Origin of the sequence: Exiguobacterium sp. SH3S3 (assembly GCF_004337115.1) — a bacterium.
Taxonomy (GTDB): Bacteria; Bacillota; Bacilli; order Exiguobacteriales; family Exiguobacteriaceae; genus Exiguobacterium; species Exiguobacterium aurantiacum_A.
Map to the genome: position 1 here is coordinate 115,343 of NZ_SJUU01000002.1, position 112,810 is coordinate 228,152.

The 112,810-nt window shown below is 52.2% G+C and carries 114 protein-coding genes, 2 pseudogenes, 3 riboswitches and 1 other annotated feature (2 of these 120 cut by a window edge); of the genes and pseudogenes, 28 read left to right on the top strand and 88 right to left on the bottom strand.

Annotated features, from left to right (window positions below; translation table 11 throughout):
• Window positions 1-663 carry the 3' portion of an acetoin utilization protein AcuC gene (locus tag EVJ28_RS02320; RefSeq protein ID WP_070329480.1) on the top strand. 507 nt of this gene lie to the left of the window's left edge, so 663 of the gene's 1,170 nt are visible here — the last part of the coding sequence; its start codon lies beyond the left edge, outside the window; it ends in the stop codon at window positions 661-663.
• 49 nt (window positions 664-712) lie between these two features.
• On the opposite strand, the gene ccpA is transcribed toward EVJ28_RS02320, so the two are convergent.
• The 4 genes from ccpA to EVJ28_RS02340 form a co-directional block, all read right to left on the bottom strand.
• Window positions 713-1,726 (bottom strand): catabolite control protein A, encoded by a 1,014-nt coding sequence (ccpA, locus tag EVJ28_RS02325; RefSeq protein WP_131456040.1) that lies wholly within the window; start codon window positions 1,724-1,726, stop codon window positions 713-715.
• 126 nt (window positions 1,727-1,852) lie between these two features.
• On the bottom strand, window positions 1,853-2,944 hold the full coding sequence (locus EVJ28_RS02330; protein ID WP_131456038.1) for a bifunctional 3-deoxy-7-phosphoheptulonate synthase/chorismate mutase: 1,092 nt from the start codon (window positions 2,942-2,944) through the stop codon (window positions 1,853-1,855).
• 135 nt (window positions 2,945-3,079) lie between these two features.
• On the bottom strand, window positions 3,080-3,763 hold the full coding sequence (locus EVJ28_RS02335; RefSeq protein WP_131456036.1) for a YtxH domain-containing protein: 684 nt from the start codon (window positions 3,761-3,763) through the stop codon (window positions 3,080-3,082).
• Between the two features lie 21 nt (window positions 3,764-3,784).
• The gene (locus tag EVJ28_RS02340) at window positions 3,785-4,303 is read right to left on the bottom strand and encodes a DUF948 domain-containing protein (protein WP_070329435.1); all 519 of its coding nucleotides are present in this window, start codon (window positions 4,301-4,303) and stop codon (window positions 3,785-3,787) included.
• 172 nt (window positions 4,304-4,475) lie between these two features.
• Here EVJ28_RS02340 and EVJ28_RS02345 point away from each other — a divergent pair, with 172 nt between their 5' ends.
• On the top strand, window positions 4,476-5,588 hold the full coding sequence (locus tag EVJ28_RS02345; protein WP_071397843.1) for an aminopeptidase: 1,113 nt from the start codon (window positions 4,476-4,478) through the stop codon (window positions 5,586-5,588).
• A 40-nt stretch (window positions 5,589-5,628) separates the two neighbouring features.
• Here EVJ28_RS02345 and EVJ28_RS02350 read toward each other — a convergent pair whose 3' ends face one another.
• The 6 genes from EVJ28_RS02350 to EVJ28_RS02375 all read right to left on the bottom strand — a co-directional run bounded on the left by EVJ28_RS02350 (window position 5,629) and on the right by EVJ28_RS02375 (window position 10,297).
• Window positions 5,629-6,081, bottom strand: a complete 453-nt coding sequence (locus EVJ28_RS02350; protein WP_070329433.1) for a Dps family protein — start codon at window positions 6,079-6,081, stop codon at window positions 5,629-5,631.
• 102 nt (window positions 6,082-6,183) lie between these two features.
• Window positions 6,184-7,491: a UDP-N-acetylmuramate--L-alanine ligase gene (gene murC / locus EVJ28_RS02355; RefSeq protein ID WP_131456034.1), complete on the bottom strand. Its 1,308-nt coding sequence runs from the start codon at window positions 7,489-7,491 to the stop codon at window positions 6,184-6,186.
• Window positions 7,492-7,577: 86 nt separating this feature from the next.
• On the bottom strand, window positions 7,578-8,462 hold the full coding sequence (locus EVJ28_RS02360) for a hypothetical protein (protein ID WP_131456032.1): 885 nt from the start codon (window positions 8,460-8,462) through the stop codon (window positions 7,578-7,580).
• Between the two features lie 54 nt (window positions 8,463-8,516).
• Window positions 8,517-9,137 carry a YtpR family tRNA-binding protein gene (ytpR, locus tag EVJ28_RS02365; protein WP_131456030.1) on the bottom strand — a complete coding sequence of 207 codons (621 nt, stop codon included), beginning with the start codon at window positions 9,135-9,137 and terminating at the stop codon, window positions 8,517-8,519.
• 48 nt (window positions 9,138-9,185) lie between these two features.
• Window positions 9,186-9,980 carry a DUF1444 family protein gene (locus EVJ28_RS02370; RefSeq protein WP_131456028.1) on the bottom strand — a complete coding sequence of 265 codons (795 nt, stop codon included), beginning with the start codon at window positions 9,978-9,980 and terminating at the stop codon, window positions 9,186-9,188.
• A gap of 5 nt (window positions 9,981-9,985) precedes the next feature.
• On the bottom strand, window positions 9,986-10,297 hold the full coding sequence (locus tag EVJ28_RS02375; RefSeq protein WP_131456026.1) for a thioredoxin family protein: 312 nt from the start codon (window positions 10,295-10,297) through the stop codon (window positions 9,986-9,988).
• 114 nt (window positions 10,298-10,411) lie between these two features.
• Between EVJ28_RS02375 and EVJ28_RS02380 the strand changes: the two genes are divergently transcribed.
• Window positions 10,412-10,744 carry an MLKL N-termimal domain-containing protein gene (locus EVJ28_RS02380; RefSeq protein WP_016508496.1) on the top strand — a complete coding sequence of 111 codons (333 nt, stop codon included), beginning with the start codon at window positions 10,412-10,414 and terminating at the stop codon, window positions 10,742-10,744.
• A gap of 66 nt (window positions 10,745-10,810) precedes the next feature.
• On the opposite strand, the gene EVJ28_RS02385 is transcribed toward EVJ28_RS02380, so the two are convergent.
• The gene (locus tag EVJ28_RS02385) at window positions 10,811-11,827 is read right to left on the bottom strand and encodes a PTS sugar transporter subunit IIC (protein ID WP_131456024.1); all 1,017 of its coding nucleotides are present in this window, start codon (window positions 11,825-11,827) and stop codon (window positions 10,811-10,813) included.
• A gap of 128 nt (window positions 11,828-11,955) precedes the next feature.
• Entirely contained in the window at window positions 11,956-13,029 is a 1,074-nt protein-coding gene (locus tag EVJ28_RS02390) for a M42 family metallopeptidase (RefSeq protein ID WP_131456022.1), read from the bottom strand.
• Window positions 13,030-13,165: 136 nt separating this feature from the next.
• Between EVJ28_RS02390 and EVJ28_RS02395 the strand changes: the two genes are divergently transcribed.
• From EVJ28_RS02395 to dhaM, 4 genes are all read left to right on the top strand, one after another.
• Window positions 13,166-13,468 (top strand): PepSY domain-containing protein, encoded by a 303-nt coding sequence (locus EVJ28_RS02395; RefSeq protein ID WP_131456020.1) that lies wholly within the window; start codon window positions 13,166-13,168, stop codon window positions 13,466-13,468.
• A gap of 104 nt (window positions 13,469-13,572) precedes the next feature.
• Complete coding sequence (gene dhaK / locus EVJ28_RS02400; protein WP_131456018.1) at window positions 13,573-14,550, top strand: dihydroxyacetone kinase subunit DhaK; 978 nt, start codon at window positions 13,573-13,575, stop codon at window positions 14,548-14,550.
• A gap of 19 nt (window positions 14,551-14,569) precedes the next feature.
• Complete coding sequence (gene dhaL, locus EVJ28_RS02405) at window positions 14,570-15,160, top strand: dihydroxyacetone kinase subunit DhaL (protein ID WP_131456017.1); 591 nt, start codon at window positions 14,570-14,572, stop codon at window positions 15,158-15,160.
• 16 nt (window positions 15,161-15,176) lie between these two features.
• The gene (gene dhaM / locus EVJ28_RS02410) at window positions 15,177-15,521 is read left to right on the top strand and encodes a dihydroxyacetone kinase phosphoryl donor subunit DhaM (RefSeq protein WP_330849175.1); all 345 of its coding nucleotides are present in this window, start codon (window positions 15,177-15,179) and stop codon (window positions 15,519-15,521) included.
• Window positions 15,522-15,664: 143 nt separating this feature from the next.
• Here the strand turns inward: dhaM and EVJ28_RS14075 are convergent, their stop codons facing one another.
• The 3 genes from EVJ28_RS14075 to trmB form a co-directional block, all read right to left on the bottom strand.
• The gene (locus EVJ28_RS14075) at window positions 15,665-15,985 is read right to left on the bottom strand and encodes a hypothetical protein (protein WP_161566944.1); all 321 of its coding nucleotides are present in this window, start codon (window positions 15,983-15,985) and stop codon (window positions 15,665-15,667) included.
• 126 nt (window positions 15,986-16,111) lie between these two features.
• Window positions 16,112-16,621 (bottom strand): hypothetical protein, encoded by a 510-nt coding sequence (locus EVJ28_RS02420; protein WP_236633357.1) that lies wholly within the window; start codon window positions 16,619-16,621, stop codon window positions 16,112-16,114.
• A gap of 105 nt (window positions 16,622-16,726) precedes the next feature.
• Window positions 16,727-17,374 (bottom strand): tRNA (guanosine(46)-N7)-methyltransferase TrmB, encoded by a 648-nt coding sequence (trmB, locus tag EVJ28_RS02425; protein WP_131456011.1) that lies wholly within the window; start codon window positions 17,372-17,374, stop codon window positions 16,727-16,729.
• Between the two features lie 136 nt (window positions 17,375-17,510).
• Here trmB and cydS point away from each other — a divergent pair, with 136 nt between their 5' ends.
• Complete coding sequence (gene cydS / locus EVJ28_RS14400) at window positions 17,511-17,621, top strand: cytochrome bd oxidase small subunit CydS family protein (RefSeq protein ID WP_438802343.1); 111 nt, start codon at window positions 17,511-17,513, stop codon at window positions 17,619-17,621.
• Window positions 17,622-17,666: 45 nt separating this feature from the next.
• On the opposite strand, the gene EVJ28_RS02430 is transcribed toward cydS, so the two are convergent.
• From EVJ28_RS02430 to pepV, 6 genes are read right to left on the bottom strand one after another with little or no spacing between them, the layout of a single operon-like run.
• Window positions 17,667-18,461 carry a phosphotransferase family protein gene (locus EVJ28_RS02430; RefSeq protein ID WP_070329440.1) on the bottom strand — a complete coding sequence of 265 codons (795 nt, stop codon included), beginning with the start codon at window positions 18,459-18,461 and terminating at the stop codon, window positions 17,667-17,669.
• A 50-nt stretch (window positions 18,462-18,511) separates the two neighbouring features.
• Window positions 18,512-20,677, bottom strand: a complete 2,166-nt coding sequence (pulA, locus tag EVJ28_RS02435) for a type I pullulanase (RefSeq protein WP_201738324.1) — start codon at window positions 20,675-20,677, stop codon at window positions 18,512-18,514.
• Window positions 20,678-20,694: 17 nt separating this feature from the next.
• On the bottom strand, window positions 20,695-21,534 hold the full coding sequence (locus tag EVJ28_RS02440) for an NERD domain-containing protein (protein ID WP_131456008.1): 840 nt from the start codon (window positions 21,532-21,534) through the stop codon (window positions 20,695-20,697).
• On the bottom strand, window positions 21,504-22,079 hold the full coding sequence (gene thpR / locus EVJ28_RS02445) for an RNA 2',3'-cyclic phosphodiesterase (protein WP_131487921.1): 576 nt from the start codon (window positions 22,077-22,079) through the stop codon (window positions 21,504-21,506). Before thpR ends, EVJ28_RS02440 begins: the two co-directional genes overlap by 31 nt.
• Before the next feature lie 6 nt (window positions 22,080-22,085).
• Entirely contained in the window at window positions 22,086-23,237 is a 1,152-nt protein-coding gene (locus EVJ28_RS02450) for an MFS transporter (protein WP_236634014.1), read from the bottom strand.
• Window positions 23,238-23,296: 59 nt separating this feature from the next.
• Window positions 23,297-24,682, bottom strand: a complete 1,386-nt coding sequence (gene pepV / locus EVJ28_RS02455; protein ID WP_131487923.1) for a dipeptidase PepV — start codon at window positions 24,680-24,682, stop codon at window positions 23,297-23,299.
• Between the two features lie 306 nt (window positions 24,683-24,988).
• Between pepV and EVJ28_RS02460 the strand changes: the two genes are divergently transcribed.
• Window positions 24,989-25,210, top strand: coding sequence for a DeoR family transcriptional regulator (locus tag EVJ28_RS02460; protein ID WP_083274163.1), 222 nt, complete (start codon window positions 24,989-24,991; stop codon window positions 25,208-25,210).
• Window positions 25,211-25,310: 100 nt separating this feature from the next.
• Here EVJ28_RS02460 and EVJ28_RS02465 read toward each other — a convergent pair whose 3' ends face one another.
• Together EVJ28_RS02465 and EVJ28_RS02470 are read right to left on the bottom strand one after the other, a co-directional pair.
• Window positions 25,311-26,021, bottom strand: a complete 711-nt coding sequence (locus tag EVJ28_RS02465; protein ID WP_070329415.1) for a pseudouridine synthase — start codon at window positions 26,019-26,021, stop codon at window positions 25,311-25,313.
• The gene (locus tag EVJ28_RS02470) at window positions 26,011-27,717 is read right to left on the bottom strand and encodes a putative polysaccharide biosynthesis protein (protein ID WP_131456002.1); all 1,707 of its coding nucleotides are present in this window, start codon (window positions 27,715-27,717) and stop codon (window positions 26,011-26,013) included. Before EVJ28_RS02470 ends, EVJ28_RS02465 begins: the two co-directional genes overlap by 11 nt.
• A gap of 140 nt (window positions 27,718-27,857) precedes the next feature.
• Here EVJ28_RS02470 and EVJ28_RS02475 point away from each other — a divergent pair, with 140 nt between their 5' ends.
• Window positions 27,858-29,135 carry a BaiN/RdsA family NAD(P)/FAD-dependent oxidoreductase gene (locus EVJ28_RS02475; RefSeq protein ID WP_131487925.1) on the top strand — a complete coding sequence of 426 codons (1,278 nt, stop codon included), beginning with the start codon at window positions 27,858-27,860 and terminating at the stop codon, window positions 29,133-29,135.
• A gap of 316 nt (window positions 29,136-29,451) precedes the next feature.
• Here the strand turns inward: EVJ28_RS02475 and EVJ28_RS02480 are convergent, their stop codons facing one another.
• The 5 genes from EVJ28_RS02480 to EVJ28_RS02500 all read right to left on the bottom strand — a co-directional run bounded on the left by EVJ28_RS02480 (window position 29,452) and on the right by EVJ28_RS02500 (window position 35,959).
• Window positions 29,452-29,961 carry a pyrophosphohydrolase domain-containing protein gene (locus tag EVJ28_RS02480; protein WP_131441468.1) on the bottom strand — a complete coding sequence of 170 codons (510 nt, stop codon included), beginning with the start codon at window positions 29,959-29,961 and terminating at the stop codon, window positions 29,452-29,454.
• Between the two features lie 14 nt (window positions 29,962-29,975).
• Complete coding sequence (locus tag EVJ28_RS02485; protein WP_131455998.1) at window positions 29,976-31,043, bottom strand: hypothetical protein; 1,068 nt, start codon at window positions 31,041-31,043, stop codon at window positions 29,976-29,978.
• Between the two features lie 117 nt (window positions 31,044-31,160).
• Entirely contained in the window at window positions 31,161-33,563 is a 2,403-nt protein-coding gene (leuS, locus tag EVJ28_RS02490) for a leucine--tRNA ligase (protein WP_131455996.1), read from the bottom strand.
• A gap of 42 nt (window positions 33,564-33,605) precedes the next feature.
• Window positions 33,606-33,823: a binding site (T-box leader), on the bottom strand.
• Between the two features lie 57 nt (window positions 33,824-33,880).
• Window positions 33,881-34,627, bottom strand: coding sequence for a bacteriorhodopsin-like (locus EVJ28_RS02495; protein ID WP_131469758.1), 747 nt, complete (start codon window positions 34,625-34,627; stop codon window positions 33,881-33,883).
• A gap of 150 nt (window positions 34,628-34,777) precedes the next feature.
• Window positions 34,778-35,959, bottom strand: a complete 1,182-nt coding sequence (locus EVJ28_RS02500; protein WP_131468316.1) for an MDR family MFS transporter — start codon at window positions 35,957-35,959, stop codon at window positions 34,778-34,780.
• 176 nt (window positions 35,960-36,135) lie between these two features.
• On the opposite strand from EVJ28_RS02500, the gene mnmL reads away from it, so the two are divergent.
• Window positions 36,136-37,113 (top strand): tRNA modification radical SAM protein MnmL/YtqA, encoded by a 978-nt coding sequence (gene mnmL, locus EVJ28_RS02505; protein ID WP_131455989.1) that lies wholly within the window; start codon window positions 36,136-36,138, stop codon window positions 37,111-37,113.
• Window positions 37,067-37,636, top strand: a complete 570-nt coding sequence (gene mnmM, locus EVJ28_RS02510; protein WP_131455987.1) for a tRNA 5-(aminomethyl)-2-thiouridylate-methyltransferase MnmM — start codon at window positions 37,067-37,069, stop codon at window positions 37,634-37,636. Before mnmL ends, mnmM begins: the two co-directional genes overlap by 47 nt.
• A 31-nt stretch (window positions 37,637-37,667) precedes the next feature.
• Here mnmM and EVJ28_RS02515 read toward each other — a convergent pair whose 3' ends face one another.
• Both EVJ28_RS02515 and EVJ28_RS02520 read right to left on the bottom strand, forming a co-directional pair.
• Window positions 37,668-38,384 carry an alpha/beta fold hydrolase gene (locus EVJ28_RS02515; RefSeq protein ID WP_131455985.1) on the bottom strand — a complete coding sequence of 239 codons (717 nt, stop codon included), beginning with the start codon at window positions 38,382-38,384 and terminating at the stop codon, window positions 37,668-37,670.
• Window positions 38,385-38,473: 89 nt separating this feature from the next.
• Window positions 38,474-38,944, bottom strand: a complete 471-nt coding sequence (locus tag EVJ28_RS02520) for a GNAT family N-acetyltransferase (protein WP_071397869.1) — start codon at window positions 38,942-38,944, stop codon at window positions 38,474-38,476.
• A gap of 164 nt (window positions 38,945-39,108) precedes the next feature.
• On the opposite strand from EVJ28_RS02520, the gene EVJ28_RS02525 reads away from it, so the two are divergent.
• Window positions 39,109-39,606 (top strand): YtxH domain-containing protein, encoded by a 498-nt coding sequence (locus EVJ28_RS02525; RefSeq protein WP_131455983.1) that lies wholly within the window; start codon window positions 39,109-39,111, stop codon window positions 39,604-39,606.
• 41 nt (window positions 39,607-39,647) lie between these two features.
• On the opposite strand, the gene metK is transcribed toward EVJ28_RS02525, so the two are convergent.
• Window positions 39,648-40,856 (bottom strand): methionine adenosyltransferase, encoded by a 1,209-nt coding sequence (gene metK / locus EVJ28_RS02530; RefSeq protein ID WP_131455981.1) that lies wholly within the window; start codon window positions 40,854-40,856, stop codon window positions 39,648-39,650.
• Window positions 40,857-40,987: 131 nt separating this feature from the next.
• Window positions 40,988-41,107: riboswitch (SAM riboswitch) on the bottom strand.
• A gap of 317 nt (window positions 41,108-41,424) precedes the next feature.
• Between metK and pckA the strand changes: the two genes are divergently transcribed.
• On the top strand, window positions 41,425-42,996 hold the full coding sequence (gene pckA / locus EVJ28_RS02535; protein WP_131455979.1) for a phosphoenolpyruvate carboxykinase (ATP): 1,572 nt from the start codon (window positions 41,425-41,427) through the stop codon (window positions 42,994-42,996).
• A 29-nt stretch (window positions 42,997-43,025) separates the two neighbouring features.
• Here the strand turns inward: pckA and EVJ28_RS02540 are convergent, their stop codons facing one another.
• From EVJ28_RS02540 to EVJ28_RS02590, 12 genes are all read right to left on the bottom strand, one after another.
• Window positions 43,026-43,787, bottom strand: coding sequence for an alpha/beta hydrolase family protein (locus EVJ28_RS02540; protein WP_131468312.1), 762 nt, complete (start codon window positions 43,785-43,787; stop codon window positions 43,026-43,028).
• Window positions 43,768-44,241: an RNA deprotection pyrophosphohydrolase gene (ytkD, locus tag EVJ28_RS02545; RefSeq protein ID WP_070328784.1), complete on the bottom strand. Its 474-nt coding sequence runs from the start codon at window positions 44,239-44,241 to the stop codon at window positions 43,768-43,770. Before ytkD ends, EVJ28_RS02540 begins: the two co-directional genes overlap by 20 nt.
• Before the next feature lie 98 nt (window positions 44,242-44,339).
• Complete coding sequence (locus tag EVJ28_RS02550) at window positions 44,340-45,692, bottom strand: glucose-6-phosphate isomerase (RefSeq protein ID WP_071397875.1); 1,353 nt, start codon at window positions 45,690-45,692, stop codon at window positions 44,340-44,342.
• Window positions 45,693-45,798: 106 nt separating this feature from the next.
• A complete protein-coding gene (locus EVJ28_RS02555; RefSeq protein ID WP_131468310.1) occupies window positions 45,799-46,962 on the bottom strand; it encodes an iron-containing alcohol dehydrogenase in 1,164 nt (387 codons plus the stop codon).
• Window positions 46,963-47,030: 68 nt separating this feature from the next.
• Window positions 47,031-48,029, bottom strand: coding sequence for a Gfo/Idh/MocA family protein (locus EVJ28_RS02560; RefSeq protein WP_201738326.1), 999 nt, complete (start codon window positions 48,027-48,029; stop codon window positions 47,031-47,033).
• Window positions 48,030-48,127: 98 nt separating this feature from the next.
• On the bottom strand, window positions 48,128-48,520 hold the full coding sequence (gene yugI, locus EVJ28_RS02565; protein WP_016509788.1) for a S1 domain-containing post-transcriptional regulator GSP13: 393 nt from the start codon (window positions 48,518-48,520) through the stop codon (window positions 48,128-48,130).
• 219 nt (window positions 48,521-48,739) lie between these two features.
• Window positions 48,740-48,862, bottom strand: coding sequence for a hypothetical protein (locus EVJ28_RS14315; protein ID WP_255417545.1), 123 nt, complete (start codon window positions 48,860-48,862; stop codon window positions 48,740-48,742).
• A gap of 178 nt (window positions 48,863-49,040) precedes the next feature.
• Complete coding sequence (locus tag EVJ28_RS02570) at window positions 49,041-50,228, bottom strand: aminotransferase (RefSeq protein WP_131455970.1); 1,188 nt, start codon at window positions 50,226-50,228, stop codon at window positions 49,041-49,043.
• On the bottom strand, window positions 50,225-50,719 hold the full coding sequence (locus EVJ28_RS02575) for an Lrp/AsnC family transcriptional regulator (RefSeq protein ID WP_131455968.1): 495 nt from the start codon (window positions 50,717-50,719) through the stop codon (window positions 50,225-50,227). Before EVJ28_RS02575 ends, EVJ28_RS02570 begins: the two co-directional genes overlap by 4 nt.
• Before the next feature lies 1 nt (window position 50,720).
• Window positions 50,721-51,524, bottom strand: a complete 804-nt coding sequence (locus EVJ28_RS02580) for a glycosyltransferase family 2 protein (RefSeq protein ID WP_131455966.1) — start codon at window positions 51,522-51,524, stop codon at window positions 50,721-50,723.
• A complete protein-coding gene (locus tag EVJ28_RS02585) occupies window positions 51,521-51,769 on the bottom strand; it encodes a NifU N-terminal domain-containing protein (protein WP_070328777.1) in 249 nt (82 codons plus the stop codon). Before EVJ28_RS02585 ends, EVJ28_RS02580 begins: the two co-directional genes overlap by 4 nt.
• 12 nt (window positions 51,770-51,781) lie before the next feature.
• Window positions 51,782-52,015, bottom strand: a complete 234-nt coding sequence (locus EVJ28_RS02590; RefSeq protein ID WP_131469763.1) for a DUF1871 family protein — start codon at window positions 52,013-52,015, stop codon at window positions 51,782-51,784.
• A gap of 509 nt (window positions 52,016-52,524) precedes the next feature.
• On the opposite strand from EVJ28_RS02590, the gene EVJ28_RS02595 reads away from it, so the two are divergent.
• From EVJ28_RS02595 to EVJ28_RS02605, 3 genes are read left to right on the top strand one after another with little or no spacing between them, the layout of a single operon-like run.
• Complete coding sequence (locus EVJ28_RS02595) at window positions 52,525-54,792, top strand: ribonucleoside-diphosphate reductase subunit alpha (protein WP_255417546.1); 2,268 nt, start codon at window positions 52,525-52,527, stop codon at window positions 54,790-54,792.
• A gap of 30 nt (window positions 54,793-54,822) precedes the next feature.
• Window positions 54,823-55,329 (top strand): flavodoxin domain-containing protein, encoded by a 507-nt coding sequence (locus EVJ28_RS02600; protein ID WP_131487930.1) that lies wholly within the window; start codon window positions 54,823-54,825, stop codon window positions 55,327-55,329.
• Window positions 55,286-56,326, top strand: coding sequence for a ribonucleotide-diphosphate reductase subunit beta (locus tag EVJ28_RS02605; protein WP_070328775.1), 1,041 nt, complete (start codon window positions 55,286-55,288; stop codon window positions 56,324-56,326). Before EVJ28_RS02600 ends, EVJ28_RS02605 begins: the two co-directional genes overlap by 44 nt.
• Before the next feature lie 108 nt (window positions 56,327-56,434).
• Here the strand turns inward: EVJ28_RS02605 and EVJ28_RS02610 are convergent, their stop codons facing one another.
• Together EVJ28_RS02610 and EVJ28_RS02615 are read right to left on the bottom strand one after the other, a co-directional pair.
• Window positions 56,435-58,150: an N-acetylmuramoyl-L-alanine amidase gene (locus EVJ28_RS02610; RefSeq protein ID WP_131487932.1), complete on the bottom strand. Its 1,716-nt coding sequence runs from the start codon at window positions 58,148-58,150 to the stop codon at window positions 56,435-56,437.
• 128 nt (window positions 58,151-58,278) lie between these two features.
• Window positions 58,279-59,067: a MazG nucleotide pyrophosphohydrolase domain-containing protein gene (locus tag EVJ28_RS02615; RefSeq protein WP_131487934.1), complete on the bottom strand. Its 789-nt coding sequence runs from the start codon at window positions 59,065-59,067 to the stop codon at window positions 58,279-58,281.
• Window positions 59,068-59,152: 85 nt separating this feature from the next.
• Here EVJ28_RS02615 and ytvI point away from each other — a divergent pair, with 85 nt between their 5' ends.
• On the top strand, window positions 59,153-60,283 hold the full coding sequence (gene ytvI, locus EVJ28_RS02620; protein WP_131468300.1) for a sporulation integral membrane protein YtvI: 1,131 nt from the start codon (window positions 59,153-59,155) through the stop codon (window positions 60,281-60,283).
• A 5-nt stretch (window positions 60,284-60,288) separates the two neighbouring features.
• Here ytvI and EVJ28_RS02625 read toward each other — a convergent pair whose 3' ends face one another.
• The 3 genes from EVJ28_RS02625 to EVJ28_RS02630 are packed head-to-tail and all read right to left on the bottom strand — an operon-like array spanning window position 60,289 to window position 62,526.
• Window positions 60,289-60,948: a DUF429 domain-containing protein gene (locus tag EVJ28_RS02625; RefSeq protein WP_131487936.1), complete on the bottom strand. Its 660-nt coding sequence runs from the start codon at window positions 60,946-60,948 to the stop codon at window positions 60,289-60,291.
• Complete coding sequence (locus tag EVJ28_RS14080) at window positions 60,929-61,096, bottom strand: hypothetical protein (RefSeq protein ID WP_161566945.1); 168 nt, start codon at window positions 61,094-61,096, stop codon at window positions 60,929-60,931. Before EVJ28_RS14080 ends, EVJ28_RS02625 begins: the two co-directional genes overlap by 20 nt.
• Window positions 61,084-62,526: a leucyl aminopeptidase gene (locus tag EVJ28_RS02630; protein WP_131487938.1), complete on the bottom strand. Its 1,443-nt coding sequence runs from the start codon at window positions 62,524-62,526 to the stop codon at window positions 61,084-61,086. The genes EVJ28_RS14080 and EVJ28_RS02630 overlap by 13 nt, the downstream gene beginning before the upstream one ends.
• Before the next feature lie 332 nt (window positions 62,527-62,858).
• On the opposite strand from EVJ28_RS02630, the gene ptsP reads away from it, so the two are divergent.
• A complete protein-coding gene (gene ptsP / locus EVJ28_RS02635) occupies window positions 62,859-64,577 on the top strand; it encodes a phosphoenolpyruvate--protein phosphotransferase (protein ID WP_131487940.1) in 1,719 nt (572 codons plus the stop codon).
• A gap of 139 nt (window positions 64,578-64,716) precedes the next feature.
• Here the strand turns inward: ptsP and ptsG (EVJ28_RS02640) are convergent.
• From ptsG (EVJ28_RS02640) to EVJ28_RS02660, 5 genes and pseudogenes are all read right to left on the bottom strand, one after another.
• Window positions 64,717-66,654, bottom strand: a pseudogene (gene ptsG, locus EVJ28_RS02640) (glucose-specific PTS transporter subunit IIBC); the annotation flags it as partial.
• A 133-nt stretch (window positions 66,655-66,787) separates the two neighbouring features.
• Window positions 66,788-68,287, bottom strand: a pseudogene (gene ptsG / locus EVJ28_RS02645) (glucose-specific PTS transporter subunit IIBC); the annotation flags it as partial.
• Between the two features lie 216 nt (window positions 68,288-68,503).
• Window positions 68,504-69,352 carry a glucose PTS transporter transcription antiterminator GlcT gene (gene glcT / locus EVJ28_RS02650; protein WP_070328766.1) on the bottom strand — a complete coding sequence of 283 codons (849 nt, stop codon included), beginning with the start codon at window positions 69,350-69,352 and terminating at the stop codon, window positions 68,504-68,506.
• A 106-nt stretch (window positions 69,353-69,458) separates the two neighbouring features.
• Complete coding sequence (locus tag EVJ28_RS02655) at window positions 69,459-69,776, bottom strand: YuiB family protein (protein WP_070328765.1); 318 nt, start codon at window positions 69,774-69,776, stop codon at window positions 69,459-69,461.
• Window positions 69,777-69,905: 129 nt separating this feature from the next.
• Window positions 69,906-71,117: an NAD(P)/FAD-dependent oxidoreductase gene (locus EVJ28_RS02660; RefSeq protein WP_131455946.1), complete on the bottom strand. Its 1,212-nt coding sequence runs from the start codon at window positions 71,115-71,117 to the stop codon at window positions 69,906-69,908.
• 268 nt (window positions 71,118-71,385) lie between these two features.
• Here EVJ28_RS02660 and EVJ28_RS02665 point away from each other — a divergent pair, with 268 nt between their 5' ends.
• A complete protein-coding gene (locus tag EVJ28_RS02665; RefSeq protein ID WP_131455945.1) occupies window positions 71,386-72,363 on the top strand; it encodes an NAD(P)/FAD-dependent oxidoreductase in 978 nt (325 codons plus the stop codon).
• A gap of 40 nt (window positions 72,364-72,403) precedes the next feature.
• Here the strand turns inward: EVJ28_RS02665 and EVJ28_RS02670 are convergent, their stop codons facing one another.
• Together EVJ28_RS02670 and EVJ28_RS02675 are read right to left on the bottom strand one after the other, a co-directional pair.
• Window positions 72,404-73,258: a Rossmann-fold NAD(P)-binding domain-containing protein gene (locus EVJ28_RS02670; protein ID WP_236634015.1), complete on the bottom strand. Its 855-nt coding sequence runs from the start codon at window positions 73,256-73,258 to the stop codon at window positions 72,404-72,406.
• Between the two features lie 109 nt (window positions 73,259-73,367).
• Window positions 73,368-73,724, bottom strand: coding sequence for a HesB/IscA family protein (locus EVJ28_RS02675; protein WP_131487942.1), 357 nt, complete (start codon window positions 73,722-73,724; stop codon window positions 73,368-73,370).
• A gap of 97 nt (window positions 73,725-73,821) precedes the next feature.
• Window positions 73,822-73,963, top strand: a riboswitch (FMN riboswitch).
• Between the two features lie 158 nt (window positions 73,964-74,121).
• On the opposite strand from EVJ28_RS02675, the gene EVJ28_RS02680 reads away from it, so the two are divergent.
• Window positions 74,122-74,709: an ECF transporter S component gene (locus EVJ28_RS02680; RefSeq protein ID WP_131455941.1), complete on the top strand. Its 588-nt coding sequence runs from the start codon at window positions 74,122-74,124 to the stop codon at window positions 74,707-74,709.
• 110 nt (window positions 74,710-74,819) lie between these two features.
• On the opposite strand, the gene EVJ28_RS02685 is transcribed toward EVJ28_RS02680, so the two are convergent.
• Both EVJ28_RS02685 and EVJ28_RS02690 read right to left on the bottom strand, forming a co-directional pair.
• Window positions 74,820-76,031 carry a NupC/NupG family nucleoside CNT transporter gene (locus EVJ28_RS02685; protein ID WP_131455939.1) on the bottom strand — a complete coding sequence of 404 codons (1,212 nt, stop codon included), beginning with the start codon at window positions 76,029-76,031 and terminating at the stop codon, window positions 74,820-74,822.
• 199 nt (window positions 76,032-76,230) lie between these two features.
• Window positions 76,231-76,467 carry a YuzB family protein gene (locus tag EVJ28_RS02690; RefSeq protein ID WP_035386187.1) on the bottom strand — a complete coding sequence of 79 codons (237 nt, stop codon included), beginning with the start codon at window positions 76,465-76,467 and terminating at the stop codon, window positions 76,231-76,233.
• A 96-nt stretch (window positions 76,468-76,563) separates the two neighbouring features.
• On the opposite strand from EVJ28_RS02690, the gene EVJ28_RS02695 reads away from it, so the two are divergent.
• Both EVJ28_RS02695 and EVJ28_RS02700 read left to right on the top strand, forming a co-directional pair.
• The gene (locus tag EVJ28_RS02695; protein WP_131455937.1) at window positions 76,564-77,619 is read left to right on the top strand and encodes an NAD(P)/FAD-dependent oxidoreductase; all 1,056 of its coding nucleotides are present in this window, start codon (window positions 76,564-76,566) and stop codon (window positions 77,617-77,619) included.
• A 249-nt stretch (window positions 77,620-77,868) separates the two neighbouring features.
• A complete protein-coding gene (locus EVJ28_RS02700) occupies window positions 77,869-79,299 on the top strand; it encodes a S8 family peptidase (RefSeq protein ID WP_131455935.1) in 1,431 nt (476 codons plus the stop codon).
• Between the two features lie 56 nt (window positions 79,300-79,355).
• On the opposite strand, the gene EVJ28_RS02705 is transcribed toward EVJ28_RS02700, so the two are convergent.
• Window positions 79,356-79,643, bottom strand: coding sequence for a DUF1462 family protein (locus EVJ28_RS02705; RefSeq protein ID WP_131455933.1), 288 nt, complete (start codon window positions 79,641-79,643; stop codon window positions 79,356-79,358).
• A gap of 127 nt (window positions 79,644-79,770) precedes the next feature.
• Here EVJ28_RS02705 and EVJ28_RS02710 point away from each other — a divergent pair, with 127 nt between their 5' ends.
• Complete coding sequence (locus tag EVJ28_RS02710; RefSeq protein WP_012726833.1) at window positions 79,771-79,998, top strand: NifU family protein; 228 nt, start codon at window positions 79,771-79,773, stop codon at window positions 79,996-79,998.
• A 32-nt stretch (window positions 79,999-80,030) separates the two neighbouring features.
• On the opposite strand, the gene EVJ28_RS02715 is transcribed toward EVJ28_RS02710, so the two are convergent.
• A complete protein-coding gene (locus EVJ28_RS02715; RefSeq protein ID WP_131487944.1) occupies window positions 80,031-80,801 on the bottom strand; it encodes a TIGR01457 family HAD-type hydrolase in 771 nt (256 codons plus the stop codon).
• 4 nt (window positions 80,802-80,805) lie between these two features.
• Window positions 80,806-81,249 (bottom strand): DUF86 domain-containing protein, encoded by a 444-nt coding sequence (locus EVJ28_RS02720; RefSeq protein ID WP_070328796.1) that lies wholly within the window; start codon window positions 81,247-81,249, stop codon window positions 80,806-80,808.
• Between the two features lie 158 nt (window positions 81,250-81,407).
• Here EVJ28_RS02720 and glpX point away from each other — a divergent pair, with 158 nt between their 5' ends.
• The gene (gene glpX / locus EVJ28_RS02725; protein WP_131455931.1) at window positions 81,408-82,388 is read left to right on the top strand and encodes a class II fructose-bisphosphatase; all 981 of its coding nucleotides are present in this window, start codon (window positions 81,408-81,410) and stop codon (window positions 82,386-82,388) included.
• 36 nt (window positions 82,389-82,424) lie between these two features.
• Here glpX and EVJ28_RS02730 read toward each other — a convergent pair whose 3' ends face one another.
• From EVJ28_RS02730 to EVJ28_RS02765, 8 genes are all read right to left on the bottom strand, one after another.
• Window positions 82,425-83,102 (bottom strand): DUF975 family protein, encoded by a 678-nt coding sequence (locus EVJ28_RS02730; RefSeq protein WP_131455929.1) that lies wholly within the window; start codon window positions 83,100-83,102, stop codon window positions 82,425-82,427.
• A gap of 101 nt (window positions 83,103-83,203) precedes the next feature.
• Window positions 83,204-83,509: a hypothetical protein gene (locus EVJ28_RS02735; RefSeq protein ID WP_131455927.1), complete on the bottom strand. Its 306-nt coding sequence runs from the start codon at window positions 83,507-83,509 to the stop codon at window positions 83,204-83,206.
• Window positions 83,510-83,665: 156 nt separating this feature from the next.
• Window positions 83,666-84,046, bottom strand: coding sequence for a YutD family protein (locus tag EVJ28_RS02740; RefSeq protein ID WP_035386184.1), 381 nt, complete (start codon window positions 84,044-84,046; stop codon window positions 83,666-83,668).
• Window positions 84,047-84,093: 47 nt separating this feature from the next.
• Window positions 84,094-85,440, bottom strand: coding sequence for a bifunctional metallophosphatase/5'-nucleotidase (locus EVJ28_RS02745; RefSeq protein WP_131468288.1), 1,347 nt, complete (start codon window positions 85,438-85,440; stop codon window positions 84,094-84,096).
• Window positions 85,441-85,449: 9 nt separating this feature from the next.
• Complete coding sequence (locus tag EVJ28_RS02750; RefSeq protein WP_131455923.1) at window positions 85,450-86,295, bottom strand: DUF72 domain-containing protein; 846 nt, start codon at window positions 86,293-86,295, stop codon at window positions 85,450-85,452.
• Window positions 86,296-86,312: 17 nt separating this feature from the next.
• A complete protein-coding gene (locus tag EVJ28_RS02755) occupies window positions 86,313-87,494 on the bottom strand; it encodes an MFS transporter (protein ID WP_131455921.1) in 1,182 nt (393 codons plus the stop codon).
• A 110-nt stretch (window positions 87,495-87,604) separates the two neighbouring features.
• Window positions 87,605-88,924, bottom strand: coding sequence for a branched-chain amino acid transport system II carrier protein (gene brnQ, locus EVJ28_RS02760; RefSeq protein ID WP_131455919.1), 1,320 nt, complete (start codon window positions 88,922-88,924; stop codon window positions 87,605-87,607).
• A 246-nt stretch (window positions 88,925-89,170) separates the two neighbouring features.
• Window positions 89,171-89,443, bottom strand: coding sequence for an acylphosphatase (locus EVJ28_RS02765; protein ID WP_070328749.1), 273 nt, complete (start codon window positions 89,441-89,443; stop codon window positions 89,171-89,173).
• 94 nt (window positions 89,444-89,537) lie between these two features.
• On the opposite strand from EVJ28_RS02765, the gene EVJ28_RS02770 reads away from it, so the two are divergent.
• Window positions 89,538-90,920, top strand: coding sequence for an alanine/glycine:cation symporter family protein (locus EVJ28_RS02770; protein WP_070328748.1), 1,383 nt, complete (start codon window positions 89,538-89,540; stop codon window positions 90,918-90,920).
• 35 nt (window positions 90,921-90,955) lie between these two features.
• On the opposite strand, the gene EVJ28_RS02775 is transcribed toward EVJ28_RS02770, so the two are convergent.
• The 14 genes from EVJ28_RS02775 to EVJ28_RS02835 all read right to left on the bottom strand — a co-directional run bounded on the left by EVJ28_RS02775 (window position 90,956) and on the right by EVJ28_RS02835 (window position 103,554).
• Complete coding sequence (locus tag EVJ28_RS02775) at window positions 90,956-91,921, bottom strand: L-lactate dehydrogenase (protein ID WP_131468286.1); 966 nt, start codon at window positions 91,919-91,921, stop codon at window positions 90,956-90,958.
• A 108-nt stretch (window positions 91,922-92,029) separates the two neighbouring features.
• Complete coding sequence (locus EVJ28_RS02780) at window positions 92,030-92,455, bottom strand: DUF6678 family protein (protein ID WP_131468283.1); 426 nt, start codon at window positions 92,453-92,455, stop codon at window positions 92,030-92,032.
• Window positions 92,456-92,461: 6 nt separating this feature from the next.
• Window positions 92,462-92,614 carry a hypothetical protein gene (locus EVJ28_RS14085; RefSeq protein ID WP_161566946.1) on the bottom strand — a complete coding sequence of 51 codons (153 nt, stop codon included), beginning with the start codon at window positions 92,612-92,614 and terminating at the stop codon, window positions 92,462-92,464.
• 384 nt (window positions 92,615-92,998) lie between these two features.
• Window positions 92,999-93,373, bottom strand: coding sequence for a YciI family protein (locus EVJ28_RS02785; protein WP_131487946.1), 375 nt, complete (start codon window positions 93,371-93,373; stop codon window positions 92,999-93,001).
• A 149-nt stretch (window positions 93,374-93,522) separates the two neighbouring features.
• Window positions 93,523-94,920: a Fe-S cluster assembly protein SufB gene (gene sufB / locus EVJ28_RS02790; protein WP_070328746.1), complete on the bottom strand. Its 1,398-nt coding sequence runs from the start codon at window positions 94,918-94,920 to the stop codon at window positions 93,523-93,525.
• 19 nt (window positions 94,921-94,939) lie between these two features.
• Window positions 94,940-95,374, bottom strand: coding sequence for a Fe-S cluster assembly sulfur transfer protein SufU (gene sufU, locus EVJ28_RS02795; protein WP_070328745.1), 435 nt, complete (start codon window positions 95,372-95,374; stop codon window positions 94,940-94,942).
• On the bottom strand, window positions 95,364-96,584 hold the full coding sequence (locus tag EVJ28_RS02800; protein WP_070328744.1) for a cysteine desulfurase: 1,221 nt from the start codon (window positions 96,582-96,584) through the stop codon (window positions 95,364-95,366). The genes sufU and EVJ28_RS02800 overlap by 11 nt, the downstream gene beginning before the upstream one ends.
• 1 nt (window position 96,585) lies before the next feature.
• On the bottom strand, window positions 96,586-97,854 hold the full coding sequence (gene sufD / locus EVJ28_RS02805) for a Fe-S cluster assembly protein SufD (protein WP_131468281.1): 1,269 nt from the start codon (window positions 97,852-97,854) through the stop codon (window positions 96,586-96,588).
• 12 nt (window positions 97,855-97,866) lie between these two features.
• A complete protein-coding gene (sufC, locus tag EVJ28_RS02810) occupies window positions 97,867-98,628 on the bottom strand; it encodes a Fe-S cluster assembly ATPase SufC (RefSeq protein WP_131443294.1) in 762 nt (253 codons plus the stop codon).
• A 172-nt stretch (window positions 98,629-98,800) separates the two neighbouring features.
• Entirely contained in the window at window positions 98,801-100,015 is a 1,215-nt protein-coding gene (locus EVJ28_RS02815) for an MDR family MFS transporter (protein WP_201738396.1), read from the bottom strand.
• Between the two features lie 105 nt (window positions 100,016-100,120).
• A complete protein-coding gene (locus tag EVJ28_RS02820; protein ID WP_131469781.1) occupies window positions 100,121-100,951 on the bottom strand; it encodes a MetQ/NlpA family ABC transporter substrate-binding protein in 831 nt (276 codons plus the stop codon).
• Between the two features lie 28 nt (window positions 100,952-100,979).
• Window positions 100,980-101,642: a methionine ABC transporter permease gene (locus tag EVJ28_RS02825; protein ID WP_131468275.1), complete on the bottom strand. Its 663-nt coding sequence runs from the start codon at window positions 101,640-101,642 to the stop codon at window positions 100,980-100,982.
• Window positions 101,632-102,660 (bottom strand): methionine ABC transporter ATP-binding protein, encoded by a 1,029-nt coding sequence (locus EVJ28_RS02830; RefSeq protein WP_131468273.1) that lies wholly within the window; start codon window positions 102,658-102,660, stop codon window positions 101,632-101,634. Before EVJ28_RS02830 ends, EVJ28_RS02825 begins: the two co-directional genes overlap by 11 nt.
• 78 nt (window positions 102,661-102,738) lie before the next feature.
• Window positions 102,739-102,844: riboswitch (SAM riboswitch) on the bottom strand.
• Window positions 102,845-103,296: 452 nt separating this feature from the next.
• Window positions 103,297-103,554 carry a thioredoxin family protein gene (locus EVJ28_RS02835; RefSeq protein WP_131468271.1) on the bottom strand — a complete coding sequence of 86 codons (258 nt, stop codon included), beginning with the start codon at window positions 103,552-103,554 and terminating at the stop codon, window positions 103,297-103,299.
• 189 nt (window positions 103,555-103,743) lie between these two features.
• Here EVJ28_RS02835 and EVJ28_RS02840 point away from each other — a divergent pair, with 189 nt between their 5' ends.
• Window positions 103,744-104,799: a PTS sugar transporter subunit IIC gene (locus EVJ28_RS02840; protein WP_131468269.1), complete on the top strand. Its 1,056-nt coding sequence runs from the start codon at window positions 103,744-103,746 to the stop codon at window positions 104,797-104,799.
• Between the two features lie 44 nt (window positions 104,800-104,843).
• Here EVJ28_RS02840 and gcvH read toward each other — a convergent pair whose 3' ends face one another.
• From gcvH to EVJ28_RS02870, 6 genes are all read right to left on the bottom strand, one after another.
• On the bottom strand, window positions 104,844-105,227 hold the full coding sequence (gene gcvH, locus EVJ28_RS02845) for a glycine cleavage system protein GcvH (RefSeq protein WP_071397925.1): 384 nt from the start codon (window positions 105,225-105,227) through the stop codon (window positions 104,844-104,846).
• Window positions 105,228-105,275: 48 nt separating this feature from the next.
• The gene (locus tag EVJ28_RS02850; RefSeq protein WP_131469787.1) at window positions 105,276-105,629 is read right to left on the bottom strand and encodes an arsenate reductase family protein; all 354 of its coding nucleotides are present in this window, start codon (window positions 105,627-105,629) and stop codon (window positions 105,276-105,278) included.
• A 45-nt stretch (window positions 105,630-105,674) separates the two neighbouring features.
• Window positions 105,675-106,403 carry a hypothetical protein gene (locus EVJ28_RS02855; protein ID WP_236634016.1) on the bottom strand — a complete coding sequence of 243 codons (729 nt, stop codon included), beginning with the start codon at window positions 106,401-106,403 and terminating at the stop codon, window positions 105,675-105,677.
• 94 nt (window positions 106,404-106,497) lie between these two features.
• Window positions 106,498-108,282 (bottom strand): acyl-CoA dehydrogenase family protein, encoded by a 1,785-nt coding sequence (locus EVJ28_RS02860; RefSeq protein ID WP_131455891.1) that lies wholly within the window; start codon window positions 108,280-108,282, stop codon window positions 106,498-106,500.
• Window positions 108,283-108,295: 13 nt separating this feature from the next.
• Entirely contained in the window at window positions 108,296-109,468 is a 1,173-nt protein-coding gene (locus tag EVJ28_RS02865) for an acetyl-CoA C-acetyltransferase (RefSeq protein ID WP_016510281.1), read from the bottom strand.
• Window positions 109,469-109,487: 19 nt separating this feature from the next.
• Window positions 109,488-111,899 (bottom strand): 3-hydroxyacyl-CoA dehydrogenase/enoyl-CoA hydratase family protein, encoded by a 2,412-nt coding sequence (locus EVJ28_RS02870; RefSeq protein WP_131487950.1) that lies wholly within the window; start codon window positions 111,897-111,899, stop codon window positions 109,488-109,490.
• A gap of 213 nt (window positions 111,900-112,112) precedes the next feature.
• Here EVJ28_RS02870 and EVJ28_RS02875 point away from each other — a divergent pair, with 213 nt between their 5' ends.
• Window positions 112,113-112,810, top strand: the 5' portion of a protein-coding gene (locus EVJ28_RS02875; RefSeq protein ID WP_131487952.1) for an SDR family oxidoreductase. 205 nt of this gene lie beyond the right edge of the window; only the first 698 of its 903 coding nucleotides appear in the window; it begins with the start codon at window positions 112,113-112,115; its stop codon lies beyond the right edge, outside the window.

The following is a 112,810-nucleotide window of genomic DNA, read 5'->3' on the forward strand; positions in this document are numbered from 1 at the left end:
CACCACGGAGACGGTGTCCAATGGCTGTTCTATGATGACGAGGATGTGATGACGCTATCGATCCACGAGACCGGCCGCTACCTCTTCCCAGGCACAGGGGCGGTCACAGAGCGCGGCAACGGGAACGGCTACGGCTATAGTTGGAACGTCCCGATTGATGCTTTCACCCAAGACGAATCGTTCCTGCGCTGTTACGAGACCGTGCTCCGGGAAGCGTGTGAGTGGTTCAAACCAGATATCATCTTGACGCAGAACGGGGCTGATGCGCACGCGTTCGACCCGTTGACGCATCTCGCCTCGACGATTCATACGTTCGAACAAATCCCTCAAATCGCCTCTCGCCTCGCCGACGAGTACACAGAAGGACGACTCGTCGCCCTAGGCGGCGGCGGGTACGACTGGTTCCGAGCTGTCCCGCGCGCCTGGTCGCAAGTGTGGGCCGGATTGACACGCGAAGCTCCGTACGCAGGCGACATCCCCTCCGCTTGGATTGAACGGTGGCAAAAAGAGTCAGACCAGCCGTTGCCGACGACATGGGATGACCATTCGTACACGTTCGACCATATTCCGCGACGGCAACAAATCGAAGAGAAGAACTGGGAAGTGACGAAACGCGCATTTTGGCCGTTCATCTCAAACGACCGCAAGTCACTTTACTTATGAAAAACCCGATGTAAGTTGGCAATTGCCAACTCACATCGGGTTTTTTGATTCAGTCTTTTCGTAACGAGTCACGACGCTCGATCCGGTGCGGCAAGACGACGTTCTTCTCTTCGATTTCTTCAGCATTCAAGATTTTCGTCAATAATCGCATAGCGACAGCTCCGATGTCATACATCGGTTGAACGACCGTCGTCAACTTCGGACGAATCATCGTGGCGAGACGTGTATTATCGTGACCGACGACTTCAAAATCGTTCGGCACAGAATACCCAGCGTCTTGGATCGCATGGATGACGCCGAGTGCCATCTCGTCCGTACCGGCGAAGATTGCTTTCGGGCAGTCATCGCGTCCGAGCATCTTTTGCATCGCTTCGAGGCCAGACGCATACGTATAGTTCCCAAGGATGACATCGTTCTCACGGAACGGAAGTCCCGCATCCTCAAGGGCACGGCGGTAGCCAGAGAACTTCTTCTCGCCATTGATTTGTTGCTCGAGCGGCCCCGTGATGAAGCCGACTTGTTTATGGCCGTGGCCGATCAACATTTTGGTTGCGTCATAAGCAGCCTGCTCATAGTCGATATTGACCGCTGGGAGGTCATACCCTTGGTTCAACGTCGCTGCAAGAACGATCGGGACCGGTGATTTTTTGAACTCATCGACGAGGTCTTCGTGAAGACGGCCGCCCATGAAGATGATCCCATCGACTTGTTTACCGAGTAACGTGTTCAACAAATGAATTTCCTTGTCGCGGTTCGAGTCCGAGTTGCCGAGGATGATGTTGTATTTATACATCGTCGCCACGTCCTCGATTCCGCGTGCTAAATCAGCAAAGAAGATGTTTGAGATGTCTGGCACGATGACGCCGACTGTCGTCGTCTTTTTACTCGCGAGACCACGTGCGACGGCGTTCGGACGATAGCCGAGTCGATCGATTGCGTCCTGTACTTTTTTACGGGTTGTCGGCTTCACGTTCGGGTTTCCGTTGACGACACGTGAGACGGTCGCCATCGACACCCCGGCTTCGCGTGCGACGTCATAGATTGTGATATTGTTACTATTCATTAAAACTCCTCCTACAAGCAATGATTTTCAAACGATTTTCAAAAAACGTATCAAAAAAGGAAGACAGGTATCTGTCATCATTTTACCCTGTCTTCACGCTATATAAAACGTTTCCAATTGGAAAGCTTATTTTTTCACCAAATCAAGTTGAGGGAACTGAGCTGTGAGCCCATCGATGAACTGATCAAATTGATTGAAATCAAGCTGCTGCTGGGCATCAGACAAGGCGATTGCCGGATTCGGATGCACTTCGACCATGACGCCGTCGGCACCGACCGCGAGCGCCGCTTTCGCTGCCGGAAGCAACAAATCGCGTCGTCCCGTTGAATGGGTGACATCGACCATGACCGGTAAATGTGTCTCTTGTTTTAAAATCGGAACGGCCGTGATGTCGAGCGTGTTACGTGTCGCCCGCTCATACGTCCGGATGCCGCGTTCGCACAAAATGACTTGGCTATTGCCGCTCGCCATGATGTATTCCGCCGCATAAATGAATTCTTCGATCGTCGCCGCAAGACCCCGCTTCAGTAGAACTGGTTTTGACGTCTTTCCGACTTCTTTCAACAAATCGAAGTTTTGCATGTTGCGCGCCCCGACTTGAATGATATCGACGTAAGGCAGCGCTGACTCGACCGCACCCGGTGTCATGATCTCTGAGATGACACGCAAGTCGTGGCGATCGGCCGCTTGTTTCAACAGTTTGAGGCCTTCAAATCCGAGACCTTGAAAGTCGTACGGTGAAGTCCGCGGCTTATAGGCGCCGCCGCGCATGATTTTCACGCCGGACAACGCTAACTTCTCAGCCACTGCATTCACTTGCTCGAACGATTCGACCGCACATGGACCGGCAATCAATTGCGGCCGACCGTTACCGATGACTACATCTTTCAATGTGACGATCGTATCTTCTGCTTGACGCTTGCGCGACACGAGCAACGTTTTATCTCGATCTTCTCCTTGCAACTCGGCAGACGCTTTAAACATTTCTTTGAACAAATGCTGAAGGCGTGACGTCTCGAAAGGACCGGGATTCGAGGCGGCGATGAAATCTAACATTTCTCGTTCTCGAATCGGGTCATACCGCTCCACACCTTGAAGACGTTTCACTTTTCCAATTTCGACCGCGAGCGTTCCACGACGACTAATCAAGTCGAGCATCTCCCGGTTCAACTCATCCATTTCACGACGTAATCGATTCAATTGATCTTGTGGACTCATAATTTCCCTCTCATTCCTAAGCCGTTCTTTCCAGAAACTTAATTATAGCGAACTTTATTCGCTTTGTCATAGACAAATGGGCTATGACACAAAATCCACAAAAAAAGTGTCCGGATTGTCCGGACACTTGAAGCATTATTTATTGCCGTTCTTCAAGTCGTTCTTCAATTCTTTCAGCTCTTGTTTTGATTCATCGTCGAGCAAGTCTTTGACAGGCGCTTCGAAATCCGACTCATAGTTCGCCGACTCGTCGCGACTATTCTTCGGCTCTTGCTTGCTCGCATTCGACTTATTCGTGTTCGACTTGTTTGCTTTCGAGTTTGATTCGCCTTTTGGTTGGGCCGATTCTGGCTTAGCGTCTGTGTCAGCTTGTTCTGTTGCTTCGCTTGACGTTTCTTCTGCTGCTTGATCGAGCTGTTCTTTCACTTCGGCTTCCGCTTCCGCGACGAGCTGATCCGCTTTTTCCATCGCTTCTTCGATAGAGAGTTCATCTTCGTCGACTTGCTGTTTCAGTTCAGCAGCCTCGCGTGCCTTATCCTTGACGAGATTGAGGACCGGAGCAGCCTTGTCGCTCGCTACTTTGATCCATTCTCCGACGACCGGCTCAGCTTTTTCACGTACTTCTTTTGATTTGACGGTCAAACGTTCACGTGAAGTCGATGTTTTCTCATCGAGATAAGTGCGTACTTCGCGTCCACTTTTTGGCGAGGTGAGCAAGGCAACGGCTGCACCGATGATACCGCCGAGGACGACGCCGGCTAGGAATCCGCCGCTTGATTGCTGATCTTGATTCGTTTGGTCTTTTTTAACGTATGTCATAATATATCCTCCTTGGGCTTGTTATGATTTGATTGTATCGTCTGTCGCGATTAATCCTGGTGAGACCGATGGCGTGTCTTGCTTACGCTCCCGGCGGCCACGACGGCGTGACGGGCGCTCTTCTGAAGAAGTTTCTGTTTTGTTTTTCTTGAATAGCTCTACCGCGACCGAGCCCCAACGTACGGCTTGGGCAATCTGGTCTTTATTTTCGTCTGCTGCCACGTGAACCGATGAAGAAACTGTTCGTACCGACTCGGTCACTTCATTTAGCGATGTGCCGAGCTCGTCGAGGGCATGTGCCACCGGTGCGAGCAACTCTGTCTTCTCTTCTACGTTATCTACGAGACGGTTCGTCTTATGTAAGAGCGCCGTCACTTCCATTGTAATGCCATCTAACTGACGTTCTAAATTTTCTGTCGTATTCGCGACGCTGCCGAGTGTGCGATTGACGTTCGACAAGACGCGAGCCAAGAAAAATACAAGTACGACAAATGCAAGTGCTGCGATGAGCCCTGCAATGCCTCCTAAGGTGATTTCCATTCGTCCATTCCTCCTGTTCGATTATGTGGTGGTTTCATTATAGCACCATTATGACTGAAAAGATTTGTCACTACCGTTTTCGCCATCCGGTCTGATTATTCCTTTACCCGTTTTTATGTTTTCGATTACACTAAAATAGAAATAAATTAAAAAAAGTTTAAGGGGTGTTTGTATGAGAGATCCAAGAATCACACAATTGGCAGACGGGTTGATCAATTATTCAACCGAATTAAAGCCAGGCGAACGCGTTCTCATCGAGAATTTCGGCGTCGAGGAGTCGCTCGTCGAGGCACTTGTCGAAAAAGCGTACGAAGCTGGGGGGCATCCGTTCGTCTTGTTGAAAGAAAGCCGTATCTTGCGGAAGTTATACACGCAAGCAAGCAAGGAACAACTCGAATTGATGGCCGACATCGAACGCAAGCAAATGCAAGCGATGGACGCCTATATCGGTCTCCGTGCGGGTGATAACATTAACGAGCTGTCGGACGTTCCCGCCGAGCAACAAAAGCTTGTCGGCGCCACAATCGGTAAAATGCATACGGAAGATCGCGTCAAAGGGACGAAATGGGTCGTCTTGCGTTATCCATCACCGTCGATGGCCCAACTCGCCGGAAAATCGACGGAGGCGTTCGAAGACTTCTATTTCAACGTCTGCACACTCGATTACGGCAAGATGGACCGGGCTATGGACGCACTCGTCACGCTCATGGACCAAACCGACCGTGTCACGATCAAAGGACCAGGCACGGAGCTCACGTTCTCGATCAAAGACATCCCAGCCATCAAGTGCTCGGGTCAAATGAACATCCCGGACGGAGAAGTGTTCACCGCGCCGGTCAAAGATTCGATCAATGGCGTCATCACGTACAACACGCCATCGCCGTACCACGGTTTTACGTTCGAGAACGTGACGCTGACATTTAAAGACGGAAAGATCGTCGAAGCGACGGCGAACGATACCGAGCGCATCAATGAAGTGTTCGATACGGACGAAGGAGCTCGTTACGTCGGTGAATTCGCGATCGGCGTGAACCCTTACATCCAACATCCGATGAAAGATATTTTATTCGACGAGAAAATCGATGGCAGTTTCCACTTCACCCCGGGACAAGCGTATGACGATGCCTATAACGGCAACAACTCTTCCATCCATTGGGACCTCGTCAATATCCAACGCCCTGACTATGGCGGCGGCGAGATTTGGTTTGACGACGTCTTGATCCGGAAAGACGGCCGTTTCGTCGTCGACACGTTACAACCGTTGAATCCAGAAAACTTAAAATGAACGAAAAAAGGTGCGCCTCCAAATTTGGCGCACCTTTTCATTATAGTTTCGTCTTTCTGCCGAGAGCGGCAGACATCATCCAAATTTCTTTTTCGAGGCGTTCGATGTGGGAAACGAACGTATCTTCGATCGCTTCGTCCCCGTCCTCAAAGTTTTCCATCGCATCTTGCATTTCTTGACGGATTTGTTTGAAATCAGTGATCACGTCTTTGATCATCTGTTCTGTATCGGCGTGACGATCACCTTCTTGTAGTGTCGAGTGCTCTAAATACTCTTTCATCGTCGCATACGGTTCCCCGTCATTCATGAGTAAACGCTCGGCGACATCGTCATACAGCTCAGCGACCAAGTTGTAAAGCTCCTCTAATTTTTCATGGTATGTGAAGAAGTGAGGTCCGCTAATATACCAGTGGTAGTTATGAAGTTTGACGAATAGTAGGCCGTAGTTGGCCACCTCTTTGTTCAACGTATTCAATGAGCCTTGGCTTGCCATTCTTAACATCTCCTTTTTTGTGTTCAGTCGATAATACTATTTCCTTCTTTATTCGAGTTTAAACACAAAAAAAGCGAATGGCCCGGGCCATCCGCTCACAACTTACGCTTCGAGTTTGACGAAGTTCTCATACTCGCGTTGATACGTCTGAATATCTCCTGCTCCCATGAACAACAAGACCGCATCACGATGTTGACGGAGAACGCCGACATCGGTACGTTTCAAAACGTTGGCACCGTCGATCCGCGACTGAAGGTCTTCAATCGTGACCGTTCCTTCTTGTTCTCGGGCTGAGCCAAAGATATCGCACAAATAAACGGCGTCTGCTTCGGCGAGTGATGACGCGAAGTCATCCATAAACGACTTGAGACGCGTGTACGTATGCGGTTGGAAAATCGCGACGACTTCCCGTCCGGCGTACTTTTTACGTGCCGCTTCAACAGTCGCACTGATTTCGCGCGGGTGATGCGCGTAATCATCGATCAGGACTTGCCCATCGAGCGTCGATTCACTGAAACGGCGTTTAACGCCGTTGAACGTCTCGAGGCGCTCTTTCACAAGATCTTTCGATAAGTTCTCGTAGTCGCACGTCGCGATGACGGCAAGGGCGTTCAAGACGCTGTGGTTACCATATCCCGGAATGCGGAACGTCCCATAGAAATCGTCACGCAAATAGACGTCAAACGTCGTCCCGTTATCCGTCGAGTTCACGTTTTCGGCACGGAAATCGTTATGGGCACCAAACCCGTAATAGACGATCGGCACGTTCGCTTGAATCTGTTGAAGATTCTCATCGTCACCACAAGCGATAATACCTTTTTCCACTTGTTTCGCCATTTCTTGGAACGCATCAATGACATCGTCTAAGCCAGAGAAATAATCTGAATGATCAAAATCGACATTCGTCATAATCGCATAGTCTGGGCGATAGTAAAGGAAGTGACGCTTATACTCACACGCTTCAAACACGAAGTTTTTCGAGTCTTCCACGCCTTCGCCCGTACCGTCTCCGATCAAGAATGATGTCGGCTCAATCCCACGCATGACATGAGCGAGCAGACCCGTAGTAGACGTCTTTCCATGCGACCCTGTGATGGCGACACTTGTATAATGATCCGCTAGTTCACCGAGGAACTCGTAATATTTATAAATCGTCAAACCGAGCTCACGCGCGCGTAAGATTTCAGGATGATCGTCAGTGAACGCATTTCCTTGAACGACGATTTGACCTTCAGTAATATTTTCAGGATCAAACGGAAGAATTTCGATACCTTTCCGTTTCAATGCTTCTTCTGTAAAAAATGTTTTGTCAACGTCCGAACCTCGGACTTCATTGTTCATATCATTTAAAATTTGAGCTAAAGGACTCATGCCCGTTCCTTTAATTCCGACGAAGTGATAACGGTTCATCTGTAAATAGCCCCCCTAATTCATTGCGGTTTGCAGAAAAAGCGACAAACCTTTGTCATTATAGCAAAACTCATGGAGTCGTGCTATTACAGATTATTGTTTTTTTGAGCAAGGCGTCGGCTGCGATACATCGCCATCCGGTCTTGCGGAGTCATCATGACGTTTAATGGGGGGCTATCCGCTTTGTAAGACACGTTGACAGCAGGTGTCAACTCGGCTTCGTCAAGAGCGTGAAAGGGCTCGTCGGTATCGGTCTGTAATGTTTTTGCAACATCCTCGACGACAGGAGCTACTTCTTCGACCGATGTCACTTCGATTGAAACGTCCGCTGAAGCTGCCTCTTCTTTTTCTTCACGGACGACGATCTTTGACGTTTTCAAATGGGTCGAACCCATGAACACAGAGGCAAAACCGTCTTCTAAAATAGATACGTCTCCGAGTAACGGTTTCAGATCACTCGACGAGTCCGATGCGTTGTCGGCCTCCGACACAGAAGACTCATCATCGAGCACGTCAGATGTTTCCGGGGAAATAGTCGTCTCTTCTGGCTCAGAAGGCTCGGTAACAGTCTGATGTTCTGCCGAGACCGTTTCCTCTACCACGAATGGTGACTCCATCGACTCGTTCACTTCCACGACAACCTCGTCTGGAACGAAAGATTCTGTAACTTGCACAGGTTCCTCTACGACTATTTCCTCGTTAGCAGGCACTGGAGTCGATGGTTCTGAATCAATATCAGGCTCGCTTTGATTGATAGACAAATCGTCTCTCGTCTCGGGCGAATGCTCGGTCGGTAAGTTGATCTTTGGTTTCGGTCGCGCATATCCATAAATCGGAGATGGGACGTCAGACGGAATAAACTCGCCCGTTGGTTCAGGTTTTGGTGCAGGCGCACTCTTCTTCCCTTCTTGGGATAGTTCGCGCCGAATTCGCTCTGCTTGCTGTTTTAATGAACGTTCATATGCATCCATACTTGATTCCTCGCTTTTTCGCTCAATCCTCATTTAGCAAAAAATCGGTCGAGTTTAGCGACCGATTTCAAATGCTTTCCCTACTTCATATTCGTCATCTAACACTAAAATTCCTTTTTCTTGCGGCGCATCAGGAAGGTTCAACTCGCGGGCTGAACAAATCATCCCGTGCGAGCTCTCGCCACGGAGTTTAGACGGCCGGATAATGAGACCAGACGGCATGACCGCTCCTGGTTTCGCGACGACGACCTTTTGCCCGGCCGCAACGTTCGGTGCTCCACAAACGATTTGAACCGTACCTTGATCGATTTCGACTTGGCAAATCGATAATTTATCCGCATCGGGATGTTTCTCAGCCGATTCGACATAACCGACAACGAACGTCGGCGTGAAGTTAACGCCCGATAAATCCACTTCGATATTTTGCTTGCGTAAAATGACACCGAGCGTCTCAATCAATTCTGCCGTCAAGTCGACCGGCCCGTGCCAGTCACTGACATTGAAATAATTACTCGCATTAAACACGTTGTAGCCGTTCACTGATCCGTCCGCCGCTTTAACGATGGCGACATCGTCTTTTCGTTCGACGACTTGATGATGGCGATCACCTTCTTTTAACAACACCATGAGAACATCGCCAATTCCTTCGCGGTTATAAAAAGCATTAATTTGCATACATAAATACGCCCCTTCTTTCAAACTAGACACAAATAGTTTAGCAGATTATGCGTCCGTTGGTGGGTTCTTTTTTCCAACAATAAAAATTGGTTCGAGAACGCCGTCCTCATAATGAAACGCAAGAGCTGTCACCGGGATGCGTCCGTTCGTAAAAAAGTCGAACATGAGCTGTTGCATCGCGTCGTATCCTTGATCGTTTCGGATATCGGCAATGATCATCACATCTTGATGCGGGACCCCGACTAACATGTCCCCTTCGATTCGTCGATCCATGACCCGTAAAAATTCGTCATTGAGGATACGGGACGCCTCGTATCCGTCGCGGGCAGACAGGAAATAGAATTTGTTGCCGGCGACATCGTCTTCTTTTAAGTCGGTCGGTAACTTTTTCACGTTATCCCGCGCCACTTGATCGACTCGCTCTTTCGTCATCGTCGCATTCAAATGCCGCTCTTCAATCAAACGATACCCGTGGCCAAGGTCGAGGGCATAGTAGATGGCCGTCTCCGCCGTATGCGGTGTCGTGAGGAGCGCTTGTCCGGTTTTTGTTTCTGTCGAGAACGAACCGGCCCGAATGACCGGGAAAATTTGGGCTTCGTTGCCGACTAATTCAATCTCTTGGTCGGCTGTAAGGGCCGTCTTTATATAGTCGACGACTTCTTCAACCGCAACATTGCCGCGAACTTTTGCTTTGGCAACAAGTGGGGCCAATCGAATGTTGACGCCGAACCGGTCAGCTGCCCGTTCGATTCGTAACACTTCATTTTCTCTGTCATAAGACGTCCGATACCCGTCAGTGAATTGACGTTCGATCGCTCGCCGCAGTTCATTCCGTTCCATCTAGATCACCCTAACTCGCTAAGAAATGCTTCGACTTGCTCCGGCGTTTTACGTTCGCGTCCGACATAGCGGTCCACTTCTTGTCCACTGTTGAAGGCGACAAAACTCGGAATTCCGAAAATATCGAGTTCTTGTGCGAGCTCCATCCAGTCGTCACGGTCGACGTAATAGAACGTCCACTCGTTGAACTTTGATTCTAGTTCGGGCATGAACGGATCGAGGAAGCGGCAATCGCCACACCATGTCGCCGAGAACATAAACACAGTCTTTCCTTGCTTCGCTTCCGTATATTCAGTCATCGTTGTCAGTCGTTTCATCTTCATCACTCCTGTTCTATTTTCCTCGTTAATGATAGCATAAGTCCGTTCTCACAATCCGCTCTCGTGTTTTGCTATAATCAAGGGCGAAGACTATTTGAAAAAGGTGACGATATGACAAAATGGACGCGTGAACAATTAAATCCGGATATGAAACACCCACTCGAACAGCTCGTCGGCGCCGTCGGAATGCTCTCCATTCTCCGCTACGGGTACTTGTTCATCGATACAGATAAGACACGAAGTCAGATTCTCGTTTGGCTCATCGTTGGATTCGCCATCATTTACATCGTAGAACGTGGGTTGAAACGCCTCGTCCGCTACTTGCCGATTGTCAGGAAACGTTTTTTACTTCCCATCTACGCGTTGATACTCACGCTGTTCTTCGTCAGCTTTAGAATCCCGCGCGAAACCGTCGAGACCGTCCGTAACTTCTTCGGCTGGTGATCTGCTCGGCGTCATATGAATAAGCGTCTCGCAACTTGGCGAGACGCTTATTTTTTGTGTGTCGGTTCAATATTCGATTTTCATATCATTCGGCTGAATCCGGTTCATCCGGGTCAATACTTGATATACCGCATAGCTGAGTATGGCCGGACCGACTATCAAGAAACCGAAGACGACGATCAACGTATGCCAACTGAAGCCCATCGTTTCGAGCATGACGATCGGACCGACGAGCCCGCTCGTCCCCATCCCGGCCCCTGCCGCGACACTCTCTAATTCAAACAGCAAGATGGCGATCGGGGCGAGCACCGCACCGGCAACCGTCGGGGGCAGTAGGATCCATGGATTTTTGACGATATTCCCGACTTGAAGCATCGATGTGCCGATCCCTTGGGCAACCGCTCCACCGATACCGTTGTCCCGGTAACTCGTGACCGCGAACCCGACCATTTGGGCCGCACAACCGACCGTCGCCGCACCGGCGGCGATTCCGCTAAGCCCGAGCATGAGCGCGATGGCCGCGCTTGAAATCGGGGCCGTCAACGCGAGACCCATGAGCGTCGCGACGATGACGCCCATAATGAGCGGTTGTTGTTCAGTCCCCCACTCGATCCACGTGCCGAGTTGGGTCATGAACAGACCGACATATTTCCCGATATACGTCGCACTCAAGTAACCAATCGCGATCGTCGTGAATGGCGTCACTAAAATATCAAGCTTCGTTGACTTCGAGACGAGCTTGGCCAGTTCGACCGAAAGAAGCGTCGCGACATAACTACCCGCCGGCCCGAACTCATAGCCGAACGTCCCGACGACGAGCGCTGAAAACAAGATGAGCGGCGGAGCCTGGAGCGCATAGGCGATCGCAATCCCGATGGCCGGTCCCGTCAAACTGATGGCGACGTCTCCGATTTGTTGGAGTGTATCGCCGAGACCGCTAACGCTCGTACCGAGCAGTTGTCCGCCAATCGTCTTCATGATCAACCCGATAATGAGTGTACTGAATAATCCGAGTGCCATATAGCTGAGCGCCGTCACGAAGTAGAGTGACGGGCTGAGCGTGATCCCTTTCTTCTTGAGCATGGGATTCACCCCTCTTTCTATTGTCTTGTCAGCCGTAAAGTTTATGTCTTCACACTTTTCTCAGTATAATCTTTTTCCGGTAAATATCAACAGGAAAAAACGCCACTCAGTTAAAGTGGCGTCGTTCATTAACGGGATGCGCGGAGCGTTTCCATCGTCGAACGGTCTAACCGTTTGACGAGCGCTTTTAGAAGCGCTTTGGCCGCATCGTAGTCATCCGTGTGCAAAATCGAGGCGTGCGTATGAATGTAACGGGCTGCGACGCCGATGACGGCGGTCGGCACACCTTGCCCACTCATATGAATACGACCTGCGTCCGTCCCACCTGGTGACACGAAGTATTGTGTCTTAATGTTTTCATCTGACGCTGTATCGAGCAAGAAGTCACGCATTTCCGGAGACATGACCATGACGCGGTCAAGGATCCGGATGAGCGCGCCTTCGCCGAGCTGACCGAATTCCGTCTTATTGCCGGAAGCATCATTGGCTGGCGACGCATCGAGCACGAGCGCGACGTCCGGCTGAATCATCTCGGCAGCCGTCTGGGCTCCGCGCAGGCCGACTTCTTCTTGGACAGTCGCACCCGAGAACAAAATGTTCGGATGATCTGCTTTGGTCGTCTCTTCGAGCAACTCGACGGCGAGACCGACGCCGTAGCGGTTGTCCCATGCTTTGGCCATAATTTTTTTCGGATGGTGGAGCGGAGTGAATTCACTCGTCGGCACGGCAGGAAGTCCTGGCCGGACGCCCCATGACTCCGCCTCTTCTTTTGAGTCGGCTCCGATATCGATGAACATCTGCTTGATTTCCATCGGCTTGTTCTGCGCCTCAGGCCCAAGTAAATGCGGAGGCGTCGAGGCGACAACACCCGGGATTTTCCCGTTCGATGTTACGATGTCGAACCGTTGTGCCATCAGTACTTGGCTCCACCAGCCGCCGAGCGGTTGTATGTACAGCATGCCGTTCTCTGTGATCCGTGTGACCATGAACGCGACTTCATCCATATGACCGGCGACCATGATGCGTGGTCCCGACTCGTCCCCGACTCGTTTCCCGAAGATTGAACCGATTCCGTCCATCATCACATCATCGACGTGCGGAGTGATCCGGTCACGGACAAATTGACGAACTTCTGATTCGAAGCCGGGCGCTCCTGGCAATTCCGTCAACGTCTTAAATAATTCTCTCGTTTTTTGTTCCATTTTATTTCATCCTTTCACTCGTTCTGGTCTCATTATATACAGAATATTTCGATGGAAGCGAATGCTTTTCATTCCAATGGGGTACAGGTTTTGGTACGATGTACATGATAGCCATAGTTCAAGGGGAGGTAGTCATATGAAGAAAAGGTATTGGTTAGTTGGAATCGGGGTTGCCGTCGTTGCCGCACTTATGACGAAAAAAGTGTTAGATGAACGAAGCTTATCGGCTGAAGATGCGCTCGAGTACACGAAACGGGCGTTTTCAGCGAAAGGTCACGTCCAAGGCGCATGGATCTCGGCATCACCGGAGATCTATACTTATGACGGTCGTGAGTATGATGTTTACAAAGGCGGGATTTCGGTCCTCGAGAGCGACGAAGAAACGACGTACCAATTCACGGTCGATTCAGAGACTGGCGCTTTACTTGAATATGTATGAGACAAGGTCGGCGAAACAATTCGCCGACCTTTTTTGTTTAGTCCGTTCGAAAGAGTGGAAAATTGAAAATGGTAGTTTTCAAACTTAAAAAGGAGTGATCCCACGTGAAAAAACTGATTGGTGAAGCAAGTGAACTTGTGTCGCAAATGGTCGAAGGGATGGTACACGCCCATCCTGAACTGTACGGTCGCGTCGAAGGGGTAAACGTCATCTGCAGAGCGGACGGCGCCAAATCCGGAAAAGTCGGACTCGTCTCAGGTGGCGGAAGCGGGCATGAACCTGCACACGCCGGTTACGTTGGCGATGGGATGCTCGACGCCGCTGTTTGTGGTGAAGTGTTCACGTCCCCGACCCCAGACATGGTACTCGAAGGCATCAAAGCGGCGGACGGCGGCAACGGTGTGTTGCTCGTTGTCAAAAACTATTCCGGTGATGTCATGAACTTCGAACTGGCCGGCGAACTTGCCGACGCCGAAGGGATCAAAGTCGATCACGTCGTCGTCGCTGATGACGTCGCGATTTCAAATAAAGAAGACCGCCGTGGCGTAGCAGGCACGGTGTTCGTGCATAAGATTGCCGGAGCCGCAGCAGCGAGCGGGAAGTCATTGGAAGAAGTGAAAGCGCTCGCTAAAAAAGTCGCAGCTCACGTCCGCTCGATGGGAATGGCGGTCGAGCCGTGCTACATGCCAGTGAGCGGTAAACCTGGCTTTGACTTGAACGAGGAAGAGATGGAAATCGGGATCGGGATTCACGGCGAGCGCGGTGTCGAACGGAAACCGACGACCGACGTCGATTCGATTGTCGACGACCTGCTCGAACATCTGACAAAAGAAGTCGAGCCTGGAGAAGTCGCCGTCATGGTCAACGGTATGGGGGGGACACCGCTCTCTGAGCTTTACGTGACGTACCACTTCGTTGCCAAAAAATTAGAAGCGGCTGGTTACACGTTAAAACGTAAATACGTTGGTAACTATATGACATCTCTCGAGATGCATGGTTTCTCCATCACCCTGTTACCGCTCGACGATGAATTGACAAGCTATCTTGACGCGCCATCAGCGGCGCTCGGTTTCAAAATCTAACAAACGAGGTGTTTAATCGATGTTGACGATTGAAGGGTTCAAACAAGCGCTCCGACATGCCCAATCTGAGATTGAAGCGAATAAAGATACACTGACAGACCTAGACCGGGCGATCGGGGACGGTGACCACGGTATCAATATGTCACGTGGCTTTGATGCGGTCGTTGCGATCCTCGACGATGAGTACGCTTCTCTCGGTGAGTTGAGTAAAAAAGTCGGGATGACGCTCATGTCAAAAGTCGGCGGTGCGGCCGGCCCACTCTATGGCTCGGCATTCGTCAAGGCAGCACCGAAATTTGGTGACGCGACCGAGGCCGACTTCGCGCTCGTGAAAGAAGCGCTAGAGGAAGGGACGGCTGCGATCAAAGCCCGAGGCAAGTCCACCGCCGGGCAAAAGACGATGGTCGACGTCTGGGAGCCATTTTTAGACGGTTTGAGCGAGTCAGATAACTTTACCTCAAAGTTGGATCATCTCGTCAATGAGACGGAAAGGATGGTGGCGACGAAAGGCCGCGCCTCGTACTTCGGAGAGAACTCTCGCGGTACAATTGACCCTGGCGCGTTGTCCAGTTCAATCGTCTTGAAAGCGATTATGAAGGAGGTCGGTTAACATCGTAGAGCTCATCATCGTTTCGCATAGCGCTAAAATTGGTGAAGGGATTCAAGATTTGATGAAAGAGATGGCTCCAGCCGTTCCGATTCATCTTGCGAGCGGACTAGAAGACGGCAGTATTGGAACCGATGTGACCCGTATCCTCGAGGCCATCGAAACCGTCGACAAAGAGGCACTCATCCTGTCCGATATCGGATCGGCGACGATGAACGCTGAGCTTGCTATCGATATGTATGAAGGCGATAAGAAAATCAAGTTCTATGACGGCCCGATCGTCGAGAGCGCGTTCGTCGCAGCCGTCTCTTCAGGAAACGGCATGGGTCTTGATCAAATTATGGAACAGTTGAAAATGGCGTAAAAAAAGAGCCAATTCGCGAAAAGCGAATTGGTTCGTCTTTTTTTATGTTCGATGACCTTGAGGCGCTCTACCCGGCACAAGATTGAAAAAATGGTATGTATACGGTCTCTCCAGGCCAGTGAACTGGCCAGCTTCTTCATGTTTTATGCGGTGGCTGCCATAAGGTTGGCGCGATGGACGATGGAGAAGTCGACATGGCGGTCAATCTTACGGACGAGGTGGTTTTTCGGGACCAACTGGTCTAACAAGGCGTCGGTGCGGATCGGTTCATGATGATTCCCTTCCTGTTCGGAGGCGGTGGCGGTCCATACATACCGTTTTCCGTTTTCATCGGTTCTAAGAACATATCCAGGGCTTTTTTCTTCGGCCATCGAGGCCTCAGAAAAAGACAAACGGCCGCCAGATGGCGACCGTTTGCGTTGCTCGTCCGACGGCGCCCCGACTCCTGCAGGAAAGCAATCCAACGGAGACCCAGCAGCGACGCGAGTCGCGATGCGGCTCCGGGATTGCCTGCGGAAAGCGTGGGCGCCGGAAGGACGAGCGATTCTATTGATGTTAGTCAACAAGCTGAAGAGCCTCTCGGCTCTTTTTTAACGTGGATTATCGTTTTTCTCATAAATCGGATTCATGTAATCTGTTGTCGAGTAGAAGCGTGGTACGACGAAGAAAAGAATGAGCGCCGGAACCGCGATTAAGAGCAACATGATCAGGACCGGCAACCAGTAGATGATCTGTTGACCGAGCATGTCGATGTTCGCGTCCGAAAACTCGGTCGCGCCTTCGACTTCGACAAGGTCAGCCGTCGTCAGAATCTTGTTGTCCGTCGCATCGTAATAATGGAACTCCGTCTTACGTGTGATGAAGATGCCGTCACGTACCGTATCGAGTTCGACGACCGCTGCGATGACTTCGTTGCCGTTCGAGTGCGTGAGCGTCTCTTCTTTGACGATCTTAGCCGTTCCTTCTTTATAGTCGTAATGCGTCGCTTTCAAATCCTCTTCGAGTGCGTCTAAGAACGCCTCGTTTGCCGAGGTATTGAGTGGTGCGATTGTTAGAATGAAGATTACTGCAAGCAGGCTTGCCCATGCTTTTTTCAACATCCCCATATTCCCCCTTCTCTAATTCCAATTTAGCGTCATTCCTATTGTACCAAGAAGAAAGAAAAAAGTGTGAAGAAAATGCTATCAAAATAAGAAAAAAGCGTGTCAAGTTTTCGGTCGGAACGCTGCTTCCATCCGGTAGATCGGCTGACCCATGGCGCTGAAGCGCTCTTCGTACTCGGTACGAACGTTGTCACCCGGTTCATTCACGTGCAAATCGAGTGAAATATCCGTGAAGTACATGCCGTATTGGCTCATGCTCTCGAGCGAATATTCGAACAGCCCCCGGTTGTCCGTCTTAAAGTGGATTTCGCCCCCACGAGGCAGAATCGCTTCGTATGTGGCCAAAAACGTCTTATACGTCAAGCGGCGCTTCGCATGTCTCGTCTTTGGCCAAGGGTCCGAGAAGTTCAAGTAAACGCGGTCGACTTCCCCTGCTTCGAAGTAATCGACGAGTTGCTTCGCATCGACGGTCAAGACGCGTACGTTTGGCATCGGCGTTTCGACGAGTTTTTGGACGATCGAGACGGCAACGCTCTCGAATAGCTCGATGGCGATGAAGTTGGCGTCCGGGAACTGTTGGGCCATCCCAAGAACGAATTGCCCTTTCCCAGAACCGACCTCGATAAAGAGTGGATTGTCGTTACCGAATTCGGTTTTCCAACCTCCTTTCAACTGTTCGGGATTCGTGATAAATACATGTTCTTGGGCCTGCATGTAATCTTTAGCCCAAGGTTTATGGCGTAAGCGCATTGAAATCCTACCTTTCGTTCATGAAATGTTCAAGTTTCTGCTGACTGAGCCGCTTCACGCGAGCAGTCCCCTTGCGATTATACACGAAATCATTGTTTAATGAACATGAATCATCCCTCACAAGGAGGTTAAATCAATGAGCACGTTAGATCAATTCTTAATCTTTTATGCGGCCCCGCTCACGTTTTTCGGCGCCGTCATCGCTACGTTCGTCTGGGCGTACTTTATGAAACCTGAAGATGTCTGATGTATATCGAAAGGGATGACTCACATTCGTGAGCCATCCCTTTTTTCATTGCGTCCGTTCATCCGCTTCGTCGAGAAGCTCACGAAGCACGGTCAAACCTTCAGCTCTTGCCATGGCGCTCTGTTCACCATAGATGGTCAACACCGTCTGGGCAATCGCGTACCAGTGCATCCGGTAATGCAGATCGGCGGTCAGCGTGATCCCGTAATGACTGAACCACTCTTCCCAATCGACTTCATCGACATAGCTATAGACGACCATCGCCAAATCAAACGCGCGATCCGCGATAATGGCGTCGTCCCAATCGGTCAAATAAAGAAGTCCCGACTCATCCTCAATCCAATTATTGTGATTGAGGTCAGAGTGACAAACGACCAGTTCGCGCTCGTCATCGGGCAGCCGATGGTCTGATAACCAACGGACCGCCTCATCGATCGTCTCATCTGCCTCATCCTGCTCATAGGCGGCACATTGCCGGTACAACAGTTCTGAAGTGACCGGTGTATGGTTTAACTGCTGTAACATGAATAATAGCTCTTTCGAATGATGGATCTTTCCGAGTTGTGCCGCCACTTCGGACCGTTCCATGTCGGCTGGCGATAACTCGCGACCTTCGATGAACTGTTGGGCACTGAGAACGTCTCCGTTGAACATCCGCTTTGTCCATAATAGTTTCGGGACGATGCCTTCGGCGGATAGAATCGCTAAAAATGGAGACGAATTCCGTTTAACAAAGATTTTTTGTTGGTGCGTCGTCGCTACGTACGCTTCACCCGTAATCCCGCCTGCGGAAGCCACTGTCCACTCTTCACCGAGGGCACCGATTATATCTGAATACATGTTCATCACGCTCAAATCTCATTGGAAGTTAAAAAGATACAATCACAATATTAACACGCGATAATCGTCATTGACAACGACTCGACTTGAATCTGACTCGGGTTTCGAACAATCGGCGTCAAACTCGCCTTATCCCCTTGCACATATACGTTCCAGTCGCCTTCGGCTTGGAACGTCACTTGCTCGAACGTCCCGTTCAAATACACACGTACTCGCTGCCAAGCGTCGTAAGAATGGCTCGCTGTCAATTCGTAAGCGATCACGCCAGGTGGCGACGGGAGAAACTTGAACTGCTCGACCACTTTTTGGCGGGTATCATATCGGAAACACGTGTGGCGCCGGCGTAACTTGAGTAGCGTTTTCACATACTCCACTTCTGTCGCCCGACTGTCACGAAGGTCCCAATCAAAATGATTGATCCGGTCAGGGGCGTTGTAGCTGTTCTCTACGCCTTGTTTCGTCCGACCGAACTCTTGTCCGGCGTGAAGGAACGGAACGCCTTGTGACGTGATGACGATCGCCGTGGCCAGCCGTTGCATCCGTAACCTCGTCGTCTCATCCGTATCCTCACAAGCGAGTAGCAGTTTATCAAACGTCGTATAGTTATCGTGCGCTTCCACATAATTGATCGTATATTGCGGACTCGGGAACCGACCGACGGTGACGTTCGGAATCTGAACGGCACCGGTGATGCATTCACGAAGTTCCCACTCCCGCCATTCGTTCCCGGATACGAAGCCGCGCTCGCGCTCGTTGAACGATGAACCTTTCAGCGCATCTCGCATCATGTCGTTAAAATGACCAATCCGTGGCATATGGGCCGCATTGTGGGAAGACGCCTTCAAGGATGGACCGAGTGGTGTCGCCAAATCCCAACCTTCTCCATAAATCAAGATCGATCGGTCGACTTTATCAAGCGACATTCGAACTTGGTTCATCGTTTCCACATCATGGATCCCCATCAAATCGAATCGAAAACCGTCAACTTGATACGTCGTCGCAAAATAAGTGATGCAATCGACAATCATGCGACGCATCATATACCGTTCAGACGCTGTATCATTCCCGACACCAGTACCGTTTGCGACCGTTCCGTCGTGCTCATACCGGAAATAATAATACGGCACGAGCGCTTCGAGCGATGACTGTTCACGAATAAACACATGGTTCATGACGACATCGACGACGACGCGCATCCCGGTTTTGTGTAACTCATTCACCATTCGGGCATATTCGAGCACTCTTGTTGTCGGGGTGCTTGGATTTGAAGCGTAGCTCCCTTCTAAAGCGAACCAATGAATCGGGTCGTACCCCCAGTTATAAGGCATGCGTGTCAACTCGTCGACACTGCCGAAGTCATGGACCGGGAGCAATTGCAAATGTGTGACGCCTAACTCTTTCAAGTAATCGAGACCGGCACTCTTGTTACCGGTCGTCCGAATCCCGGTTTCGACGATGCTGCCATACAATCCGTTTAGACGGCTCGTCGAAGCTGGGTGGCTGGTGAAGTCGCGGATATGAAGTTCATAGATGACGGCGTCAGTCGCTTTTCGGAGCGGCGGCCGTAACACCGGTTCAACGTGTTTCGTAATCTCGGCTTCGACATCGACCAATACGCCAAATTCGCCATTCAGGCTGACGGCTTTCGCGTAAGGGTCGACGATATCGTTCGTTTCGACCGGTGTTTTGACGTGAAGACGATACAGCAACCCTTCGTAACCTTTCGGCACCTCGGCATGCCAGACGCCGCGGGTACCGCGCATCATCCGAAATCGCTCGATTTCCCGATGCGTATCTTCATCATGCACCGTCACCCAAATCGAGAAAGCGACAGGCGACCAGACGAATACGTCAATCACATTTATGCCAAAGAGGAGTCCGAGCGGTCCATCGTAGGCGTATCTGCGTTCAAACTCATTCGTCTGGACAATTTCTCTCGGGACGACCACGATCGTTTTATGTCCAGGATGAAATACGGTATAAACCGATTCCAGCGTTACCGGGCGTGCGAGACGAATATCCCGTTCAATCGTCCCGGTCTCAGTTGATCGTTCTTCGAGCACCACGTAAGTGACAGGGCGCCCGTTTTGTTCGATTTGTACTGGAATAGACTCATATTCGGCGATGACTTCGAGTCGAATCGTCTCAAATGAGAGGAGCGTTGCCCGCTCGATCGTCACATGCGTTGTCGCCTGTTGGTCAGGTGTGTGATACATACTCGTTCCATCCTCTCCTACTGATCCAAAAATTGTCGAAACGGCATCTGAGCTGTCGTATCTAGAAGTTTCGCCACATCTCGAATTTGTTGGGCTTTCACGATGGGTGCCCTCGCATTGACTTGTTTCATCCATTGGTCGTAATCAGACCTTGAAACAAACTGGGTCGCGCGTGTCTCTGGCACATGATCGAAATAGCCGTTCGGAGCCAACGCCACTTTTTGGATGACCCCATCATAGGACGGAAGAAACTGTCTTACCATCTCTTCGGTGCGTGTCAATGCGATGAGCGGATTGACTACACGTTTATTTTCCCCTTTGAGCGGTTGATGAATCCAAGTCTTCTGTTTCGATACGTGATAGATGCTGCGGTCTCCTTCAAGCCATTCAACGAGATAAATATGCGACGGTCCAACGATGATATGGCTTAGTTCAACCATGGCCCCGTTCCACTCGACGACAGGACGATACATGAAAAAGTGATGCTCGTTCCATTCTGTGAGCATATGCCGATAACTATAGTCCCGCAAAAAAGCTAATAGTGGCACATCCGCTTCTGTTGCCCCTTCGCACGCAAATTGAAGCTTTTGGATGCGGCGCCGGTTTGTGAGCAGCGTTTGAAATTGCTTTTCCGTCAACGGGTTCGCTTCGAGCTCGATGCGCTCTGTACGACGCCAAAATTTCCACCACGGGTTTTCAAACTCCATGATTTCCGGCGGAGTTAGCCGATTCAAGTCGTGGAGCCTGCGCATTCGCGCCGTATCGGATTCGATATACTCTTGAAAACGATTGAATTGATCGAGCATGTTCCGTTCATATTTAGAAATTACGTCAAAAATTTTAATCGGGATCGCCATGTGTCCTCCTCTGAATGCGCTAGCGGAAATACTTCAACTGCTTCATAGGCAGGAGTCTGTGTCGGATTAATTCGATAGAGCACTACTTCTGTGATTGCTTCTTCCACGTCAAACGCAGGTGCGATATAAGGAATCCGCTCGCCGGTATCCCACTTCTTTGCAAGGGTGACGTGTGCTGCGAACGGTTTCCGATCGATGGCTGAAATCTCTTCTGTCAATTTTCGCCGAAGTGCACTGACGAATGTCGAAAGCGCTACAGACGGATTCGGGGTGATTGTCAGCACGCGCGGACGATCGGGTCTCCCAAAATGATCAATCTGCTGAAAATGTAACGTGAACGGCGCCGTTTCGTGCGCCACGTCTCGAGTGATCTCTTTGACTGCCTCTACTTGGTCATCGTCTAACGCCCCTAAAAATTGAAGCGTCAAATGAAATTCCTCTGGCCGATAAACGCGGCGATAGGAATAGAACGGCAAGATGTCCCGTTGGATTTGTTCAAACTGTCGCGCTTCAATCGGGAGCGCTATAAAATAATGTGTCGACATCGCTCGTCATCCTTTCTCGCGGAACCGTCTCAGTCCCAGGAATAAAATCGCGCCGATGACACTGACTGCTGTGTACATCCAAAATACACCGATAATGCTGTCTACTTCAATGATTATCCCGCTCAACTGATTGAACGCGGCCGTCGCCAAGCCCGATGTGACAGCCATATAGACGCCAATCGCTGTCGAGGTGACGTTTAAGCTGACGAGACTTCGGACAAACTGAAGTGCAACCGGGATGAGCAACCCGACGACGAGTCCTTGAACGATGGCAAGCAACCAAACGACCCACAACGACGGTTCGAGTGCGAGCCAACCGTTCCGAAGCGCTGAAATCATAGCTGCCCCCGCGAGTACGTTGACGGTGCCGAGACGTGCGACAACTTGATGCGCCACTTTCATAAACGGGATCTCACAGAGCACCGCCACTAAAAACAACGTCCCGACGAGCGTCGTCGAGCCGCCGATGCTCGTCACATAAATGCCAAAGTAGTAGTTGTTTGCATAAATCGGACCGAAGACGAGCATGCCGCCGACTAAAAACGCCACGAACGGTGCATTCCAAATGGCTGACCAAGCGAACGGGGCGACTGTCGCCGTATGGGTTACACCCGTATCCGTAATTTGCTTCAAGGCGACGGTTCCGACGACGAGTACGATCGCACTAAGCAGAAACGTACTCGATAACCCCCATGACGTATCCGCAATCCGGCCGATCATGAAGACCGCGATGGCAAACCCGGCCGAGCCGAACAAACGGATGGCTCCGTAATCGATTTTAGCACGGGACGTGTAATCGAGCGTCATCATATCGACGAGCGGAATGTGGGCACATTGAAATATCGACCAGGCTACCATTAACAGAATGATCCAGACGTACGACGTCGCAAATAAAAATGTGATCGAGATCGCCGCAGCCGCAATCATTGCTAACATTAACCAGGCGCGGGTTCGGCCCGTGCGGTCGGCAAGCATGCCCCAGAGTGGTTGTACACCGATCGATAAAATAGGCAAGATGGCGACGATCGTCCCGACCTCACTCGGTGACAAATCAAAACGTGCTTGTGAGAAGAACAAGGCCATGTATGGGATGAGGGCGCCTTGTGCGAAAAAGATGGCGACATAAATCGATTGAAACGATTTTTTTTGCTGGTTCACGATCAACTTCCTTCCTAACAGACAGAGAGCCGACCGATGCAGTCAGCTCTCAAAGGTTATTATTTAGCGAGCTCGTAAATCGCTTCCGCATAGATTGCGGCAGCACGTAATAAATCTTCAACTTCCATATACTCGTCGACCTGATGGGCGACATCTTTCGCTCCCGGGAACAACGCACCGAACGCGACGCCGGCCTCGAGCGAGCGGGCATACGTACCGCCTCCGATTGCCATCAAGTGCGCTGATTCACCAGTCTGGCGCTCATAGACGCCTGCTAGTGTTGTCACGAGCGGATGGTCTTCCGAAACATGGTGTGGTGGCATATGGTGTCTTGTCGTCAATTCGAAACCGAATGACAACGCGATTTCTTTCAAGTTTTGTAGACGTTCCGTGAACTTCGCCGTATACGGATAACGGATGTTAACCGTCGCCATCCGCTCCGTGTCGTTGTAGCGGAAAACGCCACCGTTGATCGTCAAATCCCCGGTCTCATCACTCGCTTCAATACCGAGCGAGATGCCGCGTGAGTCCGCAAAGACGTGACGGACGAACTCGATGTAGCGCTCACCTTGAATATCGAGCGCGAGCGTGAGCAGGAAGCCTGCGAGCACGTAGGCCGCGTTCACCCCGTTGTCTGGTTCCATCGCATGGGCCGCGACGCCTTTTATTGTGAACGTGTACATCCCTTCTTCAAAAACACACGTCCCGTCCGCTTCATACTTCTCGAGATACGCCTCGAATTGCTCTTCGAGCACTTCATTCGTTTTCAACACCGCTGTCGCAACGTCTGGCACCATGTTCGGGCGTTCCCCGCTGATGAACGAGACGAGGTGATGTTTTGTTCCCGTGACGCGCTGGATTGGAAGTTGCTTGAGCACGCCATCGTATAGACCTTTCTCGGCGTTGATGATCGGGAAATCGGCGTCAGGCGCAAACCCATACGTCGGCATCTCTTCTTGTTTGAAGTACTCACGGACGCAACGCCACTCGCTCTCTTCGTCACAGCCCGCAATGAGCCGGACCCGTTTCGATAGCGGCAAGCCGAGTTCTTTGACGATCCGCAATCCGTAATAGGCAGCCATCGTCGGCCCTTTATCGTCATTGCTGCCGCGTGCAAAAATTTTGCCGTCGGTGATCGTCGGATTGAACGCCCCATATGTCCACCCGTCCCCGGCCGGTACGACATCGAGATGGCACAAGATGCCGACGAGTTCTTCACCTTCGCCGTATTCTAAATGTCCTGCATATCCGGCGACATCCTTTGTGATAAAGCCGTCACGTTGACCTAGCTCGAGCATATAGTCGAGCGCTTGACGGACTTCTGAGCCGAACGGCTCGTTCGGTCCTGTTTTCGATTCGTCTAACACGCTCGGGATTGTAAGTAATCCTTTAAGATCGTTTAAAAACGCTTCTTTTCGTAAGTCGACTTCTTGTCTCCAGTTCATGTCAATCTCCCCTTTGCGAATGTTCTCTCCCTTATTAGTATATCCAAATGTCAGAAAGACGAACATTTATTTCGAAAATATTTTTTTGTTCGTCTTTCGGTTCTATAATCGATTATTTACAGTTCATTCATTCGATATTTACGTTCATAACATGTTCTTTACATTGAAATCGTTCGTGCTTTCCCCTTGCTTTTCTGTATAGGAGCGTTATACTTAAGATGTAATTTTAGAAAATAACAATTTCATATTTCATTTGTCGTCCGTAGGTTTCGTCTTTCATCATTCTACGCATTGGGGGGTCATCCAATGAAAGGTTCAACAGATCGCATGCTAACCCGTATTAAGTCGATTTATTTATTTATCAACGAAAGGGATTGCGTTACCACTTCAGAACTAGTAGAAGAGTTCGGCATCACATCACGCACCGTCCAGCGTGATTTGAACGTACTTGAATACAACAATCTTGTAGAAAGTCCGAGCCGCGGCACGTGGACATCATCGAAACGTTCACTGAAGACGGCAAATTGAATATAATTACGAGGGGTTCCGTTCACGGATCCTCTTTTTTTTGCATAAAAAGTGAGACCGGATGCCTTTCCGACATCCGGTCTCACTGTTCACTCCTGATTCATGACAAAAACTGTTCGACTTCTGCTTCGGTCAGTTCACGGTATTCACCAGGCTGTAACGATTCATCGAGTTCGAGCGGTCCAATTTGGACTCGTTCGAGCCGTTCGACGTGCTTGCCGACCGCTGCGATCATCCGCTTGACTTGATGATACTTCCCTTCCGACAACGTCAGGCGGACGACAGATGTTTGGCCCGTCTGACTGAGCACTTCAAGACGCGCCGGTTTCGTCGTGTACCCGTCCTCGAGAGCGACTCCTTCCGCGAAAGTGCGGATGTCCTCGACCGTCATCTCACCGTCGACTTCGGCGATATACACCTTGTCGACGTGTTTACGCGGTGACATGAGGGCGTGGTTGAACGCGCCATCGTTCGTGATGAGCAGTAGGCCCGTCGTGTCTTTGTCGAGACGCCCGACAGGAAACAGCTCGTAATGGGCGTAAGCCGGGTCAATCAATTCGATGACCGTCGACTCAACTTTGTCCTCGGTCGCACTGATGACACCAGCCGGCTTATTCATCATCAAGTAGACGAACGGACGGTACTCGACCGGCTCACCGAGCACGGTGACCGTCTCACTGTCCGTGTCGACGTGACGTTTCGCATCTTTCACAGGTTGGTCATCGATTCGAACCGCTCCCTGTTTTAATAACAGTTTCACGTCTTTACGTGAACCATAGCCCATATTGGCTAACAACTTATCAATTCGCATTATTTTTCCTCCGATATTGGAATCGTTTTCCTAACAGTTTCCCGGCCAAGTGGCTTCTCCATCCGAGATAGCCATACACGACGAGCCCGATCCCGAAGCCGACGACGGTCGCGACGATGTCATTGCTCCAACTCGGTTCGTCATTTAGTGTGACGAACAACGACCCATACACCGCAACGAACATCGCCGCGCCCATCGCAAACATGAGGATCGTGCGACGTAACAGTTGTTTATATGGGAACTGAAGTGCCCGTTGAATCTTCCACACCATGAGGATGATCGCCACGATGTATCCGGCAATCGTCGCATACCCGGCGCCGATGCCACCGAGCGCGTACACGAACGGGACGTTCAAGACGACTTTCGCTAGTAACCCCATCGCTGTCGCGAAAATCGTGAAGTATTGTTTATTGATCCCTTGCAAAATTGCCGCAGCGACCGAGTAATAGGCGAGGAAGAATGCACTCGGTGCGTAATGGAGCAAGTAGACCCACCCTTCCCGGTCTCCCGGGAAGAGCGTCCCAAACAACGGCTCTGAGAGCGCGACGAGTCCGATGACGGCTGGAATCGTCACGAAGAACGACACTTGGAAAATATGATTGACTTGATTGCGCACTTTATCCATGTCCCCGTGTGTGAACGACCGGGTGACGAGCGGAATCGTCGCCATCGACACACTGGCCGCGATCGATACCGGGATCAAAACGATCTTGTGGGCGTTACCGGTCAAAAAACCGAACGCCGACGTCGCCTCAGCTACCGATTTCCCGGCGTTGAGCAGCGTGTTGACCATCGTCAACTGATCGACGAACTGGTAGAGCGGTGTCGACAAGCCGACCATGACGATCGGAATCGAATAGCTGAGCAATTCGAGCAAGAGCGATTTCATCGAGCGGACCGGCGTCCCTTCAGGGTTGTCGGTCTGTCGATGAATGTCTTTTCGTCTGCGCCAGTACATCGCGAGGACGACGATGCTTCCGATCGCACCGATGAACGCGCTGAACGTCGCGATCGTCACGGCGAGCACTTTCAATCCGTTCAGTTCCGTCGTCTCGACCGCCGCCGTCCCGCCGAGCGTGTCAGCGAGCGGACGGACGAACTCCGAGTCTGAGAAGACGAACAAGACGAGCATCGTTCCGCTGAGCAAGAACATGATGCGTACGATCTGTTCGATGACTTGTGAGATGGCTGTCGGGGCCATGTCTTGATGTCCCTGGAAATAACCACGGACCATACTCATCGCCGGGATGAGCAAGAGCGCAAAACTGACGCTTCGAGTGACGAGCGTGAGCGAGTCGATGTACTGTTGATTGTTTTCCGAATTGCGGACCATGAGCTCCGACAACCACGGAGCGGCAAAGAAGAGTAAGAAAAAGGCGACGACACCGGTCACGAGCATCAGCTTCATCCCTTGCCGGAACAGCCGTTGACTCGTCCCATACTCGCCGAGCGCATTATACTTGGCGATGAATTTTGAGACGGCAACCGGGATCCCTGCCGTCGAGATGGCGATCATGAGCGCATAATACGTATATGCCGCTTGGTATAACGTAACACCGGCAATCCCGACCATCGCTTGGAACGGGAACGTGTACAGCAGTCCGAGCGCTCGGGAAATCAAGTTCCCGGCTGATAAGAGCAGCGTTCCTTTGACGAAGGATTCTCGTCCTGAATCTTGTTTGACGCTTGATGACATGAGATACCTCCATCTATTCATACAACGTTTGAAATGTCCTAGTTTTACAAAACGACCGTTTCTCATTATACTCTTACTGTTGCGGATAATAAAGTTACGATAATTTTACGTGTCGATTTGAAACAGAAACGAGGGATACTATGATGAAAGATGTCATCGTCATCGGAGGAGGCCCAAGCGGCCTGATGGCGACCTACGCCGCCGCGAAAGCCGGAGCGAACACGCTCTTGATCGATAAGGGCTCTAAGCTCGGACGCAAGCTCGCTATTTCAGGCGGCGGGCGTTGTAACGTCACGAACCGGAAACCGGTCGACGAGTTGATTCAGTTCATTCCTGGGAACGGCCGCTTTTTATATAGCGCCCTTGCCCAGTTCGATAACCAGTCCATCATCGATTTGTTCACGGGCTTTGGCATCCCGTTGAAAGAAGAAGACAACGGCCGAATGTTCCCGGTGACGGATAAAGCTCAGGACGTCGTCAACACGCTCCTCCGCGCCATCGATTCGCTCGGGGTCGAGAGTCGGAAGAACGCGAAAGTGAAGACGCTCCATTTTAATGAAGCAAATGAGTTCGAAGCGGTCGAGCTAGAAGACGGGGAACGAATCGAGGCCAAGGCTTGCGTCATCGCCGTCGGCGGTCAATCTGTCCCCCACACCGGCTCGACAGGCGACGGTTACCCGTGGGCCGAGAAAGCGGGGCACACGATCACAGAACTATTCCCGACCGAGGTACCGATCCTCTTGAACGATTCGTTCATCGGGACGAAACAGTTGCAAGGGCTGTCGCTTCGTGATGTCGCCCTCACCGTGCACGGTAAAAAAGGCAAGCCGATCAAGACGCACCGCGGCGACATGATCTTCACCCACTTCGGTATCTCGGGTCCGATCGCACTTAGATGCAGTCAATATACGATCAAAGAACGCAAGCGCAGCAAAGAACGAATCGTCACCCTATCATTTGACTCGTTCCCGGACATGGCGCGCGATGAGCTCGTTCAAGAGTTGTGGAACCAAGTCCAAGCCCAGCCGAAACGTGCCGTCAAAAACGTCTGGAAAGGGTTCATCCCGGAGCGGATGCTCGACCTCCTCTTGGCTGAACTCGCTTTCGGCGAAGAAGACGCGAGCCAGTTGAAACGACAATCGGTCATCGATTTCGCGACGCGTCTCAAGACGTTCGAACTGCACGCGACCGGTACGCTCGACTTCGATAAGGCATTCGTCACGGGCGGTGGCGTCTCGGTCAAAGAGATCGCCCCGCAGACGATGATGTCAAAGAAAGCAGACGGTTTGTTCTTCGCCGGCGAGGTGCTCGATATTCATGGATACACGGGCGGCTATAACATTACGGCCGCTTTCACGACCGGCCACTGCGCCGGGTCACATGCGGCGGAATTCTCCACACTCGAGCCTACAACGTAAAGAGAGCGTGGACTAACAGGAGTGATATCGCTCGTCCTATCGGCGCCCACGCTTTCCGCAGGCAATCCCGGAGCCGCATCGCGACTAACGTCGCTGCTGGGTCTCCGTCGGATTGCTTTCCTGCAGGAGTCGGGGCGCCGGCGCCGTCTGACGAGCAACGTAAACGGTCGACATCGGGCTACTGCGGACTCGACTTCAATTTTATGTTAGGCAGAGCGCCTCAAGGCCCTCGAACATAAAAAAAGATGAACCAGATCGCTTTTTACGATTTGGTTCATCAACAAACTGAGAGCGTGGTCCTAGTGACCACGCTCTCTTATTTTTCTGCCATTTGGCGACGGACCTCAGCCTCGAGTTCCGGCTCAGGTGGCATCCACCCTTCAGGCTTCATGACTTTATTGTCTGACGCGCGCAGGATCGGCAATCCGTCCGGGCCGAGTTTCGCCATGTTGGCACGCTGGACGATTTCAAACAGCGGCACCGGGTCGAGCCCGAGCTCGACGAAACTCCCCATCACGAAATAGAGTGCGTCCGTGAGCGCGTCCCCTTGACCGACGAGCCGGTCGACGTCGTTCGTCGGCGGCGCTTCTTGGAGCGATTTGTGCACGGCTTTCTCAAACCCTTGTTGGAACGTCGCGACGGCTTGCAAAAACTCGTCTTCCGTCCGGGCTGACTGGTGCAAAAATTCGACGACCGCTTCTTCTGCCGTCCAGACCGACCGTTTCACGGCCCGGTCAAGTTCGAGCGGGCTCGGCACGCTTGCTTCCGGGTGACCGAACGTTTCGTGAAACTGACGTACTTCTTCATAAAAATAACGTTTACTCATTTGATCCGCTCCTATCAGTCGACCGAGACGAACGCGTCAAGATCGAACACGTCTGGTCGTACGATTGCAAAAATTTCATTGTCTTGCAGGAACATGCCGGTCGAACCGTAGACGCGAGGCGTCACCATTTGACCGTTCATCGTCCCTTCGCCTGGGTTGACCGTGTATAACACGAGTTCCTCCGAATCGAGGACGTAAATCCGTCCTTGCCGTTCGACAAGACCGACCCCACGGAACTTCTCAAACTTCTGTTGAATCGAGGCGCTCATCCCTTCCGTCGTGAGCGGCTTGCGTGATTCAATCGTCCACTCCGTCAACGGTTCGACGTCTTCTGTTTCTTCCGTTCCTTCCGATTGAAGTGCCTCGTTTTCCGGAGAGACAGCATCCGTCTCGATCGTTTCTTCAGCCGATTGGGTTGGTTCATCCGTTGCTGGTTCGGCTTCCTCCGGCGTTTCCGCCTTCATAATCCGTTCTTGAACGTAGATGAGTTCGATATCCGGTGTCGCTGCCGTGCGGTTCATGATGATGAGCCGTTCCGTCTCTTTGTCGTACCCGAGCCCGAACAGCCGATCGGTTGAGACAAGCCCGGCGATTGCTTTTCGTTCGCGCTCCATCCAACGTCCTTCTTCTCGCGCGATCGTCACGATGACACCGGTCGATGTAACGGCATAAATTTTATCTTCTGCAATCATACGCATCCCGATAAAGTCACCGAGCGGGAACGATTGATTCTCGGTCTCGAGCTTGAGCGAAGCGTTCACTCGATTCGCGTTTCCGCTCACTTCAAAGAAGTCGTGGTCTTTCGTCAAGACCAAATAAGCCCCGATTGTGTCGCTATAGTAAACCTCGTCGATATTCTGTATTTGTTCGAGCGCATCGGTCGTATCGATGTCTTCTTCGTCTGGCGAGGCCTCGACCGGAGGCATCGACGTCGCTTGATGACTCGTTTGAATCTCAATCTTTTCAAATGTCGCAGCGATTTGGCTTTGAATGTCTTCGTCTGAAAAAACGAACACGTAACAAAGAATCACGCCGACCACGACCGCAAACAATGTCGTGTACAGTACGTAAGATCGTTTCATGGACGCTTAGTCCCCTTTATATTCAGTGTCGCCCTTTAGTGTAACAAAACCGCCTCAAAAAGAAAACGGCATCCCCAAAAAGAAAGGAACGTGTGACAATGTCACACATTCCTTAACTTATCCTACGACGATGTTGACGAGTTTACCTGGGACGACGATCACTTTACGGACCGTTTTTCCTTCAGTGAACTCTTGTACACGCTCGTTCGCGAGTGCCTCCGCCTCAAGCGCTTCTTTCGAAGCGTCGCGCGTCACGTGCATCTTCGCCCGGAGCTTACCGTTCACTTGGATGACGACCTCGATCGTATCGCTGACGAGTTTCGACTCATCGAACGTCGGCCACGCCGCATACGTCAATTCTTCTTCCATCCCGAGACGCTCCCACAACTCTTCAGCCAAGTGTGGTGCGACCGGAGCGAGCATCTTGATGAAGTTGACCATCTCTTGCTTCGGTAACGTGTCTTGTTTGTACGCTTCGTTGATGAAGACCATGAGTTGCGAGATCGCCGTATTGAAGCGAAGCGCCTCGTAATCTTCCGTCACTTTTTTCACTGTCTGATGGTACGTGCGCTCAAAGTCGGCCGTCGCAGCGACGTCTTCGAGTTTCGCTTGTTCGAACAAACGCCAGACACGGTCGAGGAAGCGACGTGCCCCGTCAAGGCCGTTTGTCGACCAAGCGATGGCCGCGTCAAGCGGTCCCATGAACATCTCATAGAGACGAAGCGTGTCGGCACCGTGTGATTTGACGATATCGTCCGGGTTGACGACGTTGCCTTTTGATTTCGACATCTTCTCGTTGTTCTCACCGAGAATCATACCTTGGTTGTAGAGCTTTTGGAACGGCTCGTTCGTCGGGACGATCCCGATGTCGTAGAGCACTTTGTGCCAGAAACGCGCGTATAGCAAGTGCAGGACCGCGTGCTCCGTCCCCCCCACGTACAAGTCGACCGGGAGCCAGCGCTTCAACTTCTCAGGATCGGCGATCATGTCTTCGTTATGCGGATCGATGTAGCGGATGTAGTACCAGCAGCTGCCGGCCCATTGCGGCATCGTGTTCGTCTCACGACGACCCTTTTCACCCGTCACCGGGTCTGTGTACGTCAACCACTCGTCGGCGTTCGCGAGCGGCGACTCACCTGTGCCTGATGGCTTGATCTCATCGATGATCGGAAGTTCGAGCGGAAGCTCTTCGATCGATACCGTCTTGAGCGTCCCGTCTTCCATATGAACGATCGGGATCGGCTCGCCCCAATAGCGTTGACGGCTGAACAACCAGTCGCGGAGACGATACGTCGTCTTCGCCCGGCCCGTACCGGCAAGTTCGAGTTCTTCGATGATTTTGGCGATGGCATCGACTTTATTGAGACCGTCGAGCGCTCCTGAGTTCACATGTTCGCCGTCTTCCGTGTAAGCCGCCTCATCCAAGTTACCGCCTTTGACGACTTCGCGGATTGGGAGGTCAAACGTTTTCGCGAACTCATAGTCCCGCTCATCGTGGCCCGGTACGGCCATGACCGCACCCGTACCGTACGTCGACAAGACATAGTCAGCGATCCAGATCGGAAGTTTTTCCCCGTTGACCGGATTGACCGCGTATGCGCCCGTGAAGACACCCGTCTTCTCTTTAGCGAGGTCAGTCCGTTCAAGATCGGTCTTCTTCGAGACTTCTTCCGCGTACGCTTCGACCGCGTCGAGTTGTTCCGGCGTCGCGATTGCTTTGACGAACGGGTGCTCCGGTGCGAGTGTGACGTACGTCGCTCCGTAAAGTGTATCAGGCCGCGTCGTGAATACAGTCACGACTTTATCGTGCCCGTCGACTTTAAAGTCGACTTCGGCGCCGACCGATTTACCGATCCAGTTGCGTTGCATCTCTTTGACGCTCTCCGGCCAGTCGAGTGTTTCTAAATCATCAAGCAACCGCTCCGCGTAATGCGTGATGCGGAGCACCCACTGTTTCATCGGGACGCGGTAGACCGGATGGTTCCCACGTTCCGACAATCCGTCGATGACTTCCTCGTTAGCGAGTACCGTACCGAGGGCCGGACACCAGTTGACCGCCACTTCGTCGACGTAGGCGAGGCCACGCTCATAGAGCTGCGTGAAAATCCATTGCGTCCACTTGTAGTATTTCGGGTCGGTCGTGCTGATCTCACGGTCCCAGTCGTACGAGAAGCCGAGGTCTTTCAACTGACGGCGGAACGTCCCGATGTTACGCTCCGTGAACTCGCGCGGGTCGTTTCCTGTATCGAGGGCGTACTGTTCAGCCGGAAGACCGAACGCGTCCCAACCGATCGGGTGAAGGACGTTATAGCCTTGCATCCGTTTCATGCGGGCGATGATATCTGTCGCCGTATAACCTTCCGGGTGACCGACGTGAAGTCCGGCTCCTGACGGGTATGGGAACATGTCGAGGACGTAGAAACAATCCTTGTCCGGGTCTTCCGTCGTCCGGAATGAATCTTTCTCTTCCCAACGCTTTTGCCATTTCGGCTCGATGTCTTGATGTTTAAAATAGCTCAAATTTCTTCCTCCTCTGCATAATAAAAAGCCCTCCGCCCCGGTAAATGGGACGAAAGGCTTGAAAGCTCTCCGCGGTACCACCCATGTTGCATGTCTGCCACTTGAGACGCCGGTAACGAGGCGTAACTTCGGTTCACCTTACTTTTCGTTCAGGCGAACAGCTCCAAGGCGAGTTCTCGCGGTCCATATACCGGTTCACACCAACCACCGGCTCTCTACAATATCGACGCTACGATACTACTCCTTATCAACGCAATTTTCATCTCACCTCTTCATTTTAGCGCAAGATAAAAAACCACGTCAATGTGAACTTACAATCACGTTTTAATTTGTTTGAGCGTCGAGATCGTTTTCACCGCGAAGAAAGCGATCAATCCGAACCCGACCTTGTTGACCAAGTCGGCGACGTTGTAGATTAGCTCACGCACTAGCTGAACCTCTACCCCGGTCGCGAACAGCGTGACCGCGTAACCGATCGGGTAAATCGCCCAACCGATCAAGATGAACAAGCGCATGTTGAGTAGCGCTTTCCGAATCGGGGCCGGCGACGATTCAGCCGCTTTCGTAACGTTCGTGAACAGCAAGTAGATGATATAGATCCAGGCCAAACAACCGACTAGATAGCCCCACAATCCAAGTTGCGTGAAGCCACCGTTCAAGTTGATCGACGATTCACCGAGATATCCCGAAACAATCATAATAATGTCGGCGACGATCAATTTCGTCAGCAGTCCAGACTTCATCTTCCCTTTCAAACTGAGTAGCAGCGGGAACTTCACGAGCAAGAGCGGTGTCGTCACGAGCCAATCGATATAACGAATCTCGGTTGGGAAACCTGTGATCTCAGACAACAGTCCCATATCCCCGACAGAGTCCTTCATGAAATAGTAATGGATGGCAGCGACAAACGTGACCAAGGCAGCGACCGTGGCGACAGAACGATATTCTGGGTCAAGGCTGTTTCGCTCCACTAGAAAATAGAGCGTCGCGGCGGCCATTCCGACAAACCCGACCCAAAACATGTATTGGGTCGCGAGCACGAGTAAATTGACTTCTTCGTTCATGGTGTACATCTCCTCATCGGCTAGAAACAGGAAACGACGGAACGACGGAACGATTATGTGAAAGGATCCTCTGACTATATTTTACATGAATTTTACATGAGATTGCAATACCTCATGCGAATTGGATACGCGGTTGATGTGACATCCAGATCAAGTTTGACGATTCAGCGAACTGATTTTCATAAAGAAGAACAGCGCCGTGACAATGAGTAGAAGCAGCAATCCAAATACAGCGTTCATCCCGAGTAAATCGAACGTGAGTCCTGAGAGCGTCGGTCCAATCATCCGCCCGACCGACGCGGCGATGTTGACGAGACCTTGGAACTGTCCGGCTTTACCCGGAGGTGCAAGTTTTGCGGCAATCGTTGGGACAGCCGGCCAGATGAACATCTCACCGATCGTCATGACGATCATCGCGACCATGAACATCGTAAATCCTCCCGCGAACGGGACGATGATGAAAGCAGCTAGGAAAATGATGGCACCGACGACGAGTTGGCGCTTCAAATCGTCTTCAAAGTAGCGCAGCGCCCGGTTGAGAAGCGGTTGGGCGAACACGATCAACGCCCCGTTGACCGTCCACAGCAATGAATATTGGCTGATCGTCACACCGAGGTCTTTCGAATGGACGGCGATCGTCCCTTGCCACTGGACGTAGACGAACCAGAGTGCGGCATAACCGATGGCGACAAACCACATCGATTTCATCGTCGCGCCAGAGAGCGTCGTCGCCGCGGCTTCGAGCTGAGACTGGACGATTGGGCGACCCGGGTTTTTTAAGTAACGCAGGCCGAACAACAGCACAACGACGAAAAGGACCGACAAGAAGAAGTTCGCATAGAAGATCCACTCGATGTTGATTCGCGCGATTTGACCGCTCATCGCCGTCCCGAGGGCGACCCCGACGTTTTGGGCGACGTAGATCGCGTTGAACGAGCGCCGGCCACCTTCAGGCCAGATCAAACCGGCAAACGCGTACACGGTCGGAAAGACGAGTCCTCCCGAGAACCCGATCAAACCGAGCCATGCCAAATACCCGAAGAACGTGGCATGAAACAATAAGAAGCCGAGCGAGCTCGCGAGCAACAGCCCGACCGAGATGACGAGCGTCCGCTTCCCGCCGATGCGGTCGAACAACGTCCCGCCGATATAGTTACCCGCGATGGCGAGCGCTGAGTTGACGAGCAGCGCAATACCTGCGAGCGTCATCGACTCGCCTAAATATCCATTAATATAGAGTGTGTTAAATGGCCATAAAAAAGACGCCGCCGTTGTATTGAGCGCCATCGCAATGACTAGAATCCATACCGAAATCGGCATTTTATTGTTCATACCCGTTACTCCTTTCATTCCTTTAAACGATAAAAAATCCGGCACGAAGGCCGAATCTGTGATGAGTCCTTCTCCAAGCTAACGGAACGCTACATAACTGTCAAGAAAAATTACTTATTATGAAGTAAAGCAAGCCCCACCTTGTGATAGCATGAGCAAGGAAGGAGAGGATAGCATTGAATAACCCGTTTGGCCAAGCTAGATTTCACAAATTAAATGAAGCGTATCGTCGCGAATTCGGCGAGAAAGTGTTCAAAGTCCCGCTCGATGGCGGTTTCACTTGTCCGAACCGCGACGGCCTCGTCTCAAAAGGCGGCTGCACATTCTGTTCGGATGACGGCAGCGGCGATTTTGCCGGCAACGCCTGTGATCCGATCCCGGTCCAGTTCGCCGAAGGCACGGCCCGTCTGCATCGGAAATGGAAGCATGCGTTGTATATCGCCTACTTCCAAGCGTTCAGCAACACGTACGCACCCGTAGAGCGCTTGCGCGAACTGTTCGAACCGGCACTCGTAGAAGAAGGCGTCGTCGGTCTGTCGATCGCGACACGACCCGACTGTCTGCCAGACGACGTCGTCGACTATCTCGCTGAGTTGAACGAGCGGACGTCACTCACGGTCGAACTCGGCCTGCAGACAATCCATGATTCAACCGCGAAAAAGATCAACCGGGGCCACGACTATAAGACGTTCCTCGACGGTCTCGCGAAACTGCGGAGCCGGAACATTTCCGTCTGCGTCCATATCATCAACGGTCTTCCTGGCGAAACGCCAGACATGATGCTCGACACGGCCCGAGAAGTTGCTAAAATGGACATACAAGGAATCAAGATCCATTTGCTCCACGTCTTAAAACAGACGCCGCTCGCCAGACAATACGAGTTAGGGCTGCTCGAACTCATGGACGAGACGACATACGTCTCGCTCGTCTGCGATCAGCTCGAGTACTTACCGCCTGAGATCGTGATTCATCGATTGACGGGCGACGGTCCACCCGACTTATTGATTGGACCGACGTGGAGCCGGCACAAAATGGCCGTCTTGAACGCCATCAACGCCGAGTTGGAACGTCGTGATTCCTTCCAAGGAAAAAAGAAGGATGAGATCTATGGGATTAATGAGAGTTTTACCGTTCGCGAAGCATCTATTAAGTGAACACGTTACAGACGGTGCCGTCGCCGTCGATATGACGGCCGGCAACGGACACGATACATTGTTTCTAGCAGAACGAGTCGGCAGCGGTCACGTTTACGCGTTTGACGTCCAAGAGGCGGCAGTCAAGGCGACGACAGACCGCATCACCGCCGCCGATCTGCTTGATCGTGTCTCGGTCGTCCACGACAGCCACGACACGGTCAAGGCGGTCGTCGCGGATGAAACCCGTCCGATCACGGCGGCCGTCTTCAATCTCGGCTACTTGCCTGGGAGCGACAAGTCGATCACAACGACCGGCAACACGACGATCGACGCCCTCGAGCAATTGCTCGACGTGATGGCCGTCGGCGGTGTCATCGTCGTCGTCATCTATCACGGCCATGAGAGCGGGAAAGTCGAGCGGGACGAGGTGCTCGCGTACGCCGAGGCACTCGACCAAAAACGAGCCGGCGTCCTCCGTTACGGCTTCGTCAATCAAATCAATCATCCCCCATTCATCGTGGCGATCGAAAAACGGGCATGAAAACAGGCGACTCGCGTGAGTCGCCTTTTGTCTATTCCCGAATCAATTCATAAAACGTGATGAGCGTCTCCGCGAACTTCGTGTTCAGCCGTTCATAGCCAAAGTGTGGGAACCCTTCGAGCCGACGGATGTAGACTTGATCGCCGCCGATTTTGCGGCAGACGTTCAACGTCAGCCTCACGTCGGCGAAACGATCGTCCGGCGCGTAGAAGCAAGCGAGCGGTAAGCGAGGTAAATGTTTCTTCTCCTCTTGATGCTCGACGATCTCTTCTTCGATTTCGCGGTACTGCGCGTATGTGATCTCGCCGAAACGAGACGACTCTTCCCCGCCGCCGGTGAACGTCATCATACTGAGCGGCAAATCGGGGCGGAACCGGTCGACCGCACTGGCGACGACTTGCTTGAGCCCGCCGATTTGGCGGGACGAATGCCAATCAAAGAGCGGGGAGATGTATGTCAAACTCCCGAGCGGCACGTCGTACTCTTGCAGGAGGCGGTTCGTCAAGAGCGCCCCGAGACTGAAGGCGATGACGTGAATCGGTAGTTTGGACTGACTCGCTTCCCGTAGCGTGTTCTTGATCAGCTGTTTATGGTCTTCTGCCGTCAGTCCGACCGTCTGTCCGGTCACGACAAGCACCTCATAGTCGACACTGAGTCGCTGCAAAAATGCTTCGCTGAGCCGGGACGTGAACTGCAACGGGTAAACGATCACGATAACCCCTTTTCGTGATTCTTCTTCATATGTCATGCTGTCACCTCATTATTAGTATGTCTCATCAATTCTAACAAAAAACATCAGCCGCTGACTGATGTTTGAAAGAAAATCCGTCTGGAGTCTTAGCGTGGGTCGTAGCGCAAATGGATAAGCTCCATCGGTTGATCATACACTTCTTCTTGAATTCGGTTCAGTTCGGTGAACGCTTGATGGCTTAAGAACGCGATCGCCTGCTCGTTCGAACTCTCGACATACAGCTCGATCGGCTGCGCCTTCCGCTCTTGGAGATGTGTCAGCAGTTCTGCCCCAAGTCCTTGGCGATGGTGAGCCGGATGAAGATAGAGACGAAGCACTTCCCAAGTATCACCGCGGTCGATCGCATGGTAAAACCCGATGACGTCTCCTTCGGCCTCACCGACGATGAACAACTGTTCTTTCGCTTCTTCACTCGAACCGATGGCCCGGACGATCTCTTCTTGTTGATAGGCGCGCTCCATCACCTTAGACCGAACGTCATCTGTCACACTGATGGTCGCAAGTGCGATATCTCGAATCGTGGCGGCATCTTCTGGTACGGCTTCCCGCATCTTCATAACAGCTTCCCCCTTTTGGCCAATCTAGTACTATCATTCCCCATCACGTAAAAAATATCCTGCCCTTCTATTACTTTTTCGTGTCGAAATAAAGCAGAACGTTATTTTCTATTTTAACTAGGGTATATGAGTACCAATGCCAACTTACAAAGGAGTGTTTAGACATGGAACCAACATTACAAAACGATCCACACGCAGATAACGCCAACAACCCGAATCGCCAATTCGACCAAACCAACTCGGGTGGTCCTAGAATCAACGTCGTGACCGGGATGCTTCTCGGTGCGCTCGTCGGCGGTCTGATCGCCCTACTTAGCTCGTCGAACCGTGAGACGACGAAACAGTCGCTCACGAATGCGAAGTCGTCTGTCGGCGGTCTCGTCGACACGATCAAAGAAGATCCGGCCGGTAAAGCGTCTCAAGTCATCGAGCAAGTGAAATCGGCGTCAGGTATGATTCAAGAAGTGTCGACCGATGTGCAAAACGTCTATGAAAAAGTTGTCGGTGAAGTCGACACGGTCAAAGAAGACGTGAACAAAGTCGTCGAGACGGCCCAGGAAACAAAATCAGATTTGCAAGATATTGGTGAGAAAGTCGTCGAGGCGAAAGATACAGCACTCGGCAACGAGAACGCAACAAACGAAAATAAACCACAAGCATAATAAAAAAACGACCTTTCTCGCGAAAGGTCGTTTTTTTATGCTTATGCGAAACGTTTTGCGCCTTCTTCAAGCAATGCCGCTTTGTCCGTCTGCTCCCATGGGAGTTCAACGTCTGTGCGACCAAAGTGTCCGTAAGCTGCTGTCTGTCTGTAGATCGGGCGACGAAGGTCGAGCATCTTAATGATGCCGGCCGGACGAAGGTCGAAGTTCTCACGAATGAGTTCAACGAGTTCAGTCTCGCTCAATTTACCAGTGCCGAACGTGTCCACCGCGATTGAAACCGGGTGTGCGACACCGATCGCGTATGCAAGTTGAACTTCCGCTTTGTCAGCAAGTCCAGCTGCAACGAGGTTTTTCGCCACGTAGCGGGCCGCGTATGCTGCCGAACGGTCAACTTTGGTAGGATCTTTACCTGAGAACGCACCACCGCCGTGGCGAGCATATCCACCGTATGTGTCGACGATGATTTTACGTCCTGTAAGACCTGCATCACCTTGTGGTCCACCGATGACAAAACGGCCAGTCGGGTTGATGAAGTACTTTGTCTCGGCATCGATGAGTTCAGCCGGGATGACTGCTGCGATCACGTGTTCTTTAAGGTCCGCTTGGATTTGCTCGAGCGTGATGTCTTCTGCGTGTTGCGTCGAGATGACGATCGTATCGATACGGACCGGGTTGTTGTCTTGGTCGTATTCAACAGTTACTTGCGTCTTACCGTCTGGACGAAGGTAAGTGAGCGTTCCGTTTTTGCGGACTTCTGCCAAGCGACGTGACAATTTGTGAGCGAGTGAGATTGGGAGCGGCATGAGTTCAGGTGTCTCGTTCGTTGCATAACCGAACATGAGGCCTTGGTCACCGGCACCAATCGCATCGATTTCTTCGTCAGTCATTTGACCTTCACGAGCTTCGAGCGCTTGGTCGACACCGAGTGCGATGTCTGCTGACTGCTCGTCGATTGCTGTGAGTACAGCACAAGTCTCAGCGTCAAAACCATATTTGGCGCGCGTGTAGCCGATCTCACGAACAGTTTCACGTACAACTTTCGGGATATCCACGTAAGTCGATGTCGTGATTTCACCAGCTACGAGCACGAGACCTGTCGTGACAGACGTCTCAGCCGCAACGCGGGCGTTTGGATCTTCAGCCAAAATTGCATCCAAAATCGCATCTGAGATTTGGTCACAAATTTTATCCGGATGTCCTTCAGTGACGGACTCCGAAGTGAAAAGTCGACGGTTCAAGTTTGACATTTCGAAAAACCTCCTATTAATAAGGGTGATGTGTGGACGGTACTCGTTCCCCTTACGCGTTGCTTTGGGACGGTAATGAAAAAAACCTTTCGCCACGTTCAATGGGAAAGGTTGAATCGTTCTTCCTTACCCTCTTATCGTTCGAAGCTGTCGCTTCGCTTCAGGATAGCACCTTTTCCGAAAAAGACTACAGGATCGGACGGTTGCTGGGCTTCGTAGGGCCTTGTTCCCTCCACCGCTCAGAATAAGAGTATCCGTTACGAACACCATCATATAAATGCCATACCGTTCTGTCAAGCGTATCTGCTTAATTTGTAAATTTCTTCGTAATCACGGAAATCATTTATGTTTGTGAAATATCAAACATTTTTTTGACGGTTTCCGTTTTTTCACTCCCCGCTTATACAGAATATGTTAGAATGTCTTTGTAAGAAAGCGCTTACTTTAAAGGGTAAAGAAATGCTTGTTTTCGATTAGTGTGTCACATATAATGAAAATGTCATACTAATTAAACGCGGAAGTATGCGGATTTCATCCACATCTATTTAGGGGAAAGGTGGGATTCAGGATGGCGACTACGCTCCTGAAAATCGAAGAATTAATTAAGGGTGCCGATGTATTACGGAACTTAACGGTTCCAGAACTGGTGGAAGAAGCCATTCGTAACGGTGAAGGCGTACTGACGAAAGACGGGGCTTTATCGGTCAGTACAGGGAAATTCACAGGACGGTCACCGAAAGACAAATTCGTCGTCCAAGATGAAGTCAGCAACTCGTTAGTGGACTGGGGGCCGATCAATCAGCCGATCGCAGAAGAAAAGTTCACCGCTCTTCTCGACAAAGTCCTCACCCATCTCGAGACGAAACAGAAGCTGTATTATCTCGAAGCTTCGGCTGGAGCTGACGAGCACTACACGCTACCTGTACGCGCCATCACCGAGTACGCGTGGCACAGCTTGTTCGCGAAGCAGTTGTTCTTGCGAGAGTGGCCGACGAGAGCTGCGTTTGACCCGTTCACGGTCATTTATGCACCGAGCTACAAGGCCGACCCAACAGTTGACGGGACGAACTCAGAAACATTTATCCTCGTCTCGTTCGCCAAACGTACCATTCTGATCGGGGGAACAGAATACGGCGGCGAAATTAAAAAATCGATTTTCTCGGTCATGAACTTCCTATTACCTGAACAGCACGTCTTGTCGATGCATTGCTCGGCCAACGTCTCGGACGCCGGGGAGACGGCGCTCTTCTTCGGACTATCGGGCACGGGAAAGACGACGCTATCGGCCGATATGGAACGGCATCTCATCGGTGACGATGAGCACGGTTGGTCACCAGACGGCATCTTCAACATCGAAGGCGGTTGCTACGCCAAGACGATCAACTTGTCGCGTGAGAACGAACCTCAAATTTATGACGCCATCCGTTTCGGATCGTTGATCGAAAACGTCATCTTGAACGAAGACCGCTCACCCGACTACAAAAACATCTCGCTCACCGAAAATACGCGAGCAGCTTATCCGATTCAATACATCGATAACGCGATGCTCCCTTCACGGGCCGGTCACCCGAACACGATCGTCTTCTTGACGGCCGATGCTTACGGGGTGCTCCCGCCGATCAGCAAGTTGACGAAAGAGCAGGCGATGTATCACTTCCTATCTGGCTACACATCAAAACTAGCCGGGACGGAGCGCGGCGTGACCGAGCCACAAGCAACGTTCTCGACTTGCTTCGGCTCACCGTTCTTGCCGCTCGCCCCGGAACGATACGCCGACATGCTCGGCAAGTTGATCGAACAGCATAACGTCGACGTCTACCTCGTCAACACGGGTTGGACCGGCGGGGCTTACGGTGAAGGGTCGCGTATGAAGCTCAGCTACACACGGACCATGGTGAACGCCGCGATCAACGGTCAATTGCGTGACGTCGACACTGTGAAGCACGACATCTTCAACGTCGACATCCCAGTCCATATCGACGGCGTCCCACAAGACGTGCTCAACCCACGTGACACTTGGAAAGATACGGCTCATTACGATGTCGAAGCGCGAGCGCTCGCCTTGAAGTTCCAACAAAACTTTAAACGATTCACGAAAGCGAGTGAGAAGGTCATCGCGGCCGGCCCAATCGTCTTCTAACTCAAAATGACTAGTACCCCGCTCGGGTACTAGTCATTTTTTCTTGCAATCGCCAACATCCAATCCATCGCTCGGTCCGTCGTCTTCCATTTTTCCCAGAACGGGAGCTGATGGGCGAACGGCAAGATCCAAAGCTCTGCTTGCGAACCGATCTTGTCGGCGAGGGCGGTCGCATGACGAAGCCGGACTTGCTCGTCGTCCGTCCCATGAATGAGTAGCGTCGGCGCCTGCCAGTCTTTGAAGAGCGGAGACCGTTCGACATACGCCTCATGGACCGCCGCCGGGTCTCCCCCGGTCATCCGGCGCAACATCTTCCGCATCGAACGCTGTTCTTCATACGTCCATTCCAAATTCGTCACACCCGCCCACGACGTGACCGACGTGACGGGACGTTTTGATGCGAGCGACAACGCCATCATGCCGCCCCGGGAAAAGCCGAGGGCGTGGATCGTCTCGTGCGTCCGGCTAACGCGGTCATACAGAGACACGACGTCCTCTAAGTCGGCGCCTCCGAAATCCTCTTTTCCGGTTCCCCCGTGGTTCCCGCGATAGACCGGCGCCACGACATGGAACCCTTTCGCCGCGAATTGCATTAGCCGAGGCAACCGGACGTCACCAATCCTCCCGGTGCCGCCTCGTAAATAAAACAGCACCTGGCCGTTCGGGCGTTTTGGCGTGATCGTGTAGGCGACGACTTCTTCCCCGTCACTCGTCTCGTACCAACCTCGATGAACGGGGTATCCCGCATAAGGAGGCAGGACGTCGACTCGATCAAACCAACTTTTTGTCATGGAGTACTTTCATCGTTTCGGGCAACACTTTATCTTTCATCATGAAACTGTAGCGGCCGTTACGGAGCAGGTTCGTCGGTAACGTGTCCAACAAGACGGCCCCGTCGGTCTCATCGACGGCCGGATGATCCTCGAACCGTTCGATTTCCGCAAAATAAATATTTTTGATGACGGTGTCACCACGCCCGAGCACCCGGTACTGCCCTAAATAATGGAGCGTCTTGACGACACCTCCCGTCTCCTCGTACACTTCCCGAATCGCCGCGTCGTCTTCGTGTTCTCCGGGTTCGACTTTCCCTCCCGGAAATTCGAGTCCGCGCTGCTTATGCTTCGTGAGCACCCATTTGTCCGCATAGCGGGCGACGACCCAGACGTGAAGCGGCGTATCCGAAAATGGATAGTGCTCGAAGCTCAACTCGACTTTATTGTGATAGTAGTCCGTGAATGTCAACATAGTCCATCCCTTTCTTTCCCGTGTCTACTCTCACTTTACCTTGTCTCACCCTAGTTTCAAACAAAAAAATAGGCCCGCCGAGGCGGACCTACAATAAATCATTGGTTTAAGCGCTTTTCAAGCTCAGCTTTTTGTTCCTCGTAACCTGGTTTTCCAAGCAACGCGAACATGTTCGCTTTATATGCTTCAACACCTGGCTGGTTGAACGGGTTGACTCCGAGAATGTAGCCGCTCATCGCGCACGCCTTCTCGAAGAAGTAGAACAAGTAGCCGAGATGATATGGCGTCATCTCTGGCAATTCGACGACGAGGTTCGGCACGTTTCCGTCCGTGTGGGCGAGGAGCGTTCCTTCTGCCGCCTTGTCGTTGACGAATTGGATCGTCTCACCGGCAAGGAAGTTCAAGCCGTCGAGGTCTTGTGCGTCTTCAGGGACGTTCAAAGCGTGACGGACGTTCGTGACACGGATGACCGTCTCGAACAAGTCGCGGCGACCTTCTTGGATGTATTGTCCCATCGAGTGGAGGTCAGTCGAGAAGTCAACTGCCGCCGGGAAGATCCCTTTGTTGTCTTTGCCTTCCGACTCGCCGTAAAGCTGTTTCCACCACTCTGATACATAGTGGAGTGCCGGTTCGTAGTTGACGAGAAGTTCGATTGATTTACCTTTCGCATACATGGCGTTACGGACGACCGCGTACTGGTACGCCTCGTTCTCTGAAAGTTCAGGTGAACTGTAGGCATTTTCCGCGTCACGCGCACCTTCCATGAGGGCATCGATATCGATGCCTGCCGCCGCGATTGGAAGCAAACCGACTGGTGTGAGGACAGAGAACCGTCCACCGACATCGTCCGGAATGACGAACGTCTCGTAACCTTCTGCATCAGCGAGCGTCTTCAAAGCGCCACGGGCACGGTCTGTCGTCGCATAAATGCGCTCGCGTGCGCCGTCTTGGCCGTACTTCTCTTCCATGAACTGCTTGAGGACACGGAAAGCAATTGCCGGCTCTGTCGTCGTTCCCGATTTTGAGATGACGTTGACTGAGACTTCTTTGCCTTCGAGTACTTGAAGCAACTCCGTCATGTACGTTGACGAGATGTTGTGGCCCGCGAAGAAGACTTGCGGGGCGTTACGCTCCTCTTTTGACAACACGTTGAAGAATGAATGTTGCAGCATCTCGATGGCTGCACGAGCGCCGAGATACGACCCACCGATTCCGACGACGACGAGGACGTCTGAGTTGTCGCGGATTCGTTCAGCGGCCGCTTTGATACGTGCGAACTCATCCGTATCAAAATTCGTTGGAAGGTCGACCCAGCCTAGAAAATCGCTGCCGGCACCGCTCCGGTCGTGGATGACCGAATGGAGTGCTTTCACCGTTTCTTGCATTTGATCGACTTCGTGTTCCCCGACGAAAGACAGGGCGTTAGAATAATCGAAACGTACTGTTGACATGGCATTTCCTCCTTTAAATCGCTCATCTAAGAGCCATACATGACCCATCATAAACGGAAACGACGGATTCGTTCAATCATTATTGCAAAATAGGCATCAAATCGCCTTATTTGCTCAGCTCGAGAATCGTAGCCACGTCTTCGCGTTCGAGTGTACGGAAACGTCCGAACGCTCCACGTTTCATCGCTGAATCAAGGATCGCCTCGAACGTCGATTCGTCGATCTCATAGTCGCGGAGCGAACTTGGCGCACCAAGTTGGTCGAAGAAGGCACGGACCGCTGTGATCGTGCGTTTCGCCGTCTCGACGTCGGTCGCACCCGGTTCGACGTCGAATACTTCTGTCCCGAGTCGTGCGAACCGTGCCGCGTTGTCTTCTTCAAGGACGTGCTCCATCCAGCGTGGGAAGAGGATGGCGAGGCCGCCGGCGTGCGGGATGTCATGGACAGCCGAAACGGCGTGCTCGATGTTGTGCGACGCCCAGTCGCCAGAAGCGCCCATCTGCAAGACCCCGTTCAAGGCGATCGTGCCTGCGAACAAGATGATGGCACGTAAGTCGACGTTCTCTAAGTCGTCGACGAGCTTCGGTGCCGACTCGACGACCGCTTTCAAGACGCCTTCGGTCATCCGCTCTTGGACCGGAGCGTGGTTCGGGTGGAAGTACTGCTCGAAACAATGGCTCATCATGTCGACGATGCCATAGATCGTTTGGTCTTTCGGCACCGACACAGTATAGCGCGGGTCGAGGATCGAGAACGTCGGATAGACGAGCGGGTGGCCCCAACCATATTTCTCTTGCGTCTCCCAGTTCGTGATGACCGAACCGGAGTTCATCTCAGAACCTGTCGCCGCGAGCGTGAGCACCGTCCCGAACGGTACCGCTTCAGTCGGGATATGGTCACGGAGGACGATGTCCCATGCGTCGCCGTCATACGGGATCGCTGCCGAGATCAATTTCGTGCAATCGATGACTGAACCGCCGCCGACCGCGAGCAAGGCGTCGATGCCTTCTTCGCGCGCTTTCGTGACCGCACGTCTCACCGTTTCAATCCGCGGGTTCGGTTCGACACCTGAGAAGTCGACGAACTCGATGTCCGCTTTGTTTAATTCAGCAACGACTTCCTCATACGTCCCGTTCTTCTTGATGCTCCCGCCTCCATAGACGAGCATCACTTTCTTCGCGTCAAGCGCTTTGAGCTCCCCTGTGAGCTTCTCGATCTGATGCGTCCCGAAGATCAATTTCGTTGGGTTTTTGTATTCAAAGTTGTGCATAAGTCATCCTCCTTCAAAAATATGTAACACCTACACTATATACCCTGTTTTTCTGGATTGAAAAGTGATTAGCCCTGACTGTATATGCGGTCGATGATTTGATGAAGCAGGACCGCCTGTTCGGCCTGCTCGTATGACGGCTCATGCCGACACGCCTCAAGGAAGGAGCGAATCTGTGTCGCGTACGGGTCTTGTAACGTCAAATGAGCCGGCGTCTTGTCAAACAGAGCGCCATGTTCTTCCGTGTGGATCGTGAGCGGGAACAACGATGCCCCGCCGATTGTCCCTCTCAGTTCCACGTTCATCGTATCCTTCGGCCCGATGTTCGCCATGAAGCTCGCATCTAAAAAGAGAGAGGCCCCGTTCTCGAACGTGATCATCGCCCGGGCCGTGTCTTCAACCGAGAAGTTGTCGGCGTCCCAGTCCCCCATCAGCCCGACACCCGGACGCGTCCCAAGATACTGTCCGACATGACCGATCACGTCGACCGGTTTCGGATAATCCATCAAATAGAGGGCGAGGTCGAGCATATGGACGCCGATATCAAGCAGCGCCCCGCCTCCTTGGAGCTCCTTGTCCGTGAACACGCCCCAACCTGGGATGCCACGGCGCCTTAGGGCGAGCGCGGTCGCCGCATAGATGTGACCGAGTTCATTTGAGTCAATCAAGCGTTTCAGCAGTTGCGTGTCCGTCCGATGCCGGAAATGGAAGCCGTAGTGGAGCGTCCGGCCGGCCCGTTTGGCCGCTTGTAACATCTCGTCCGCCTCACGCTCCGAAATGGCCGGCGGTTTCTCGCAAAGGACGTGACAACCGGCATCGAGCGCCTGGATGACATGGTCTTTATGCAGGGCGTTCGGTGTGCAGACGCTGACCGCATCAAGTTGCTCGCTATCGAGCATGTCTGCTACCGTGTCATAAACCCGTTCAACCCCGAACTGACGGGCAACCGCCTCCCCGCGCTCCCGTGTCCGGTTCATGACCGCGACGACGTCCGCCCCGGCCGCGATGTAATGCGGGATGTGTGCGTTTGTGGCGATGCCCCCTGTCCCGATGATTCCAATCTTCATGTAGACCACTCCTTTCTCTAATTCTCTTTCGGGAACGTCTATTCAATTTCCTGTACAAAAAAAAGGCGACCTATTTGGAATAGGCCGCCTTTCATCACTTACTTTTTGAAGTTCGTGTTTTTGATCCAGTCTTCGAGCTTGTCCTTGAGGACTGTGAAGCCTGGCGCTTCTTCTTGCTTGAAGTTTGAAGCTTCGTTGCGGCGTGGTGCGCCACGACGAGCTGGCTTAGCCGACTTCTCGCGTTTTGGTGCTTCTTGTGTCGCTTTCATTGAAAGCTTGATTTTCTTAGATGCTTCATCAACATCAAGAATTTTCACTTCAACTTCTTGGCCGACTTGAACGTACTCGTTCACGTCTTTCACGTAGTCATGTGAGATTTCAGAGATGTGGACAAGACCTTGTGTCTCGTCGTCGAGTGCGACGAACGCACCGAAAGGTTGAATTCCTGTTACTTTACCTTTTAAAACTTGATCTTTTTCGTATTTTGCCATTACAAACACTCCTATGCTAAATTCATCAACTTACTATAACATACTTTTTTCGATAAAGTGTAGAAAATAGTAAAAAAGATTATTTAGGATTATTTTGACGTTTCAAAGTCGCACCTCAGGGTAAATACAAATCAAGCAAGACTTCAAGTATTCCCCCCTGATTCCGCTAGGCTAACGCCTAGCCCTTTTTTTGTTTTAAGATGTCGCAAACGTCCGCTGCTAGCCGATGTCATAGACATCCCCACTAGCCATCTCGTCCAAACTCATCGCGAATCGACCGACCGATATCCCCAAGTCCGTCGCGGTCGGTTCGTACGAATGTTCAAGGTTCGGGTGCCTCACTCATTTACCTTCTAATCCGCCCTCAATCTCGACCCCATAATCTATATTCACACGCCACTTTCGTTTATCTTCCCATTTTATGTTACATCGTTCAACCCATTTTAGAATAATCGGTCGATATTCGGTCGTGGCGAGGCGCGATCACCGTTAACCTTATCGTCAAAACGTCAACAGACCCTCATCGCTGAGAGTCTGTCGTTGATGTTGCCAGTTCAAACTGTTTCATGAACCGATCGATACGGCGGATCGCTTCTTGAAGCTGCTCGATCGACGTCGCATAACTCGCACGGACAAAGCCTTCCCCGCTCGCTCCGAACGCATTGCCCGGAACGACCGCCACTCGCTCTTCAAGCAGCAACCGTTCGGCGAACTCTTCGCTCGAAAGCCCGGTATGGCGGATGGATGGGAATGCATAGAACGCACCACCCGGGACGTGGGTCGGGAGACCTGCGTCGTTTAACGCCTGGATAAAATAGTTACGACGCTGGCGATAACTCTTCACCATCTTCGGGACGTGTTGGTCACGGCTGCGCAACGCCTCTAGCCCTCCAAATTGGACGAGCGTCGGCGCACACATCATGCCGTACTGATGCACTTTAAGCATTTCCCGGGTCACGACTTCCGGTGCACACGTGAAGCCGAGGCGCCATCCGGTCATCGCGAACGCTTTTGAGAAACCGTTGATGACGATCGTCCGCTCGCGCATGTCGTGGAGCGTCGCAAAGCTCGTGAACGGGGCATCGTAAGACAGCTCTGCGTAGATCTCATCGCTCACAACCCACAAATCATGTTTCGTAGCGAGTTCCGCGATTTCGGCAAGTTCGTCGCCCGTCATCGTCGCGCCGGTCGGGTTCGACGGGAAGCAGAGCAAAATCGCTTTTGTCCGTTCCGTGATCGCTGCTGCGACGTCGTCCCGATTCAAGCGGAACCCGGATTCCGGACGACAAGCGACCGGGACGACGGTCCCACCGGCTAATTCAATGAGCGGCCCGTAGGAGACGAAAGCTGGCTCGACGACGAGAACCTCGTCACCTGGGTTCAATAAAGCACGGAAGGCGATATCGAGCGCCTGAGACGCCCCTGTCGTGACGATCAGTTCGGTCGCCGGGTCATACGTGACGTCAAAACGGTCGGTCATGTAACGAGCAATCGCTTCACGCAGCTCGAGTAGGCCCGCGTTGGCACTATAAGCCGTATAGCCTTGCTCGAGTGCCGCGTAGCTCGCTTCGCGGACGTTCCATGGCGTGATGAAGTCCGGCTCTCCCACCCCAAGAGAGACGACATTTTCCATCGTCTGTGCCAAATCGAAGAAACGGCGAATGCCAGACGGCTTCATCGAGACGACTTGATTCGATAGCGACTTCATGGCGTGATGTTCAACCGTTTGTCTTCGACTTGCGGGGTGAACAAAATACCGTCATGCTTGTACGTCTTCAACTTGAAGTGGGTCGTCGTCGACACGACCGAGTCAAGCGGTGACAGTTTATCCGAGACGAACGACGCCACGTCTTGGAGCGAACTCGCCCGGATGACGACTTGCAGGTCGTACGCGCCCGACATCAAATAGAGAGCCGTCACTTCCGGGAAGCGGTAAATCCGCTCGGCTACCTCGTCAAACCCGCGACCTCGCTTCGGTGTGACTTTGACGTCGATGAACGCCGTGACATCGTGACGGTTGATCTTCTGCCAGTTGATCATCGCCCGGAAACCGAGCAAGATGCCGTCCGCTTTGAACTTCTCGAGCATCGTTTCGACGGTCGCCTCATCGGTCGCGAGCAAGTCCGCGAGCAACTTCGTCTCGAGGTATCCTTTTTCTTCAAGCAATTCCAAAAGTTCTAACTCTTTTGTTGTGTACATATTAGTTGTCTCCTTCCGTTCTACCGGGAAACGTCCCTGCGAACGACCTTTCTGTCTGTCTCACGTAGTCCCGCCGTTCGGACTGGACGATGTGAAAATTCTTCATCTCCATATTCACCAAGCCGTGTTTTTGACAAAACCGCTCAAAGTACCGTCGACGCGTCTCATCTTGTTTCGCCGATAAGTTGTCGGTTCCGTTAAAAGCGTAGAGCACCGTCGCCCGGGCTGGATGAACGACCGTCCCGTGCTCGATCACACGTAAAATAAAGTCCCAGTCCCAATAGTTATAAACCGTCTCATCGAACATGCCGATGACGTCGTGAAGCCGCTTGCGGTAGAGCGTGCCGGACGGGATGAACGTCGAGTCTTGCCGAATCCGGTCCAAGTCGAGCTCGTAGGCGAACGCCTCCCACTCCGTGACGACCCGCCGCCCGTCTTGCCATGTGAACCGAAACAGTTCCGCATCGGTGAAAACGAGGTCTGCCGTCGTCAAATCATCGAGTGCTCGTTCGATATGGGTCGGCATGAGTAAATCATCGTCATCTAATAAAAGAATGTATTCGCCTCTCGCCTCCATCACGCCTCGGTTTCGCGCTTTGACGTGATGATTTTCTTCAAGTTCGATCAACCGAACCGACAATCGATTCAAAAAAGGCGCCAAAAGATGTTGCTTTGGCGGCCCATCATTATTTACTACAAGCACTTCGAACTGTTGAAACGTCTGTACCGTCAAACTCTCGAGTAGTTCCGTCAGTTCCGCCTCGCGTGCGTAGGCCGGAATGACGATCGAAACGAGCGGGTTCATCCGCGGTAAGCAGTTTCGACGTGCGGTAAGATCGCTTCCCAGCTGACGCCGTTCTCTTTTGATACTGTGACAAAATCGCCGTAAGCGAAGACGCTCTCGACACCTTCGATCGTGACGAGTTTCGCGAGAAGCGGTTGCTCTGTTGATTCGCCGGCTTTCACGCTTTGGCTCTTAGCTCCGAAGACGTTTTCAGGAAGCGTGATTTTCATTGCATTTGGATTAGGTGTTGGATCGATTCGTAACATGTTGGTTCCCCCTTATAATTGACAAGCTTCTGAAGATGTAAGTAATTGTCTGGCCATGGCGCGCGTGTCGTCCTCAGACGGGCACTCTCCAAACGAATCCGTTAGAATGCGACGGATCCTTTCATTCAACTCCGCTTCCGAGTCGATCTGCACGAGCGCCACTGTGATGTCATCGAACTCTGGCCCGTAAGACCCAAGCCCGTAACCGAGCGGGTCCCATGCTAATAATAAATCTTCTGAACGCATTTTTAAAACCCTTCTTTTTAGCCTTGATAGTATATCGTACTTCCTCAATCTACCGCACTTTTGACGATGGCGCTAGCCTTACCTCGGATTTCCCGCTTTTTCAAATCGAGACAACACTATATCTAGTATTGGTTCCTGGTCATAACTTTTTTACTGATTCATGAAATCAAAGACGTTCTCCTCTCTTTTCGTATTGACAAACCAGATTGAACGCTTACAAAAAAAGTGGACAGCTTTGACCTCGGGAGTTGGTAAATCTTTTTTTCGTCTCATATCACGTCTCAAAACGGTTGAGAGAGCCGTTTTAGAGTAAAAGTAATTCGCATCGTCACAGTTTTATAAATTTCAATGATTGCAAAACTAAATATGGGTGATTTATGATTAAAAAGAGAATAAAACGTCAATATATAGTTAACGGATATTTATCACGTTCTATCCCCATTGACGTTGAATCGGACAAGTTCCGCTATACCTTTATAATTTCTACACCCGAAGAAGGAGTGATCGTTTTGACATCCCCTATCCACCACGAGACGATGTTGCCGGCAACACCAACCCTTGCCGACGTAGCGACATTGATCCAATCCTTAACACAACGTTACCCGCAGCTCAGCGTCGCACGCTACGAGGAACGTTTGATTCGAGCACTCGATTCAAAATCACTGACACAAGATGTAGTATATGACTTGATGACGATGCACGCCCTCGATATGTTGAAGGCTGAAGAGCCGGACTGGACGTTCGTCGCGACCGAGATGTACTTAAACCGTCTCTACCTTGAAGCAGCACGCAACCGCGGGTATGACGCTTCGATGCGTTACGGCTCACTCTATTCGATGATCAAGACGCTGACGAACAAAGGCATCTTCACGTCGGCGTTAATTGACACATACTCTAAAGAAGATATCGCTTATTTAGAGACGTTGATCGACCCGTCACGCGATCGTCTCTTCACTTACATCGGCCTACGGACGTTGGCGGACCGTTACCTCGGACGCGATCACGTCAAAAACTTATATGAGCTCCCACAAGAGCGGTTTATGGTCATCGCCATGACGCTCATGCAAAACGAGGCCGCGTCTAAGCGGGTCCAACTTGCCGAAGAAGCCTACTGGGCGCTATCGAACCTGTACATGACCGTCGCCACGCCGACGCTCTCGAACGCTGGTAAATCGTACGGGCAGCTTAGCTCTTGCTTCATCGATACGGTCGACGATTCACTCCGCGGTATTTACGACTCGAACACGGACGTGGCCACACTTTCAAAAGGCGGCGGTGGCATCGGGGTGTACCTCGGCAAAATCCGTTCACGCGGAAGTGACATTAAAGGATTCAAAGGTGTCTCGAGCGGCGCGTTGCCTTGGATGAAGCAGTTGAACAACACGGCCGTCTCGGTCGACCAGCTCGGCATGCGTCAAGGCTCGATCGCCGTCTACTTGGACATCTGGCACAAGGATATCTTTGAATTCCTCGATGCCAAGTTGAACAACGGCGATGAGCGCCTCCGCACTCATGACTTGTTCACCGGCGTCTGTTTACCGGACTTGTTCATGCGTACCGTCGAAGCCCGTGGCGATTGGCATTTGTTCGACCCGCATGAGATCCGCACGGTCATGGGCTTCAGCCTTGAAGACTTCTACGACGAGACGGACAACGGCGGTTCGTTCACCGAGAAATATACGGCTTGTGTCAACAATCCCGAGCTCACACGCGTGACCGTGCCGGCCATCGACCTCGTCAAACGTTACATGCGCTCACAGCTCGAGACGGGCACACCGTATATGTTCTTCCGGGATGCGGTCAACCGCGCCAACCCGAACAAACATGCGGGTATGATTTACAGCTCGAACCTCTGTTCAGAAATCGCTCAGAACATGTCGGCGACGACAATCGATGAAGAGTACACAGCAGACGGGAAAATCGTTATCACGAAGACGCCGGGCGACTTTGTCGTCTGTAACTTGAGCTCGATCGCGCTCGCACGCGCCGTCAAATCCGACGTGCTCGAGCGCCTCATCCCGATTCAAATGCGAATGCTCGATAACGTCATCGACCTGAACACGATCGAAGTGCCACAAGCGATGATCACGAACCAAAAATATCGTTCCGTCGGTCTCGGCACGTTCGGGTGGCACCATTTGCTCGCCCTCGAAGGCATCCGCTGGGAATCGGTCGACGCCGTCCAGTACGCTGAGAAACTTTACGAAAAAATCGCCTATCTCACGATTCACGCTTCGATGGAACTCGCGAAAGAAAAAGGCGCGTTCGGCGTGTTCGAAGGTTCGGAATGGCACACGGGCGAATACTTCAGTCGCCGCAACTACCGGTCGCACGACGAGCTCGACTGGGACGGCCTCGCGGCCGAGGTTCACCAAAACGGTGTCCGCAACGCCTACATGATGGCCGTCGCACCGAACTCGTCGACAGCGATCATCGCCGGTAGCACCGCTTCGATCGACCCGATTTATAAGAAAGTATATTCGGAAGAGAAGAAAAATTATAAGATCCCAGTGACCGTCCCTGACCTCAACTCGGAGACGAACTGGTTCTACAAATCAGCGTTTGAAGTCGACCAACTTTGGAGCATCCGTCAAAACGCGGCCCGCCAACGCCACATCGACCAAGCGATCAGTTTCAACTTATACGTCAAGAACGACGTGAAGGCGACTGAAATGCTGGCGATGCACCTCGAGGCATGGTCGCTCGGTATGAAATCGATCTATTACACGCGTTCAACGACCGTCGAAGTCGATGAATGCGAATCGTGTTCGTCGTAACATCTGTTTAACGAAAGGTGGGACCTAACCATGAACGTCGCAATCGTCTATAGTTCAATGAGCGGGAATACAGAAGAGGTCGCCGAGTTGATTCAGGCGACCCACGTCAATCGGGGCGACCGTGCCGTCTTGTACGAAGCGGACCGCATCGGCCATCGCGAGGCCCAAGCGCTCGCCACGTACGACCTCGTCTATTTCGGGTCGTACACGTGGGCCGATGGCGTCTTGCCAGACGAGATGAAAGATACGTTCCGGCTTCTCTTGAAAGAGCAGTCGGTACCGATTCGTCAAGCCGCCGTCTTCGGGACGGGTGACAAGATGTTCGTTCATTTCTGCCGCGCTGTCGACGAGATGGCATACCACCTTTCGAAGTTTGGAATCCCCCTTGCCGGTGAACTGTTGAAAATCGAACAGTCGCCGCGCAACCAACCGTACAACGTCCGTGCTTGGACCGAACGATTGGCACGAAACGCCGAAGAAGGAGTACACGTCTATGACTATTCAAAAAATCAAACTACTGTCGCCCAAACATCCTAATCGGGCGACAGCCATTATCGGTGGCGAGACGAGTTCGATCGTCAACTGGAACGATATCGCCTATCCACAATTTTATACAATTTATAAACAGTTGCTGTCTAACTTTTGGATCCCAGATGAGATCTCGATGTCAAAAGACATGCAACAATGGCCGCAACTGACCGAGCGTGAACAAGACGCGTTCAAGCGCATCATCGGCTTGTTGTCGATTCTCGACTCGGTGCAGACGCGCTACATTCTCGAGTCGGCGATGTTCTCTTCCGACTCGTCGGTCCACTCGGTGCTCGCCATCATCGCCCAGCAAGAAGTCGTCCATAATCAATCGTACAGCTACGTGTTGTCGAGTCTCGTTCCGCTCAGCGAGCAGAACCGCATCTTCGATATCGCCAAAGATGACGAGATGGTCATGAAACGTAATCAGTTCATCTTAGACTTGTATGAAGACTTCCGGGCCGTGCCGAACGCGGAGAACTTCGCGAAGTCTCTCGTCGCCTCGGTCATCCTTGAAGGCATCAACTTCTATTCCGGATTCGCCTACTTCTATAACCTCGCCCGTCATCAGAAGATGGTCGGGACGTCGACGATGATCAGCTATATCCAACGGGACGAGATGCAACATTCGCATTTCGTCAGCCAGCTGCTTCGCGCCGTCTTGACCGAGAACCCGGAAATCGACGCCGACGGAAGCTTCAGCCAGTTCGTCTACGACACGATGGGACAAGCGGTCGACCTCGAGATCGAGTGGTGCGAATACGTACTCCGTGACCTCGATGGCCTCGACGTCAGCGAGATGCGTGATTACATCAAATATCTTGCCAACAAACGCCTGCGCGTCATCGGGTTGAACGATTTGTATGAAGGCTTCAACGAGGACGTCATGCCGTGGATCCGTGCCTATTCGGACGACTCGCTCAACGCGACGAAATCCGATTTCTTCGAACAAAAATCACGCTCATACGCGAAAGTGACCGACGCCAACGGTTTCGACGACTTATAAGCCAAGCCCTCGCCCATTCGGCCGAGGGCTTGCTTATTACATAAAAGGAAGGCCCCGGCTCAAAATGAGCCGGGGCCTTCTGTATACTCCTGCGCGAGCAGGTTGGAATTAATGGTACGCTCTCACGTATTGGGCAATACCTTCAGCAACACCGATTGCCATGCGCTGGCGTGATGCTTCACTGCGAAGGTGGACAATATCTTGCGGAGACGAGATGAACCCGAGTTCGACGAGTGCTGACGGCATCGTGTTATACGTGATGACGTAGTAGTTCGCCGTCTTGACACCGCGGTTTCTCATCCCTGACATTTCACCCATCAAATTCGATTGGATGTTCGTTGCGAGCACCCGACTCTTGGCACTATGGGCCGACGAGGTCGAGTAGAACGTTTCGACTCCGTTTGCTGCGGATGTCGTCGCCGCGTTCGTATGCAGGCTGACGAAGAGATCGCCACGTAAGTTTCTGGCCGCTTGGACACGTTGATTGAGCGTCAAGTAAACGTCTGTCGAACGTGTCAACCGGACTTCGTAACCATACTTCGAACGAAGATACGCTTCCGTACGTTTCGTCACGTCGAGTACGACCGTTTTCTCATAAAGCGAACTTCTTACTGCACCCGGATCGGTTCCACCGTGTCCGGCATCGAGAATGATGACCGCACCACTTGATGCGCTAGGCTTCGAAGCCGATGCATACGCCGTTGAGATGTAACCATCACGGTTGTTGTATTTAATCTTGTAGAAGCCGTTCGATGAACCGTAGTGGTCGACTTGCGTGCCGTGTGCAAGTTTGCCGAGTATCGTCGAGCTGGCCGAAGCCGTCGCTCTGACGTTCAAGACATCACCCGGTGTGTTGATATACACTTTCCCTTGTGGCGATGCAGCAGGTGCTGATGGTGCCTTACCAGCAGTCAACCATGAAGTCGGCGTGAAGTAGGTCTTCGAACCGACAAAAACGTTCGACCAGCTTGAGTTGTACGTGCTGTACGTGACGGCCGTGTACTGCGGCAAGACGAGAAGCACTGCTGAACTTTGACTCGTTTTACCGAACAAGTTGATATTGCGATTGGCGTATCCTTGAATTTTTGTCTCTACTGGTTTCGTCGCCGTAGGTGACGAGACAATCTGTTTAATGTACGCGGCCGAAGCATAGTAGGTACGATTATTCAAATACACTTTATGCCATGATTTGTTATAGGGCCCATACTTTACCTTTGTGCCTTTCGGTAGCGTCTTGACGACCGTTCCCGTCGTACTCGGTTTCGTTCGAACGTTTAAATTGACAGTCGTTTCGCCTGTCGATGATGTTTCTTGCGTCGTAACCGTCGTAGGTGACGAGACAATCTGTTTAATGTACGCGGCCGAAGCATAGTAGGTACGATTATTCAAATACACTTTATGCCATGTTTTGTTATAGGGCCCATACTTTACCTTTGTGCCTTTCGGTAGCGTCTTGACGACCGTTCCCGTCGTACTTGGTTTCGTTCGAACGTTTAAATTGACAGTCGTTTCGCCTGTCGATGATGCTGCTTGCGTCTTGATCGTCGTCGGTGACGAGACGATCCGTTTAATATACGGGGCCGAAGCATAGTAAGTGCGACTATTTAAATACACTTTATGCCATGATTGGTTATAAGTCCCATACTTTACTTTCGTGCCTTTCGGTAACGTCGTGATGACGGCTCCCGTCGTGCTTGGTTTCGATCGAACGTTTAAATTGACAGTCGTTTCGCCATCTAATGTCGATGCCTCAACCGCAGGGATTTGAGCACCGAACAACAACAGCGATAAGATGAGAGCAACTTTCAATAGCTTCATTTTCATCCAAAATATTCCTTTCTTCTCGCGCTAATTTCTACTAACAACACCTTCATAGTAGCATAACGCTTTTTAAAAAAAAGTAAGTAATTGAAAAAAAGATGCATATTTTTGATAAAAAGGGGAATACTTTTCTACCATTTTTTACGAATGATGATAAATTTGTTTATTTCATGCCATTCTTCGTCGATTATGAACGATTCTGGCACCTTCCAGTCTTGCTCGAGAGAGGACGTCATGATGAACGGCTCGTCCGGTTGACGAACGACGAACCCATCCAGCCCTTCGACATGGGCAATCTTTAAAAATCGTTCCATGTTATATTCTCGTTCTCTATATCGGCTCGCTTCCTCCGAAGGTTTAGCCTCAATTCCTCCCCAATATCGACCAGGTTTAAAACGCGTGTACAATCGCACCGATGATTCGGTGATCGGATCAGGCGTATGATCGAACCGCCCGAAATCGCGCGCGGATTTCTCATCGATCAGCGAACCGATTTCCGCATACAAATCAAGCTCAATCTCGCGTGCGATATCGAACACCGCTGCTTGGACGCTCTCGATTCGATACTGTAACGAACCCGGTGTCGATGATGCTTTCAATTTTTTATCCCCTTCGTAGGCGTTCAAGGTCCGGGCAACCTCCCCCGCTTCCCGAACGAGCGAATAGTAAGCGCGATGAACGAGGCGCTCGCCTCGTCCGTTCGATTGATCGTCAAGTTCGATCGCATACTGATTAGCGAGACAAGTTGAAATGACGAATACGTCTAACAGCTCTTCCACGAGCGCTGCTTCGTCCTGGTCATGCAAGGCACCACCCACTTCCCCCACTTCTTCTAATAATCTTGCCAAGCCTGATAACGGCCGCCAATATCCTCCTAAGTGGATAATCATCCGATCGATTTTCTGTTGAATCTCCTTCATATTTACTCACCTATCCATCCTCTTCATTTACCAGTTGCGTGGTATACTATGCTCAATCCAATTGTTAGGAAAGGGGCAACGCCTCATGTCTCCTGTAAGACTTTGGCAATTACTTCGGTTTCTCCTTGTCGGCATCGGACTCGTGCTCGTTATTTGGGGACTGAGCGTCCTCTTTACGTACACGTATCCTTTCGTGTTCGCTTTCTTGTTATCCTTGTTGACAGTCCCCCTCGTCAACTTGTTCGAGCGTGAAACGAAGATCCCGCGTGCCCTTGGCACCCTCGTTTCACTGCTAATCGTCATGAGTCTTGTCAGCGGCGTCATCGCCATCGTCGTCACCCAATTGATCCGTTACTTGACGATTGCGGCCGAAAAACTTCCAGACCAGATCGAGACGTTCACTGCCTACGTGCAGCGTATGTTCAATCAAAAAATCGCCCCGTTCGTCAACGACGCCTACGACAGCATCCAGCGGTTAAACCCTGGTCAAACGACATCGCTCGAAGGTGGCATCACTGAAATCGGCGTCCAACTCGGTGCCGCGATCGGCGTCCTGTCACGAGGTGTCGCCGGGCTCCTGCAAGACATCCTGAGCGCACTCCCGCTCGTCCTGCTCTTGTTCGTCGTCATCGTCCTAGCCTGGTTCTTCATCACGAAAGACTGGCCGTCTTACATGCGTTCGATCGAACGGTTGAATAAACGAAAAGGCTTTAAAGAGTTCGAACTCGTCATGCTCAATTTACGTTCGGCTTTGTTCGGCTATGTCCGGGCCCAATTGACCCTCATTTCCATCACGTTCGGAATCGTCTTGGTCGGGATGTTCATTCTACGTGTCGACAACCCGTTCTCATTCGCCTTGTTAGCCGCCTTCTTTGATCTGTTGCCTTACCTCGGTGTCGGGACACTCTTAGTGCCATGGGCAGCCTACGCGGCCATCTCAGGCGACTGGTTCAGCGCGATCGGGCTTCTCGTGCTCTATATCCTCGTCATCGTCCAACGTAACTTGGCCGAGCCGAAGATCGTCGGCTCTCATATCGGCCTCGATCCGCTCGCGGCTTTGATCTCGATCTTTGTCGGTCTGCAACTGTTCGGTGTCCTCGGTTTCATTTTAGGACCAGTCCTCGCGGTATTGCTGAAAGCACTCTACAACGCCCAAGTATTTCATTACATATGGAAGTTCGTCCTCGGACCGATCCAGACACCAAAAGAGCGATGACGCGGTCATCGCTCTTTTGTCTTCGGTACCGCTACGAACGGTAATCCCTCTGTTTGATGCGGATGCGTCTCTAAGCCTGTCGTACCGGCCTCATAGGCGGCGACGGCAAGGATACATGCGTCGATGATATCGTCGACTTTGACGTTCGACATCTTCCACTTCCACGGCGAACTTTTCGAATAGCGCCGCAACAGCTCGATCCGTTCGGCCTCGCCGGCCTCAGTCTTTTTGCTGAAATCGGCCTCGTGTCCGGTCATGACGGAGAAACAGACTTCCGGATGCGACTCATACACGTCTTCAGCCGTAATCGTTTGAAACTCACGAATACGCGGCACGAGGTTCCATGCTTGCTTGCTGATTCCTTTTCCAATCAGTTCGCGGCTTCTCACATTGGCGGCTTCATACGTCTGTTCCATCACGACGTCTTGAATCGGCGGCGTGAAGATCGACGACTTCCGTTGCTTCAACTGGGCCCGCATCCACGCATCGCACGTCCGGTCCGGGTTTGAGATCGTCCCGAGATCGTTCGGCATGTCGACGAAGTGGATTGCCCCGTCAATCAATAAATCTTCCAACTGTTCTGAGATGGTCAAGCACAGCGAGATGCTATCGTACGTGATACGTACCCAGCCTCCGCGTGCCCCATCAATTCCTACTCCGACCACGGCGTCCCTCCTGAATCAAAAACAAAACTCCGAGCACCGCACTAAAGACGGATACCCCCAACAACAACTGGCTCGGCCAAGCCGCATAGCCGAGACCTGCGACGATGGCCAAACCGATCAACATCAATCCGAATTTCAACGCTTCCATCCTTCGAGCATTGACGCAAGTGTACGTACCATGACACCGGTCGGGCCTTTTGGACCGAGATCACTCGCCGCAGAACGCTCGCTCGTTCCCGCGATATCGAGGTGGAGCCACGGCGTGTCACCGACGAACTCGCCGACGAACGCGCCACCGAAAATCATATGACCGTAACGGCCCGGTGAGTTGTTCAAGTCAGCGACTTCAGATTTCCGAACTTGCTTGATGAACACATCAAAGTAAGGCATTTGCCAAACGAGCTCATTCGTTGCTCGGCTCGCCGTCTCTAGTGCCTCATAGAGCGAGTCGTCGTTCGTCAGGCAACCCGTCACCTCAGTACCGAGCGCGACGAGTACACCGCCTGTCAGCGTCGCTACGTCGATGATGGCTTTCGGCTCATACGTCTTCGCGAACGTCACCGCATCGGCAAGAACGAGTCGTCCTTCCGCATCGGTATTGAGCACTTCGATCGTTTTCCCGTTCATCGCCGTAATGACGTCGTCCGGTTTGAACGCGTCTCCTGAAATCATGTTGTCCGTTGCCGGAATGACGCCGAGCACGTTGACAGCCGGTTTCGTCGTCGCGAGCGTCTCAAACAGACCGAGCACGGTGGCCGCACCACCCATATCGCCTTTCATCCCGACGATCCCGTCTTTCGGCTTGATCGAGTAACCGCCCGTGTCGAACGTGACACCTTTTCCGACGACGGCAATCGGCGCATCGTCACCGGCACCGTTGTACTCGAGCACGATCAACTTCGGCGGGATTATCGAACCTTGATTGACGGCGAGCAGCGCCCCCATACCGAGCGCCTCCATCTCTTCTTTTTCAATGATTCGATAGCTGAAACCATGACGCTCGGCCAGGTCGACAGCGTAGTCGGCTAGCGCCACTGCGTCCAAAATGTTAGCCGGCATCATCGTCAACGTCCGAGCGACGTTGACCCCACGCCCGTATGCGGCACCCGCTTCGACGTCCGCTTCGTTCGCGTCTCCTAAAAGGGTGATCGTCACGTCCGGTGTCGCCGATTTTGGCGCCGACTTGTATGTAGGATGCTCATACGTCGCCATCTCATACGCTTCGGCGAACAAGCTCGCCGTGCCTGGTTCAAACGTGTCGAGCGCGACCGCAACGTCCGTGAAGGCGCGGGCTTTGATTTCTTTCGCGACTTTCCCGAACCAATTCCGCAAGTTTTCGACGGACGAATCGTTACGTTGTCCTAAACCCACGAACAGCACGCGTTTGATGTTCCCCTCAAACGTCGGCACGATCGAAACTTCCCCTGTCTTCGTCGAGATGTCAGCTGACTGGATGAGCGATTTGACGCGCCCGTTGAACAACGTGTCGAGCCCTGCTTCGACGGCGTCGGCTGCCCCGATTCCGACAACGACCGTGTCGTGTGAACCGGTCCAGTCTAATTCAGCGAATTGATACATATTTGCCACTTCCCTTCTTTATATAAGGTAAGCATAACGAACTTCATCGAAATAATGAAATAGTATGCGCAATCGTCGCTAATTCTTCAAATTCAAAGGCTATCTCCTCGTTGTGACGATGATTTATTTTATGATAGGATAGGAAAGTACGCAATCAGGCATCCCTCGTGCTCGAGGCGAGGCCACTTTGTTCGGTCGAGGCTTCCCCTAGTAGTAGACCGTTGCTACTTTAATCTTCCGGGTTTTCGTTAGTTCCTTTTTCATTTCGGGTAAGAACTAACGAGGTAACCGTCGGAAAAAACACTATTTCTTTGAAGAGAGGGATTACGCTTATGTCACACATTAAAGGTATTGGCGCATCTGCAGGAATCGCAGTTGCGAAAGCATTCGTCATGGAGACACCTTCATTTGACATCCCGACGAACAAAATCGAGGACGTAACCGCTGAGAAGGCGCGTTTCCAAGCAGCCATCGATCAGTCGAAAACAGAACTCGAAGAAATCCGCCAGATCACACTGCGTGAACTCGGAGAAGACAAGGCTGAGATTTTCTCGGCTCACTTGCTCATCGTGGAAGACCCAGAAATCGTCTCGCAAGTGAACGAAAAAATTGAAAGCGAACACATGAACGCTGCGAAAGCGCTCGATGAAGTCGCTCAAACGATGATCATGATCTTTGAATCGATGGACAACGAGTACATGCGCGAGCGCGCGGCTGATGTCCGCGACGTCACAAAACGCGTCATGGCCCACATCCTCGGCGTCACGTTCATGACACCTGCTTCAATTTCAGAGGAAGTCATCATCATCGCTGAAGATTTGACACCGTCTGATACAGCTCAGCTCAACCGCAAATACGTCAAAGGGTTCGCGACAAACATTGGCGGTCGTACGTCACACTCGGCCATCATGTCGCGCTCACTTGAAATCCCGGCAGTCGTCGGAACAAAAGTCGCACTCGAAGAAATCAAGAACGGCGACCTCGTCGTCATCGACGGGACAGAAGGAGACGTTTTCGTCAATCCGTCTGAAGAACTCGTCAATGAATACGTCGCAAAACGTGCGTCATTCGAAGCGTACAAAGAAGAATTGAAGCAACTCGTCAACGAAGAGTCTGTCACTGCAGACGGTCATAAAGTGAAACTCGCGGCGAACATCGGGACACCGAACGACCTTGAAGGCGTTCTCAAAAACGGTTCTGATGCGATCGGTCTTTATCGGACAGAATTCCTTTACATGGATTCAGAAACGTTCCCGACTGAAGAAGAGCAGTATACTGCATACAAAACAGTAATCGAAGGTATGGAAGGCAAACAAGTCGTCATCCGTACGCTCGACATCGGTGGAGATAAAGAATTATCTTACCTCGACCTCCCGAAAGAGATGAACCCGTTCCTCGGCTATCGCGCCATCCGCCTTTGCCTTGAAGAAACGGACTTGTTCCGCACACAACTTCGCGCCCTTCTCCGCGCCTCGGCTCACGGTGACCTCGCTATCATGTTCCCAATGATCGCGACACTTGAAGAGTTCCGCGCGGCGAAAGCCCTTCTTCTCGAAGAAGAAGCGAAGTTGAAAGCAGAAGGCATCGCTGTCGGTAACTACGAGACAGGGATGATGGTCGAAATTCCTTCGACAGCTGTCATGGCGAAACAATTTGCGAAAGAAGTCGACTTCTTCTCTGTCGGCACGAACGACTTGATTCAATACACGATGGCAGCTGACCGCATGAACGAGAAAGTCTCGTACTTGTACCAGCCGTTCAACCCGGCCATCTTGAACCTTCTCCACAACGTCATCACAGAAGCACACAAAGCAGGCAAATGGGTCGGCATGTGTGGCGAGATGGCTGGAGAAGAGCTCGCGATTCCAATCCTGCTCGGACTTGGCCTCGACGAGTTCTCGATGTCGGCTTCAAGCGTCCTTCGCGCACGTAGCCTCGTCAAACGTCTTACGAAAGCTGAAACAGAAGCGATCGTCAACGACGTCCTCAACATGGATACAGCCGAAGAAGTCGTCAACTTCATCAGCCAAAAATTCGATATTAAAGCATAATCAAAAGTGGCTCTCGCAAAATTGCGAGAGCCACTTTTTTTTGCGCTTATTCCGCGCCTTTGTCATCCGTTCTAAAATCGAGCGCTTCCCCGGCGACGACCGTCTCTCCGAACGGTACGACGACGACTTTGCCGTCCCCGTTCGTCCAAATGATCGGCGTGATAAGCGACGGGACTTTGTCACGGATCAAGTCGAGGTCGACATCGAGCAGAATATCTCCCGCTTCGACGCGGTCGCCTTCTTTCACTTTGGCGACGAACCCTTCCCCTTTCAGATTGACCGTATCAAGACCGACGTGGATGAGAATCTCGCGTCCGTCGTCCGCGAGCAGCCCAATCGCGTGTTTCGTCGGGAAGAACGTCGTGATCTGACCAGTGACCGGTGCCACGACTTGGCCGGAACTCGGCTCGATCGCGAACCCTTCACCCATCATCCGGCCCGAGAAGACTTGGTCCGGTACATCGTCAAGCGACAAGATGACACCGGACATCGGTGCGAGGAAGCGATGGTCGGCATGCTCGGCCGCTTCCGGCGTGATGACCGCTTTTTCTTTCGGTTTGTACTCGCCACCTTCGATGATGGCGGCAATTTGCGACTTGAGTGTATCGGATTTTGGTCCGAAGATAGCTTGGATGTTATCACCGACTTCAAGCACACCGGCGGCACCCAGATCTTTCAGCAAGTCTTTATCGACTTGTTTGACATCGTTCACGGTGACACGGAGTCGTGTGATACAAGCATCAAGATGCTTGATATTCTCAGGACCGCCGAGACCGACGAGCACTTCGTACGGAAGGTCATCGCCGACGACCGTTCGGGCGCCACGTCCTTCAGCGACGACGTCACGACCTGGAATCTTCAAATCGAACTTCGTGATCGCGAAACGGAATCCAAAGTAATAGATGACCGCGAAGACGAGACCGACTGGAATGACGAGCCACCAAGCCGTCCGGTTCGGTAATACCCCGAACAACATGTAGTCGATGAGTCCGCCCGAGAACGTCATCCCGATTTTTACGTTTAGCAAATGCATCGTCATAAACGAGAGTCCAGCGAACACGGCATGAATACCGAAGAGAAGTGGTGCGACGAAGACGAACGAGAACTCGACCGGTTCTGTGATCCCCGTCAAAAATGAAGTGAGGGCTGCTGAGAAGTAAAGTCCTTCTACGTCTTTACGACGCTCTTTCGGAACGGTGTGGAACATGGCGAGACAGGCGGCAGGCAATCCGAACATCATGAACGGGAACTTCCCGGTCATGTACGTCCCGGCTGTGAAATCGACGCCGTCACGAAGTTGGGCGAAGAAGATCCGTTGGTCCCCTTGGACGAGATCCCCCGCTTGGTTCGTATATTCCCCGAACTGGAACCAAAACGGTGAGTACCAAATATGGTGCAGACCGAACGGGATCAACGAGCGTTCGACCAATCCGAAAACGAAGGCGGAAACCGCCACGTTCGCCTCAATGATCGTGCTCGAGAACGTATTGATGGCAGTACCGATCGGCGGCCAGACATAGGCCAGCGCAATCCCGATCACCAAACTGAACGCGGCGGTCGCAATCGGAACGAAACGTTTACCGGCAAAGAATCCTAAGAAGTCCGGCAACTTGATGTTAAAGTACTTGTTATACGCGAACGCGGCAATTAAACCGGCGATGATACCCCCGAATACCCCCATTTGGAGCGTCGGGATGCCAAGTACCGATGCATAGGCAGGATCCCCCTGGACAATTTCTGCAGTAATCCCGTTCCACGTACTAATAACTTTGTTCATGATCAAATAACCAACGATAGCTGCTAACCCGGCAACACCGTCTCCGTTGGCCAGCCCAATGGCGACCCCGACGGCGAACAACAGACCTAAATTGGCAAACACGATATCCCCGGCATCGGTCATGACTTGCCAAACGAGGACGAGTGCATCATTTGCCAAGAAAGGTAACAGCGAAACGAGATCAGGATTTTGGAACGCAGTACCAAAGGCGAGTAATAGACCGGCTGCCGGCAAAATCGCAACCGGAAGCATGAGCGCTTTCCCGATCCGCTGCAATACACCAAACACTTTCTTCCACATCATGGTTCCTCCTTTTGTCAGAATACTTACTTTTCCCCATCTGATACCAGGCTGAAACCGTTTCCCCACACAAAAAAAGCCAACCCTTAACGGATTGGCTTAATACTTAGTTTGCTTTCTTTTCGTTACCTGAAGCGATGACCGCTTGCATCTCTGATTTCAATGCATCCGAACGCGGTCCAAAGATGGCTTGAATGTTGTTACCGACTTCGAGGACACCAGCTGCCCCGAGACGTTTCAACTCTTCTTTGTTCACTTGGCTCTTATCTTTAACTTCGACGCGAAGACGTGTGATACATGCGTCAAGGTGTTTGATGTTTTGTGAACCACCGAAACCAACGAGGATATCTTGTGCAAGTTCCGAACCAGTAGCAGTTGATTGCTCAACAACTTCATCTTCACGGCCCGGTGTTTTAAGGTTGAACTTACGGATAACGAAACGGAATCCGAAGTAGTAGATGACTGCGAACGCAAGTCCGACTGGAATGACGAGCCACCAGTCTGTACGGTTAGGAAGAACACCGAAGAGAAGGTAGTCGATCAAACCGCCTGAGAACGTCATCCCGATTTTGACGTTCAAAATGTGCATGACCATGAATGAAAGACCAGCGAAGACTGCGTGTACTGCGAACAAGAGTGGAGCGACGAACAAGAATGAGAACTCGATCGGCTCTGTGATACCTGTCAAGAACGATGTGAGTGCTGCCGAAGCCAAGAGACCACCGACGACCGCTTTACGTTCAGGACGTGCTTCATGGTACATCGCAAGTGCTGCTGCAGGAAGACCGAACATCATGAACGGGTACTTACCAGTCATGAACGTACCGGCTGTAAGCTCGGCACCGTCACGGATTTGAGCGAAGAAGATCGCTTGGTCACCGCGGACAATCGTACCAGCTGCATCCGTGTATGATCCGAATTCGAACCAGAACGGTGAGTAGAAGATATGGTGCAAACCGAACGGGATCAATGAACGTTCGATTAAACCGAAGACGAACGCCGCTAACGTGCGGTTTTCAGTCAACATGAAGTTCGAGAACGTGTTCAATCCGTGCTGAACCGGTGGCCAGATGAGAAGCATGACGAAACCCGCGACGACAGCCAATACAGCTGTGACGATCGGGACGAAGCGCTTACCAGCGAAGAAGCCAAGGAATTGCGGCAATTCGATATTGAAGTACTTATTGTATGCCCAGGCCGCTATCAGACCGACGATGATACCACCGAAGACACCTGTTTGAAGTGTTGGGATACCAAGGACTGACGCGTAAGATGGGTCACCTTGTGCGATGATCTCAGGTGTGAGTTCGAGCCAAACACCCATGACTTTGTTCATGATGAGGAACCCGACGATGGCTGCGAGTCCGGCAACGCCGTCCCCTGCTAAACCGATCGCGACACCGACTGCGAATAAGAGTGCTAAGTTCGAGAAGATAATTCCGCCTGCTTGCTCCATGAGCTGAGCAAACTTGACAACGCCTGCGTTCGTCAACCAACCAGCGCGTGACGTAAGGGCCGGGTTTTGCATCGCGTTACCGAATGCGAGAAGAAGACCGGCTGCCGGCAAGATCGCAACAGGAAGCATAAGCGCTTTACCGACTTTTTGAAGAACACCAAAAATCTGCTTAAACATGATAAATCCTCCTTTTGTAATTGTTTGTGTTGAAACCGAACGTAGATGTCAGACAACCGACGTATCTAAACGTTTTCATAATGAACGTTTATAAAAACAGAAACAGGCATGAATAAGGTACAGAACGTAGACTTCTCCTAAATAGAGAAATCGTAGCCGTTCCACTCCTTACTCATGCCTGATCGAATCAGTAACACGTAAGATACGTGGTATCAGTTATCTACTTGTAGTCAGTCGCTGGAGATGCATCGTCAAATATGTCGCTTCACCTCGTGGGACAGGACGCTTTAATTCGCGTTCCATGATGCCCATCAGCTCCCAAGCAGTACTATAGCATAGCGGATATTCTTCACGCAACACCTTTTCTATTTTTTGTGGGGCCTCGACCGTCTCACCTGTCGCAACCCGCTCAACGGCGTACCTTAAGTGCCGAAGTAAGCGCTTATAATCGAGCGAAGTCCGGTCCATTTTGACGTTCAAACGACTCTCAATCGTCTGAACGATCTGTCCGATGATTTGATTATGACGATTGACTTCGAGGACGTTTTTAAACGTCGTCGCCGAATGGATATGAAGGGCGATAAATCCGACTTCGGCATCAGGAAGCAACACGTCGAGGCGCTCGTGGATCATGTCGACGATCCGTTCGGCGAGCGCGTACTCGTTCGGATAGAGCGATTCGGTCTCGAGCAAGAACGGATTCGTCACTTCCATCCCTTGCTCGATTCGTTTCATCGTAAAGAACAAGTGATCGGTCAGGCCGATGTGGATATGTTGGTCAACTTTTTTCCCCGTGCTGCTCTCGATAAAGCCGACGATGTCTTGCATGAAGGCGATGAAGTCTTCATCGACGTGCTTCACGAGCTCGCGGTATTGAGATTGCTCTTCTTTGTCCGTCAATTGATACACTTTCTCCGGGACGCTGGCCGGGTCGACAAGATCGCCCGCTTTCTTGCCGAAGCCAATCCCCTTCCCAAGCAGAATGACTTCCGGATCCGTATCATGTTGACAGATGACAACGCTATTATTCAACACTTTTTTGATCGTATACATCGGTAATGTCATTCGTATCGCATCCCTTACTAATTAAATCGTTATCTTATCTAGTATATCGGTTCAGCTTCTAAAAAAGTAGGCAGAAACCAAAAAAAGACGAACATTTCTGTCGTCTTTAAAACATCGAGTAACCGCTCTTACGCAAGTACCGGATGGTGACCCCTGCCAAAATGGCACCGAGCAATCCGAATCCGAGCATAAAAATGTCGAGAAACTGCAGACCGAGCAGACGCTCATAGACGTTCGCGAGCGCGGTCGATGTTTCCGTGACGTAGCTTGACAGCTTGACGTTGTCGATCATCATGATGACGAAAATCGGATAGATGAACACGAGCGTCCACGTCTTTTTGAGCAGCATATTCAAGATGAACCCGATGCTGAAGAAGATGACTAAATATAAAATCGCGCCGATGACGGCTTGGATGATATGCATGTGATTGCCCCCTTTTCCCGTTGTCTATTATACCGAAAAGAAATCCGCTTGGTCAAAGAAGTTCACTGAATCGTTGACATGAAAAAACAGCCCGTTCAAATGAACAGGCTGCTCGTTGGCTCAACCGAATCAGAATTTACCTTTTTTAAGGACGAGACCGTATTTTTTGAGCTCGATAAAGTGTTTGTTGTCGATGACTTTCTTCATGAATGAAGCGTTGCGACCGAAGATCTTTTTGCCCATGACGATTCCGATTCCATCGTTATGGCCAAGTGACGCGACCGTCCCTTTGCTCTCATACGTGAACTTCGAAGTCGACTTGCCGTTGATGAGCGCAGCGATATTTTTCGCCACGTTGTGCGCTTGCTGTGTCGCAATTTGCGCCGTCGGCGGGTACGGACGGTTTGATACCGGATCCATGACCGCTGAGCAGTCACCGATGATGAAGACGTTATCGTGGCCAGGGGCACGGTTGTCTGCCTCGACCATGACGCGGTTACGGACCGCTTCGAAGCCAGACTTCTCTACGGTCGGACTGCCGCTGACGCCGCCTGTCCACAGGATCGTGTTCGCTGCGATCGTCTCTGTCGTCTCACCTTGGAGTGGACCGAACGTGACGACACCTGGCTCTACAGCTTTGATGCCGTTGCCGAGTTTCATCTCGACGCCGTTACGCTCGAGCCATTTTTGCGCATACGTCGTGAGTTCCGGGTCGAACCCTGGAAGAACCGTTGGCGCTGCCTCGATGTTGACGATGCGGACCGCTTCACGGGGAACATCGTACTGTTTGCAAAGTTCAGGGACACGGTTGACGAGCTCACCGAGGAACTCGATACCTGTGAATCCGGCACCACCGACGACGATCGTGACGAATGCACGGTCAGATGATCCGCTTGTCTTGTATTGTGCGAACGAGTACTCGATATGTTCTTTAATTTTACGAACGCTGTTGAGCGAGTTGATCGTCATCGCGTTCTCTTTAAGGCCCGGGATACCAAACGTTTCCGGTACGCCACCGAGGGCGAAGACGACGTAATCGTACTCGACAGTCGATCCGTCTTCGAGCATCACTTGTTTGGCTGTAGTATCGACGCGATCGACGATCCCTTTGACAAGTTTAACGCGTGATGCATTGACGACATCGTTAATGTAGACACGAGCTTGCTCAGGCTTCATCGTTCCGGCCGCCGGCTCATGAAGCCAAGTCGTTTGGTAATGGTAATCGTGTTTGTTGATCAACGTGATGTTTGCATCTCCAGCTGAGAGCGTCTTTTGCAGGTTTACTGCCGTGATGAGTCCACCGAAACCTGCGCCGAGGATAACAATGTTAGGTCGTTTCATGTTCATTTCCACCTTATTTTAAAAGTTTTGTTTTCCTGAACAACTATGTTGTGTGTTTTTTCACATAGATGTTCACAATAAAGCCTAATTCTTGTTCAACCAATGTTCACAATTGCTTCCCGTTCATTGTACGACGTTTAATCTGTTTTCTCAATGAAAAAGCTTATCTTCTTGAATTTTTTTCGAAAGTATTGCATCTTTGTACTGAATGGATTTAGTTCACGTTAGACCATATAATAGAAGTACACGCTTCATGAGGAGGAATTCGATGAAATCGACGAAAGATGTAGTCATTATCGGTGGCGGTCCGATCGGACTGTTCACCGCATTTTATGCAGGTATGCGCCAACTCGATGCGACGTTGATCGAAAGCTTGCCGCAACTAGGCGGGCAATTATCGACGCTCTATCCAGAGAAATATATTTATGACATCGCCGGCTTCCCGAAAGTGAAGGCCCAAGACTTGGTCGACCAACTGAAAGCGCAAGCCGATCAGTTCGAACAAGATTATCGCCTTGGCGAGACGGTCGAAACGGTCGAGCGACTCGAAGACGGTACGTTCCACATCTCGACGAACAAGGACGAGTACCATACGAAAGCGATCATCATCACAGCCGGCAACGGCGCGTTCGCCGCACGTCCGCTCGGACTGGACGGTTGTGAAGATTATGCGAACCTTCATTACTTCGTCGACAGCATGGAGAAATTCCGCGACCGTCGCGTCATGATCGCCGGCGGCGGCGACTCGGCCGTCGACTGGGCACTCATGCTCGAAGGTATCGCCAAAGAAGTCCATATCGTCCACCGTCGTGACCGCTTCCGGGCTCACGAGCATACGGTCGAACAAATGAAGGCCTCGACGATCAACGTCTGGACGCCTTATAATATCGAATCACTCTCAGGCGCGACGCATATCGAGTCGGTCGAACTGACGGACAAAGATGGCGAATCGAAGTTCGTCGACATCGACGACTTGATTTGTAACTACGGGTTCGTCTCATCGCTCGGCCCGATCAAAAACTGGGGCATGGAGTTTGAGAAAAACACGATCCGTGTCGACTCACGGATGGAGACGACAGTCGCCGGCATCTTCGCTTGCGGTGACATCGCCACGTACGAAGGCAAAGTGAAATTGATCGCGACCGGCTTCGGTGAAGCACCGATCGCCATCAACCAAGTGAAGCAGCTCGTCGACCCGACAGCGCGTCACCCACAACATTCAACCTCGGTATTTGCCGGGAAATAAAGACTGGCCTCTCATCTGCGAACGATGAGAGGCCGTTTTTTCATTTGCGGATCGTTTGAATGATGACACGGTCAATCCAATCATCGAGTTGCGTGAACACGAAGCCAGCTTTTTTCGCCTCGGCGTTCGACATGTAGTAGTCGACGTCCGTATCGTACGGGGACGACGCCCCATCCTTAATGATTTGGACCGGTTTACCGATATGCTGTCCAATTCGTTCCATGAGCGCACCTAGCGAGATGAGGCCGTCGCTCGCGGCGTTGAACGGCCCCCTCACGTCGGCACGGCCGACCCATTCCAAGAAAGCTGCCGCCTCGAAACTCGAGATGAATCCCATCAACGCCTCCGGGTGATGTAATACGATCGGTTCTTCGTTCCGAACCGCGTCGACATAAAATTTTAACCGGTCGGTGTAATCATCCGGCCCTAGGACGATCGGCAACCGCACCGTCGTGACCGGGAATGAGGCCCGATGGAAGAAGTACGATTCGGCCTCTCGTTTCCCTTGTCCGTAATCGTGTTCCGCGTCGAGGTGATATTCGTGATGGAGCGGATTGAAGTCGCTCTCTTTTAAAGCTGCCTCTGGCGCATAGACGGACATCGTCGACGTGAGCACATATTTCCCGACCCGATCCATGAAGGCGTCTGTCGCGATCTTCGCCTGATACGGATTGAAACAAATATTGTCGTAGACGAGGTCATACTCGTTGCGTGCGAGGTCTTTCATCGTCGCGACCGACTGACGGTCGCCTTTAATGGAGCGGATGCCTTCCGCTTCCGGCACTTGCAGCTGACCGCGTGTGACGATCGTCACGTCGTCTCCCGCTTCAGCGAGACGGAGCGCGAGCCGTTTCCCAAAGTAACGTGAGCCACCGAAAATCAACACTTTCCTCATCGTACCTACCCCCTTCTCATCCTTCTCCATCCAATATTCCCGTTCATTTCCTCTCATTAACATGCTCACCAAAAAAGGTTGCCGAACATGTCGGCAACCCGTCTATCGTTTAGCAATCCCCGGGCGTGCCGGCGTTCGCCGCCGTCCGGAAACTCGAACCGCAACCGCACGTCGCGATCGCGTTCGGATTTTTGATCGTGAAGCCCCCGCCGAGCATCGACTGCTTGTAGTCGATCTCGAGCCCGTCGACGACACCATGGTCGGCTTCGGCGACGATGACGCGGACGCCATGATGGTCGAACTGGACATCCTTGTCCGTCTTGTCTTCATCGAACCCCATCCCATAGGATAGGCCGGTACACCCACCGCCTTGGACTTTGATCCGTAAGAACTGATTTTCAGGGCGTTCGGTCTGTTTCATCATATCGATGACTTGTAGTGCGGCTGGCTCTGTCAAATGAATCATCTGAACTCCTCCTCATTTATCTTCACTTCAAGTCAACTGACTTGTGATTTTGTGAAATATCTTGTATAACTAAACTGTAACAAAAAAAATTAAATCGTTCCATCTTCGGGGCAGGGTGAAATTCCCGACCGGCGGTATTGAAGACAAGTTCTTCTCAGCCCGTGAGCGAGCAAGGCGTTGCTTGCTGATTTCGTGAGATTCGAAAGCCGACAGTAAAGTCTGGATGGGAGAAGATGGCGGCATCCGACCGATATTTGGATGTTTTCTTTGGCGTGGCTTAAACGTTGACGAGAACATCTGTTTCGTATGCGCGTAAACTCTCCCGATTGTTCACACAATCGGGTTTTTCTATGCGACGGGTGCCATTCATCAAGGAGCGACAAAAGGAGAGATTTTGATGAAAACAACGCGCAACAAACGATTGACAACACTGGTGACGCTATCGATGCTCGGGGCGATTTCATTCGTCCTCATGCTCTTTAACTTCCCGCTACCCTTCCTGCCACCATTCCTAAAAGTGGACTTCAGTGACATCCCAGCGCTCGTCGCCGGTATCGTCTTCTCGCCACTCGCAGGTGTCGTGGTCGTCGCTCTCAAAAACGTCCTCTACTATGTCTTTAACGGTGGCGGCGTCCCGGTCGGTGAAGTCGCGAACTTCTTTGCAGGTGTCGCATTCATATATCCGGTCGCTTGGTTCTACCATAAACGTAAAACGAATAAAGCGCTCGCTTCAGGCCTCGTGGCAGGTACGATCACGATGGCGCTCAGCTTGGCGATTTTGAACTACCTACTCATTTTACCAGCTTACGCGTTCTTCTTCGGAATGGCCGAGATGGCCGATCCGGCAGTCAAAACGAACCTCGTCTTGTACGGCATCTTACCGTTCAACTTGATTAAGGCATTATTGATCACCGCCTTGTTCGTCCCGCTCTTCCTGAAGTTGAAGCCGTGGATCGAACGTCAACACATGCAACTGCAAGCTTAACGCCCAATCACCCAAGGGAGACATCCCTTGGGTGATTTTTTGTAGTCACTATATGGCAACCATGAACAAGAGCGCCCACCGGAGTGAGCGCTCTTGTTTGTGAATAACGATTAGAGAAGAAGACCAGCGAGAGTCGCTGACATCAAGTTCGCAAGCGTACCTGCGAGAATCGCGAGGACACCCATACGTGCGATGTCGTTACGACGGTTCGGAGCCATACCACCAAGACCACCGAGAAGGATGGCAAGTGATGAGATGTTGGCGAATCCACAGAGTGCGAACGCGATCATCGCTTCTGTACGAGCTGACAAATCACCTGAACCGATGATCGGTGCGAACTCAGAGAAGGCAACGAATTCGTTCAAGACGAGTTTTTGTCCAAGGAAGCTACCGAATTGTACGGCATCTGCCCATGGTACACCGATGACGAACGCGAGCGGTGCAAACACGTAACCAAGGATCAATTGAAGTGAGAGGCCTTCTAGACCGAACCAACCACCGATTCCACCAAGAAGCAAGTTGACGAGTGCGATCAATGAAACGAAGGCAAGAAGCATCGCACCGACGTTCAATGCGAGGAACAAACCGTCTGACGCACCGCGAGCGGCCGCATCGACGAAGTTTGCTGCTTTGTTCTCTTCATCTTCAGCAATTTCGATATCATCATCCGGAGTTTCTGTTTCCGGAACGATGATTTTCGCAAACATCAAACCAGCAGGCGCTGCCATGAAGCTCGCTGCGAGCAAGTACTCGAGCGGAACACCGAGTGCGGCGTATCCAGCAAGTACCGAACCGGCAACCGATGCGAGACCACCGACCATGACGGCAAACAATTCTGATTGTGTCATTGATGGGAGGTAAGGCTTGATGACGAGCGGTGCTTCCGTCTGACCGACGAAGATGTTCGCCGTCGCTGAGAGCGATTCTTTACGTGACGTACCGAGTGCTTTTGCAAGTGCCGTACCGAGGATTCGGATGACCCACTGCATGACACCGATGTAGTAAAGAAAGGCAATTAACGAAGACATAAAGATGATGATCGGTAAGACCTGGAACGCGAAGACGAAGTTGTCTCCCCCGACAGCCGAACCGAAGACAAAGCCGATCCCGGCGTTCGCCGTGTTCAAGACGTTTTGGACGCCTCCTGAGATAAACTCTAACGCCGCGCGTCCTGCCGATGTGAAAAGGACGAGGAATGCGAATGTAAACTGGACCGCGAAGGCGGCAAGAACAGTACGCCATTTGATGGCTTTACGGTTGGTCGAGAAGATGTAAGCGATTCCAATTAATGCCAAAATACCAACCACGCTCATGATGTTCATTGGTGTTGTGCTCCTTTCATATTGAAAAACCGACGATTGTGTTATACCCGAATCGAGATGTGCCCTACCGTTTGAAACGCTTTCTTTTTCTGTTGTTAAACGTCAGACAACCTACATTCGAACCTCTTAGAATATAACAGACCGTTTTTAAAAAAGCAACGGGTCAAAAAGAAAAAAGTTTGAGATTTCTCAAACTTTTTTACCAGGCCATCTCTTCGATTTTTTCATACACGTTCGTGACAAGTTGCTCCGGCGTCTCCCCGATCACGACTTCTCCGTCGACGAGACAGAACAAGTCGAGCGAGCAGACCCCACAGTAGCCGGTACAGCCATATTCGACGACGTCTAGGTCAGGATCGGACTCTAGTTTTGCCCGGGCGATCTGTGAACCCATCGCTAAGTTCGAGGCACAAAACTCGATGATCGGATTCATCATTTTTTTCACCGTCTTTCTTCCCCTATTGCGGGAAAATGGTTCTTCTACGAGGTATTATATCATGGTACAGTTAGAGAGTAACAAAGGGGGATTTTTATGCGCAAATTAGTCGTCTTAGGAGGCGGTTACGGGGGTATGCGTGTAATCGAACGCGTCCTCGGCCATCAGCTGAAGGACGTATCGATCACATTAATCGACCGTCTACCTTATCACGGATTAAAAACAGAGTATTATGCACTAGCCGCCGGAACGGTATCCGATCGTGACATCCGTGTCGATTTCCCGGAAGAAGTCGACTACATATACGGGCAAGTCACGGACATCGATACGACCGACAAGATGGTGTTGCTCGCAAGCGGGGAAAAAGTGCCGTACGACGACCTCGTCATCGGCTTAGGCTGCGAGGACAAATACCATAACGTGCCCGGCGCCGCCGAGTTCACGTACAGTATCCAAACGTTAGAAGAGTCACGCAAGACGCAACAAGCGATCAACGGCTTGTCGCCCGGTTCGATCGTCTCGATCGTCGGGGCCGGCCTATCCGGTGTCGAGCTCGCGAGCGAACTCCGGGAGAGCCGTCCCGATCTGACCGTCCGACTGTTCGACCGTGGCCCTTCCGTCCTGTCCTTTTTATCGAGCCGTGTCTCGATGTACGTTCAATCGTGGTTTGAAGAGCACGGTGTCGAAGTCATCAACAATGCCAACATCGTCCGGGTCGACCCAGACGGTCTGTGGAACCATGAACAACACTTTGCCGCCGACTTGACGGTTTGGACGGCTGGGATCCAACCGGTCGCCGTCGTCCGGAACCAAGGCTGGGAGCTCGATGGGGGCGGCCGCGTGAAACTGACACCGCATCACTACGTTCCCGATTTGCCTGACGTCTTCGTCGTCGGTGACAACGCCAGCCTCCCGTACGCACCTTCAGGTCAACTCGCCGAGGCACAAGCCGAACAGATCGTCCAAGTGCTGCTCTGCAAGTGGAAAGGCGTCGCTTATCCTGAGTTGCCGGATATTAAACTCCGAGGCACGCTCGGATCGCTCGGGAAGAAGGCCGGCTTCGGCGTCTTCATGGGGAAACAGTCGCTGACCGGGAAAGTGGCCCGACTTCTCAAGTCCGGTATCCTGTGGAAACATAAAGTCATCAAATAATACGACCGAATCGCGAAATGGCTGCCTTGCCATCTCGCGATTTTTTTATGTGGTGACAGCCGCTTACCCGTTCATACTTCTTTGCCTTGCGCCAAAAGTCTTGTATCCCTGTCCCTGATATACCTGTCTAAATTTTCAGATTATTGATTCGATTGACATATTCTACCCGATGGAAAAACTTGTTACTCTATGAGCACGGCAGTTCGACATTATGTCATCTCGCCTACATAATCCAAAGGGGGAAATCCATTGAAGAAAATCTGTAGCACCGTCCTCGCCTCGCTTCTCGTCTTGTCAACCGTCCCACAAGCAGTAGATGCCAGTCCTGACAAGGAAAAAGAACGTGTCATCGTCGTGTTCAAACAGTCGGCGAAGAAAATCCCGCTCTCGATTGAAGGCATGGAAGTCAAACAGCAATACGCCAACATCCCGGCTGCTGCCATCGAAGTGCCGAAAGCAGCGCTGAACGGATTGAAAAACAATCCGAACGTCGCCCACATCGAAGTCGATCAGACGGTACAAATTGAGAATCAAACCCAAGACTGGGGAATTCCAAAACTGAAAGCACCATCGGCTTGGCAGAACGGCTTCACCGGAAAAGGTATTAAAGTCTCCGTCGTCGATACGGGAATCTCAGCGCATCCTGACTTGACGATTGCAGGTGGAGCGTCATTTAGCAGTGTGACGAGTTCATACGCCGATGACAACGGACACGGTACGCACGTCGCCGGGATCATCGCGGCACGTGACAACGGCATCGGAACGGTCGGGATCGCCCACGAGGCAAGTATTTACGCCGTCAAAGCGCTCGAGGCGAACGGCAGCGGTAGCCTGTCGAGCATCATCGCCGGTATCGACTGGTCGATTTCGAATCAAATGGATATCATCAACTTGAGCCTCGGAACGACGAGTCCTTCGACGACGCTCCAACAAGTCGTCGACCGGGCGAACAATTCAGGCATTCTCGTCGTCGCAGCGGCTGGTAACAACGGCCGAGCCGACGGCAGCGGCGACCTCGTCAACTACCCGGCGCGCTACAGCTCGGCCATCGCGGTCGCGGCGACGGACATCAACAACAATCGCGCTTCGTTCTCCGCTACGGGCAGTACAGTTGAAGTCGCGGCTCCAGGTGTGAACATCAATTCGACAATCGTCGGCAGCGGCTACGGTCAAATGAGCGGGACGTCGATGGCGACACCATACGTCGCCGGGAACTTGGCGCTCATGAAACAAGCGTACCCGACGCTCTCATCTTCACAGCTCCGGACGCGCCTGTCACAAGATGCAATCGACCTCGGCACGGCAGGTCGCGATACACTATTCGGCAACGGACTCGTTCAAGCGCCAACGTCAGGCAGCACGTCACAACCGGTTCAAGCGCTCGCGGCTACGGTCACGACATCAAAAGCGATATACTACGCCGGTGAAGTTGTATCGATCTCATCGACGGTACGTGACGCGAACGGTCAAGCGATCGCGAACGCGGACGTTCGTGTGACAGTAACACAACCTTACGGCACGACGCTCTCAGGAACGGGTAAAACCAACTCAAGCGGAGCAATCACGTTCACGCTCTCGACCGGTTCTTCTTCACAACGAGGGACGTACCAAGTGAAAGCGGATGCGACGCTCTCAGGATACACGGCAAGTTCAGCGACGACGTCGTTCCAACTTCGCTAAATCGACAAGAAGGTTGAACGAATGTGTATTCGCTCAACCTTCTTTTATGATGTCGTTCACTTCTGGTCAATCGCCGTATACACTTTACGTAACTGGACGACACCTTCGTCGACGACTTCCCCGTTCAAGAGGACGAGCGGGTAAAACCATTCGTCTTGCTTGATCGCCTCGGCGATGTCATCGTCCGCTTGCTCGAAGTCGATGTATTCGAACTCGAACTTGCGCTCCGGATATTTCCGGGCGAGCGCACTTTGTAACCATTCATATGTCTCGACCGAGCTCGGTGCCCCGACACAGCTCGCACACTGTACTTCTGCCCCGTATACCGTGATTTTCATCGTCATTCCCCCTATCCATTTCTATTATACAAAAATCACGCAGCGCCCCTGTCACAAAACGCTCAGCGTTAAAGATTGAGAAACAATCTCAAACTTGCTAGAATGGAATAGAACCAGAAAGGGGTTAGATACCATGGAAATGTTTGATCAAGTCCAAGAAGTACTCGATAAATTACGCCCGTTCTTGCTTCGCGACGGCGGTGACGTCGAACTCGTTGATGTAGAAGAAGGCATCGTCAAACTTCGTTTGATGGGTGCATGCGGCAGCTGCCCGTCTTCAACAATCACTTTGAAAGCCGGAATTGAGCGCGCGCTCATTGAAGAAGTACCTGGCATCGTCGAAGTCGAACAAGTATTCTAAACAAAAAGGGAGACAAACGTCATCCCTTTTTTTCATGCATTTGTCCATTCGTCCAAGCTCTCGACCATATAGGTCGGGAGCTTTTCTTGTTCTTGAATGAACGCAGGCCCGTGAACGCCTGAATTGACATGCAGCGTCCGCAGCCCTCCGTTGATCCCGAACAAGATGTCCGTATGGTAGTTGTCCCCGACCATGACGACCTCGTCTTTCGTCAGACCGATCATCTCGAGGGCGATGTCGATCATGACCGGCTCCGGTTTGCCGATGAAGAACGGGTCTTTCTCCGTCGTCACTGTGAGCACGGACGTGAGCGCCCCGTTGCCCGGTAAAAAGCCGCGCTCGGTCGGGATGGCGATATCCCCGTTCGTCGAGATGAAACGGGCGCCGGACCGAATCGCGAGCGCACCTTTCGCCAATTTCTCGTACGTGATGTGGCGGTCGAGCCCGATGACGACGTAGTCGGCTTTCGGTTCGTCCGTCACATGGAAGCCACGCTCTTCAAGCGCGATCCGGAGACCGTCTTCCCCGATCATATAAACGGTCGCCCCTGGTGTCATCTTCTCGATATAACGGGCCGTTGCCATCGCACTCGTCAAGACGTGCTCGGGCGTCACGTGGACACCCATCGACACGAGTTTGTCCGCGACTTGTTTCGGCGTCATCGAGGCGTTGTTCGTGACGAACAAGTACGGGAAGCCCGTCGCCTCGAGCCGGTTCACGAAGTCGACCGCTGCTTTGATCGGCTCGGTGCCTGCATAGATCGTTCCATCTAAATCAAATAAGTATCCTTTAATTAAATTCATCTAATCACTCGCTTTCCGGTAAAAATGCTGATACTGGTCCAAGTTCCACTTCTAAATAGCGGCGGACTTGCTCGGGAAATGCTGCGAACGTCTCTTTTTGACGCTCCGTCCAGGCGTCAAAGCGAGCCGAATCCGACGTGACGAACTCCCGGACGTAATAGGCACGCATCATGACGAGCTCTTTCGCCGCTTGAGCCGTCTGGGCGTCGAGCACGCGCTCGTCCAATAAAATGTCGACGATATCTTCATAACTCCCCGGATCGCGCATAATGAAGCCGTCGATCATCGAGTTGCCGACATCGATGACGCCTTCCATCAAATGCACGGCCAAACGCTCTTTCGCAAGTTCAAGTGTGAACGCGTCCCCTTCGAGCTGATCGATCCGATGCAACATCGTTTCCATGTGGGCCAGCGTCTCATTGATTTTTTCTCTATTTACAAAATACATCGTCATCCCCCCTGCCCCTTATCATAATCTTTTTTCCGACTCGAGAAAAGAATCTCCCCTATTTACATCATTTATCCGATTGTGATACACTAATCCACGGATTAACACTTTAATTAGTATGTCACATTAAATAGAAATCACGTGGAGGGTTCAACACTATGGAACGAGAATTAGCGTTAGAGATCGTACGAGCAACCGAGGCAGCGGCACTGGCATCATCAAAATGGATTGGTCGCGGCCAAAAGAACGAGGCCGATGACGCGGCGACGTCAGCGATGCGCGAAGTGCTCGGCACGGTCAATATGGATGCGACTGTCGTGATTGGCGAAGGCGAATTAGATGAGGCTCCGATGCTTTACATCGGCGAACGCCTCGGTACGACGTTTGGGCCGGAAGTCGATATCGCGGTCGATCCGCTCGAAGGGACATCGATTGTCGCCAAAGGACTCAGCGACGCCATGGTCGTCATCGCAGTCGCCGATAAAGGCGCTCTCCTCCACGCACCTGATATGTATATGGATAAACTTGTTGTCGGACCGAACCTGAAAGGGAAAGTCTCGCTCGACGAACCGCTCGAGTCGATCATCGAGAAAGCCGCGCTCTATAACGGCAAACGGATCGAAGAAGTGACCGTCATCATGCAAGACCGTGACCGCCACGAACATCTCCGTCAAGCGGCGATGCGTATGGGCGCACGCGTCAAACTGTTCGATGACGGCGATGTCTCGGCCGGAATCGCCGCAGCCATCAAATCGAACCCGATCGACATCTTCATCTCGACAGGCGGCGCACCAGAAGGCGTCATCACGGCAGCAGCCGTCAAGGCGCTCGGCGGCGATATGCAAGCCCGCCTTCATCCGATGAACGAAGAAGAGACGGCCCGCGTCATCTCGATGGGCATCGAGGACCCACTCCAACTCCTCACGATCGACGATCTCGTCAAGAGTGACGATTGCATCTTTGCCGCGACCGGTGTCACGACGGGTGAACTGCTCGACGGCGTCAAGTTCTTGACGGACGATATCGTCGAGACGACGTCGCTCGTCATGCGTTCGAAGACGAAGACGATCCGCAAAGTCGTCGCTGAACACACGTTGTCGTTGAAGCCGTACCTGAACAAACAACAAGTCGAAGCATGACAAAACCTCCGCTCAAAATTTGAGCGGAGGTTTTTTTTAGAATCCTTGTTCCATATCAGGCGTACCGACGTGGTTCGTGCGTGGCTGATCTGCTCCTCGAAGCGAGTCATAGAACGCAGCGTACGTCGTCGTGAAGTACGGATACACGTACAAGAAGCCGATTCCGAGCGTGAACACACCGACGAAGAACCAACCGATGAAGGAGAGAACGAGCTTGAACGCGTCCATCTTGTGACCGTCCATCATCCGGCGTGACTCGGTGATCGCCTCGAGAGCCGACAGTTCCGGCTGATCACGTAAAATATAGTTCGTTAGCGAGTACGAGAACGCTTTGACGATTCCTGGGATCACGAGTAACAATGCCCATAAGAAGATGAACAACCCTACGAAAAACGGAGCGAGCACGTGTTTCACATAGCCGGTTTGGAACGGTTCAAATAATTTCGAGACGGCCGGCTTGTCGCCGCGTGACACGGAGAGGACGAGCCATGACCATCCGATCGTGAGCGGTGCGATCAACAACGTCAGAAGGAACGATAAGAATGATAACGTCATCTCGGTCGACGTCAATGGCTCCATTGACTCTGCGTCAATCGTCGGTGCGAACGTTTGGGGAATCCCGTTCAATACAACGAACAAAATCAAAATCCCAGCGAGCAGCCAGCGATTACCTGTCAACATTTTTTGTGCGTGTTGTTTCCATTGTGCTGTCATAGTATCCATCCTTTGTTTGTGTTCTTTCCTTAGTGTACGTCATTGGCCGGCAGAAGGTTTCAAAAAACACGAAAACAGGGAAAGGTTTCTCCTTTTCCCTGTTAATATAAGATATTGCCCATAAAAAACTGTGACATCGATAGAATAAATAAGAGCACACCTGTAGCGACAACAGTCAGTGAGATCGCTTTAAATAACCGGCTTTTTAGAAATGCATTCCGATACTCGAACCGGCGAACGAGCAAGACATGGACCAACTCAAACAAAAGGACCGCGGCTGTGAAATAGAATGTCATGATACTACCTAACCCGAAGAACAGCATCGCCAGTAAGCCCAATCCTAAGTTATGGATTCGGTTATGGACGTCATCGCGATCGCTGACGGTCGTCGTTTGTACGTGTTGCATCCTTTCACCTCACTTCCAAAACCCGAACAGAAAAAGTTATCTTATATATAAATTATCACAATTTTCTTATCCCTAAACCTGTCACACCGTCTTTTCACCTAAACGAAACATTCAGGAAATATATGTAATAAAAAAAGCGCCGATGTCATCAGCGCGTCATGAACCGGTCGAAGTTTCAGCTTCTTCCGCTTTATTGAATTTTCGTTTTAGTTTGAGCGGTTGTTTCGTTCCGCCGAACACAGGACCGTCTTCACTTTCATCAATCTCTGTCTCTTTCTTCAGGACGAAGAACGGACAACCAAAGTTACAATACTCATACACATAGTCCATCACGTGATCGATTCGATTATCGTACGTGGCAAACTTCGACTTCACTTCATAAAATCCTTTGAGACGAAGTTGACCATGTCCCCAATCGCCGACGATGTAATCATATTTATCGAGCACATCACTATAACGAGCGATGAATGCCTCTTCGTCAAACCCGTCGCGTTTCTCTTCGATGACGGTATATCCATGGTGATTCACTCTAATCATTTTCACACCTCCACTTTCCTATCATATCACGCCAATCAATAGTTCCCCTATCGTTTTCGGATCACATCATGACGCGCCATGATCGTTTCACGCAGCACGTCACGCAGAAGTTCCGGCATGTAGTAACGCTTCGGCTGGTCCGCCAAATACGGCAGGAGCGGACCGAACGTGAACATGTCGACCGTGGCGACACGATACGTCTGTTCAAGACCGATCTCGTTGCCGCGAAGCAAGTAGCGGCCTTGTTTCACTTCAAGACCGTGGATGATCGGTTGTCCGAGCACCGTTCCGCGAAAGCCGAGCCCACGCACGTGCATCGTCGTGAACGGCTCATCATGAACATCGCTCAAGAACCGAAGCAACGTTGCACCGTCGAGTGTCAACAGGCATGGATTGATCGGGTGCGGACAGATGCGATGGAGCATATTGAGCGTGACTTGTCCGGGTGCCAACCCTTCAAGCAGGATGCCTGATGGAAGGATGCTTACTTCGGCATCACACCAGTCCATTAATCCGTCCGCTAATAATTCCGCAATCGGAGATGGTCCGAACCAATCGCTCACATAGCCTGGCGTGGCGGCAATCGTCACGTCAAGCAAACTCTCAGCTTGTTCATACTCGAACCGCAACGCCCGTAGCGTGTCGTCGTCCTGAACGTGATCTGTCAAGTCATGGAGACACGCCTTCTTCTCTACGACTTGGCCGTCCCGAAGCGATAACTCGACTTCTCCGACGTATTGCCCGTACTTCCCGGCCTGGGCGATCAATACCCCGTTTTTCATGACGCCGTCGTCCAACACGTGGTGCGTATGCGCCCCAAGGATGACATCGATGGCTGGGAACGCTTCAGCGAGTCGCTCGTCGGCGTAGAAACCGAGGTGACTGAGCGCGATGATGACGTCACATCCTTTGAGTTCCTCGAGTGCCCGAGCAGTCGCCGTCAGCGGTGACTCAATTTGCCAACCGAGTTCAGGATACAGCTCTTCATACGGTGCGGTCACGCCGAACAGACCGACACGCACACCGGACCGCTCGAGGACGAGCGTCTCCGTCGCCCAGTCCGGTCGCGTCCCGTCCGCGTGATAGACGTTCGCGAGCAAGACAGGGAACGTCGCATCCTCATAGAGCGAATCGAGCCAGTCGTGCGGGAACGTGATGCCTTCGTTGTTGCCGATCGTCACGGCCGTCGGATTGAGCCGATTGAGCAAGCGGACGTTCACTTGCCCTTTCGTCACTTCCGTCGCCGGGTGTGTTCGATCGGCATGATCGCCGAGGTCGAAGACGAGCGTGTCCTCGTGTCGGCGTTCGTTCAAAAAGGAGACAAGTTGAGGCCAGTTATGAAATTTTGAATGCAAGTCATTGTAATGAAAGATTTTAATCGTACGCACGGCCATCCCCTCTTCCTAAAACAGGCTGATTTGGCTCGGGGCGAGCTCATACTCGGCACCGAGAATCTCAATCAAACGTTTCGCGTTCGGTGCCGCATCCCCGGCTGAGTTGTTGTTGAAATAGACGTAGACCGACTTGGCATCTCGTTCGAGCGCTCGGCACGCCGTTGCAAGTTCTTGCAGTTCATCCTCACTGTATCGATACAAGCAGCGGACGTGACGCCACTCTTGGCTCGTCATCCCGGGTTTGCGGAGCCACCCGGCCGTATTGCGGCCGTGCAGACGGACGACTGCGACTTCCGGGTTCGTGACGACCGGGACGAACGGGATGCTGCTCTCTTTCGTCTGCGGTTCGTCGCACACCGTGTTGATGAAGCGTTGCTCGGTCAAGAACGCGAGCGTCCGGTCGCGAAATGCTTCCGAGAACCACGTCGGGTTCCGAAACTCGACGGCGATGTCATAGTCGATCAGTTCCGCTCGAATCGTCCGCAAATAGTCGAGATGAGGCTTCGAGACGTCGAACCACGGCGGGAGTTGGACGAGAACGGCCCGCAGTTTCCCCGCCTGTTTGAGTGGCTCGACCGATGTCCGGTAGCGCTCGAACAGTTCGGCGAGCGGCAGCTTCGGTTCACGGTCGTGCCCGCTCATTTCCCTGGAAACTTTGACGACGAACTGAAAGCCGTCCGGCGTCTCACGATTCCATTTCTCATAGTTTTTCACAGGTTGGATCGCATAGAACGACGAGTCGACCTCCACCGTCGGAAAGTGGCCGGCGTATGTCGACAGTTTGTGCTTCCGCTCTTCCGGCGTCGTATAGAGCAGGTCGTGGTCTCCCCAACCGGTCACACCGACATAAATCATCGTGTTTCCTCCTCACATTATTGTTCGAACGATGTCTCCGCGTTTCGCTTTGACCAATTGAGTGTCCCGCTAAACGTCACGAGCAACAAGGCAAGTCCCATGATGAACGGATAGCGCATGTCGATATCGAAGGCGATCCCGGCAAGCGTCGGCCCGACGATATTGCCGATACTCATATAGGCGTTGTTCATCCCCATCGCGAAGCCTTGTTCTTTATCCGCCATTTTCGACACGAGCGTATTCAACACCGGACGAAGAATCGAGGTCGACAAGAAGATGATGAGCGTGATCGCGAAGAAGATCGCATACGATCCCGCGAACAGCGAGAACAAGAAGCCGAGTGCCGCGAGCATAATAAAGATGAGCACGACTTTGATCTCACCGAAGAGCGAGACGAGTCGGTCGACGGCAAACAGCTGAACGATGACACTGACGATTCCCGTACCTGTGATCATGACGGCAATTTCTTGCGGCGTCGCACTGAACGTCTCACTGACGAACAGTCCAAGCACCGACTCGTATGCCATGAGCCCAAACGCCATGACCAAGTTGATGACGAGCACGAAGAAGTACGGCTTTCGAGTCGACGACAAGAGTTGCCGTGGCAGCGATTCGGTCTCGTTCGTCCGGACGTAAGCTTCCCGATCCGGTTCTTTCAATAGAATGATCGATGAGATGACGGCGACCAATGAGACGATCGCCGACAAAAGCAGCGGTGCCTTCAGCCCGAACTCGGCGACGAAGCCCCCGATCCCTGGTCCGATGACGATCCCGAGCGACATTGCCGCGGAAATATAGCTATTTCCTTTCGCCCGTTGTTTGAGCGTCGTAATGTCGGCCACGTAAGCAAAGATGGCTGGAATGAGCAATGCGGCCCCGACTCCGCCGATGGCGCGCGAGATCAGTAAGACCGTCAAATTGTCCGATAAGTAAAAGACTGCCATCGAGATGGTGAACCCGATGAGCCCTGAAATGATCATCAGTCGGCGACCGTAGACGTCCGCCCATTTCCCCGCGATCGGTGACATGAGCAACTGCGCCCCGGCAAAGACCGAAATCATCAGTCCGGCGGCGGTACCGCCTTCGCCAATCATTTTTAAATAGTCGGGAATGATTGGAATGATAATCCCGAATCCTGCTACGGCGATGAACATGTTCAGCATGAGAATCGCCAATTGTTTCTTTTGTTTTGTCGTCAACGCACGTCACTTCCTTTTCATCTATTCATTTTACTTGTTGATGAATGGAATGAGCAAACGATAAGACAGCAAAACACCCATCCTGGACCAGAGGATGGGTGTCGTTGTGATTATGAGATGCGTGACTCAGCGAGTGACCCGCTCGACCGCTGTTTCGGTAAGAACAGTGTGACGACATAAACGATCAACGTAGGAACTGCCCAGGCGAGCCCGATCTCAGCCATCGGTAAGTTCGTGATCCATGCAGTCACGGCTGTTGGAGCCAAGCCTTGTGCCGTCTCGAACAACGAGAACACGAGCGCCGTGTAAACGGTCGCCTTCATCGCGACGTGCGGGTTACGTTGAATCCGTTCCGTGACCGAAACGAGCACGAGTGCGATCATGACCGGATACAAGAGCGTGAGCAACGGTATCGCGATTTCAATCAACGTACCGAGACCGACGAGTGAGATCAAGTAACCGAATAACGTTGTCCCGATGACGACTTGGTAGTACTTGAGCGACTCGAACGTGTTACTCATGAACCGTGAGAACTCGGTGATGAGTCCGACCGCTGTCGTCAAACAAGCAAGGAAGACCGCTGCCCCGAGTGCGAGCATGCCGACTTGACCGAACGATGTACCGGCAAACGTTTGAAGGAGGCTTGCTCCGTCAGTAGTTCCCGTGACACCCGTCATGTTCGCTCCGATCGATGCGAGCGAGATGTAGACGAGCATCAAACACGTGACGGCAAGCAATCCCGATGTCCGGAGAAGCGATGACGCTTCTTTTTGATCCGACATCCCGTTCGCTTTAAGCGTGACGAGAACGATTGCACCAAAGACGAGTGCCCCGAATACGTCCATCGTCAAGTAACCTTGTTTAAAGCCTTCACCGAGTGCCCCGAGCCACGTCTCATACCCTGCTGCTGGCGCGGCCGGTGAGCCGAGCGGAGCCACAAGGTTTGTGATCCCGATACCAGCGAGCAAGACGAGGAGGATCGGTGTGATGATCCGTCCGATGATCTCGATCAATTTTTGAGCGCGGAGCGTCAAAAGGAACGTCAAGCCGAAAAAGACAGTTGAACTGATGGCGAGTGTGAACGTTGACGGCGCACCGAGGAACGGCACGACTCCCATCTCATACGTGACCGCTGCCGTCCGAGGAATCCCGAAGAACGGTCCGATTGCCACGTACATTAATCCCGTCAAAAGAAGAGCAAGACGCTTCGGAATGTACCTTGCGATTTGATCAGACCCTCCACCGACCCGCGCGACTGCGAACAAGGCGAGTAAAGGAAGTCCGACGCCGGTAATGACGAATCCGACTAGGGCTGGGAACAGGTTCTCACCTGCCAACGCTCCTAGCATCGGTGGGAACAGCAAGTTCCCGGCTCCGAAGAATAATGCGAAAATCGTAAACGCTAACGGGAATAATGTTGATTTTTTCATACAACTACCTCCACATACATTGTAGTACCTTCCGTATTGAACAAATTCCGACTAAATGACTAAATTTTCTGACAATAAAGCGCTTGGTCTATTCCATTATACACACTATCCTTTTTTTGACCACCCTATCTTTAAAAAAGATGTTTATTTTTCTGAGAAGTAGATTTCCATATAAAAAAAGCTCCCTCTTTTTACAGCAGGAGCCTACTTGTCAACCGAATTCATGTCATCTTTTCAAAAAAATAGTCAATAGCGGATATCGAATTTACGGTATGATGCTTCCGCGATATCCGTTTCTTCGATCTGTTCGACGCCGACGAACCGATTGCCGTCATAGAGCGCTCGTTTGAACGATGCATAGTCGGCCTCGTCCCCTTCGACATGGAGCTCGACCGTACCATCGCTCAAATTTCGGACCCATCCCTTTAGATTCGATTCGATTGCGGTCGCTTGACAAAAATAGCGAAAGCCGACCCCTTGGACGCGTCCTGAGACGATCAATTGTTTAGCCAGTTTCATGCGTATTCTCCTCCTTCATATGAAATAACAGGTTTAGCGAGACGCTGCTTAGGTAACACTATATAAATAAAATAACTGGATTAGGAGTGGTGATGTGGAACAGATTGTGAATATCGTGACGTCGTTTTCGAATTGGCTATGGGGAGTCCCAATCATCTCCCTGCTCGTGTTATCAGGTCTTTACTTGACCATCAAATTAGGGTTCTTCCAATTCCGATACCCGCTCTACATAGTTCAACAAACGTTAGGAAGCGTCTTTAAAAAACCGAAAGGCGAAGGCGACATCAGTCCTCGCCAGGCGTTGACGTCGGCGTTATCGTCGACGATCGGTGCCGCCAACATCATCGGTGTCCCGGCCGCGATCATGTTCGGGGGACCGGGCGCCATCTTCTGGATGTGGGTCATCGCCGTCGTCGGGATGGCCATCAAGTTCTCAGAAAGTGTCCTCGCCGTGCGTTACCGCGAGAAAAATGAAGCCGGGGAATTTGTCGGCGGTCCGGTCTACTACATGGCAAAAGGGCTGAAGTGGAAATGGCTCGCCTCATGGTTCGCGTTCGCCCTCATGATCGAGCTCATCCCGAGCATCATGGTCCAAGGCAACGCCGTCAGCTCGGCCGTCCGTGAGACGTTCAACGGCGATACGCTCGTCACCGGCTTCATCGTCGCCGGCCTCGTCGCGCTCGTCGTCTTCGGAGGCATGAAACGGATCGCTAAAGTGACGGAGATCATCGTCCCGGCGATGGCACTCGTGTACGTCGGGGCCGGGTTCATCATCGTCTTGATGAACTTCTCGCAAATCCCTGACGTTCTCGGTCTCATCTTCTCGTACGCGTTCCAACCGATGGCCGCGCTCGGCGGATTTGCCGGAGCCGCCATCGCCGAGACGATCCGTTGGGGCTTCGCCCGCGGACTCTACTCGAACGAGGCCGGTCTCGGGACGGCACCGATCGCGCACGCGGCCGCCCAGACCGACCACCCGGTCCGCCAAGGTTTCTGGGCCGTCATCGGGATCGTCATCGACACGCTCATCATCTGTAGCACGACCGCGTTCGTCGTCTTGTCGTCTGGCGTTTGGACGCGTGAAGGCGCGATGAGCGACCCAGCCGCCCTCACAACAATCGCTTTCCGTGAATACTTCGGGTATACGGGTAGCTTGCTCGTGACGATCTCACTCATCTTCTTCGTCTTGTCGACGATCATCGTCATCATCTTTTATGGCTCACGCCAAGCCGAGTACTTGTTCGGTTTGACGGCCGGCAAAGTGATGAAAGTCGTCTATATCGCCTCGATCGTCATCGGTTCGATCGGTGGCGCCCAGATGATTTGGAACTTCCTTGACTTCATGCTCGCGATGATCCTCATCCCGAACATGATCGCCGTGCTGATGCTAAGCGGTGAAGTAAAACGACTGACGACTGAATTCTTCTCGTCTGAAAAATATTACAAGAAAGACGTCGCCGAGAAAAAGGCGTCGTAATAACGAACCCGGCTGCATTGGCAGCCGGGTTTTTGTTATGAACTTGTCTCGATCTTATCAATCGCTTGGCGAATCCGTCCGACCGAAGCGTCGAACTGTTGTTGCTCTTCAGCCGTCAAGTCGATCTCGATGATTTGACTGATACCGCTCCGGTCGATCAAGGCAGGTACCCCGATATGGAGGTCGGAGGCGCCGTATTCACCGTCGAGGTGGGCGCCGATCGTCACGACCGTGTTCTCGTTCCGGACGATGGCGCGGACGATGCGCAGCAAGCCGAGGCCGATCGCGTAATAGGCCGCGCTCTTATAGCCGATGATTTGGTTCGCCGCATCGCGCACTTCTTGATAGATCGCGTCTAAATCCTCTTGGTGATATGATTCATTGTCTGCGAGCAGTTGCTTCATGGATTTCCCGTAAATCCGGGCGTTGTCCCAGGCGACGAAACCACCGGCACCATGTTCGCCCATATAATAGACGTGACAGTTGCGCGACGACAAGTCGAAGTACTCGCCGAGCTTAAAACGCAGACGTGCCGTATCGAGCACCGTCCCTGAGCCGATGACGCGGTGTTTCGGCAAGCCCGACGCTTTCCAGGCGACGTGGGCCATCACGTTGACCGGGTTCGTCGCAACGACGATGATCCCGTCAAAGCCGCTCGCCATGATTTGTTCTGTCACGTCACGGACGACGATAGCGTTTTGCCCCGCGAGGTCCATCTGTGTCTGCCCGAGCTTTTGGGCGGCGCCTGCCGTGATGATGACGATGTCGGCGTCACGGCAATCCGTGTAATCCCCTGCCCAAATCCGGACCGGGCTCGGTGCGAACGAGATGCCGTGGTTCAAGTCCATCGCCTCCCCTTCCGCTTTCGCGTGGTTCGAGTCGATCAAGACGAGCTCTTCACAAAGTGCCGCCATCGATAATTGGTAAGCAAAACTGATGCCGACCCAGCCGGCACCGACGACAGCGATGCGGGTAATGTCTTTTGGATCAATTGTTTCCATTCAATCATTCCTCCCTAAAAACAGTCTCTCTTTTAGCATACCCGACTCTTAGCTGTTTCACGACAATAACTAAACAATCAGTATATACGAAATAAATACAGAATTACGCTATGCATCAAGTTTCGGTTCAAATATTCCCGTATCTCGAACATAGCCAAAAATTTGAATCATTTCATTGTCCTGTATGAACGGGATTCGTTCTTTCGTTAAAATAGATATAAGTTCATCGATCATATCACATACGTCTGGTTCGACGATAGCTCCCTTATAGACCAACACCTTTGGTCGCAATCGAATCCATTCGATTGAAGAGGTAGGATAAGGAAATCCATCATCCCAATCACCTGATTCATAAGCCGTCTTCGATAAAAACTCAGGATCAGGTGTGTCCTCTAATACATATTTGGTTTGATAAGGAGGTTCAAATAGGAATGTATTTGCTACCGCTCGCCTCAGTTCCCCCCACTTTGTCTTGTTCATCACCGATGTCAATTGCCGCTCTTCTATTTCTTGTAACTCTTTTTGTCGGTCCATCGCTGTTCATCCTTTCTCACATGCGAGTTCTAAGCGCTTGATTGCCCGCAACACATCTTCACGGTTGTGCTTTTGCTTCATCCACTTGGGCAAGCGACTCTCAATACTGCGGTTCGCGCCGTCGCTTGTCCGAACACTCGCTTCCACGTACTGTCTCATATACGCGAGGTGCTCCTGATTATAAGCCCATAGGACATGACCACAACAACCAGTTTGCAGATAGAGCGGCAATCTGAAATGTACATCGAAAGCTCCGCCGATGTATTTCGTACCGCTCTGCTTCATTTGTAGATAACCGCACTGAAAACAGCTCAAGCGTACCTCATTAGCCTTCTCCATAACGTCCGCTCGTCCCCCACAACGTGGACAAATCACGACCATCTGACCCATGAATGTCTCAAGTTCTCTGCTCTCTAGTGAAAATCGATTTGTCACGTCATCGCCTCCTCATTTCATTATACAAAAAACCAGCGAAACTAAGCTCGCTGGTCAAGGTAGTGGACTATTAAATCAATTGTTACATCTCAAACTTGACGAGACCGTTCACTCTCTTTCCCAATAATAGTGAACCGGCCGAATTTCAATCCTCCAGCCTAACGATTCCGCTTCGGGCACTTGGGTCGTCGGATGGATGGAAGCGATTCTGACCGCGTCCTCTATGTCCGCCGCTTCAATCAAAAAAGTACTTCCTACTACTTCCTTTGACCCCAAGACTGGTCCATCCGTTATCTTGATCTGATCAGTATGACGCTTGACTTCTTTCATACTCGCTTCAAGCCCAATATCTAATACAACCTGCTCACTTGCATAAAACTGATGTAAGTATGGTTCACAAGTAGCCATGATTCGGTCTATTTCATGGTCCGTCTTTTCATTCATTTTTTCAGCATTGAAATAGCCTGTTACCAAAAACATCATGTTCGCTTCTCCTCTCGGGTCGAGTATATGTTTCACTACTTTATTCCCTAGTTCAGGTCGAAATAGCTCCTATGAAACGAGAGGGGTTCAATCCAAAAAAGACGGTTGACATGATTTCATGTCAACCGTCTTTATCTACATATTCAGGATTATCCGATCGATCCTTCCATCTCAAACTTGATGAGACGGTTCATTTCGACGGCGTATTCCATTGGCAATTCTTTCGTGAACGGCTCGATGAAGCCCATGACGATCATCTCGGTCGCTTCTTCTTCCGAGATACCACGGCTCATAAGGTAGAAGAGTTGCTCTTCTGACACTTTCGAGACTTTCGCTTCGTGCTCGAGCGAGACTTGGTCGTTCAAGATCTCGTTGTACGGGATCGTGTCCGACGTCGACTCGTTGTCCATGATGAGCGTGTCACATTCGATGTTCGAACGGGCACCTTTCGCCTTACGGCCGAAGTGGACGATTCCGCGATACGAGACTTTTCCGCCTTGTTTCGAGATCGACTTCGAGACGATCGACGACGACGTGTTCGGCGCGAGGTGAATCATCTTCGCCCCAGCGTCTTGGTGCTGCCCTTTACCGCCGAGTGCGATCGAGAGCGTCATTCCACGTGAGCCTTCACCTTTTAAGATGACGGCTGGGTACTTCATCGTGAGTTTCGATCCGATGTTGCCATCGATCCACTCCATCGACGCGCCGGCTTCACAGACGGCACGCTTCGTGACCAAGTTATAGACGTTGTTCGCCCAGTTTTGGATCGTCGTATAGCGGCAGTATGCGTCTTTGTTGACGAAGATCTCGACGACAGCAGAGTGAAGCGAGTTCGTCGTGTAGACCGGTGCCGTACATCCTTCGACGTAATGGACCGAAGCGCCCTCGTCGACGATGATGAGCGTCCGCTCGAATTGACCCATGTTTTCCGAGTTGATTCGGAAGTAGGCTTGGAGCGGTTGCTCGAGTTTCACGCCTTTTGGCACATAGATGAACGAGCCACCTGACCAGACGGCCGAGTTGAGTGCCGAGAACTTGTTGTCCGTCGGCGGGATCAATTTCCCGAAATACTCACGGAACAAGTCTTCGTTTTCTTTCAAAGCCGTGTCCGTATCTTTGAAGATGACACCTCTTTCTTCGAAGTCTTCTTGCATACTATGGTAGACGACCTCTGACTCGTACTGAGCCGAGACACCCGCCAAGTATTTTTGTTCCGCTTCCGGGATTCCGAGCTTATCAAACGTCCGTTTGATTTCTTCAGGAACCTCGTCCCACGAGTGCTCCGTCTTCTCAGACGGTTTGACATAGTACGTGATCTCATCAAAATCAAGTGACGTGAGATCGCCGCCCCATGTCGGCATCGGCATCTTCCGGAACTGTTCGAGTGATTTTAAACGGAACTCGAGCATCCATGCCGGTTCTTCTTTCATGTTCGAGATCGTTTCAACGATTTCTTTCGTCAAGCCGCGGCCTGAACGGAAAATCGAGATGTCTCGATCATGGAAGCCATATTTATAATCGCCAACGTCTGGCATATTTTTCGCCATATCGGTCTCCTCCTTCTACTTACGCTTCCTCGTCGACTCCCTTTTCAAGTGCTTTCCACGCGAGCGTGGCGCACTTGATGCGAGCCGGAAACTTTGAGACACCAGACAACGCTTCGATGTCGCCTAGGTCGAACGTGTCTGTATCGTAGTCTTTCCCTTGGACCATCTGTGAAAAGATGTTGGCCAGTTGGAGCGCTTCGTCTACAGACTTGCCTTTTACGATTTGGGTCATCATCGATGCCGAGGCGAGACTGATTGAACAGCCTTCCCCTTCGAACTTGGCATCTTTCACGATTCCGTCTTCGACTTGAAGTTGGAGTCGGAGTGAATCCCCGCACGTCGGGTTGTTCAAATCGATCGTCACGCCATCTTCGATGACGCCACGGTTTCTTGGGTTTTTATAATGATCCATGATGACTTGTCGGTACAACATGTCGAGGTTGTTAAAACTCATAATTGAAATACTCCTTCGTTTGACGTAACCCTTCGATGAAGCGATCGACTTCATCTCGTGTGTTATACAAGTAGAAGCTCGCTCGGGCAGTCGATGATTGCTTCAGGAGGCGCATGAGCGGCTGGGCACAGTGATGACCGGCCCGTACCGCGACCCCTTGCATATCTAAGACGGTCGCAAGGTCGTGGGCGTGGACGTCGTTCAAGTTGAACGTGACGAGCCCGACGCGCTCCTCAGGACCGAAGATTTCGATCCCTTCGATCGTACGCATCTGTTCGATGGCGTACGTCACGAGCGCCCGTTCGTGTGCCTCGACATTCTCGAGACCAAGGTCTTCTAAAAAGTCGATGGCGGCAGCCAAACCGACGGCACCGGCGATGATCGGTGTTCCCGCTTCAAAGCGGTACGGGATGTCTTTCCACGTCGACTCATACAAGTCGACGTAATCGATCATCTCGCCGCCGAACTCGACCGGCTCCATGTTTTTAAGCAGCTGTTTCTTCCCGTACAAGACACCGATCCCGGTCGGGCCGAGCATCTTATGGCCAGAGAAAGCAAGGAAGTCACAATCGAGCGCTTGGACGTCAAGCTTCCGGTGCGGTACGCTCTGCGCCGCATCGACGACCATGACCGCACCTTTTTCGTGGGCGAGTTTCGCCACTTCCGCGATTGGGTTGATCGTGCCGAGCACGTTCGAGACGTGGCTCATGGCGACGATCTTCGTCCGGTCCGACAACACTTCCCGCACCGCGTCGAGTGTGATCCGGCCGTCTGGCGTCATTTCGACGTAACGGAGTTTCGCACCTGTGCGTTTGGCGAGCTGTTGCCACGGAATCAAGTTCGCGTGGTGCTCCATCGGTGTGAGAACGATCTCATCTCCCGCGCTGACGTTGGCGTCCCCGTAACTTGAAGCGACAAGGTTAATCGCCGTCGTCGTCCCCCGAGTGAAGATGATCTCTTCCGGTACTGAGGCGTTGATGAATGAACGGACACGCTCCCGTGCCCCTTCATACGCATCCGTCGCGTGCGTGCCGAGCGTATGGACGCCACGGTGCACGTTCGAGTGGATACGGCGATAGTAATCCTCGATCGCCTCGATGACAGCAAGCGGTTTTTGGGAGCTCGCCGCGCTGTCGAGATAGACGAGCGGATGGCCGTTGATTTCCTGATCTAAAATCGGGAACTGTTTACGAATCGAGGCATCAATCATCTTAACGCACTTTCCCTTCGATGACTTCACGGAGACGGTCTTTGACCGACTCGATCGCGAGTTGCTCGACGACCGGGTTCAAGAATCCGTGAATGATTAAACGTTCTGCTTCTTTACGTGACAGACCGCGGCTCATCAAGTAGTACAACTGAATGTCGTCGACGCGTCCGACTGAAGCGGCGTGGCCGGCCATAACGTCATCCTCATCGATGAGGAGGATCGGGTTGGCGTCACCCCGTGCTTTTTCAGATAACATGAGAACGCGTTCCGTTTGGACACCGTTCGACTTCGAGGCACCGTGATGAATCATCGATGTCCCGCTGAAGATCGCTGTTGCCGAGTCTTTTTGAACACCGTGGATCAAGATGAACCCTTCCGAAGACTTCCCGAAGTGGTCGGTCCGGATGTTGAAGTTTTGTTTCTGTGCGCCACGACCGATCGTGACCGCTTTCGTATTCGAGTACGTGTTGTCTCCGACGAGATGCGTCTTCGTCTCGACGAGCGAGTTGCCGTCGTTCATATGTCCGAGTGCCCAATCAAGATGAGCGTTCTCGTAGACGACACCGCGGCGGTTCATGAACGTGAGTGCGGACTCAGCGAGCTGGTCGACCCCACCGAATACGACTTTCGCGTTCGCTCCGACGAACACTTCCGTCACGGCGTTGACCGTGTGCGGCTCATTCGTGTTCGACAAGAAACTTTCGACATACGTCACTTCACTGCCTTCGTCGGCGACGACGATCGTATGGTGGTACAACGAACCGTTCGCTTGTTCCATCGTGAAGATGGCTTGGAGCGGGTCTTTCAATTGCATGTTTTTCGGGACGTACAAGAAAGCCCCACCGTTCGTGAGCGCTGCGTTCAAGGCAGACAAGCGATCTTCGTCAACCCGAACGCCTTCTGTCATGAAGTATTTCTCGACGAGGTCCGGATGTTGTTCCATCGCTTGTTGGATTCCCATGAACAAGACGCCTTCCGGCATCGTAAGTTCGTTATAGACGACATGACCGTTGCGTTCAACGAGCACGTTTGTCCGGTGGTCTCCGAGCAATGCTTCGATTTCAGGCGTCAACCCGTCAAGCTTCGCGAGTTCGACGTCTCCGCTTGTGAAATCCCATTTATCAATCTTGATCTTTTCAACTTTAGGCAAGGCGAGAGTCGGCGCAAGTTCTGCTGCTTCTTTACGTCGGTTGACCATCCATGCTGGTCCACCGAGCGCCTCTGCACGTGCCGCTACTGCTTGTGCATCTAATTCAAATTGTACGGTCATCGTACAGCCCCCTTACGCTTCTGTGTCTACTGTCATCCCAAGATCTTGCTTCACCCAGTCGTAACCTTCTGCTTCGAGTCGTTGTGCGAGCTCTTTGCCACCCGACATGACGATTTTCCCGTCGATCATGATGTGGACGAAGTCTGGCTCGATATAGTTGAGGAGACGCTGATAGTGCGTGATGATCAAGCAACCGAACTCTTCAGTGCGCATTTCGTTGACGCCTTTGGCGACGACTTTGAGCGCATCGATATCAAGACCTGAATCGATCTCGTCAAGAATCGCGATGTTCGGTTTGATCATCATCATTTGAAGGATCTCGTTACGTTTTTTCTCTCCGCCCGAGAAGCCTTCGTTCAAATAGCGGTGTGCCATTTCTGAAGGGATCTCAAGAACGCCCATCTTCGAATCGAGTTCGCGGATGAATTTCATAAGTGAGATCTCTTCGCCTTCTTCACGGCGCGAGTTGATCGCTGAACGCAAGAAGTCGGCGTTTGTGACACCGCTGATTTCAGCCGGATATTGCATCGCGAGGAACATGCCTGCTTGCGCGCGTTCGTTCACTTCCATCTCGAGGACGTCTTCTCCGTTCAAGTCGACGCTTCCTCCTGTCACTTCGTACAATGGATGACCCATGAGGGCAGATGCGAGTGTTGATTTACCAGTCCCGTTAGGACCCATGATGGCGTGAATTTCGCCACCTTTAATTTCAAGATTAAGACCTTTGACGATCTCTTTTCCTTCGATTGAGACGCGGAGGTCATCAATTTTCATGTGTGGTACGTTAGACATTCGGATACCCCTTCCGTTTTCTCGCCATTTGTGGCGTAGATTAGATATATTCTAATCTTAATCTAGGCAATTTTTTATTTCAAGCGACTCACCTTATATTTCATTCTCAATAGAACATAAATGTTGAGAATGAGAACATCGGGAAATCAAGATGTTATCCAACATTTTCCTCGACTTGAGCCGAATTCGCTTGTTTTTCCCGTAGCGCGCCGGTGAAGAAAAAGGCGCCACACGCGGTCAGAACGGCTAGGCTCCCAAATACAGGGAGCGACGCGTTGTCGAAGCCGTCGAGCAGCAGTCCGCCGATGACCGGCCCGATCGATTGACCGAGTGCCGTCAACCCCATCGCCCCGAAATACGTGCCACGCAAATATTCCGGTGCCAACTCGTCCGTCAACACGTCCGTCATCGTGAACATGAGCACTTCCCCGACCGTGAAGATGACCATCGCGACGAACAATACCCACACCTCGGCAGCGAAGCCGATTAACAACAGCCCAATCGAGAGCGTCGCGATCCCAAAGAACAGCGACTTGATCGGTGAGACGCGAATGCCGAACCGCATGATCGGATACTGCACGATGAGCACGGTGATCGCGTTGACCGTCAACAGATAAGCGAACAGGCGCGACCCGTCACTGAATCCGTCGTGAAACGCGATGAACTGCGGCAACGTCGAATTGAATTGACTGTAGCCGATGATGGCGAAGATCATGCCGATGATGACGAAGCGGAACGTCTTGTCTTCTTTTAACACACGGAACGTCTCCGTCAGGCGCGGCCGGACTTTGACGCCGTCCCCTTCTTCAAACGGATATTTCCGGAACAACGTCGAGATGACGAGGCCGTAAAGGACATAGACGGCGGTCACGACGAAGAACGCGCTCTTCGCTCCCGTAAGTGATAAGACGACCGCAAGGAGCGGTCCGATCGCCGCAGCGATGTTGATCATGAAGTAGCGCACGTTATAGACGATGACACGCTGGTCAGGTTGCGTCGTGTCGCTGATCAAGGCCCGAGACGCCGGTTCAAGGAATGAACGTGAAACGCCCATCAATACCGAAAATATGTAAAACCAAATCAACTCGGTCGCGAGCGCGAAGCCGGTGAACGTCAAAGCGTTCAAGCCGATACCGATCAACATCAGCTGCTTGCGCCCGTAGCGGTCAGACAGCGTCCCCCCGAAAAAGCTCATAAATAGACCGGATAATGCCGACGTCGCGAACACCGTCCCGATCACGCTCGCCGAGAAACCGAGCGTCGCGAGATAAATCGCAAAAAACGGCATGACAAAAAACGTCGACAGCCGTGCAAAAAATGTACCGAACAAGACGCCTAGCGTCAGCGGATGAATCTGTCGTATGCTCACCCGGATCCCTCCCTTTTTCTACATATAAATAGTTTACTTCTATTATTGAAGCAAAACCACTGCAAACAAAAAAGGCCCGGGATGTCCCGAGCCTAAAATCAATCATTATTTAACCGGTACGACCGCACCTTTGTACTCATCCAAGATCCACTGTTGTGTCTCTTCTGATGTCAATACTTCAAGGAGTGCCTTGACGCGCTCATCGTCCTCGTCGCCTTCACGCGTGACGATCAAGTTGACGTACGGTGAGTCTTCGCCTTCAAGAGCGATTGCGTCTTCGAGCGGGTTGAGGCCGGCATCGATCGCGTAGTTCGTGTTGATGAGGACGGCATCGCCTTCACCGTTGTTGAACGCTTGCGGGAGAAGTGCCGCTTCGACGTCCGTCTTGAACTTCAAGTTTTTCGGGTTGTCGACGATGTCAGCGACTGTCGCGTCTGTCGTCTTGCCGTCAGCGAGCGTGAGCAAGCCTTCTGTTTGAAGCATCGTCAAGATTCGTCCGTGGTCAGCGACCGACGAGCTCATGATGATTTCAGCGCCGTCCGGAAGCTCATCGAGTGATTTGTAGTCTTGTGAGTAGACACCGATCGGCTCGATGTGGACGCCGCCGGCTGAAGCGAATTTATAGTCTTTGTTCTCAGCCATTTGTGACTCGAGGTACGGCTCGTGTTGGAAGTAGTTCGCGTCGAGCTCGCCATTCGCGAGCGTTTTGTTCGGGAGCACGTAGTCTTGGAACTTCTTGATTTCAAGCGTGTAGCCTTTTTCTTCATATTCGTCTTGGACGTGCTCTAAAATCTCGGCGTGTGGTACGTTCGACGCGCCGATGATGAGCGTCTTATCGTCGCCCGAGCCTGATTCTGAGTCCCCGCCGCCACATGCCGCGAGAATTGTGAGTGCTGATGCTGCTGTCAATCCGAGTACTGTTTTCCATGATTTCATTATGATACCCTCCAAATTTTCTATTTGATCAAGCGGAACGCTTGTCGATTTTTGAGACGAGTCGATCGCCGATGAACTGAACGACGAAGACGATGACTAAGATCAATACGGTCGCGACGAACGTGACGTCGCTTTGTGAACGCTGGAACCCTTCGAGGAACGCCAAGTTCCCGAGGCCACCGCCGCCGACGACTCCGGCCATGGCCGTGTAACCGACGATGGCGACGATCGTCACCGTGATGCCTGACACGATGGCCGGGAGTGCTTCTGGGAACAACACTTTATAGACGATCTGCCATTTCGTCGCGCCCATCGACTCGGCCGCCTCGATGACGCCGCGGTCGACTTCACGAAGCGCGAGCTCGACCATGCGCGCATAGAACGGGGCCGCCCCAATGATGAGCGCCGGGAGCGCCGCCGTCGAGCCGAGCATCGTCCCGACGATGAGGAGTGTGAACGGGATGAGCAAGATGATCAAAATGATGAACGGGATCGAGCGGAACACGTTGACGACCGCGCTGATGATCGTGTAAATCGGACGATTCTTCGTCATGAGCGGTTCGTTCGTGACATATAAGAGCATGCCGAGGGCGAGACCGATGACGAATGTCGCGGCTCCCGCGACGAGCGTCATATAGAGCGTCTCCCACGTCTGTTCGAACATGACTTGCCAATCTACATTAGGAAACATCGTTTTCCACCTCCACTTCCACTGCCTGCGACCGGATTGAGGCGATCGCCCGCTCGACTTCAGCCGGCTCTCCGATCAATTGGATGAATAGCGTCCCGAGCGCACCGACTTGCGACTGCGTCACGTTACCGCCGATGATGTTGAAGCCGATGTCGTGCTGTTTCAACACTTCCGATAAAATCGGCTGTTCGGCCGTCTCGTTCAAGAATTTGAGCTTGACGATTTGGCCGCTCGGATAACGTGCTTTCAAATGCTCGAACGTGAGCGACATGTCGTCGACGGCACCGATCTGTTTGACGAACTCTTTCGTGATCGGCTGTTCCGGATGTTGGAACACGTCCGCGACTTGGCCGGTCTCGACGACCTTCCCTGCCTCCATGACGGCGACGCGATGACAGATTTTTTGGATGACGTGCATCTCATGGGTGATGAGGACGATCGTCAGTCCGAGTTTCTTATTGATGCTGACGAGCAGTTCGAGGATCGAATCGGTCGTCTTCGGGTCGAGTGCGCTCGTCGCTTCATCGCAGAGGAGCACATCTGGATTTGTAGCGAGCGCGCGGGCAATCCCGACTCGCTGTTTTTGACCGCCCGATAGTTGCGACGGATAGCTGTCTTCACGTCCGGCGAGACCGACGAGATCGACGAGCTCTTGGACGCGGCGTTTGCGTTCACTGGCCGGTACCCCGATCAGTTCGAGCGGGAAGCTGATGTTCTCAGCGACCGTGCGCGACCATAACAAGTTGAAGTGTTGGAACACCATCGAGACGTTTTTGCGCACCCCGCGCAGTTCTTTCGGAGTGAGCTTCGTCAGCTCGCTCCCGGCGACGACGATTTCACCGCTTGACGGTGCCTCGAGCCGGTTGAGCAGACGAATGAGCGTCGACTTCCCCGCCCCTGAATATCCGATTATTCCAAAAATTTCGCCGCTCTCGATTGTGAGCGACACATCATCGACCGCCTGGACCCGACCGTTCTTCGTGTCGAACCATTTGGCCACGTTACGTAATTGAATCAATACCTTTCCCTCCTGACAACAAAAAAAGTACACACGTTTGAGCAAACGTGCGTACTTTATCGGTACGGACAACGATTGCTCTCATCTTCCAAGGTTCTCACCTTGCTGGAATTAGCACCATTTCGGATTGCTCCGCGGTTGCTGGGCGTCATAGGGCCAGTCCCTCAGCCTCTCTTGATAAGAGTGTTGTTTATTCGATTAGCTTTATAATAGCGACACATTATTTTCATGTCAAACTATTTTGTGCGAAAAATCAAAAAAAGGTGCCATCCGAGGATGACACAGAACGTAGCACCTTGAGTCACGGAAGGACAACCCATAGATGAAACTCTTTTGCCCGATCAGAGTGTTCATCCTTATATGGGGGATTCAAGCCATCCATCACTCGGCCTTAGAACGTACCGTGCGGTTACGCGGTCGGTGTCCCTGCGCTTGATTTTTTTGGGGGACAATCTAAGGGAAGGTCCACCTAAAAGTCGCGTAAAGTGATGCACCGGCTGTTCTAAAACGTCTTGATGGCTGGAAAATCTCGTCCTATATTGTGTTCAAGTAAGATGTTGTAATGAATATACCATTCGTGAACTTTCTGTGTCAACTGATTATTTAAAATTTTCTGATTATTCTAATCATCCTATCTCATTTAACGAAAGATAGGACGTGCTGCACGTTTTGAAACGCATATAATCGGTCTTCGACTTGGCCGTCTTTAAGCTTTAACAGCGCCGGTACGCTCATCACTTGATACGCTTCTAACTCTTGCGGGATAAAGTTGGCGTCCTGCTTGTCGATCGCGAGTGTCGGGTCGACCGCTTCGACGACCGCGAGCATCCGCTCGGCCACAGCGCATGTTCCACACATCGGGGCGTATATATATAACAATCCGTCTGAAATCATTTTCTCTCACCTCTTCTATAAGTATATGAATGTGAGTCGATCTGTTCAAAAGTTGTGCTCAACTGGAAAAATCTGAATAGTTCAACATTTCTTGTTGACGCTCGCCCAAAAGAGGCATAGTATGGTCATTAACTTTATCGCTTTCGTACATAACAGCAAACACGTAGAAAAGGACAGGTGAATCCACCCATGACGGAACAAACGAAACTGACAGGCAAACAATTTTTGATGAACGTATTGAACGGACTCAGCCTCGCCATTTTAATCGCCCTCATCCCGAGCGCGCTCCTCGGCGAGCTCACGAAAGCAATCCTTCCTTATTTTCCGTCGCTACAGTTCATCTTAGATGCGACGACGATCGCGATGCGCCTCTTACCCGTCATCATCGGTGTAGCCGTCGCCATGCAGTTCGGACGTTCTGCGCTCGAGGCCGGCACGATCGGCATTGCGACCCAGGTCGGGAGCGGCGCCATCCGCATCGAGGAAGGTGCGTTCCTCATGGCCGGAATCGGTGACGTCATCACGGCCGGCGTGACGGCCGCACTTGCGACATATATGGTCATGCAGTTGTCACCACGATTAAAGACGTACACCGTGCTCGTCTTACCGATGACGGTCATCGTCATCGCCGGCGGGATCGGCATGTTCTTACTCACGTACATCTCCCAGATCACGACGTACATCGGCACCATCATCATGACGATGACTGAACTCCAGCCGATTATGATGGGCATGTTGATCGCGATGGCGTTCTCGCTCATCATCGTCTCTCCGATCTCGACGGTCGGGATCGCGACGGCGATCAGCCTGTCCGGTGTTGCCGCTGGTGCCGCCAACCTCGGTGTCGTCGCGGCCGGCTTCGGTCTCGCCATCGCCGGGTGGCAGATGAATGCCACCGGGACATCGATCGCCCACTTTCTCGGCTCACCAAAAATTCAAATGGCGAACTTCGTCCGTCGTCCGATCATGATGCTGCCTGTGCTCGCGAACGCGGCCATTCTCGGGGCGCTAGCCGGTATCCTTCGTATCGAAGGGACACCGATCAGTGCCGGCTTCGGCGTCTCCGGGCTCATCGGACCAGTCAACGCCCTGCACTTGATGCCAGGCGGCTTCGCCCTATGGAACGTCATGCTCGTCATCGTCTTGTTCGGCCTCATTCCGGTGACGCTCGGGATTGTCTTCTATCGCCTGTTCAACCGGACATCACTCATCCAGCCTGAACATTACCGCCTCGACTTCGACTAAATCAAAAAATCCCGGGTTCTCATAAAGAGAAACCGGGATTTTTGTTAGCCTTGAATCATCGTTTCATATTCTTCGGCTGACATGAGTTTGTCGACGTCCGTTGAATCGTTTAACTCGACTTCGATCATCCATGCGCCTTCGAACGGTGCTTCGTTGACGAGTTCCGGCGAATCCGCGAGTGATTCGTTTACCGCCGTGATTTTGCCAGAGATCGGTGCGTACAGTTCAGACACCGTCTTGACCGATTCGACCGAACCGAACGGCTCGTCGAGCAAAATCGTGCCGCCGACTTCAGGAAGTTCCACAAACACGATGTCCCCTAGTTCGCTTTGTGCGAAATCCGTGATCCCGATGCGGGCAACGCTTCCGTTCACTTCAACCCATTCGTGTTCTTTTGAATAACGTAGATTTGCAGGTACTTTGCTCATCTTGACTTCCCCCTCAAATAAATTAGACTCACATGTGTATTATAGCACTTAGCCCCAAACGTCTGTAAATGACTTTTCTGAAAAACCGACCGTCGATTTTTGACCGTCAGTGACGATTGGACGCTTTAAAAGCATACCATTGCTGACTAAAAGCTCGATTTGTTCGTCTTCTGACAAATTCGGGAGCTTATCTTTAATGCCTTCATTACGATACACTTGCCCGCTCGTATTGAAAAACTTTTTGAGCGGCAGCCCTGACTGTTGCCAGATCGACGCGAGTTCATCTTTTGACGGTGTCGCCTCGACGATATGAACGTATGTATACGCGACTTCGTTCTCCTTCAACCATTTCTCTGCCTTCTTACACGTACTGCATGGCGGATAGCCATATAGTGTCACCATATTTATCACCTCTTGTTTTACTGTAGCATACTCCATTCCCGCAAATCACGCTTCGAGCAAGCGTGCGATTTCTCGCTTCAGCGTTGCGTTGACCGGGTGACGCGCTTCGATATAGCTCAGCATCGCCGCGGCCGCTTCGACCGACTTGCCGTAACCTGGCAGCCACTCGTCGAGCCCGGCGACGAGCTCCGGGTGCCGTATCTCGACCCGGCGCGTCGGATTGAACGGGTCGCCCGTCTCTCCATGTGCTTTCAACACGTTGTTGACGGCCGCGACTTGGATGAGTTCGAAGCCGGCGAGCTTCTCTCCGCGTCGTTCACGGAGCAGACCGACGTACAGGTTCGTCAGCGCCTCTTCGTAGCAGTACGCGGCGCCTGGGACGTCCGTGACGAGCTTAGGCGTCGCAAACGATTCGAGCGCCTCATCCCGCTTCCAAACGATCCGTCCCGGAGTGTAGGCGATGTGCGGCATCTCGAACAGTTCGAACACGGCGAACTCCCCGTAAATGCCGTCCGTATACATGATCTTGTGGCCGTCTTTCGTGTTTTGGAATTGGTAAGCGATCGGTTCAACCTCGAGCCAGTCCAAGTTGTCGATGAAGCGGGTTTTTCGTCCGTCTTCGACGATCAAAAAGAAATCGAGGTCGGAGTAATCGTCGAGCCGCTCGGTCTCGAGGCCAATCGAACCGAGGGCGAGCAGCATGAGCGCCCCTTCTTTTGTCGCGACCGATTCCCCAATCCTTTTCATCCGTTCCAACAGCTGATCACGTCTCATGAACATTCCTCCTTTTCCTCATTGTACGTTCTGATCAAGCGAAAAAGAAAGGGCTGACCGCGTCCGGCCACCCCTCCCTGTTCGAAAAATTTGATTACACGATGAACTTGTTCGCTTTGATGAGGCTCGCTGCGACTTCGCGCTTCGTGCCGATGACGTTGATCGGCTGATAACGGCTGAACTTCTTCATCGCCGAGAGCAACATCCGTTGCTCGTCGCCTGACGTTGCCGCATACAACACTTCTTTCGCCATGAGATCGACTTGCTTAAACACTTGCTCGGCGAAGATTTCCGTGTAACGGACTTTCTGGTTGTTCTTATCGAGGCCAGTCCGGGCAATCGCTTTATCCGTCCGCGCGATCGCCGCTTCAAGCGCATAGATGGCGCTGATGATGTCGGCGAGCTTGGCGAGGATCTCTTGCTCGTTTTGGAGGTCTTGCTGATATTTCTGGACGGCTGTCCCGGCGATCATCAAGTTGATCTTCTTCATGTTCGATAGAAGCATCTTCTCGCGCGCGAGCGGTGAACCGTCGAGCTCTTGCGGCATGTAGCTCATGAGCTCTTTTTGGAGCTTCTGTGCTTCGGCGAGGAGCGGCAAGTCGCCTTTCATCGCTTTCTTGAGGAGCGTGCCCGGGACGATCAAGCGGTTGATCTCGTTCGTTCCTTCGAAGATCCGGTTGATCCGTGAGTCACGGTACAAGTTTTCGACCTCGTACTCGGTCATGAAGCCGTAGCCGCCGTGAATTTGAACGGCTTCGTCGACGACGTAGTCGAACGTCTCAGACGCGAACACTTTGTTGAGTGAGCATTCGATCGCATACTCCGCGATCGATTGGGCGACTTTCGAGCCGTCGCGCATGTTCTCGTCACCAAGCGCATCGAGGCTGTCTTGGAACAAGCCGCCTGTGCGGTAGACCGAGCTCTCCATCGCGTAAATGTTCGCCGCCATCGTCGCTAATTTTTCTTGGATGAGCGGGAACTGACTGATCGGCGTCTTGAACTGCTTACGCTCGTTCGCGTATTGGACCGAGAGATCGAATGCACGTTTCGATGAACCGACCGCTCCGACCGCGAGTTTGTAACGACCGACGTTCAAGATGTTGAAGGCGATGACGTGCCCTTTACCGACTTCACCTAACAGGTTATCGACCGGGACTTCGACGTCTTGTAAAATGAGCGTCCGCGTCGACGAGCCTTTAATGCCCATCTTCTGTTCTTCGGCACCTGTCGAGACGCCGTTGTAGTCGCGTTCGACGATGAAGGCGCTGAACTTGTCGCCGTCAATTTTCGCGTAGACGACGAACACGTTGGCGAAGCCTGCGTTCGTGATCCATTGTTTCTCACCGTTCAAGACGTAGTGCGTCCCGGCCTCGTTCAAGACGGCCGTCGACTTCGCACCGAGCGCGTCCGACCCTGAGCCTGGCTCTGTGAGCGCGTACGCCGCGATCCATTCGCCCGTCGCGAGCTTCGGCAAGTACTTATGCTTTTGCTCTTCTGTTCCGAAGAAGACGATCGGAAGCGTCCCGATCCCGACGTGAGCGCCATAACTGAGGGCGAACGAACGGGCTTTGGCGAACCGTTCCGTGATGATCGATGACGAGATCTTGTCGAGCTGATAACCGCCGTACTCTTCAGGCACATCGGCACCGAGCAAACCGAGTTCGCCCGCTTCTTTCAACAGTTCGACCGAGAGATCGAACTCATGTTTTTCGATGCGTCCAAGTACCGGCATGACACGGTCGTCGACGAAACTCGACGTCGTGTCCCCGATCATCTTATGCTCGTCTGAAAAGTCTTCCGGTGTGAAGAGACGATCCGCGTCGAGTGCGTCAATGACAAAGCTACCGCCTTTAATCAATTCGTGTTCTGTACGTTCCATAGTCATTTCCCCCTTATAGTAATTCGAAGACGCCAGCAGCGCCCATTCCGCCACCGATGCACATCGTGACAACCCCATATTTCTCATTGCGTCGTTTCATTTCATGCAGAATCGATACCGCTAGTTTCGCGCCCGTACAACCGAGTGGATGGCCGAGGGCGATCGCGCCGCCGTTGACGTTCACTTTGGACGGGTCGATGCCGAGTTCACGGATGACGCCGAGTGATTGGCTCGCGAACGCCTCGTTCAATTCGAACAATCCGACTTCTTCAAGCTTCACGCCAGCCATCTCTAACGCTTTCGGGATGGCGACGACCGGTCCGATCCCCATCACTTCCGGGCGGACCCCGCCGACTGCGAACGAGAGGAACTTCGCCATCGGCTTCAAGCCTTGGCGTTCCGCCTCTTCCCGCTCCATGACGAGCACGGCCGCGGCGCCGTCTGATACTTGTGACGCGTTACCGGCTGTGACCGACCCTTTGATTTTGAAAGCTGGACGCAGCTTGCCGAGTGCTTCGACCGTCGAGTTGGCCCGAACGCCTTCGTCGTGCTTGACGACGAACTCACGCTCCGCGACTTTCCCGTCTTCACCGAGGACGTGCTCGATGACCGTCACCGGCACGATCTCTTCTTCGAACTTGCCGCCCGCGATCGCAGCCGCCGCTTTTTGATGGCTGTCGATGGCGAACAGGTCCTGGTCAACACGTGAGATGTTATACTCGGCCGCTACGCGCTCAGCCGTGTGCCCCATGCTCATGTAATACTCAGGCGCCGTCTCCATGATCGTCGGGTTCGGACGGATGACGTGTCCACCCATCGGGACGAGACTCATCGATTCCATTCCGCCGGCAATGATTGCCGTCGCTTGACCGATCATGATCTTCGCTGCCGCGTCCGCGATCGCTTGAAGGCCTGACGAGCAGTAACGGTTGATCGTGACGGCGGGTACTTCGTGTGATAGTCCACCGCGTACGGCCGCATAACGGGCGATGTTCATCCCTTGCTCCGCTTCCGGCATGGCGCATCCCATGATGACGTCGTCAATCGGTCCCGTGTATCCCGACCGCTCGAGCGTCGCTTTGATGGCGTGACCTGCGAGCTCGTCCGAACGAACGTTTCGGAACGACCCGCGTTTTGCTTTTCCGACCGGTGTTCGTGCACCGGCCACGATGACTGCTTCTCTCATCTGTTAAGTCCCCCTTTTGTCAGTTCCGAAGTGGTTTGCCTTTGACGAGCATATGTTGCATCCGTTGTTGCGATTTCGGTTCTCCGATGAGGCTCAAGAACGCCTCACGCTCGATGTCGAGGAAGTATTGCTCGTCGACCATCGTGCCGTATGCCAAATCGCCGCCGCTGATGACGTGGGCAAGTTTTTTGGCGATCTTCAAGTCGTGCTCTGAAATATAACCACCGTAGAACATCTCGTACGCTGCGAGTTCGAGCGTCGCTTTCCCGGTTCGACCGACGACCGGCAACTTCTCGCGCATCGGCGCGACGTATCCGTCCGCAAGTCCAAGCACGGTTTGTTTCGCGTCGAACGTCAAGTGGTCACGGTTCATCGAGATGCCGTCGACCGGACGATGATAGCCGAGCGTTTTCGCGTCATACGCCGATTTCGATACTTTCGCCATCGCGATGTTCTCGAACGTCTGCTGTGCCGCCTTCTCGATGTTTTGCATCGATTTCGGCGTCTGTTCAAGTAGACGACGGTACGTGTTGACGTTGCCGCCGCCGCCAGGGATGAGACCGACACCGACTTCGACGAGTCCCATGTACGTCTCGAGCGCTGCTTGCATGCGTGCTGCCGGCAAACTGATCTCCGTGCCGCCTCCGAGTGTCATACCGTAAGGTGCGACGACGACCGGGCGACCTGCGTAACGGATTTTTTGAACGACTTGTTGGAACTTGTTGATGATCCAGTCGAGCTCATACCAGTTCTCGTCTTCCGCTTCCATGAGCATCATCGCGAGGTTGGCGCCGACGCAGAAGTTTTTACCGTCGTTGGCGAGGACGAGTCCTTTGAAGTCTTGCTCGACGAGGTCGATCGATTGCTCGATCATCTGCATGATGTCGACCCCGATCGCGTTGTTTGGTGACGTGAACTCGAGGGCGACGACGTCGTCACCGATGTCGATGAGGCGAGCCCCGCCGTTCTCGAGGATGATCCCGTTCGACTTGGCGAGCGGTGCAAGTTTCAATTCTTTCGGGTTGACGGTCTTCTCGACGTACGTCCCAGACGCTTGATCGTAATACTGGTCCCCTTTATAGAAGGAAGTGTGTCCGGCAGCGAGCATCTCATCGATCCACGCCGGGACGGCATATCCTTCCGCTTTCATGCGTGCGACCGATTTTTCGACACCGAGTGCGTCCCATGTCTCGAACGGTCCGAACTTCCAACCGAAGCCCCACTTCATCGCGTCATCGATGGCGACGATCGAGTCACTGATCTCACCTGTGAGTCGTGCCGAGTAGACGAGCGTCTTCGCCGTCACCGGCCAGAGCAACTGTCCGACGCGTCCCTTGTTCAAGATCGCGCCTTTCAGTTTCGCTTTCGAGCCTGGGAGCGACTTGATTTGGTCGAGCTCAGGTCCTGTAATCGCTTTCAATTGTTCGTACTCAAACGTGCTCAAGTTGAGTTCCTGGATGACTTTCCCGTCTTTCTTATAGAACCCTTGACCAGACTTTTGTCCGACCCAGCCTTTTTCGACGAGCGTCTTCATTTCAGCAGGGACATCGAACGTATCTTTCTCCTCGCCCGCTTCGAGCGCCTCATAGACGTTACCGGCGACGTGGACGAACGTGTCGATGCCGACGACGTCGAGCGTACGGAACGTCGCTGATTTCGGACGGCCGATGAGCGGTCCTGTGATCGAGTCCATCTCGCCGATCGTCGCGTTTTGTTTCAACATCTCCTCGAACGTGACGAGCAGGCCGTACGTGCCGATGCGGTTACCGATGAAGTTTGGCGTGTCTTTCGCCTCGACGACGCCTTTACCGAGACGGTCCTCAGCAAAGCGGGCCATGAAATCGATGACCGGGCGCGCCGTTTTCTCCGTCGGGATGAGTTCGAGCAGCTTCAAGTAGCGCGGCGGGTTGAAGAAGTGCGTTCCGAGGAAGCGTGACTTCAATCCTTCCGGCAAGACGCTCGCCATCGCTTCGATCGAGATCCCAGACGTGTTCGAGCTGAGAATCGCGTCTTCACGGATGAACGGTGCGATTTTGTCGAACAGTTGCTGTTTCACGTCGAGCCGTTCGACGATGACTTCGATGACCCAGTCGGCTTCTTTCAATCGCTCGAGGTCATCTTCTAAGTTCCCGACCTCGATGAAGTTCAAGTGTTCTGCCGTCGCGAGTGGCGCCGGATTTTGTTTCAACAACTTATGACGGTTCTCGGACGCGATGCGATTCCGCACTTCCGGTGACTCGAGCGTGAGCCCTTTCGCTTCTTCTTGCGCCGTCAATTCACGTGGTACGATGTCGAGCATGAGCGAACGAACCCCCGCGTTCGCCAAATGGGCCGCAATCCCCGCCCCCATTACTCCTGAACCGATGACGACCGCAAAACGGATATTGCTCGTCAAACGGAGGTCGGCTGATTGTTCGATGTGACTCGTCATATTGTTCCCCCCTAAATGAGAATGAATAGTGATTCATTTCACGCGTAAAAAAAATCGCAATCACCATCGTGTTTACTCTTCTATCATAAATGAACGACAATTCATTCGCAAGCGTTCATTTTTCAAATTCATTCCATTTTTCTGATTTACGATTATTTTTTGATATGTGTGGTATAGACACATTGAGTCAATTTTGAAAGGGGACGAAACAATATGAGTGATAATCGTTTAAATACAATCGGCAGCCGCAAGGATTTTGAAACGTTCAAGAAGGACGGACAAGCGCAGGCCCATCAACCGGGAATCGATTCGAAGATGGAGCCGTTCCCGATCTATGAGCGTGAAGGCTATAAAGGAAGCGACAAGTTAAAAGACAAAGTCGCCATCATCACGGGCGGTGACTCGGGGATCGGGAAATCGGTCGCCATCTTCTTCGCCCACGAAGGCGCAAACTCGGTCATCGTCTATAAAGACCAAAACGAGCTCGAGGACGCTGAAGCGACGAAGGAACGGATCGAAGAACTCGGTCAAGCGTGCCTGTTGCTGCAAGGTGATCTCGGTGATTCGGCGTTCTGCCAAGACGTCGTCAAGCAGACGCTCGAGACGTTCGGCCACTTGGACGTGCTCGTCAACAACGCCGCCGAGCAGCATCCGCAAGAGTCGCTCCTCGACATCTCGGACGACCAGCTCGAGCGGACGTTCCGGACGAACATCTTCAGCATGTTCTATTTGACGAAAGCGGCGCTCCCGTACTTGAACGAAGGCGCGAGCATCATCAACACGACGTCAATCACGGCGTATGAAGGTAACGACCAGTTGATCGACTATGCGTCGACGAAAGGTGCGATCACATCGTTCACGCGTTCGCTCGCCAAAAACTTGGCCGAGAAGAAAATCCGCGTCAACGGCGT

What these genes read in the sequence shown, in the direction of transcription:
- trmB (WP_131456011.1), bottom strand. Translation starts at nt 17,374, where the DNA reads ATGCGCTTACGCCATAAACCTTGGGCTAAAGATTACATGCAGGCCCAA.
- EVJ28_RS02690 (WP_035386187.1), bottom strand. Translation starts at nt 76,467, where the DNA reads ATGATGAATCCGATCATCGAGTTTTGTGCCTCGAACTTAGCGATGGGT.
- EVJ28_RS02465 (WP_070329415.1), bottom strand. Translation starts at nt 26,021, where the DNA reads ATGCGAATTGATAAGTTGTTAGCCAATATGGGCTATGGTTCACGTAAA.
- gcvH (WP_071397925.1), bottom strand. Translation starts at nt 105,227, where the DNA reads ATGAGCAAAGTACCTGCAAATCTACGTTATTCAAAAGAACACGAATGG.
- EVJ28_RS02555 (WP_131468310.1), bottom strand. Translation starts at nt 46,962, where the DNA reads ATGCACAACTTTGAATACAAAAACCCAACGAAATTGATCTTCGGGACG.
- EVJ28_RS02540 (WP_131468312.1), bottom strand. Translation starts at nt 43,787, where the DNA reads ATGACAAAAAGTTGGTTTGATCGAGTCGACGTCCTGCCTCCTTATGCG.
- EVJ28_RS02390 (WP_131456022.1), bottom strand. Translation starts at nt 13,029, where the DNA reads ATGGAACAAAAAACGAGAGAATTATTTAAGACGTTGACGGAATTGCCA.
- EVJ28_RS14080 (WP_161566945.1), bottom strand. Translation starts at nt 61,096, where the DNA reads ATGGAAGCGTTGAAATTCGGATTGATGTTGATCGGTTTGGCCATCGTC.
- EVJ28_RS02575 (WP_131455968.1), bottom strand. Translation starts at nt 50,719, where the DNA reads ATGTACACAACAAAAGAGTTAGAACTTTTGGAATTGCTTGAAGAAAAA.
- EVJ28_RS02870 (WP_131487950.1), bottom strand. Translation starts at nt 111,899, where the DNA reads ATGACGAGTCACATCGAACAATCAGCCGACCTCCGTTTGACGAGCAAT.
- EVJ28_RS02590 (WP_131469763.1), bottom strand. Translation starts at nt 52,015, where the DNA reads ATGCGTTCAGAAGATTTATTATTAGCATGGGACCCGCTCGGTTACGGG.
- EVJ28_RS02560 (WP_201738326.1), bottom strand. Translation starts at nt 48,029, where the DNA reads ATGAAGATTGGAATCATCGGGACAGGGGGCATCGCCACAAACGCACAC.
- EVJ28_RS02570 (WP_131455970.1), bottom strand. Translation starts at nt 50,228, where the DNA reads ATGAAGTCGCTATCGAATCAAGTCGTCTCGATGAAGCCGTCTGGCATT.
- EVJ28_RS02345 (WP_071397843.1), top strand. Translation starts at nt 4,476, where the DNA reads ATGAGAGATCCAAGAATCACACAATTGGCAGACGGGTTGATCAATTAT.
- EVJ28_RS02525 (WP_131455983.1), top strand. Translation starts at nt 39,109, where the DNA reads ATGGAACCAACATTACAAAACGATCCACACGCAGATAACGCCAACAAC.
- EVJ28_RS02420 (WP_236633357.1), bottom strand. Translation starts at nt 16,621, where the DNA reads ATGTTGAAAAAAGCATGGGCAAGCCTGCTTGCAGTAATCTTCATTCTA.
- EVJ28_RS02515 (WP_131455985.1), bottom strand. Translation starts at nt 38,384, where the DNA reads ATGACATATGAAGAAGAATCACGAAAAGGGGTTATCGTGATCGTTTAC.
- EVJ28_RS02520 (WP_071397869.1), bottom strand. Translation starts at nt 38,944, where the DNA reads ATGAAGATGCGGGAAGCCGTACCAGAAGATGCCGCCACGATTCGAGAT.
- EVJ28_RS02865 (WP_016510281.1), bottom strand. Translation starts at nt 109,468, where the DNA reads ATGAGAGAAGCAGTCATCGTGGCCGGTGCACGAACACCGGTCGGAAAA.
- EVJ28_RS02605 (WP_070328775.1), top strand. Translation starts at nt 55,286, where the DNA reads ATGACTATTCAAAAAATCAAACTACTGTCGCCCAAACATCCTAATCGG.
- EVJ28_RS02350 (WP_070329433.1), bottom strand. Translation starts at nt 6,081, where the DNA reads ATGGCAAGCCAAGGCTCATTGAATACGTTGAACAAAGAGGTGGCCAAC.
- EVJ28_RS02745 (WP_131468288.1), bottom strand. Translation starts at nt 85,440, where the DNA reads ATGGCCGTGCGTACGATTAAAATCTTTCATTACAATGACTTGCATTCA.
- EVJ28_RS02750 (WP_131455923.1), bottom strand. Translation starts at nt 86,295, where the DNA reads ATGATTTATGTCGGTGTGACCGGTTGGGGAGACCACGACCTGCTCTAT.
- EVJ28_RS14085 (WP_161566946.1), bottom strand. Translation starts at nt 92,614, where the DNA reads ATGAGACAGTACGTGGAAGCGAGTGTTCGGACAAGCGACGGCGCGAAC.
- EVJ28_RS02765 (WP_070328749.1), bottom strand. Translation starts at nt 89,443, where the DNA reads ATGAAACTGGCTAAACAATTGATCGTCTCAGGACGCGTCCAAGGGGTC.
- EVJ28_RS02375 (WP_131456026.1), bottom strand. Translation starts at nt 10,297, where the DNA reads ATGAAACGACTGACAACGATGACTGAATATACGGAAGCGAAGCAAGGA.
- sufU (WP_070328745.1), bottom strand. Translation starts at nt 95,374, where the DNA reads ATGAGTTTTAACAACCTCGACATGTTGTACCGACAAGTCATCATGGAT.
- EVJ28_RS02670 (WP_236634015.1), bottom strand. Translation starts at nt 73,258, where the DNA reads ATGAGGAAAGTGTTGATTTTCGGTGGCTCACGTTACTTTGGGAAACGG.
- EVJ28_RS02360 (WP_131456032.1), bottom strand. Translation starts at nt 8,462, where the DNA reads ATGGATGCATATGAACGTTCATTAAAACAGCAAGCAGAGCGAATTCGG.
- ytpR (WP_131456030.1), bottom strand. Translation starts at nt 9,137, where the DNA reads ATGCAAATTAATGCTTTTTATAACCGCGAAGGAATTGGCGATGTTCTC.
- EVJ28_RS02735 (WP_131455927.1), bottom strand. Translation starts at nt 83,509, where the DNA reads ATGCAACACGTACAAACGACGACCGTCAGCGATCGCGATGACGTCCAT.
- thpR (WP_131487921.1), bottom strand. Translation starts at nt 22,079, where the DNA reads ATGTCGACACATTATTTTATAGCGCTCCCGATTGAAGCGCGACAGTTT.
- EVJ28_RS02685 (WP_131455939.1), bottom strand. Translation starts at nt 76,031, where the DNA reads ATGAACATCATGAGCGTGGTTGGTATTTTGGCATTAATTGGAATCGCT.
- EVJ28_RS02440 (WP_131456008.1), bottom strand. Translation starts at nt 21,534, where the DNA reads ATGGCGATCCCGATTAAAATTTTTGACGTAATTTCTAAATATGAACGG.
- EVJ28_RS02485 (WP_131455998.1), bottom strand. Translation starts at nt 31,043, where the DNA reads ATGAAACGATCTTACGTACTGTACACGACATTGTTTGCGGTCGTGGTC.
- EVJ28_RS02850 (WP_131469787.1), bottom strand. Translation starts at nt 105,629, where the DNA reads ATGGTGACACTATATGGCTATCCGCCATGCAGTACGTGTAAGAAGGCA.
- ccpA (WP_131456040.1), bottom strand. Translation starts at nt 1,726, where the DNA reads ATGAATAGTAACAATATCACAATCTATGACGTCGCACGCGAAGCCGGG.
- dhaL (WP_131456017.1), top strand. Translation starts at nt 14,570, where the DNA reads ATGTTGACGATTGAAGGGTTCAAACAAGCGCTCCGACATGCCCAATCT.
- yugI (WP_016509788.1), bottom strand. Translation starts at nt 48,520, where the DNA reads ATGGCAAAATACGAAAAAGATCAAGTTTTAAAAGGTAAAGTAACAGGA.
- EVJ28_RS02500 (WP_131468316.1), bottom strand. Translation starts at nt 35,959, where the DNA reads ATGAACAATAAAATGCCGATTTCGGTATGGATTCTAGTCATTGCGATG.
- EVJ28_RS02825 (WP_131468275.1), bottom strand. Translation starts at nt 101,642, where the DNA reads ATGTTTCCTAATGTAGATTGGCAAGTCATGTTCGAACAGACGTGGGAG.
- EVJ28_RS02835 (WP_131468271.1), bottom strand. Translation starts at nt 103,554, where the DNA reads ATGATTTCAGACGGATTGTTATATATATACGCCCCGATGTGTGGAACA.
- EVJ28_RS02340 (WP_070329435.1), bottom strand. Translation starts at nt 4,303, where the DNA reads ATGGAAATCACCTTAGGAGGCATTGCAGGGCTCATCGCAGCACTTGCA.
- murC (WP_131456034.1), bottom strand. Translation starts at nt 7,491, where the DNA reads ATGAACCGTTATCACTTCGTCGGAATTAAAGGAACGGGCATGAGTCCT.
- EVJ28_RS02775 (WP_131468286.1), bottom strand. Translation starts at nt 91,921, where the DNA reads ATGGAAACAATTGATCCAAAAGACATTACCCGCATCGCTGTCGTCGGT.
- sufD (WP_131468281.1), bottom strand. Translation starts at nt 97,854, where the DNA reads ATGACCGTACAATTTGAATTAGATGCACAAGCAGTAGCGGCACGTGCA.
- EVJ28_RS02480 (WP_131441468.1), bottom strand. Translation starts at nt 29,961, where the DNA reads ATGAGTAAACGTTATTTTTATGAAGAAGTACGTCAGTTTCACGAAACG.
- EVJ28_RS02475 (WP_131487925.1), top strand. Translation starts at nt 27,858, where the DNA reads ATGATGAAAGATGTCATCGTCATCGGAGGAGGCCCAAGCGGCCTGATG.
- glcT (WP_070328766.1), bottom strand. Translation starts at nt 69,352, where the DNA reads ATGACATTACCGATGTATACGATCAAAAAAGTGTTGAATAATAGCGTT.
- EVJ28_RS02800 (WP_070328744.1), bottom strand. Translation starts at nt 96,584, where the DNA reads ATGATTGATGCCTCGATTCGTAAACAGTTCCCGATTTTAGATCAGGAA.
- sufC (WP_131443294.1), bottom strand. Translation starts at nt 98,628, where the DNA reads ATGAAAATTGATGACCTCCGCGTCTCAATCGAAGGAAAAGAGATCGTC.
- glpX (WP_131455931.1), top strand. Translation starts at nt 81,408, where the DNA reads ATGGAACGAGAATTAGCGTTAGAGATCGTACGAGCAACCGAGGCAGCG.
- EVJ28_RS02550 (WP_071397875.1), bottom strand. Translation starts at nt 45,692, where the DNA reads ATGTCAACAGTACGTTTCGATTATTCTAACGCCCTGTCTTTCGTCGGG.
- ytkD (WP_070328784.1), bottom strand. Translation starts at nt 44,241, where the DNA reads ATGTTGACATTCACGGACTACTATCACAATAAAGTCGAGTTGAGCTTC.
- EVJ28_RS02665 (WP_131455945.1), top strand. Translation starts at nt 71,386, where the DNA reads ATGAAATCGACGAAAGATGTAGTCATTATCGGTGGCGGTCCGATCGGA.
- EVJ28_RS02395 (WP_131456020.1), top strand. Translation starts at nt 13,166, where the DNA reads ATGAAGAAAAGGTATTGGTTAGTTGGAATCGGGGTTGCCGTCGTTGCC.
- EVJ28_RS02580 (WP_131455966.1), bottom strand. Translation starts at nt 51,524, where the DNA reads ATGAACCCGCTCGTTTCGATCGTCATTCCGGCCTACGCACGCGAGGCG.
- EVJ28_RS02680 (WP_131455941.1), top strand. Translation starts at nt 74,122, where the DNA reads ATGAAAACAACGCGCAACAAACGATTGACAACACTGGTGACGCTATCG.
- EVJ28_RS02335 (WP_131456036.1), bottom strand. Translation starts at nt 3,763, where the DNA reads ATGACATACGTTAAAAAAGACCAAACGAATCAAGATCAGCAATCAAGC.
- EVJ28_RS02600 (WP_131487930.1), top strand. Translation starts at nt 54,823, where the DNA reads ATGAACGTCGCAATCGTCTATAGTTCAATGAGCGGGAATACAGAAGAG.
- EVJ28_RS02715 (WP_131487944.1), bottom strand. Translation starts at nt 80,801, where the DNA reads ATGAATTTAATTAAAGGATACTTATTTGATTTAGATGGAACGATCTAT.
- EVJ28_RS02370 (WP_131456028.1), bottom strand. Translation starts at nt 9,980, where the DNA reads ATGGAACGGAATGAACTGCGGCGAGCGATCGAACGTCAATTCACTGAC.
- EVJ28_RS02655 (WP_070328765.1), bottom strand. Translation starts at nt 69,776, where the DNA reads ATGCATATCATCCAAGCCGTCATCGGCGCGATTTTATATTTAGTCATC.
- EVJ28_RS02780 (WP_131468283.1), bottom strand. Translation starts at nt 92,455, where the DNA reads ATGGACCGACAAAAAGAGTTACAAGAAATAGAAGAGCGGCAATTGACA.
- EVJ28_RS02610 (WP_131487932.1), bottom strand. Translation starts at nt 58,150, where the DNA reads ATGAAAATGAAGCTATTGAAAGTTGCTCTCATCTTATCGCTGTTGTTG.
- EVJ28_RS02470 (WP_131456002.1), bottom strand. Translation starts at nt 27,717, where the DNA reads ATGTCATCAAGCGTCAAACAAGATTCAGGACGAGAATCCTTCGTCAAA.
- EVJ28_RS02675 (WP_131487942.1), bottom strand. Translation starts at nt 73,724, where the DNA reads ATGATTCATTTGACAGAGCCAGCCGCACTACAAGTCATCGATATGATG.
- EVJ28_RS02840 (WP_131468269.1), top strand. Translation starts at nt 103,744, where the DNA reads ATGACGGAACAAACGAAACTGACAGGCAAACAATTTTTGATGAACGTA.
- EVJ28_RS02460 (WP_083274163.1), top strand. Translation starts at nt 24,989, where the DNA reads ATGAAAGGTTCAACAGATCGCATGCTAACCCGTATTAAGTCGATTTAT.
- EVJ28_RS02585 (WP_070328777.1), bottom strand. Translation starts at nt 51,769, where the DNA reads ATGTTACGAATCGATCCAACACCTAATCCAAATGCAATGAAAATCACG.
- ytvI (WP_131468300.1), top strand. Translation starts at nt 59,153, where the DNA reads ATGTCTCCTGTAAGACTTTGGCAATTACTTCGGTTTCTCCTTGTCGGC.
- pulA (WP_201738324.1), bottom strand. Translation starts at nt 20,677, where the DNA reads ATGTATCACACACCTGACCAACAGGCGACAACGCATGTGACGATCGAG.
- EVJ28_RS02740 (WP_035386184.1), bottom strand. Translation starts at nt 84,046, where the DNA reads ATGATTAGAGTGAATCACCATGGATATACCGTCATCGAAGAGAAACGC.
- EVJ28_RS02615 (WP_131487934.1), bottom strand. Translation starts at nt 59,067, where the DNA reads ATGAAGGAGATTCAACAGAAAATCGATCGGATGATTATCCACTTAGGA.
- EVJ28_RS02705 (WP_131455933.1), bottom strand. Translation starts at nt 79,643, where the DNA reads ATGACGATGAAAATCACGGTATACGGGGCAGAAGTACAGTGTGCGAGC.
- EVJ28_RS02855 (WP_236634016.1), bottom strand. Translation starts at nt 106,403, where the DNA reads ATGAGACGTGATCAGCTGTTGGAACGGATGAAAAGGATTGGGGAATCG.
- EVJ28_RS02860 (WP_131455891.1), bottom strand. Translation starts at nt 108,282, where the DNA reads ATGGAACGTACAGAACACGAATTGATTAAAGGCGGTAGCTTTGTCATT.
- EVJ28_RS02430 (WP_070329440.1), bottom strand. Translation starts at nt 18,461, where the DNA reads ATGTATTCAGATATAATCGGTGCCCTCGGTGAAGAGTGGACAGTGGCT.
- EVJ28_RS02495 (WP_131469758.1), bottom strand. Translation starts at nt 34,627, where the DNA reads ATGAACGAAGAAGTCAATTTACTCGTGCTCGCGACCCAATACATGTTT.
- EVJ28_RS02630 (WP_131487938.1), bottom strand. Translation starts at nt 62,526, where the DNA reads ATGTATCAATTCGCTGAATTAGACTGGACCGGTTCACACGACACGGTC.
- metK (WP_131455981.1), bottom strand. Translation starts at nt 40,856, where the DNA reads ATGTCAAACTTGAACCGTCGACTTTTCACTTCGGAGTCCGTCACTGAA.
- EVJ28_RS02695 (WP_131455937.1), top strand. Translation starts at nt 76,564, where the DNA reads ATGCGCAAATTAGTCGTCTTAGGAGGCGGTTACGGGGGTATGCGTGTA.
- EVJ28_RS02710 (WP_012726833.1), top strand. Translation starts at nt 79,771, where the DNA reads ATGGAAATGTTTGATCAAGTCCAAGAAGTACTCGATAAATTACGCCCG.
- pckA (WP_131455979.1), top strand. Translation starts at nt 41,425, where the DNA reads ATGGCGACTACGCTCCTGAAAATCGAAGAATTAATTAAGGGTGCCGAT.
- EVJ28_RS02385 (WP_131456024.1), bottom strand. Translation starts at nt 11,827, where the DNA reads ATGCTCAAGAAGAAAGGGATCACGCTCAGCCCGTCACTCTACTTCGTG.
- EVJ28_RS02720 (WP_070328796.1), bottom strand. Translation starts at nt 81,249, where the DNA reads ATGTATTTTGTAAATAGAGAAAAAATCAATGAGACGCTGGCCCACATG.
- EVJ28_RS02820 (WP_131469781.1), bottom strand. Translation starts at nt 100,951, where the DNA reads ATGAAATCATGGAAAACAGTACTCGGATTGACAGCAGCATCAGCACTC.
- brnQ (WP_131455919.1), bottom strand. Translation starts at nt 88,924, where the DNA reads ATGAAAAAATCAACATTATTCCCGTTAGCGTTTACGATTTTCGCATTA.
- pepV (WP_131487923.1), bottom strand. Translation starts at nt 24,682, where the DNA reads ATGAACTGGAGACAAGAAGTCGACTTACGAAAAGAAGCGTTTTTAAAC.
- EVJ28_RS02660 (WP_131455946.1), bottom strand. Translation starts at nt 71,117, where the DNA reads ATGAAACGACCTAACATTGTTATCCTCGGCGCAGGTTTCGGTGGACTC.
- EVJ28_RS02330 (WP_131456038.1), bottom strand. Translation starts at nt 2,944, where the DNA reads ATGAGTCCACAAGATCAATTGAATCGATTACGTCGTGAAATGGATGAG.
- EVJ28_RS02380 (WP_016508496.1), top strand. Translation starts at nt 10,412, where the DNA reads ATGACAAAATGGACGCGTGAACAATTAAATCCGGATATGAAACACCCA.
- EVJ28_RS02730 (WP_131455929.1), bottom strand. Translation starts at nt 83,102, where the DNA reads ATGACAGCACAATGGAAACAACACGCACAAAAAATGTTGACAGGTAAT.
- ptsP (WP_131487940.1), top strand. Translation starts at nt 62,859, where the DNA reads ATGTCACACATTAAAGGTATTGGCGCATCTGCAGGAATCGCAGTTGCG.
- mnmM (WP_131455987.1), top strand. Translation starts at nt 37,067, where the DNA reads ATGGGATTAATGAGAGTTTTACCGTTCGCGAAGCATCTATTAAGTGAA.
- cydS (WP_438802343.1), top strand. Translation starts at nt 17,511, where the DNA reads ATGAGCACGTTAGATCAATTCTTAATCTTTTATGCGGCCCCGCTCACG.
- EVJ28_RS02785 (WP_131487946.1), bottom strand. Translation starts at nt 93,373, where the DNA reads ATGATGTTTTTGGTAACAGGCTATTTCAATGCTGAAAAAATGAATGAA.
- sufB (WP_070328746.1), bottom strand. Translation starts at nt 94,920, where the DNA reads ATGGCGAAAAATATGCCAGACGTTGGCGATTATAAATATGGCTTCCAT.